The following is a 115343-nucleotide window of genomic DNA, read 5'->3' on the forward strand; positions in this document are numbered from 1 at the left end:
CAAGATCGAAATCGGCCTGGTGCCGTTCGGTTCCATCGGCCTGTCGCTGTTCGGCATCGACCTGTATTTCGCCAGCAATGCCTATGCGAATACGCAAGTGGTCGACGCGCTGGCCTTTGTCAGCCAGGCGGGCGTGCCGCGCATCCTGCTCGACATCGTCATGATCGGCGTGTTCGGCGGCTTCTTCATCGTGCCCCTGTTCGCCCTGATCCAGACGCGCTGCGACCCGAAACACATTTCGCGCACGATTGCCGGCATGAATATCCTGAACGCCCTGTTCATGGTGGCAGCGGCCGGCGTGGCCATCGTGCTGCTGGGCCAGGGGTTTACGATTCCCCAGCTGTTCCTCGTCACGGCCATCCTGAATGCGCTGGTGGCCGCCTACATCTTCTCGCTGGTGCCGGAATTCCTCATGCGCTTCCTCGCGTGGATTCTGATCCAGACCGTGCACCGGGTCAAAGTGGTCGATGGCGAGCGCATCCCCGCGGAAGGTGCGGCGGTGCTGGTGTGCAATCACGTGAGCTATGTGGACGCCATCGTCATCATGGCGGCCAGCCCCCGGCCCATCCGCTTCGTCATGGACCACCGCATCTTCAAGATGCCGCTGATGGGCTGGATTTTCCGCACGGCCAAGGCCATTCCCATCGCGCCGGCCAAGGAAGATCCTTTCCTGATGGAAAAGGCCTTCATCGATATCGCGCAAGCCTTGCATGAAGGCGAACTGGTCTGCATCTTCCCCGAAGGCAAGCTGACACGCACGGGCCAGATCAGCGAATTCAAGGGCGGCATCGCCAAGATCGTCGAGCGCAGCAAGGTGCCCGTGATTCCGCTGGCGCTGCGCGGCTTGTGGGGGCATCTGTTGAGCCACCGCAATGGCCATTTGTTCGAGCGCGCCTTCAAGGCGGGCTTGCGCTCCCGTCTGTCGCTGGCCGTGGGCATGCCCGTGCCGCCCGAGGCCGCCACGCCGGAATTGCTGCAGCAAAAGGTGCAGGAATTGCGCGGCAAGTGGAAGTAACGCTTACTGTGGCCGTCCCGCCGCCGCCCTCTGCGCCAGGTGCGTACTGAGCAGGGCGACGATGGCGGCGAACTCCACGGGCTTCGTCAGGTGATGGTCGAAACCCGCCTGCTCCGTGCGCGAGCGGGCCTCGCCCTGGCCCCAGCCCGTCAAGGCGATCATCAGCACGTCGCGTCCCTGCGCCTTGCGGCGCATGCGGCGCGCCGTTTCATAGCCATCCATGTCCGGCATGCCCAGGTCCATCACGACCAGTTGCGGCCACGCCATATCCACGGCCGCCAGCGCCTGCGCGCCGTCATAGGCGACGCTGGCGGCATAACCTTCCAGCTGGAACAGGCTTTGCAGGGAATCGGCCGCGTCGCGGTTGTCGTCCACCACCAGCACTTGCAACGGCGGACTCGCGCCGGCGGGTGACGCGTTGCCGGCGGCGGCCGTCGCGCCCGGCGCGTCGCTGGCGCTGGCGGGCAAGGTGACGATAAAGCGGCTGCCGCGGCCGGGGCCGTCGCTATGGGCCTCAATGCTGCCGCCATGCATTTCGGCAAATTGGCGTGCCAGGCTGAGGCCGATACCGAGGCCGCTGGCCATCTGGCCCGCTACCGTGGGCCCCTGCTCGAACATGGAAAAGAGGCGGGGGATGGCTTTCGGCTCGATGCCGATGCCATCGTCTTCGACGGCCACCTGCAGCCGGCCCTGCGCCAGGCGCGCCGAAATTTGGATGTGGCCGCCGTCCGGCGTGAATTTCACGGCATTCGACACGATATTGGCGAAGATCTGCACCACCCTCGCATAGTCGGCGTGCAAGGTCACGGCCTGCGGCGGCACGGCGAGCGCAATGCTGATGTGCCGGCTGCTGGCGGCGGGCTGGCACAGCTCGGCCACATGGTCGAGCACTTGCTGCAGATCGAAATCCTTGAGCTGCAACGACACCTTGCCGCTGGTAATGCGCGCCACGTCGAGCAAGTCATCGACCAGGCGCGTCAGGTGCGTCAGCTGCCGCTCGATCACGTCGCTCACCTTGCCCACCTGCACCGAGGCCGGGTACAGATGCCTGAGCAGGGCCACGGAAGACTTGATGGGCGCCAGCGGATTGCGCAGTTCATGCCCGAGGCTGGCAAGAAATTCATCCTTGCGCCGCTGCGTCTCGCGCACCTGGTACTGGCGCTGGCGCGCGCGCAGCATGGCGTGGGCCGACGTGATCAGGGTCAGGATGTGCACGGGGCGTTCCAGCAGGGTCAGGTTGCCCAGGGTGGCAATGGCTTGCTGCAAGGGCAGGGTATCGAGTCCCGCGTGCGTGAGCACGGTGATGGGCAAGTCGGACCAGTCCGGCTGCCGGCGGGCGTAGGCATCGAGCACGGCGTAGACGCCCGCATGCAGCGCCTCGTCCACCGTCAGCACGCCGCCGGCGCCCAGCGCCAGCTGCTCGGCCAGATCGCCGGGGGAGCTGCAGGCATGGCTGGCGATGGCGCTGCCTGCCAGTACCGTGCCGGTCAGGCTGGCGTCCTGGCCGGCCGGCGCGTAGATCAGGATGCGCTGCTCCATGGCGGTTCCTAGGGGAAGGGCGTGCCGCCGATGGTCGGCAAGCCCGACAGGATGCCATGAAAGCCGGCCAGGGCCGGGCCGATGCGGATGCCCTGCGGGCTGATCTCGAAGCGGCGGATGCTGCGTTCGTGCGCGCTGCCGCGTTTCTTGAAGACGGAAATGGCTTGCCGCACCTCGCCCTCCGTTTCGTAGTAGCGCAGCATGATGACGCCGTCGGCCAGGTAGCTGGCGTCGGCCGAGGTCGTCATCGCCGTGCCCAGCATGTTTTGCTGCACGCCGACGAGCAGGGTGGCCACGCCGCGCTGGCCCAGGTAATTGAGCAGTTCGTGCAGGTAGGTGCTCTGGAAGCGCTCGTCGGGCACGGCATGCATGTAGCCGTTCAAGCTATCGATGACGATCACCCGGGCGCCCCGCTCCGCCGCGTCGACGATGGCCTGGGCGAATTCGCCCGGGGTCAGCTCGGCCGGATCGACCTGCTGCACGCTCAGCAGGCCCGCGTCGAGCGCTGCCTGCAGGTGCATGCCCACGTTGCCGGCCCGGTTCAGCAGCTTGCTGCGCGCTTCCTCGAACAGGAACATGGCGCACGGTTCGCCCCGCTCGGTGGCCGCGTGCACGAATTGCGCCGCCAGGGTGGACTTGCCGCTGCCGGCGGGGCCGGAAACGAGGGTGCTCATGCCTTCTTCCAGGCCGCCGCCTATCATGAGGTCGAGTTCGGCGATGCCGCTCGACAGGCGCCGGTGGTCGCCGTCGCGGCGCGTGTCGGCGGCCACCAGGCGGGGATAGACGACCAGGCCGTCATGGGAAATCTTGTAATCGTGCGTGCCGCTGCGGAACGGCACGCCCCGGTATTTCACCACGCGCACGCGGCGCCGGTCGTTGCCATACGCCTGATTTTGCCGTTCCAGCGAGATCACGCAATGGGCCACGCTACGCACTTGCAAGCCATCGTCCAGCGCGGAACGGTCATCGATCAGGACGGTGGTGCAGTGCCGGCTGGCCAGGTATTGCTTTAAAGCCACTACCTGGCGCCGGTAGCGCAGCGGGTTTTCCGCCAGCAGCTGCAGTTCGGACAGCGAGTCGAGCACGAGGCGGGCCGGGCGGTGTTTTTCGATGGCGGCCAGGATGCGCTGGTTGGTCGAGGCCAGTTCGATTTCCGACGGGTGGAAGATTGTGTACTGGCGCCCGGGGTCGAGCATGTCGTCGCTGGGCGCCACTTCCTCGATGGCGATGCCGGCCAGGTCCCAGCCGTGCGACAGGGCGGCGCCGCGCAGTTCGATTGCCGATTCGGCCAGGGCGATATACAGTGCGGGCACCCCGCTGCGCGCCCCTTCGGCCAGGAATTGCAGCGCCAGGGTGGTCTTGCCCGTGCCCGGTTCGCCTTCGACCAGGTACAGGCGGTCGGCCAGCAAGCCGCCCATGAGTATTGTGTCGAGGCCGGCAACGCCCGTCGACAGCAGCGGCGGCGCACCCGGGCCGCCCGCGCCATCGTCCTGCGTGCTGTGTTGCGCCTGTGCCGTCATCGCTGCGCTCCCGCTGTGCCACACCGTGAACGCCATATTAGCGCGTCTGGCGGGGGATGTCTTTTCGATACCATTGGTAAATAATTACTGCGCCTCCCTTGCCGTGACGGACAGTGTTGCGTCCGTGTCGGCTAGTTCAGCAAAGAAATCTTGACCCTGCTAAAGTAATCACTCAATCCACCTTTTCCGCTTTGCCGTTTTTGCATCGCCCGCCTCGTTGCTGCTCCACTTTGCTGGCGTGCCGCCGCTGTCGCTGTCCTCAAATCATTGCTTCATTGATAATTTAATTCGCTTGATGGTTACTATGTTTCAATTGTAACGATGCTTGACGATTTTAGAATGATCGTTCATTCTTTGATCTGCGTTAATAAATTTAGTCATTTCTAACGACACTAGCCAGCTTCTTTTTCAGAAAGTCCAAGATGCAACCAACCTTTTCCTTGACGTCGCCGCGTACGAGCGGCGCTATTGCCGTTCTGTGCGCCACTGTAATCATGGCCGGCTGCAGTAAAAAACAGGAAGCACCTCACGCGCAGCAAGCGCCACAGGTGGTCGTGTTTACTGTTAATCCGGCCGCGTTGCCGATGAGCGCCGAATTGCCCGGCCGCACGAATGCCTACCAGGTCGCCGATGTGCGTCCGCAAGTGGGCGGCTTGATCCAGAAGCGCCTGTTCGTCGAAGGCAGCGATGTGAAAGCCGGCACGGCCCTGTACCAGATCGATCCGGCCACTTACCAGGCTGCCTACAATTCGGCCAAGGCTGCGTTGTCGAAAGCCAAGGCCAACCTGCTGACGGCCGGCCCGAAAGCCACGCGCTACAAGGAACTGGTTGCCATCGAAGGCGTGAGCCGTCAGGAATATGACGATGCCGTGGCCGCGTTCGAGCAAGCGAAGGCAGACGTCGAGTCCGCCACCGCGGCGCTGGAAACGGCGAACATCAATCTGAAATACAGCACCGTGACGGCACCGATCAGCGGCCGCACCAGCCGCTCGACCGTGACGGCCGGCGCGCTGGTCACGGCGGGCCAGGCCGATGCGCTGACCACCGTGCAGCAGCTCGATCCCATCTATGTCGACGTCACCCAGTCGAGCACGGACCTGCTGCGCCTGAAGCGCCAGATGGCCGACGGCTCGCTGAAAAAAGTGGGCGAAGGCCAGGCCAAGGTCGATCTGATCTTGCCGGATGGTAGCAAGTACAGCGAGTCGGGCAAGCTGCAGTTCGCTGGCGTGACGGTCGATCCGACCACCGGCAACGTGATCCTGCGCGCGCTGTTCCCGAACCCGAAAGGCGAATTGCTGCCAGGTATGTACGTACGTGCGCAGCTGGAAACGGGCGTGGATGAAAAAGCCATTACCGTACCGCAAGTGGGCGTGACGCGTAACCAGAAGGGCCAGGCTACCGCCATGATCCTGAACAAGGAAAACAAGGTCGAGCAGCGCGTACTGACCACCAGCGGCACGGTCGGCACCAACTGGCTGGTGACGTCCGGTCTGGCTGCAGGCGACCGCGTGATCGTGGAAGGCTTGCAAAAAATCAAGCCAGGCGCCCCGGCCGTTGCCGTGCCGGCCAAGGCCGAAGCTGCTCCTGCGCCCGCCGCTGCCGCTTCTGCCGCCGCATCGGCTGCCAGCGCCCACTAATTCAGGAGAATATTAATGGCCCGTTTTTTCATTGACCGCCCGATTTTTGCCTGGGTGGTCGCGATCGTCATCATGCTTGCCGGCGTGATTTCGATCCTCAGCCTGCCGATCGCGCAGTACCCGAGCATTGCTCCGCCGTCGATTTCAATCAGCGGCTCCTATCCTGGCGCCTCCGCCAAGACCGTGGAAGACGCCGTGACCCAGGTCATCGAACAAAAGATGAAGGGTATCGACGGCTTGCGCTACATGGCTTCGTCGAGCGATGCGACTGGCGGCATCAGCATCACCCTGACGTTCACCAGCGGCACCAATCCTGACATCGCTCAGGTGCAAGTGCAGAACAAGCTGCAGCTGGCCACGCCACTGCTGCCGACGGCTGTCACGCAACAGGGTCTCGTCGTGTCGAAAGCCACGAAGAACTTCCTGATGGTGTTCGGCTTCATTTCCGAAAACGGCAAGATGGACCAGACCGACTTGAGCGACTATGTGGCCGCCAACGTCGTCGATCCGCTCAGCCGCGTAGCGGGCGTGGGCGACGTGACCCTGTTTGGTTCGCAGTACGCGATGCGTATCTGGCTCGACCCGGCCAAGCTGCAAAGCTTCAACCTGACCCCGGCGGACGTGATCACGGCCGTGCAGGCGCAGAATGCGGAAGTGTCGGCCGGTGAACTGGGCGGCACGCCGTCCGTCAAGGGCCAGCAGCTGAACGCCACCGTGTCGGCGCAAAGCCGCTTGCAAACGGCCGAGCAGTTCGGCGCGATCTTGCTGAAAACCACGACCAACGGCGCCATGGTGTACCTGAAGGACGTGGCCAGCATGGAACTGGGCCGCGAGAACTACAATACCGTGGCCCGCTACAACGGCCATGCGGCCACCGGCGTGGCGATCAAGCTGGCGACGGGCGCCAATGCGCTCGATACGGCCAACGCGGCGAAAGCCATGCTGGGCAACCTGAGCAAGCAATTCCCTGAAGGCATGAGCTACCAGGTGGCGTTCGACACCACCCCGTTCGTGAAACTGTCGATCGAGGAAGTGGTCAAGACCCTGGTCGAAGCGGTCATCCTGGTGTTCCTGGTGATGTACCTGTTCCTGCAGAACTTCCGCGCCACCCTGATCCCGACCATGGCCGTGCCCGTCGTGCTGCTCGGTACCTTCGGCATCCTGAATGCGTTCGGCTACTCGATCAACACCTTGACCATGTTCGCCATGGTGCTGGCCATCGGCCTCCTGGTCGATGATGCGATCGTGGTGGTGGAGAACGTCGAGCGCGTGATGAGCGAAGAGGGCTTGTCGCCGCTGGAAGCGACGCGCAAGTCCATGACGCAGATCACGGGCGCGCTGGTCGGTATCGCCATGGTGCTGTCGGCCGTGTTCGTGCCGATGGCCTTCTTCGGCGGTTCGACGGGCGTGATTTACCGCCAGTTTTCGATCACGATCGTGTCGTCGATGGTGCTGTCCGTCGTCGTCGCGCTGGTATTTACGCCAGCGCTGTGCGCCACCTTGCTGAAACCGGTCGAAAAAGGCCATCACGCGACGAACAAGGGCTTCTTCGGCTGGTTCAACCGCAGCTTCGACAGCAGCAGCAACAAGTACCAGGGCCTGGTCGGCGCCATGATCACGCACCGCGCCCGCTCGATGCTGCTGTATGTGCTGCTGCTGGCCGGCCTCGTGTTCATCTTCATGCGCTTGCCGACGTCCTTCCTGCCGGAAGAAGACCAGGGCATCCTGTTTACGCAGATTCAATTGCCGACGGGCGCCACGCAAGAGCGCACCCTGAAAGTGATCGAGCAGGTCGAAGACCACTTCATGAACAGCGAGAAAGACAACGTCGCTTCCGTGTTTGCCGTCGCCGGTTTCAGCTTCGGCGGTAACGGCCAGAACACGGGTATCGCCTTCGTGCGCCTGAAAGACTGGGCACTGCGCAAGGACGTGGCGCAAAAAGCGCCGGCCGTAGCCGGCCGCGCCATGGGCAAGCTGTTGCAGATCAAGGACGCGATGGTGTTTACGTTCGCCCCGCCTGCCGTGCTGGAACTGGGTAATGCCACCGGTTTCGACATGCAGTTGCAGGATATCGGCGGCGTCGGCCATGACGCCCTGATGGCGGCGCGTAACCAGTTGCTGGGCATGGCCTCGCAAAATCCCACCATGGTGGGCGTGCGCCCGAACGGCCAGGAAGATACGCCGCAGTACAAGATCGACATCGACCAGCAGAAGGCAACGGCGCTGGGCTTGCAGATTGCGGAAATCAACCGCGTGCTGAGCGTGGGCTGGGGTAGTTCCTATGTAAACGACTTCCTCGACCGTGGCCGCGTGAAGAAAGTGTTCATGCAAGGCAATGCCGAATCGCGCATGCAGCCGGAAGACTTGAACAAGTGGTTCGTGCGCAACAGCGCTGGCCAGATGGTGCCGTTCTCGGCCTTTGCCACGGGCAAGTGGATTTACGCTTCGCCACGCCTGGAACGCTACAACGGCTTGCCGTCGGTAGAGATCCTGGGTACGCCGGCACCGGGTCAGAGCACGGGCGCCGCCATGAACGCGATGGAAGCGATGGTGGCGCAGCTGCCGCCTGGCATCGGCTTCAGCTGGACCGGCGTGTCGCTGGAAGAGCGCGAATCCGGTTCGCAGACGCCGCAGCTGTACGCGCTGTCCTTGCTGATCGTGTTCCTGTGTCTGGCTGCGCTGTATGAAAGCTGGTCGATTCCATTCTCCGTGCTGCTGGTCGTGCCGCTGGGCGTCATCGGCGCCGTGCTGGGCACGTGGATGTTCGGCCTGTCGAACGACGTGTACTTCCAGGTGGGCTTGCTCACGGTGGTGGGCCTGTCGGCGAAGAATGCGATTCTGATCGTCGAGTTCGCCAAGGAAATGCAGGAATCGGGCATGTCGCTGCTGGACGCGACCTTGCATGCGGTGCGTCTGCGCCTGCGTCCGATTCTGATGACCTCGATTGCCTTCGGCCTGGGCGTGTTGCCACTGGCTATCTCCAGCGGCGCCGGTTCCGGCAGCCAGAACGCCATCGGTATCGGCGTGCTGGGCGGCATGTTGACGGCCACGTTCCTCGGTATCTTCTTCGTGCCGGTGTTCTTCGTGCTGGTGCGCGGCTTCTTCTCGAAGCCGGACGCGCCAACCACGCCGGCGACGCCAGGCGCGCCAGCCGTCACGCTTTCCAAGGATGTACATTAATATGAAAAAATCGCTACTTTCCATGGCGGCACTGGCCTTGCTGGCCGGTTGCAGCCTGGCCCCCACGTACGAGCGTCCGGCAGCGCCGGCGCCCACGGCGTGGCCGACGGGTCCTGCCTACAAGGCCGACACGGCCGCCGCCGACGCCAAGCCGGTGGCGGACATCGCCTGGCGCGAGTTCTTTGCCGATGCGCGCCTGCGCCAGGTACTGGAACTGGCGCTGGCCAACAACCGCGACCTGCGCGTCTCGATCCTCAACATCGAGAAGGCGCGCGCCACCTACGGCATCGAACGCGCCGCCCTGATCCCGACCCTGTCGGCGTCGGGCGGCCAGACGGCCACGCGCGTGCCGAAGAACGCCAGCGCCACCGGCGAAGCGTCCATCAATCGCCAGTACACGGCGAACCTGGGCGTGTCGGCTTACGAGCTGGACTTCTTCGGCCGCGTGCGCAGCCTGTCCGACAGCGCGCTCGAGCAATACCTGGGCACGGAAGAAGCACGCCGTGCGCAGCAGATCAGCCTGGTGGCCGAAGTGGCCAGCACCTATCTGAACCTGGTGGCCGACCAGCAGCGCCTGCGCGTGGCGCAGGACACCCTGAAGAGCCAGCAGTCGTCGTATGACCTGGCCGTGCGCCGCTTCAGTGCCGGCGCCACGTCGGGCCTGGACAAGTACGATGCGCAGACCAGCGTCGAGTCGGCCCGTTCCGACGTGGCCGTCTACACGAGCCAGGTTGCGCTGGATCAAAACGCGCTGGTCCTGCTGGTGGGCGGCCCCGTGCCGGCCGACTTGCTGCCGCAAGGCGAGTTCGGCACGGTGACGGCTTTGGCGGACATTCCGTCCGGCTTGCCGTCGGACGTGCTGCAACGCCGTCCCGACGTGCTGGCGGCCGAGCGCACCCTGCGCGCGGCCAATGCCAACATCGGCGCGGCACGCGCGGCCTTCTTCCCGCGCATTTCGCTGACGGCGACGGCCGGTTCGCTGAGCGACAACCTGTCGGGCCTGTTCAAGGCGGGCAGCGGCACGTGGAGTTTCATTCCGCAGATCAGCTTGCCGATCTTCGATGGGGGCGTGAACCGCGCCAACCTCGATATCGCCAAGGTGCAGCGTGAAATCTCCGTGGCGCAATACGAAAAGGCGATCCAGGTCGCCTTCCGCGAAGTGTCCGATGCGCTGGCCCAGCGCGGCACCATCGACGAGCGCCTGCAATCGCAGGTCTCGCTGGTGGAGGCGTCGACGAAGAGCTACACTATCCACGACGCGCGCTACAAGCAGGGCGCCGAGTCCTACCTGAACGCCCTGGTGGCCCAGCGCGCGCTGTACACGGCGCAGCAAAGCCTGATCACGGCGCGTTTGGCCAAGTCGACCAACCTGGTGACCCTGTACAAGGTGCTGGGCGGCGGTTGGCAGCCTGAGCAGACAGCCGTCGCGGCGGCTGGCGGCGTCCAATAATCACGGGGACGCCGACGCCGGCCTTGCCCGCAAGGGCAGGGCCGGCGCGCTACTGGAAAAGTCATGAACCAAGTTGAAAAGAAGCATCCGGATCCCGAGCGCGCCAACACGCGGCGCAAGCAGGTGCTCGATGCGGCGGAGAGCTGTTTCAGCCGCCGCGGCTTCCACGGCGCCAGCATGGCCGAGATCTCGAAAGCGGCCGGCATGAGCGCGGGCCACATCTATAATTATTTCGACAGCAAGGATGCGATCATCGCCGCCTTCGTCATGCAGAATACGGAGCGGGTGTCGAACCTGATGCAGGATCTGGCGCAGCGCGAAGATCCGCTGCAGGCCGTGATCGACAATGCGGGCGAGCATGTGCTCGAAGCGCTGGACCCGAAAACGTGGATGATGCCGCTGGAAATTTTTGCCGAAGCGTCGCGCAATCCGGCAATCGCCGAAATGCTGCAATGCTCGGACCAGCGTTCGCGTCAGTTATTTCTCTCCATCATCCGCGACGCGCGCATCAAGCGGGGCTTGCCGGCCGACGAGGAAATGCTGCAAGGGCGCCTGAATGCCCTGGTCGCCATGTACCAGGGATTGCCGGTGCGTTTCATTCATAACCCGGACGTCAAGGTCGAGCCCCTGATCGCCGGTTTTCGCATCATCCTGACGGCCTTGTTGCTGAACGAATAGGGCGCTTGCCACGGGCATGCAAAAAAGTTTGCGCAGTTCGATATGAATCATGCGCAAAGCATGGCAAAAACCTAAAAGCGTCTGCTATAATTCCCACCTCGTCGGGGCGTAGCGCAGCCTGGTAGCGTACATGCATGGGGTGCATGGGGTCGGAAGTTCGAATCTTCTCGCCCCGACCATTAGATTCAAGGACTTAGGCCACTCTTCGGAGTGGCCTTTTTCTTTGGGCTCCCTGTGCGGCACGGCGTCGCCATGACGGCATGCATCATGCGCAGTGCATTTCATCCTCCGTTTCCCCCTCCTGTCCCCCGATTTCCGTTCCCTGTCGCGTAGTCAACCTGGCAATACGGCTTTGGTCTATGATTTGCTGGCACATGCACGTGTGATGTTTTTCCTTCATCCATCAACCATGAGGTGTCCATGATTCGCTATGTCCTGCCTGTCCTGTTGTTCGCCAGCGTACTGCCGGCGCATGCGCAAGCTCCTGTCAATGACGCGCCGCTGATCGAGCGGGCGAAGATCTTTGGCAATCCCAGCAAGTCCGGCGGGCGCATCAGCCCGGATGGCAAGTGGCTGTCGTGGATCGCGCCGCGCGACGGCGTGCTCAATGTGTGGGTGGCGCCGGCCGGCAATCCGGCGCAGGCGCGTCCGCTGACGGAAGAAAAGCTACGTCCCATCCGCAGCAGCTTCTGGTCGCCCGATTCGAAAACCCTGCTGTTTATCCAGGATAAGGGCGGCGATGAAAACTTCCTGCTGTATGGCGTCAATGTCGTGAGCGGCAAGCAGGTCAGTTACACGCCGTTCGAGAAGACCCGCGTGCGGATCGTCCAGATCAGCAGCAAGGTGAAGGACCGCATTCTGGTGGGCATCAACAACCGCGATGCGCGCTGGCACGATGTGTACAGCCTGGACCTGGCCAGCGGCAAGCTGACCCTGGTGCAGCAGAACGATGGCTATGGCGGCTATGTGGCCGACGAGCTGCTCAACGTGCGCATCGCCAGCAAGGCGCGTGCCGATGGCGGCATGACGTATTTCCGCGTGGCCGACGGCAAGGTCGAGAGCACGCCGCTGGCGGAAGTGGGCCTGGAAGATGCGCAGACCACGGCGCCGCTGGCCTTCACGGCCGATGGCAAGACCTTGTACTGGACCGATTCGCGCGGCCGCAATACCTCGGCGCTGCTGGCGCAGGACGTGGCCAGCGGCAAGACCATGCTGGTGGCGCAAGACCCGCGCGCCGACATTTCCGACGCCCTGTACGACACGCGCACGGGCAAGGTGCAGGCGTATTCCGTCGACTATCTGCAGCACGAATACCTGCCGCTGACGAACGACCTGAAGGCCGACCTGGCCTTCCTGAAGAAGCATGCCAAGGGCCAGTTCAACGTGACGTCGCGCACGGAGGCCGATGACAAATGGCTGGTGGGCGTCGATGCCGTCACGGCGCCCGCATCGAGCTGGCTGTACGACCGCAAGAGCAGGAAGCTCACGCAGCTGTACGTGACGCGGCCGGAGCTGGAAGGCGCGCCATTGCTGCCCATGTATCCGCAGCAGATCAAGGCGCGCGACGGCCTGACCCTGGTCTCCTATCTCACCTTGCCGCAGGCCTCGAAGGCGGGCGCCGGCGGCGTGCCGTCGCAGGCGGTGCCGATGGTCCTGCTGGTGCATGGCGGCCCGTGGGCGCGCGATACCTATGGCTATAACAGCTACCATCAATGGCTGGCCAACCGCGGCTATGCGGTGCTGTCCGTGAATTACCGGGGCTCGACGGGCTTCGGCAAGCAGTTCATTTCGGCCGGCGACCTGCAGTGGGGGCGCAAGATGCACGACGACCTGCTCGACGCCGTGCAATGGGCGGTGAAGAGCGGCGTGACCACGGCCGACAAGGTGGCCATCATGGGCGGCTCCTACGGCGGCTACGCCACCCTGGCCGGCATGGCGTTCACGCCCACCACGTTTGCCTGCGGCGTCGACATCGTCGGTCCGTCGAACCTGTTCACCTTGCTGCAAACCATTCCGCCGTACTGGGAAGCGGGCAAGCAGCAGTTCTACAAGCGCATGGGCGACCCGACCACGGAAGAGGGCAAGGCGCTGCTGAAGGAGCGTTCGCCGCTGAATTTTGCGCAGAACATCCAGCGCCCGCTGCTGATCGGCCAGGGCGCGAACGACCCGCGCGTCAACGTGGCTGAATCGGACCAGATCGTGGCGGCCATGGCAGCGAAGAATATCCCCGTCACCTACGTGCTGTTCCCCGACGAAGGCCATGGCTTTGCCCGGCCCGTGAACAATATCGCCTTCAATGCGGTGACTGAAAACTTCCTGGGCCAGTGCCTGGCGGGCCGCGCCGAGCCGATCGGCGCCACCCTGAAGGCTTCCACCGCGCAGGTCAAGCACGGTGCCGGGTTTGCGCCGGGGCTGGAAGAGGCGATGCGGTAACAGGCAATGCCGGCGGGTGCTGCCTGCGCGCCGCACCCGTCGGCAAATTCCGCATTAAAAGAGTTTCAATGAAACAATGATTCATTTAGAATAAGTCACTGTCCTGCCAATATCTGAACGGAAACGCACCATGGATATACTGACCCTCGAGCATTTTGCGCCGCGCCTGAATGAAACGTTTATTTCGGTCAGCGACGGCAACGCGCCGTTCATCCTGGTGGAGGCGCGTCCGTTGCCAGCGTCGACCTTGCAGGGAATGTTGCGCCCGCCGTTCAGCCTGCTTTTCCGCAATTCTTCCGCCATCGTCTTCAACCAGAAAATTTTCCAGCTGCAGCATGACGCTTTCGGCGAAGTGGGGATTTTTCTCGTGCCGGTGGCACGCGACAATCACGGCTTCCTGTACCAGGCCGTGTTCAACTAAGCTCTTGCCCCGCGTGTCCTGATGCGGCTGGAAACAAGGCAGGCTGTGCGCTTGCCTTGTTTCCCCATCCTGCTTGCCTCAATCAAACCGTGGGAACTCTCCCTGCAATGCGATGCAGTAGTTCAGCGCCAGCAAGGGCTGGCGGTTTTCGTGTGCCTGGTTGCCACCGGTCAAGCCGACGACGTTGGGTGCCAGCCTGGTGTCGGGGGTGATGCTGAGCGTCATGGCCGTCGTCTTGCCCGGTGCCAGCAGCAGTGCGTCTGTGACAGGGATATTACTTTGCAGAGTAGCCGTCGGCTGGCGGTTGACCGTCATGACATGCCGGTGCGCTGGCATTTCCTGCGCCGTCAGCGTCACGCCTGCGGAGCCAACGAACTCGCCGATGTCATATTGCGACAGGCCGGGTCCCGTACCCTGGCTGAACGCGGCGCGGCCGACCAGGTTGGGGAGCTGGAAGGTGGTGCTGCCATTGCCGCCATAGGTGGTGCCGATCAGCGCATACAGGGCGCTGTTCTGGTTCACTGACAGGGTGGCGCCGTTGCACAGCGCCCAGCCTGCTGGTGGATAGTTGAAACCGAAGATCTGAATCTCGCCAAGAAATGGTGATGCCACGATTTTTCTCCTGTGAAGTCGGGTGGACTGTCGTCGTTACTGCTGCGAAGGGAAGACGCCCTGCCATGCGATGCAAAATGACACGGCCAGCGTCGGCATGCGGTTTTCATGGGGGAGGTTGGCGCCAGCGAGGCCGCAGGCGACGCCCGACAGCACCGTCGGCGTGCTCCCTGTGGCACTGGTCGCGTACATATTGTCACTGTTGGTGGCGGCGCCCAGCGCCAGCGTCGGCCCCGGCGTTGCGGCATTGGCGGTGGCGTTGGTGGCAAAAAAGATGTGCGTGTGCTGGGGAATCTGATCTATTGTCAAGGTGACCTGCTCGTTGCCACCGGTACCGCCGATGACGCGCGGCGTCAAACCTGCTCCCTGCCCCTGGTGCAAGGGCAACTGGCCGCGCAAGTCCGGCACGGCAAAGGTGTTGACGCCGTCGCCACCATAGGTGGTGCCGATCAACATGAACAGCACTTGATATTCAGAAATGGGTTTGAGGCTGCCGTCACAGGCAAACCACCCGGTGGGTATGCGTGGAAAGGCAAACTGGCGAATTTCACCTACGTAACAATCAGACATGGCTTACTCCGTAAAAAGGCGGGACACGGTTTGTAGCACCTGGGGGAAACCGGCTGCGCTTCGCGGCCACAAGGCACTGCCGCGCGCGACGGTGTTGTCAGGCGAGGTCAGTTGCGCGAGGGGTAGACACCACTCAAGGCAATGTTGAAGTTGATGACGCGGAAGGGTTGCAAATTATTATGCGGGGCGTTGCCGCCTGTCGTAGCCAGCGTCTGTTGCGCCAGCGCAACCTGCGGTCCCGTCGCGGCGACATAAATGGACTCCGCCCCGCTGCCGGCATACAGCGCACCAGCCGGATTCTTGATCGTTCCCGCAGTCGTCAGCGCGCTGGCCGCATGGTTGTGCGCAGGCAGCTGGCTCACTAGCAAAGTGACAGCTTCTGAACCGGCCGGGGTGCCCTGGGTGAGCGGGGATGGTTGCCAGCTGCCGTCGGCAGAGACTCCTGAACCGAAAGGCGTGCGTCCCCGTAAATCGGGCAAGCCGAAGGTTGATTGTCCATTGCCGCCGAACTGGGTGCCCAGCAGGGCAAACAGGGCCGCATTCTGTTGAACGGGCAGTAGCTGCCCGTTACAGGCGGCAAATCCTCTTGGTGCGAAAGCAAAACCGGCCATCATGATTTGGCCTACAAAGACGTCAGACATGGTATTTCTCTCCCCATAACTGTTGTGAAATGGAACATAAGGGTAATACATTTAGCAACGGCAATTGTTTTACATTAAAATATCTTTTTTTGGCAACACTTTTTAGTTGCTTTATTTGCTACTCGTAGTAGCATACGTTGATGTAAAGCAAGCGTCAATAGCGTGAGGCATCCTTTCCGGGGCCGTTGACAGTAGCTGGAATCGACATGAATGGTGGCCACAATGCCTTGTGCCAGAGCCATACCTTCCTCACCCAAGAAATGTATCGAAGGAAAATAATGTTTCTAAATCTCAGCGAATCTGGTTGCCAGTCGGCCACAGTCAGTGGCATGGAGATTTTGGCTGCAGGGAAGCGCGGCGCCATGCGTGCCGCGCTCTTGCCGCCCTGGCTGATGCGCATGGCGGTGGCCATGCTGTTTATCCTGATGGCCTTGTATTCGCAGCATGCGCGTGCGGCCACTGCATGCACGAATCCGGTCAACGTCACCATTTCAGCAGGGGGGACCGTTCTGGATGACTATAATCCCAATGGTTGCACGTTTGGTCTGACGGCGATACAAATTCCGCCGACACATGGCAATATCGTACAGGATCCGGTCAGTACGAATATCGTGCACTATGTTAATAGAGCGAGCGACAACGCCACCTTTGATACCTTTACGGTCGGTGACGATAGTCTGAACCCCATCGTTTATAACGTCACGATACTGTCCACTAAGCCAATTGCCAACGCCGCCAGCGCTACAGTGGCCTATGGCAGCGGCGCCACTACGATCACCTTGAACCTGACCGGCGCGGCAGCGACATCGGTAGCAGTGGCTTCCGCCGCCACGCATGGCACGGCGACGGCCAGCGGCACCAGCATCACCTACACGCCGACGGCAGGCTATGGCGGACCGGACAGCTTTACTTATACGGCCACCAACGGCAGCGGCACCTCGGCGCCCGCCACCGTGACGATCACGGTCAGCCCGCCCACCGTGACGATTACGCCAGCCATCGTGTCGGCAGCCACCGTGGGCGCGGCCTACAACCAGAGCGTGACCGCCGCGAACGGCAAGACACCATACACATATGTGATCAGCTCCGGCACCTTGCCGGCCGGCCTGACCTTGAATGCCTCGACTGGCTTGCTGTCGGGCACTCCGACGGCGGGCGGCAACTTCAACTTCACCGTGCGTGCCACCGACAGTTCGACGGGCACTGGCCCGTATGTGGCAGCGCTGGCCTACACGATGACGGTGTCTGCACCAGCGATCAGCATTACGCCGTCGGTCATGCCGGCGATGACGACTGGCGTCGCCTACAGCCAGAGCCTTGCCGCCAGCGGCGGCACGGCCACATATAGCTATACCATCACGGGCGGCAGCGTGCCGACGGGCCTGAGCCTGGCGGCGGACGGCACCCTGTCGGGCACGCCGACGGCGGCGGGAGCATTCAACTTTACCGTCACGGCCACGGACAGCAGCACGGGCACGGGTGCTCCTTACACGGGTTCGCGCGCCTATTCCGTCACCGTGGCGGCCGGTGCGCCCGTTGCTGGCGATGTCAGCGCCACGGTGGCCTTCGGCAGCGGCCCGACTGCGATCCCCCTGAACCTGAGCGGCGGCGCGGCGACGTTGGTGGCGGTGGCGTCTGCCGCCAGCCATGGCACGGCGACGGCCAGCGGCACCAGCATCACCTATACGCCGACGGCCGGTTACGGCGGGCCGGACACCTTTACCTACACCGCGACCAACGGCATCGGCACTTCGACTGCAGCCACCGTGACGATCACGGTCAGCCCGCCCACCGTGACGATTACGCCAGCCACCGTGCCGGCAGCCACCGTGGGCGCGGCCTACAGCCATAGTGTGACCGCCGCGAACGGCTTCGCGCCGTACGGGTACGCGATCAGCTCCGGCACCTTGCCGGCCGGCCTGACCTTGAATGCCTCGACTGGCTTGCTGTCGGGTACGCCGACGGCGGGCGGCAACTTCAATTTCACCGTGCGTGCCACCGACAGTTCGACGGGCACTGGCCCGTATGTGGCAGCGCTGGCCTACACGATGACGGTGTCTGCGCCAGCGATCAGCATTACGCCGACGGTCATGCCGGCGATGACGGCTGGCGTCGCCTACAGCCAGAGCCTTGCCGCCAGCGGCGGCACGGCCACATATAGCTATACCATCACGGGCGGCAGCGTGCCGACGGGCCTGAGCCTGGCGGCGGACGGCACCCTGTCGGGCACGCCGACGGCGGCGGGAGCATTCAACTTTACCGTCACGGCCACGGACAGCAGCACGGGCACGGGTGCTCCTTACACGGGTTCGCACGCCTATTCCGTCACCGTGGCGGCCGGTGCGCCCGTTGCTGGCAATGTCAGCGCGACGGTGGCCTTCGGCAGCGGCCCGACTGCGATCCCCCTGAACCTGAGCGGCGGCGCGGCGACGTCGGTGGCGGTGGCGTCCGCCGCCAGCCATGGCACGGCGACGGCCATCGGCACCAGCATCACCTATACGCCGACGGCCGGTTACGGCGGGCCGGACACCTTTACCTACACCGCGACCAACGGCATCGGCACTTCGACTGCAGCCACCGTGACGATCACGGTCAGCCCGCCCACCGTGACGATTACGCCAGCCACCGTGCCGGCAGCCACCGTGGGCGCGGCCTACAGCCATAGTGTGACCGCCGCGAACGGCTTCGCGCCGTACGGGTACGCGATCAGCTCCGGCACCTTGCCGGCCGGCCTGACCTTGAATGCCTCGACTGGCTTGCTGTCGGGTACGCCGACGGCGGGCGGCAACTTCAACTTCACCGTGCGTGCCACCGACAGTTCGACGGGCACTGGCCCGTATGTGACAGCGCTGGCCTACACGATGACGGTGTCTGCGCCAGCGATCAGCATTACGCCGACGGTCATGCCGGCGATGACGGCTGGCGTCGCCTACAGCCAGAGCCTTGCCGCCAGCGGCGGCACGGCCACATATAGCTATACCATCACGGGCGGCAGCGTGCCGACGGGCCTGAGCCTGGCGGCGGACGGCACCCTGTCGGGCACGCCGACGGCGGCGGGAGCATTCAACTTTACCGTCACGGCCACGGACAGCAGCACGGGCACGGGTGCTCCTTACACGGGTTCGCACGCCTATGCCGTCACGGTGGCGATCGCTCCCCCCATCGCCAGTGCCGTCAGCGCCACGTTGGCCTTCGGCAGCGGCCCGACTGCGATCCCCCTGAACCTGAGCGGTGGTGCGGCGACGTCGGTGGCGGTGGCCTCCGTCGCCGCGCACGGCACGGCGACGGCCAGCGGCACCAGCATCAGCTATACGCCGACGGCCGGCTATGCGGGTCTTGACAGCTTTACCTATACGGCCACGAATGGCAGCGGCACGTCAGCGCTTGCCACCGTGACGATCACCGTTGGCGTGCCCAGCGTCAGCCTGACGCCGGCCACGCTGGCCAATCCAACGGCGGAAGCAGCCTACTCTGCAACGCTGACGGCAGCAGGCGGCACGGCGCCGTATACCTATAGCGTCAGCAGCGGCAGCCTGCCTGCCGGCTTGAGCCTGAATGCGGCTACCGGTGTACTGTCCGGCACGACCAACGTGGCAGGTAGCTTTACGTTCAGCCTCAAGGCCACGGACAGCAGCACGGGAGCGAGCGCACCGTTCAGTGCGACCAACAGCTATAGCGTGACCATCGCCGCGCCGGTGATCGCGGTGGCACCAGGTACGCTGCCGGCAGCGGCAGCGGCCACCGTGTACAGCCAGCAATTGACGGCCAGCGGCGGCGTCGGTCCCTATGCCTATACGGTATCGAGCGGCAGCTTGCCAGCCGGAATTACCCTGAATAGCAACGGTTTGCTCAGTGGTACGCCAACGGCGGCGGGCAACTTCACGTTCACAGTGCAAGCAGCCGATGCGCACCTGTTTACCGGCACGCAAAGCTATTCCCTGGTCATCTCCTCGGCGGCGCTCAGCCTGACGCCTGCCACCTTGCCCAATCCGACGGCGGAAGCGGCCTACACTGCAACGCTGACGGCAGCGGGCGGCACGGCACCGTATATTTATAGTGTCAGCAGCGGCAGCTTGCCAGTCGGCCTGAGCCTGAATGCGGCGACCGGCGTGTTGTCCGGCACGACGAACGTGTCCGGCAGCTTCACCTTCAGTCTGCGCGCCAGCGACAGCAGCACGGGGACGGGCGCGCCGTTCAGCGCTAGCAACAGCTATACCGTGAATGTTGCTTCGCCGACGATTTCTGTGACGCCAAACACCTTGCCGGCGGCAAGCGTCGCCACTGCATACAGCCAGCAGTTGTCGGCCAGCGGTGGTGTCGGCCCTTACGCCTACACAGTGTCGAGCGGCAGCCTGCCAGCCGGCCTGACCCTGAGCAGCAGTGGTTTGCTCAGCGGCACGCCGACCGCAGGTGGCAGTTTCACCATGAACGTGCAAGCGGCCGATGCGCACCTGTTTACGGGCACGCAAAGCTATACCCTGACAGTGGCGTCAGCTACTGTCAGCCTGACGCCGGCCAGCCTGCCCAATCCAACGGCGGAAGCGTCGTACAGCACAACACTGACTGCGGCGGGAGGCACGGCACCGTACACATTTAGTGTCAGCAGCGGCACCCTGCCTGCCGGCCTGAGCCTGAATACGGCGTCGGGCGTGCTGTCCGGCACGACGAATGTGGCGGGCAGTTTCCCGTTCAGCATCAAGGTCACCGACAGCAGCACGGGCGTGGGTGCGCCGTTCAGCGCCAGCAACAGCTACACGCTGGCGGTAGCGGCCCCCGCCCTGACCCTGACGCCGGCCAGCCTGGCGGCGATCCGCGCCGGCGATGCCTACAGCCAGCCATTCACGGCTGCCGGCGGTATTGCGCCCTATGCGTATTCCCTCAGCAGCGGCACCTTGCCGACCGGCCTGGTACTCGATGGGGCAACCGGCATCGTCAGCGGCACGCCGACGGTGGCGGGCAGCTTTGCCTTCACCCTGCAAGCGAAGGATACGCACCAGTTCACGGTGCAGCAGGCGCTGACCTTGCAGGTGAACCAGGCGCCGCCACCGGTAAACAATGAAACCACCACCACCTCGGCCAACCAGGAAGTGAGCCTGACCATCGCGTCCACCGATGGCAGTCCGATCACCGACGTCACCATCGTCACGCCGCCGCAGCATGGGCGCGTCACGGTGGTGTCGACGGGTGCTTCGGCACGGATGGCACGCGCCGTCGGCGCGAGTTTTAAAGTGACGTATGTGCCGAATGCCGATTACTTCGGTCCGGACAGCTTCAGCTACACGGCGACGGGACCAGGCGGCACCTCCGCGCCTGCCACCATCAGCGTGACTGTGGCGCCGCAGCCGGTGCCCGTGCCCGTCGCCAAGACGGCCACGGTACTGGCTGGCACGCCGGTGACCCTGCACGTGACGGAAGGCGCCACGGGCGGCCCGTTCACGGCGGTGGCCATCACCACGCAGCCGGCCAGCGGCACGGCGGTAGTCAGCGGCATGGACATCGTCTACACGCCAGGCATCAGCACCAGCGGCGACATCAGCATCGGCTACACCGTGTCGAACGTGTTCGGCACCTCGGTGCCGGTGAAAGCGACCATCAGCGTCAATCCGATGCCGCAGGTGGTCAGCCAGAGCGCCACCGTGGTGGCCGGCCTGACGGTCACGGTCGACCTGACGGCGGGCGCCACGGGCGGTCCGTTCACGGCGGCCAATGTGCTGAGCGTGGCGCCGGAAAACGCAGGCAAGGCTGTGGTGCGCGACGTGGGCACGGCCGGCAAGCCGTCGTACCAGCTGAGCTTTACGGCCTCGGGCAAGTTTGCCGGCGCCGCCGTGGTCAGCTACACCCTGAGCAATGCCTTTGCCACCTCGAAACCGGGCGTGGTCAACGTGACCGTGACGGCGCGCCGCGACCCGTCGACAGATCCGGAAGTGATCGGTCTGCAGGCAGCGCAAGCCGACGCGGCGCGGCGTTTCGCCAGCGCACAGCTGTCGAACTTCACGCAGCGCCTGGAAAGCCTGCATGGCGATGGCTGGGGACGTTCCAGCTTTGGCCTGAGCCTGACGTCGCCTGGCGACAGCGGCAATCCGACGGCAGCGCTGGCGCGCTGGCAGGAACAGGAAGCGGACCGCGTGTTCGGCACGGCCGTGAAACCGTTCATGCGCAAGACGGCCTTGCGCCAGCCTGACAGTGGTTTCAGCAGCGAGCGGCAACAGGTGGATGTCAGCGAGGCCACGAATGGCTTGCCGGACATGCCGCAAAGGCCGGACACGCAGAAACAAGCGCTGGCGTTGTGGCTCGGTGGCGCGGTGGACTTCGGCCAGCACTATGTGAATGGCCGCGATACGGGCTTCCGCTTCCGCACCAACGGCATCAGCGTGGGTGGCGATTACCGCATCAGCGACCTGGCGACCCTGGGCGTGGGTGCCGGTTTCAGCCATGATCGCAGCGATGTGGGCCAGAACGGCAGCCGCAGTACGGCGGACAGTGCCGTGGCGGCCGTGTATGGCAGCTTGCGCCCAAGCAAAGGCGTCTTCCTCGACGGTGTGCTTGGTTACGGCACCTTGCAGTACGACGCGTCGCGCTACCTGACCGACGGCAGCGGTTTTGCCACCGGTGAGCGCGACGGCAAACAAGTGTTCGGCGCCGTCGTCGGCGGTATCGAGATGCGCCATGACACCTGGATGTGGTCGCCATATGGGCGCGTGGAACTGATGTCGGCCAAGCTCGATCCGTACACGGAGAAGGCGACGGGCATCAATGCCTTGAGCTACTTCAAGCAAACCGTGCGTTCGCGCATCGGCGCGCTGGGCGTGCGGGCCGAGGGCTTGTACGTGGGCGGCCTGGGCACGTGGTTCCCCCGTGCGCGCCTCGAGTATCGCCACCAGTTCCAGGGTGCCGATGATGCGCGCCTGGCATATGCCGACCTGGTGGCCGACGGCCCCGTGTACGTGATCCGCACCTTGCCGCAAGAGACGGGCAACTGGACGGCGGGACTGGGCGTGAAGCTGCTGCTGTCGAACGGCATGACCATCACGGTGGACTACAACAGCAATCTGAATATGGATAGCGGGCGTACCCAGTCGGTGATGTTCGGCATCGCCATGCCGCTGAAGTAATCACGTAGTCAGGCCAGCCCTGATCGCCGGACCGGAATCACTTCCGGTCCGGCGATTTTTTTTGGGGTTATGTCAGAGTGCCCACGGGTGTTCTTCGGCGCCGGCGACGATACCGCCCAGCACGGCCTGGTCGCGTTCCGCGTGGCTCTGGCGCAGGAATACGGGCAGGTCGGCTGCCAGACGCGCGAAGCGCGCATCGCGGCACAGGGGGCCGGCACCCAGCGCCCGCGTCGCCAGGTGCAGGACCAGGGTGGCGGCATCTTCCACCGCCAGCCGCAGGCGCAGCGCCATTTCCATGGCATCGCGCTGCGGCTGGGCGTCGATCTCGGCGGCGCCTTCGCGCAGCAGGGCGCCGGCGGCGCGCAGCGCACAGTCGATCTGGCCCAGTTGCGCCAGGCGCACGGGATCGGGAGCGGCGTGCTGCGCGCGCGCATGCAGGTGGCTGGCGACGGCGCAGGCCGCGCCATACCACGCGGCCGCGATGCCGGCGGCGCCATGCCAGTAGCCGGGACGGGCCAGATAGGCGCCCGGCGCGCCCACGGGAATGGCGCGCGCGTGGGAAAAGGTCACGTCGACGCTGGCGCAGGCCTGCATGCCGACGGCTTGCCAGCCTTCGTTGGTGACGTGCACGCCGGGCTGCGCCAGTGCCACGCAGGCCAGGCACGCCTGGCCCTTTGCATTCCAGCAACTGATCAAGGCATGGCTGAGGCCATGCGCCCCGGCACACGAGGCCTTGCGCCCGTCGAGCACATGGCGGCCGTCGGCCGTCTGTTGCAGCTTGACGCGCGCGTCCGGCATTTCCGCGCACCACACGCCCCAGCTGCTGCCGGCCGGCACGACGGGGCCGCCGATTTCCGCCAGGATGGCCAGCGCATCGGTATGGCTTTCGTACAGCTTGAGCAGGGAGAGGTCGATGGCGGCGATGGCGGCCAGCATTTGCCAGCGCTGCAGGGTGGCGCCGTGGCCGGGCAGGGGCAATTGGTCCAGCCCCGCGCCGCACAGGCGCCGCAAGCCATCGATGGGGAGGAACGCGCCGTCCTGCGGCTGCAGCAGGGCAGTCAATGCAGGATTGGACGGCAGCGAGAAGGCGTTGGACGGCATGGCAAGCTCCTGTTTTTCAACAGAACAGCTTTTTGTTTTTGCAATGTAGGTTCGATTCTACACCTGCACTGCTCAACGGCCACGCGTCCATGCCACGGCGGGCCAATGGCGCCGCCGCCGCAGATCATTGCTTATTTTTTCACGTAGTGCATGTCCAGGACATACGCACCCTTGTCCAGCATCACCGTGTACAGTTCATTGCCGCGCAAGGACAGGCCGCCGGGGATGCTTTGTGCCGCCTGCATGCCTTCGTCCCACATGCACGATTCGCCATTGTCCACCTCGACGCACCACTGTTGCACGTTACTTCTCAGCACATATTTCACGGTGGGACCGGTCCTCTGGAATGTATAGGCGGGGGTCGACGAGGTGATCTTGTCGACGCGCAAGCTCGTTGCCGCGGCATTGTCCGACAGCTTGATCAGCATGTCGGCGGTGCCGTCCGGCTTGCCGGTGATCCTGGTGCTCATGCCGTCCGTCGCCACCACGGGGCCGGAGCAATCGGCCTTGAAGTAGGTTTCGCCCGTCGGCGTCATTTCCAGTGTACCGCTGCCGTCGTTCTTGAACGCGATGACGAGCAATTGGCGGTCGTGATTGTCGCAGGCCGATTGCCAGGTGCCGATATATGCGGCCAGCGCCGAGGTGCTGCCGGAATCGCCGGCAATCTGCTGCGTCGAACCGCCGCCACCGCCACCGCAGCCGGTCAGGAGTGCCGCGGCCGAGCCGGCCAATACCGCCAATAATTTTTTCATGCATAATCCTTTTCATCCGGCAGCGGTGCGTGCCGTAAGCGCGGATTGATTATAGGATTATTAATAGCTGGTAATTCTCACGGAATCTATCGCTGACTTGATTTGGATCATGTCGCTGAAATGCGTTGAAATGGAGAGCGGGACTGACGGAATGCTGGCGCAATGGCTATTTTCTCGGCTCCGTTATTGTTTTATATCGTGCATATCCAGCACGGAAGTACCGTATTTTTCATCGTGGTTTCCATGAACTGCACGGGCCACTGCGGTCGGGAGCGCTAAAGGCCTCGTCGTAGGCCGATACCAGCGCAGCCAGTCAATGCCACTGTGCCCGATACCATTAATACAGCCCATCCCTTTTTCATGCGTCATTCCTATAAATCACCAACAGGCTGGAAGCCGTGCCGTATGCGCGCGATATTATAAAGGGCATGCCTGTTTCATTATTATGAAATCTGTAATTGGCTGCAATGCTTATATTGAATATGGCCATCGGATAATGTCCGGCCGGAGCGGATGGTAATTCTCCCGTCCGAATGTGGCGGGACGGGGATGAATATCATTGCATGGCGCAGGGAAAAAGCAGGCGGGGTGCCCCGCATAAGGATGCGCGGGGCGTGTATTGATATCGGCGCTTGTCAGGAACGTTATTATCTCGCGAATGGATCAGGTGAAGCGCGTGCCGGCGCCTGACAAGGGCGCCGGCCACGGCCACAGAGGGCCGGCTTAAAACTCTTCCCAGTCGTCGCCAGCCGGCGCCTTCGCAGGCGCGTGCTGTGCCGCTGGCGGCTTGGCGACGCTCAGGCGCTTGGCTGGCACGGGTGTCTTGGGCGTCGCGGCGCGCGGCGTTGCAACGGCTGCTGCCGGCGCTGCCTGGCGCGCCTGCTCGCCCAGCTTGAATACGCTGACTACGTCTGCCAGGTGGCTGGCCTGGTCTTGCAGGCTTTCGGCGGCGGCCGCCGCTTCCTCGACGAGGGCCGCATTCTGCTGCGTCACGCCATCCATCTGCGCCAGCGCCTGGTTGACCTGGGCGATACCGTCGCTTTGTTCGGTGGTGGCGACGCTGATGTCGGCCATGATGGCGGTGACCTTGCGCACGCTGTCGACCACCTGTTCCATGGTGGCGCCCGCTTCATCGACGAGTTTGCTGCCGGCCGCTACCTTGCCCACGGAATCGTCGATCAGCAGCTTGATTTCCTTGGCGGCGGCAGCCGAGCGCTGCGCCAGGTTGCGCACTTCCGTGGCGACGACGGCGAAGCCGCGGCCCTGTTCGCCCGCGCGCGCCGCTTCCACGGCTGCGTTCAGGGCCAGGATATTCGTCTGGAAGGCGATGCCGTCGATGACGCTGATGATGTCGACGATCTTGTTCGACGAGTCGTTGATCGAGGTCATGGTCTCGATGACCTTGCCGACCACTTCGCCGCTCTTCTGCGCCACGCTCGAGGCGGACGCGGCCAGCTGGTTGGCCTGGCGCGCATGGTCGGCGTTTTCCTTCACCGTGCCCGTCAGTTCTTCCACGGATGCAGCCGTTTCTTCCAGCGAACTGGCTTGCTGTTCCGTGCGGGCCGACAGGTCGTTATTGCCTTGTGCAATTTCCGCGCTGGCCCGCGCCACGTTGTCGGCACTGGCTTGCACCTGCAGCAGCACGGCGTGGATTTTTTCCACGAAGTCGTTGAAACCCTTGCCGATCACGGCCAGCTCGTCGGTACCCTTGACTTCCAGCTTGACGCGCAGGTCGGCGTCGCCGCTGGACAGGTCCGTCATGGTGCGGCCCAGGGTGCGCAGCGGACGCGTCAGTTGATTGACGACAAGGATCAGGATGCCGGCCGTGGCCGCCGCGCACAGCAGGGCGACGATCAGGGTGTAGGTCATCAGGTCGCGCGCCGAGGCGGTGGCCACGCTTTTCGGGAAGTTCAGTTCCACGCTCCACGGCGCGATATCGGGGTGGATCTGCAGCGGCTGCAGCAAGTGGATGTAGCCCTTGTCGTCCTCGTATTCATACGGCTGGCCCTGGCGCACCTTTTCCAGGCCGGCGGCCGGCACGTCGTCCGCCTTCTTGCCCAGGCGCTCGGGCACGGGGTGGCTGGCGTACAGGCCGCCGTTCGAGATCAGGGCCAGCTTGCCACCCTCGATCACTTTCAGGTCGGCCAGGATTTTCGTCAGGCGCGTGAGCATGAAGTCGGCGCTGGCCGTGCCCTTGAAGCTGCCGTCGATCATGATGGGCGCGACCAGCGAGGCCATCAGCACATTCTTGCCGTCGACGGGGTAGATATACGGTTCCGTAAAGTAAGTCTTGCCCGTGCGCTTGGGTACGTCATACCAGTCGTTGGCGCCTGCCTTCGGATCGAAGACGATGGGTTCGACTTGCAGCTTGCCGCCGGCGCCCCGCGTCCAGTAGGGCATGAAGCGGCCGGTGGCGTCGTAGTTCGGCTTCTGGTTGGCGAATTCCGCATCCTTGCCGTCGAGCGCGTTCGGTTCCCACGTCACGGCCGAGCCCAGCAAGTCTTCCGAGCTGGTCAGGGTAGCCTTGGTCAGTTCGTTGATCTGTTCGCGCTGCATGGGCAAGTTCGCGCTTTTGGTGCCGCGCATGGCGCCGGCCAGGCTGGACACGCTGGACAGGTTGCTGGCGATGCGCGCCTGCAGGGCGCCCGCCACTTCGCGCGCCGAGGTGCGTGCCAGGTCCAGCGCGGCCGCTTCGGCACTGGCGCTGCTCTTGTAGCCGATCACGGCCGCCGTGACGCCCAGGCTGAGGACGGCGAGCGCGGTGGCGGCGACGCAGATTTTACTGTTCAGTGATAGTTGCATGATGCTGTTCCTTGATGGGGAGGGATATCGGTGTCATGGGCGTCGCGGGTAGCGCGCCTAGAAAGTCTTGCTGACGGCCAGCACGAAGGTGGCCGCGGCAGGGTTCGAGGTGTCGAACTGGCCGGCCGCATTCGGGATGCCCAGCGTGTAATGGTCGTAGGCGTCGGTGGCGCCCCAGGCGCGCGTGACGGCGCCGCTCAGGCTCCAGCCGCCGTCGAAGGCCCGCGTGACGCCCACCTTGGCATCGCGCCAGTCCCAGATGGCATTGCCGTTGCCCGCCACCCGGCCATTGCCGGCGTGCAGGTTCAAGGTCCAGGCGTTGCCCAGGTCGACATTTGCGCCCACATCCAGGTAGCCCGTGCCGCGCGCATTGCTGATGCCGAAAAAGTCGCGCGTGACGGTATGGTTGTACTTGGCGTACAGCATCTTGTAGCTGAGGCCCAGCGACAGTTCGCCATAGTCGTACTTGACGCCCGTGGCGCGGTAGACGGCGCCCGGGTACTTGTAATAGTAGGCCAGAACGCTGTAGCCCAGCTCGCCCACCGTGCCGCCGTAGCCGCCGTAGACATCCCATTCGACGGTGGCATCCTGGATGTAGCGGTCGCTGACGGTGGACGCCCAGGTGCCCAGCGACCAGCCGCTCGGATGCGCGTAGTCGGCGCCCGCCTGCAGCGCGGGCTTGCCCCAGGTCTGGCGAAATCCGCGCGAAATGTATTGCGAGGCGAGGCTGGCGTTGGCGCTGAAGGTGGCGGCAGGATAGTCCGTGGTCTGGGCCTGCGCGGGCAGGGCGGGCAGCAGGAAGATGCAGCCCAGCAAGGATACTGCGGGGAAATGGTGGTGCGATGGCATGGCAGTCGGCTCCGTATTTGCTGGCAGCGGCCGTCCAGGCACGTTGCCCTGATGGTTGCGATAAAAATGCGGAATGGACTTTTGCGGAAGCAAGGCGACGCCGTCTGCACGTTCGCATGAACATGCACACATTCTCACCAAACGTAACCGAAAGGATAGGGGCTAGGGCTAGTGCAAGTCAATAATGTTGCGATGCAGAAATCGTAAGTTGTTGTTTAGCGGCACTTTTTCATGCCGTTGTCACAATTGGCGGCACGCCGCGGCTGGCTGCCTGGCGCAAGGCGGACAGCAAGCCGGGCAGGACCGCGTGCAGGGCAGGCAGGGTGGCATCCGCCAACTGGGCCTGCGCTTCCACGGCGCCCGAGGGCTGGCCCCAGACCACTTGCGCGCTCAGCTGCGCGCTGGCGGCGAGCCCCGTGACGCTGACCAGCAGGGCGACTTCTTCCGGCGCATCCTCGGGCACGTCCTCGAGCAGGCAGGAAATGCCGAAGTGATAATCGTGGAAAGCGCTGGCCGTACCGCTGGAAAAGGCGAAGACGGAGGCGAGCGCCTGTGGCGCTGCAAGCGCAAGGGGCGGCAGCGCGGCGCGGAACAGGGGCAGCAAGTCGTTTTCCAGCTGGAGCACGAGCGGATGCGTGTGGCTAAGGACGGTCATGTGAGGCTGGCAGAAGTGACGGCGCGCGATGGTAGCAGTTTTTTGCACCGTCGTGGCCATGGAACTGGTCCTACCAGTCGCTTCAATCGTCGTCGCTGGTGACGCGCGTGCGCACGAAATCGATATGGCCTTGCATGGCCGTGCGCGCTTCCTCGGGCTGGCTGGCGCAGATGGCCTCGCACAGGGTGCGGTGCTGCGACAGCAACTGCAGCGAGGTGGCGTCGTCCTGCTGCCGCAAACCCGTGCCATTGATGGTGATGTGTTCGCGCAGCATGCCGATGATGCTGGTGTGCAGGTGCAGGAACATGGTGTTGTGCGACGCTTGCGCGATGACTTCATGCAGCCGCGCATCGGCCTGCGCCTCGCCGTGCTTGTCGTCGTCCGCGCGCGCCTGTTCCAGCTCGGCCAGCAGTGCCATGATCAGCGCGCGCTCGCCCGTGCTGGCCCGCTGCGCGGCAAAGTAGGCTGTCGCCCCTTCCAGCACGCGGCGAAATTCCAGGATGTCGTCGCGCAGGGCAGGGTGGTCGGCCACCAGCTGGCTCCATGGCGAGGCCATGCCTGTACGCAACTGATCCGTCACGAACACGCCGGCGCCGCGCCGGCTGCGCACGAGGCCCCGCGCCGCCAGCCGCTGCACCGCTTCGCGCACGGTATTGCGCGAGACCCCATATTGCTGCGCCAGCAGGCGCTCGGCCGGCAGCTGCGCGCCCGCCGGCAAGCTGCCGTCCAGCAAGGCTGTTTCCAGCCGGCGCATCACCGTTTCGACCCTGCCCCGCGTTTGCATGCCTGTCGCCATTGCTGTCTTCCGGTGTTGTTTTAAAGTGGTCCGAGCAATTTGAAGCGGCTCGCGGAAGCTGGAATTATGCGTGAACCGCTCATTCTTAACAACACACAGCGGCGCCGCAGCAACGCACAGAGCGCCGGGGAGACACACTCATGCAGCCAGACCCGCGCCAGCCACGCCACATACCACGCCGCTATCCGCCCGCGCCGCTTCAGGTGTATCTGTTCGCCACCTGCCTGGTCGACCTGTTCGTGCCGCAGGCGGGACTCGACGCGGTGCGCCTGCTGGAACGGGAAGGCTTGCTGGTCCACTATCCGCGGGGCCAGAGCTGCTGCGGCCAGCCTGCCTACAGCAGCGGCAACCCGGAACAGGCGCGTGCCGTGGCCCGCGCCCAGTTGGACCTGTTCGCCCAGCCCTGGCCCGTGATCGTGCCGTCCGGCTCCTGTGCCGGCATGATGCGCCACCACTGGCCGCAGCTGTTCCAGGACGACCCCGTGGCCGGTCCCCAGGCGCGGGAGCTGGCCGAGCGCGTGTATGAACTGAGCGAATTTCTCGTCTGCGTGCTGCAGCTCGACCTGGCGGGCCTGGCCCTGGCCGGCCCGGGGCAGACCGATGAAAGCGTGGTACTGCATACTTCATGCGGCGCGCGCCGCGAGATGGGCACGCGCACCCACGGCGTGGCCCTGCTCGACGCCTTGCCCGGCGTGACGCGCATCGAGCACCAGCGCGAATCGGAATGCTGCGGTTTCGGCGGCACGTTTTCGCTGAAACACCCGGACATTTCCGGCGCCATGGTCAGCGACAAGATCGCCTCAGCCTGCGCCACGGGCTGCGACCGGCTCGTCTCGGCCGACTGCGGCTGCCTGCTCAATATCGGCCACGCCGCGCAGCACCGGGGCGCGCCGCTGCCCGTCGAACACCTGGCCAGCTTCTTGTGGCGCCGCACGGGAGGCGAAGCATGAGCGCCGCCCTGACAGCCCGCGAACGCATGCTGGGACGCCTGCGCTCAGCAAAGCCCTCCGCGCCCGGGGCGGTGGAGGCCATCGATGCCGCCATCGACAGCCACTATCAGGCGCGCCGCACCGCCGCGCCGCTGCCGGCGCGGGACAGGATGGCCGCCATGCAGGCAGCCTTGCGCGCCGCGCATGCGCAGGTCGATTGTGTCAGCACGGACGGCTGGCCCGCGCTGCTGGCGCAGCGCCTCGGCGCGCATGGCGTGCGCCGCCTGCTGCTCGATACAGGCAGCGCCGAAGGGCAGGCCTTGCGGGCCGCCTTGCCCGCTGGCGTCGAGGCGCTGTCTTTCGAGCGGCCGCTGGCCCAGTGGAAGGGCGAATTGTTCGACACCGTCGATGCAGGTTTCACGGTGGCCCGTTCCGGCGTCGCCGCCAGCGGCACCCTCGTCATCGCGCCCGACGCGGCCGCGCCGCGCACGGTGTCGTTGGCGCCGCCCCTGCATATCTGCCTCGCGTATGCGAGCACCCTGCACGTGGACTTGCATGCGGCGGCGTGCGCCGAGCGCTGGGCGGACGGCATGCCGTCCAACCTGGTGCTGGTATCGGGTCCCTCGAAAACGTCCGATATCCAGCAAACCCTCGCGTATGGCGCGCACGGCCCCCGCTGGCTGTGGGTGCTGATCGTCGATGACTTGTCAGCCCAGGAAGGAGGCCAGCCATGAGCGCCAAGCCCATGCAGTTCGTCAAGCCGGCGGACTTCCACGCGCGCGCGCGCGCCGCGCTGGACGACCCGAAGCTGCGCCAGAGCTTTCGCGGCGCCATGGATTTTTTGCAGGACAAGCGCAGCGCCCAGTTCCCGGACGGCGACGAGCTGGAACGCCTGCGCGACCTCGGCGAAGCCGTGCGCCAGCATGCGCTGGCGCGCCTGCCCGATCTGCTGGTGCAGCTGGAAGACAAGCTGACGGCGGCCGGCGTGCAGGTGCACTGGGCCGAGGATGGCGAGCAGGCCAACGCCATCATTCATGCCATCGCGCAGCGCAATGGGGCTTCGCGCTTCATCAAGGGCAAGTCGATGGCCAGCGAGGAAATCGAGCTCAATCACTACCTGGAAGCGCGCGGCATGACCTGCCTGGAATCGGACATGGGCGAATACATCGTGCAGCTGGCCGGCGAAAAGCCGTCGCACATCGTCATGCCGGCCATACACAAGACCAAGGCCGACATCGCCGGCCTGTTTGCCGAGCATATTCCCGATGCGCCGTACACGGAAGACGTCGACAGCCTGATCCAGACGGGCCGGCGCGCCCTGCGCCAGGCTTTCGTCGAGGCGGACATCGGCCTGTCGGGTGTGAACTTCGCGGCGGCCGACACGGGCACCCTGTGGCTGGTGGAAAACGAGGGCAATGGCCGGCTGACGACGTCCGTGCCGGAGATCCATATCGCCATCATGGGCATGGAAAAAGTGGTGGCCAAGCTCGAACATATCGTCCCGCTGGCCAGTTTGCTCACGCGTTCGGCGACGGGGCAGGCCATCACCACGTATTTCAACCTGATTTCCGGCCCGCGCCGCGCCGGTGAAAAGGACGGGCCGCGCGAAGTGCACCTGGTGCTGCTCGATAACGGCCGCAGCCAGGCCTACGCGGACGAACAGCTGCGCGCCACCCTGCAATGCATACGCTGCGGCGCCTGCATGAACCACTGCCCCGTCTACACGCGCATCGGCGGCCACGCCTACGGCACCACGTATCCGGGGCCGATCGGCAAGATCATCTCGCCCCATCTTCTGGGACTCGATGCGACGGCCGACCTGGCGACGGCGTCGAGCCTGTGCGGCGCCTGCGGCGAGGTGTGCCCCGTGCGCATCCCGATCCCGCAGCTGCTGGTGCGCCTGCGCACGGAAGCGAACCGCAATCCGGCAGAGCAGGTGGCCCATCCGCTGCGCGGCCAGGGGGCCAAATTCAGCCGCGGCGAAAGCCTGGTCTGGCGCTTCTGGAGCGGCGCCTTTGCGCGCCCAATCAGTTATCGCCTGTTCCGCTGGGCCGCCACGCGGCTGCGCGCGCTCACGCCGGGCAAGCAGCTGGGTTGGACGCAGCACCGCAAGCCGTTGACGCCGGCGCCGCGCAGCTTGGCCGACCTGCTCGATGCACGGGGGCAAGCGGAATAGCCAGGCCCCTCCACTTCGCAAAAAACACGCTACACACAATTACATCAAAAGCCGTTTTTTCACTCAACCCGCATCCACCGGAGGAGACCCGACATGCACACCTGGACCCAACTTTACACACCGCTCGGCAGCTTGTGGCTGTCGTCGCTGGCGGCAGCCATACCCATCATTTTCTTCTTCATCGCCCTGGCGGCATTGCGCATCAAGGGCCACGTGGCGGCCGCCGTCACCCTGGCGCTGGCGCTGGCCGTGGCGATTTTTGCGTACGGCATGCCCGTGCCGCAGGCGCTGGCGGCGGCCGGCTATGGTTTTGCCTATGGTTTGTGGCCCATCGCCTGGATCATCGTCACGGCCGTCTTCCTGTACAAGATCGTCGTGAAAACGGGGCAGATCGACATCATCCGCGCTTCCGTGCTGTCGGTCACGGACGACCAGCGCCTGCAGGTGCTGCTGATCGGCTTTGCCTTCGGCGCCTTCCTGGAAGGGGCGGCCGGCTTCGGCGCGCCCGTGGCCATCACCTCGGCCTTGCTGGTGGGCCTGGGCTTCAATCCGCTGTATGCGGCGGGCCTGTGCCTGATCGCCAATACGGCGCCCGTGGCGTTTGGCGCCATGGGCATCCCCATCATCGTGGCGGGACAGGTGACGGGCATCGACCCTTTCCTGATCGGCGCCATGGCGGGCCGCCAGCTGCCGCTGCTGTCGCTGCTGGTGCCGTTCTGGCTGGTCTTCATGATGGATGGCGTGCGCGGCGTGCGCGAAGTGTGGCCGGCCGCGCTGGTGACGGGCTTCAGCTTTGCCGTGACCCAGTACTTCACTTCCAACCATATCGGTCCTGAACTGCCGGACATCACGTCGGCCCTCGTCAGCCTCGTGTCGCTGACCTTGTTCCTGAAAGTGTGGCAGCCGAAGAAGGCGAAAGTGGCCCACGCCGTCGGCGGCGGCACGGCCGCATTGTCCGGCTTTGGCGGCGGCCAGGCGGGCGTGCGCGGCGGCGGCAACCGCGCCGCCTCGCCGTACACGATGGCGCAGACCATGCGCGCCTGGGCGCCGTTCGGCTTGCTGACGGCCATCGTCACCGTGTGGAGCTTGCCCGGCTTCAAGGCCCTGTTTGCAGCCGGCGGCGCCTTGTCCGGCCTCGTCATCAAGATCCACGTGCCCTACCTGGACCAGCTGGTGATCAAGACTGTGCCCATCGTGGCGGCGCCGAAGGCGTACGAGGCCGTGTTCAAATTGGACTTGCTGTCGGCCGTGGGCACGGCGATCCTGCTGACGGCTGTGTTGTCGATGCTGATGCTGCGCATGCAGCCGCGCGACGGCTGGAAGGCGTTCGTGGAAACCCTGGTGGAATTGCGCCGTCCCGTGCTGTCGATCGGCCTGGTGCTGGCGTTTGCCTTCGTTGCCAATTACTCGGGCATGTCGTCCACCCTGGCCCTGCTGCTGGCCGGCAGCGGCGCTGCCTTCCCGTTCTTTTCACCGTTCCTGGGCTGGCTGGGCGTTTTCCTGACGGGCTCCGACACGTCCTCGAACGCCTTGTTCTGCTCCCTGCAAAACACGACGGCGCACCAGATCGGCGTGTCCGACACCCTGCTGGTGGCGGCCAATACGACGGGCGGCGTGACGGCGAAGATGATCTCGCCCCAGTCGATCGCCGTCGCCTGTGCGGCGACTGGCCTGGTGGGCAAGGAATCGGACCTGTTCCGCTTCACCCTGAAGCACAGCCTGTTGTTTGCCGTCATCATCGGCATCATCACCATGCTGCAGGCGTACGTGTTGACGGGCATGATCCCGCACTGAGGTTCGTGCGTAGAAGTACGTAGTAAAACTAGATGAAATGCTAGTGAAACGTGCAAAGGGTCATGAAAATGACCTGATGCACTGCAACATGGCGAGGATGGCCCGGCGCAATGCCGGGTCCGCGGCGATACCGTCCGCATCGAGTCCCGACCCCAGTAAAGGCAGGCTGATGCAGGCCTCGTCGATCAGGCGCGCCGACATGGTGCGCACCGTTTCGCGCAGGGCCGCCTGCGCATGCGTGGCGCGCGGCGAAGCGTTCAGCAGCACCAGCGGCTTGTCGATGAATGACTCATTTCCCACCATCCAGTCCAGCGCGTTCTTCATGGGGCCGCTCACGCCATGCGCGTATTCGGGACTGGCCAGCATCAGCACGTCGGCTGCCAGGATGGCGTCGCGCAGGCCCGTCACGGCCGGCAGGCTGTCGGCGTCGAGGTCGGGATTGAATAGCGGTAAGTCACCGAGTCCCTGATAGATGCGGATATCGAATGGCGCCGGGGCAAGTCCGGCAATGGCATGCAGCAGGGCCGTGTTCAGCGAGGCGGCGCGCAGGCTGCCGGCGATGGCGAGGATGGTAATGGGTGTTTTCATTCCGCCTGTATAGCCCATCCTGTGCTCAAGCGCAAGGCGAGCAGGATGGCGCTATCGATGCTGCAACAGCCTATGATGGGCTGCAATGCGTGGCTGGGTACTGCGGTGCTTGTGGTGCTATTAACGGCTCAGGCCGCTCATCCAGCTTGGCTGCGGGTTGGCGCGGGCCAGTTCGCGCATGCGGTATTCCAGGTCGTAGCGGTCGGTCGATTCGGCCAGGTACGCTTCTTCATAGGCGCGTTCGCGGCGGTCGCTGCTTTGGTTCAGCCAGGCACCGACGCGCTTGGCGGCGTGGACCAGGGTGGCGACGATGTTGTTGTTTTGCGTGGTGTGATAGCTAAATGCGGTAGACATGGAAGACTCCTTGTGTGGTGTGCCGCGTTGTGCTGCACTGCAATATAAGTATAGCGATTCCAAGTTATAAGGCTACTTTTGATTTCAAATGTCAGCTATTCAATTTTGAAATAACAGGCGGGAAAGCTGCGCAATACGGGGCTTTAAGGCATAATGCCGGCGCAGTATCGTAGTTTTACTACAAGACTGTTTTATCCTGGATGTTGTTTTCAGACGCAGCCCGCAGACGTGCCGCGCCCGCAAGACATCGTTCTGACGAGAAACGGTCGGCCGTGTGCCTGCCGCGCGCAAAATGTGCCATGCCTGCCCCGTATCGTTGATGGCAGTCATGGTCCACGCTGATATCTGCGTGCGTCTTGCGCGCCTGGTGCTGCCCGGGTGGAATCGCTTCCGTGCCTGGCAAGATCAACTTGGAATTGAAAAATGGAGAAGGTATGGAATACGTAAAGCAAGGCCAGGGCGTACCGTCCGCACGGGCCGGCACGCAAAACAATACAGGCGCCCTGATCATTGTCACGGTACTGTTTTTCATGTGGGGGTTGCTGACCTCGCTCAATGATGTGCTGATTCCCCATCTGCGCTCGATCTACACCCTGACCTATGTCCAGGCGATGCTGGTGCAGTTCTGCTTCTTTGGCGCCTACGCCATCGTCTCGCTGCCGGCCGGCATGCTGATCAAGAAAATCGGCTACCAGCGCGGCGTCGTCGCGGGCCTGCTGATCGCGGCCGCCGGCTGCGCCATGTTCTATCCCGCGTCCACGGGCAGCTATGCGCTGTTCCTCTTGTCCTTCTTCATCCTGGCGGCCGGCATCACCGTGCTGCAGGTGGCGGCCAATCCGTATGTGACGGAACTGGGCGACCCGCAGACGGCGTCGAGCCGATTGACCCTGACGCAAGCGTTCAATGCGCTGGGCACCACCGTGGCGCCTGCGCTGGGCGGCATGCTGATCCTGTCGGGCACCGTGCTGACGGTACAGCAGTTCGACCTGCTGCCGGCGGCCGAGCAACTGGCCTACCGCGCCAAGGAAGCCGCTTCCGTGCAAGGCCCCTACCTGGTGCTGGCCGCGACCCTGGTGATCCTGGCCGTGCTGTTTGCGCTGGCAAAATTGCCGAAGATTTCGCATGCGGACGATGCGGCTGCGCTGGCGCAGGACGGCAACAAGGTCTCGATCTGGTCGCACCGCCACCTGGTGCTGGGCGCGCTGGCCATCTTCCTGTATGTGGGCGGTGAAGTGAGCATCGGCAGCTTCCTGATCAACTTCCTGGGCGAGAGCCATATCGCGGGCCTCAGCCACGCCGACGCCGCCTATTTCGTCAGCTACTACTGGGGTGGCGCCATGCTGGGCCGCTTCGTCGGCTTTGCCGTGATGCGTTACGTCAGCCCGGGCAGGACCCTGGCCTTCAACGCTGCCGTCGTCATCGCGCTGATCCTCGTTGCCGTCTTCTCCAGCGGTCACACGGCCATGTGGGCATTGATCGCCGTGGGCCTGTTCAACTCCGTCATGTTCCCGACCATCTTCAGCATGGCCCTGAACAAGCTGGGCGCGCAAACGGGGCAAGGTTCCGGCATCCTGTGCATGGCCATCGTCGGCGGCGCCATCGTGCCGTTCATCCAGGGCTTCCTGGCCGACCACATCAACCTGCAACTGTCCTTCCTCGTGCCGGCCCTGTGCTACACCTTCATTCTGTACTTCGGCTGGAAGTACGCCAGCATGTACAAGGACGATGCCGCCAAATAAGCGCGGTGCCGTGCGGTAAATAAAAAGGGTGGCTGCGGCCACCCTTTTTTTTGGGTCAGTGGGCGAACTGCGTGCCCAGCACGTCCTGGCAGACTTCGAGCCAGGCGCGCGCCGCGTGCGACAGATAGCGCCCGCTCCAGATGTGCGCCACCTGCCACGCCACTTCCGGCTCGACGATGCGCACCGCATCCAGCGGTTCGCCGGCCAGGCGCCGGATGAAAGGCTCTGGCAGCAGGGCCACGCCCAAGCCCGCCGACGCCATCGCCACCAGCCAGTCCCACTGGCCGCTCTGCGCCGCGATCATCGGCGTGAAGCCCGCTTGCGCGAAATGCTGGCGCAGGCTGCGCGTGAGCGCGAAATCATCTTTCAGCAGCACCAGCGGCAAGTCGGCCAGCGCCTTGAACGGGAGTGTCGTGCGTTCTTTTTGGAACGTGCCCGGTTCGGCCAGGGCCCAGATCGGGTAGCTGGCCACTTCCACGGCCACGAGGTCGAGCTCCGGATCGGCCGGCAGCACCGTCATGCCGATTTCCAGTTCGCCGGCCGCCACCTTGCGCTCGATCTGCTGGCCCGTGTCTTCCTGCAGGGTCAGGCTGATGTTCGGGTGGCGCGCGCGGAACGCTTTCAATACGGGCGTAAACAGCACATTGATCATGGGCGGGATGCCGACCGTCAGGCTGCCGCGCTGCAAGGCCTGGGTGTCGCGCACTTCCAGGGTCAGCTGACGCATATTGGCCAGCATTTCCTGGCCATGCTGGTAGACGATGCGGCCCGTGTCCGTCAGGGTCAGCTTGCGCCCGTCGCGCACGAGCAGCTGCGCGCCCACCTCGTCTTCCAACTGGCGCACCATCTTGCTGATGGTGGACTGGGTCAGGTGCAGCGATTCGGCCGCCTGCGTAAAGCTCGACAGGCGCACGGTTTCCACGAAATAGCGCAGGGAACGGATATCCAAGAGGGTGCTCGGGAGTGGCAGGGCATGAAAATATCGACTGGATGTGGCGAAATTAATTCATGCCATGCATGTAGGCAGGATTTTATACTGAATCCCCTTATGGAGCTGGTGTATGACTGCCATCCAGTTTGAGAATATTAAGAAGATCAGGAGCATCACGATGTACGAGGACCGTATCCGCCACCCAGGCTTGCTCAGCAAAATCATGAGCGCCGATGAGGCAGCCAAATTATTCCACAACGGTATGCGTGTCGGCATGAGCGGCTTCACCCGTGCCGGCGACGCCAAGGCCCTGCCGCGCGCGCTGGCCGAGCGCGCCCTGCAAGATCCGTTGAGCCTGACCCTGATCACGGGCGCTTCGCTGGGCAATGGCAGCGACGGCCTGATGGCCGAGGCGGGCGTGCTGGCGCGCCGCATGCCGTTCCAGGTCGACCCCGTCTTGCGCGGCAAGATCAACGACGGCGAAGTCATGTTCATCGACCAGCATCTGTCGGAAACGGCCGAGCAGCTGCGCTCGGGCAACCTGGCCGCCGTCGATATCGCCGTCATCGAAGCGACGGCCGTCACGGCCGCGGGCGCCATCATCCCGACCATGTCGGTGGGTAATTCTGCCGCGTTCGCCCAGCAAGCCACGCAAGTGATCATCGAAATCAACCTGTCCACGCCGCTGGCGCTGGAAGGCTTGCACGATATTTATATCCCGCAAACCCTGCCGGGACGCGAGCCGATCCCCCTCACGCGCGTCGACCAGCGCCTGGGCAGCACGGCCATCGCCATCGACCCGGCCCGCATCGCCGCCATCGTCATCACGGATAGCCCCGACAGCCCGTCGAACGCCTTGCCGCCCGACGCGGAAACGCAGGCGATTGCCGGCCACGTGATCGCCTTTTTGCAGGGCGAAGTGGCGGCCGGGCGCATGGGGCCGGAATTGCTGCCGCTGCAGGCAGGCATCGGCACCATCGCCAACGCCGTGCTGCATGGCCTGATCGGCTCGCCTTTCAGCAACATGACCATGTATTCGGAAGTGCTGCAGGACAGTGCCATCGAGCTGCTCGATTCGGGCCAGCTGGCGTTCGCGTCGGCTTCGTCGATCACCCTGTCGGCCGCCGTGCACCAGAAGCTGATAGACAATATCGACCATTACCGTTCGAAGATCGTGCTGCGCCCGCAAGAGATCAGCAACCATCCCGAGATCGTGCGCCGCCTGGGCATTATCGCGCTGAACACGGCGCTCGAGTTCGACATCTACGGCAACGTCAATTCCACGCACGTGTGCGGTACGCACATGATGAACGGCATCGGCGGCTCGGGCGACTTTGCGCGCAATGGGCAAGTGTCGATGTTCGTGTCGAAATCGGCGGCCAAGGGCGGGCGCATTTCCAGCGTCGTGCCGATGGTCTCGCATGTGGACCATACGGAGCATGACGTCGACGTGCTGGTGACGGAGTGGGGCTATGCGGACTTGCGCGGCCTGGCGCCGCGCGAACGGGCGCCGCTGATCATCGAGCGTTGCACGCATCCCGACTACCGGGCACAGCTGCGTGCCTATTACGATGCGGCATGCCAGCGCGGCGGCCACACGCCGCATATCCTGCAAGAGGCGCTGTCGTGGCACACGCGCTACCAGGAAACGCAGAGCATGCTGGCAGCACAGTAAGCGCGCGTCAGCGCAAAGAGAGGCAGGACGGGCAGGGCGGTGCAGCACCGCGCCTGCCTTTTTTATTGCTTAGTACATATGCAGCGCCTTGGCGCCCAGGCCCAGCAGGGCAAACGTGGTGGTGGCCTGGATGCCCATGAACCACAGGAAGTGGGTGTGCATGTGCTTGCGGATGTCGCCCAGTTCCGTGCGCAGGGCGTGGCAGTCGCCGCGCAGGTCGCCGCGAAACTGCGTCAGGTCGGCGCGCAGCAGCTGCGATTCGTCGCGCAGCTCCGTGCGTACATTGTCGAGACCGTCGCGCAGGCGCTGTTCCAGGGTCTTGAACCATTGCCGGTCGTGTTCCCGGTCCGTTTCCAGTTTTGTCAGCCGCGCTTCCATACGGACAGCATTGTGCGCGCTTTGCTGTTTGTCAAGCCGGTCCGTGGCATAGGCTTCGTTCATCTCACGCTCCTTCGCGCCAGCCGCGCTGCACCAGCGCAGGCGGCTTCACTCCACTGTCCGCCTTTTCTGTCGGGACGGTTTGCGCCGGATCAAACGTCAGGAAGCCGGTGCAAAGCGCAGGCGGATGCCTGCCGTGACGACGGCCAGCAGGTCGTCGATATGTGCGTTCATTTCCGGGTGCGGCGTCCACGGGTCGTCCGCATCCATGACGATGCGCAGCGACACGAGGCCGTGCAGCGATTGCCAGAAGATCTGCGTCATCGTGTGCAGCGTCGGCTCGTCCTGGCGCACCTGGCCTGCCTGCGCCAGTTCCTTGAACAGGTGCAAGGCATACGCGTACGGGTCTTGCTCGATATTGCCGTGTTCCACCAGGGCCGCGTCGATTTCCGCATGGGGGCGCAGTTCCATGAAGATTAGCGAATATTCGTCGGGATGCTGGAAGCCGTACTCGATGTAGGCGCGGCCGACCAGGGCGATGCGCTGCCACGGATCGTCGCTGGTGGCGCAGGCAGCGCGCATGGCGCGCACCAGTTCCAGCAAGTCCTTGTCCATGGCCTGGGCGATCAGGGTGGCCTTGTCGCGGAACAGGGCGTACACGACGGTGGTGGAAAATCCGGCCGCTTCGGCCACCTTGCGGATGGAGACGGCGCGCGCGCCACCCTTCTTGATGAGGTCTTTGACGACGTCGATGATGTGCTCGCGCCGCGCCTGAGCTTCGCGTAACTTTCTTTCCTGTATGTTAGTTAACTTCTTGTCCACGACTCTTTCCTGGCGACTCTATGAAAGCAAGAATTATAGGGCGGCGATGGGCCGCCAATGTGTCTGGCATTGTTACAATTCAGTTTTTTGTCCGGTCGATGCGACAGCTGGCCGATTTTTCGTGTTTTTGCCCGGCGCTTTTCCATCGATGCCCCGGATTGGTGCATAAATTGCCCGGCCAGGCTTTGCGAACGGGGCCAAAGGGCGGAAAATAGCGGGATAGCTTACACTGCGTTTTTTAGCGCAACGGCGGCAGCCCACGAGGCAACGCCGGAACACTTACATTGGACGGGATCATTACATGACCATTAAAATCAGCCAGAACTTCGACTCGGGTGCCATCGACGTGGTGAGCGCCACCAGTGCCGGCGCCATCGACCTGAACTTGCGCAAGGATAGCCACGCCGACATCCACCAGTGGTTCCACTTCCGCCTGCAGGGCGCGCGCGGCCAGGCGTGCACGATGCGTTTCCTGAACGCGGGCCAGGCCACCTATCCGGCCGGCTATGAAGACTACCAGGCCGTGGCCAGCTACGACAGCGAAAACTGGTTCCGCGTGCCGACCTCGTTCGACGGCCAGGTCATGACGATTTCGCATACGCCGGAACTCGACAGCGTGTACTACGCCTATTTCGAGCCGTATTCGTGGGAACGCCACTTGCGCCTGCTCGGTGAAGTGGCCGAGCATCCGCTGGCGCGCGTGTCCGACCTGGGCAGCACGGTCGACGGCCGCGACATGAACATGGTCACCATCGGCAACCCGCAGGCGGAAAAGAAGATCTGGGTCATCGCGCGCCAGCATCCGGGCGAATCGATGGCCGAATGGTTCGTCGAAGGCCTGATCGATTCGCTGCTCGACGACGCCAACCCGATTGCGCGCAAGCTCTTGCAGCGCGCCGTGTTCCACATCGTGCCGAACATGAATCCGGACGGCTCCATCCGCGGCAACCTGCGCACGAATGCGGCCGGCGCCAACCTGAACCGCGAATGGATGACGCCTACACTGGAAAACAGCCCGGAAGTGCTGTGCGTGAAAAACAAGATCCACGAAACGGGCGTCGACATGTTCTTCGACATCCACGGCGATGAAGCGCTGCCGTACAACTTTGTGGCCGGTAATGAAATGCTGGAAAACTTCACGCCAGAGCAAGCGGCGCACCAGAAGGCCTTCATCGAGCGCTACAAGCAGGCCAGCCCCGACTTCCAGGACAAGTTCGGCTACGCGGCCAGCAAGTACAAGTCCGACATGCTGACCCTGGCGTCGAAATACATCGGCCACCACTTCGGCTGCCTGGCGCTGACCCTGGAAATGCCGTTCAAGGAAAACGCGGACTTGCCGGATCCGGCCGTCGGCTGGAACGGCGCGCGCAGCGCGGCCCTGGGCGCGGCCATGCTGCAGCCTATCCTGCTGTCGCTGGACTGATCGGCGTTGTTCATGGGTATCGAGATCGAGCGTAAATTCCTGCTGGCCGGCGACGCCTGGCGCGGCCTGGGGCAGGCGGTGCTGCTGCGCCAGGGCTATCTGTCGTCGGCGCGCGAGCGCGTGGTGCGCGTGCGCATCGAAGGCGAGCAGGCGATGCTGACCATCAAGGGCGCGAACGTGGGCGCGACGCGGGGCGAGTGGGAGTATCCGATCCCGCTGGCCGATGCGGCCGAACTGCTCGACGGCCTGTGCGAACAGCCGCTGATCGAAAAATACCGCCACCGCATCGAATATGCGGGCATGGTGTGGGAAGTCGACGAGTTCCTGGGCGCCAATGCCGGCCTGGTGGTGGCCGAGATCGAACTGGCCTCGGAAGACCAGCCGTTCGAGAAGCCCGACTGGATCGGCGCGGAAGTGTCGGGCGATGCGCGCTACTACAACGCGAATCTGATCCGCCACCCGTTTTCACAGTGGTGACGAGGCGTCAAAAAGCTTGTTGAAATGAAAAAGGCGGAACTGGGGTTCCGCCTTTTTTGTCTTTGAACGTCTTGTCGTCAACGTATCGACACCTCTTCAAACCGTAGCGAGCAAGCCCGATATCGGGTTGAGTAACGCAGCGGTACTAGAGTACCGCGAGTAACGCCGACCCGAGAGCGGGCTGCGCAGTAGGTTTGAAGAGCGTGTCATCAGATCAATGGAAATGCTCGGTACCCTGTGGCGTATCCTCGGGCATTTCCGCATGCGCCAGCTCGCCCACGGGGTCGGCAAACAGGGGCGCGCCGCAATCGTCGCAGTATTCACCGACAAAACGTTCCGCGTGGCGCTTGATCTGCGTCACGCCGGCGGCGTTCAGGTGCTCGATGATTTCATCGACGGGCGTCTTTTGTTTGTCCAGCGCGGCGATGCCCACCTGGATCAAGCCTTCGATCGGCGTGCCATCCTCGTCTTCCTGGCCGTACAAAGGCCAGACGATGCCGTAGATGACGTCCGGCGCCTGGCGCAGGGTGAAGGCGATGCGGTACTCGTCCACCTGGCCGTCGGCCGCTTCCTCGCCGAAGCCGGCGATGACGGCGCGCAGTTCCGACGGCTCGATGGCCAGTGTGTGCGTCAGGTAATGCACGGCGGCGCGCACGGAGACGGGGCGTATCAGCTTGTCCGCCTCGCGGCAGGCCACGTAGTACGCTTCCGGCAGCAGCAATTCCAGGCCGCAGCCGGGCAGCAGGCGGGCAATCGTCGGCGTCGCCTGCGTGCGCCATTGTTCCAGGGCAGCGCTGCGCTCGGCGATGAAGTCGAGCTGGCTGGCCGGCGTTTGCCAGCGGAACAGCGGTGCGCCGGCGGGCGCCACCACGGCCACCAGCAGGTAGCGCGTGTCGGCCAGGAAAGGCGCCGTTTCCGCTTCCTTGCTTGACGGCTTGACGGCCGTGCCCTTCAGCGCGGCCTGTGCCAGCTTCTGTGTCTTGGCATAGGTTTCGACATGGCTGCGCGGCAACTGGTCGATCGAGTACAGGGTCGGCGCCATGGCCATCTTCGTGCCATCGGCCAGCAAATGGGCGGCAAAGTGCGCGGACAGTACGCCGTGCGCGTCGCCGGCCATGGGGCCGGAGGCGATGGAAAAGCGCGTCCACGCGAGGATGGGCACGGCCACCAGCAGGGCGTCGTAGCGCACGTCGTCGTGCACCATGACGGTCGATTCGCTGACGGCTTCAACGCAGTCCATCAGCACGTCGTAGGCGTTCAAGTCTTCCTTGAACAGGCTGCCCAGGGTGTTGTCGATGGTGTCCTGGTGGCCGGTTTTGAGTAATTTCTGGAGCTGCGTATCCAGGCTGTGTTCCCAAGACCGCTCTTCGAGACGGCTGGCTGCCTGTACGATCGCCTGGGCAAAGGTGACCAGGCGCTGGCTGTCGGCAGTCAGTTTATGGGATGAATCTTTGGAAGGACGACGCATAGCGGGATAAGAGTCTCGGAAAGTGAAAAAAATGGATCAGTCAAACAATGATAAACCCTTATAACCGTATTGTAGAGGATTCGGCCGCACGCAATACGTAAGCTGTCCCTAGATCATGCCGATAGTCGAAATTTCAAGGAGAAACAGGGTGCAGGGACGAAAAAAAGCGCCGGTCGGAACCGGCGCTTTTATCTTGCCTCACAGCTGGGCTGATTACTCGGCCAGCAGTTGACGCAACACGAATGGCAGGATGCCGCCATGCTTGTAGTAATCGACTTCGATCGGCGTATCGATGCGCAGCAGCACTTTCACGTCGACGCTGGTGCCGTCGGCGCGGTGGATGACCAGGGTGGCCAGTTGCTGTGGCTTGATTTCGCCTTCGAGGCCTTTCAGGTCGAAGGTTTCATTGCCGGTGATGCCCAGGGTTTGCACGCTGTCGTCGCCGATGAATTGCAGCGGCAGCACGCCCATGCCCACCAGGTTCGAGCGGTGGATGCGCTCGAACGAACGGGTGATCACGGCTTTCACGCCCAGCAGCTGGGTGCCCTTGGCTGCCCAGTCGCGCGACGAGCCCGTACCGTACTCTTCGCCGCCGAAGACCATGGTTGGCGTGCCTTCAGCAACATATTTCATCGCTGCGTCGTAGATCGACATTTCTTCGCCGGAAGGCTGGTGAATCGTGATGCCGCCTTCGACTGCCGAACCGTCTGCCTTGGCAGGGATCATGCGGTTTTTGATACGCACGTTGGCGAACGTGCCGCGCATCATGATTTCATGGTTGCCGCGACGCGAGCCGTAGGAGTTGAAGTCCGCTTTCAGGACGCCGTTTTCCTTCAGCCATTTGCCTGCAGGACCGTTTTCCTGGATCGAACCGGCTGGCGAGATGTGGTCGGTGGTGATGGAATCGCCGAACACGCCCAGTGCGCGCGCGCCTTCGATGCCGGTGGCCACGGCCGCTGGCGTCATCGAGAAATTGTCGAAGAACGGAGGTTCCGCGATGTAGGTCGATTTCGGCCAGTTATAGACTTGACCGGACACGGTGGTGACTTTCTCCCACAGCTTGCCTGGCGCGCCCTTGACGTCCGCGTAGTTGTCCTTGAACACTTTGGCGTTCATGGCGAACTTCATCATGGCCGAGACTTCAGCCGAGGTCGGCCAGATGTCGCCCAGGTAGATGTCCTTGCCGCCCTTGCCCTTGCCGACTGGTTCCGTCATCAGGTCGCGCGTCATGTTGCCGGCGATGGCGTAAGCGACGACCAGCGGTGGCGAGGCCAGGAAGTTCGAGCGGATGTTCGGGTGAATACGCGCTTCGAAGTTGCGGTTGCCCGACAGCACGGCCGATGCGACGATGTCGTTGGCGGCGATGGCGGCGTTCATTTCAGGCGTCAGGTCGCCCGCATTGCCGATACAGGTGGTGCAGCCGTAGGCGGTCACGCCGAAGCCCAGTTTTTCCAGGTACGGCAGCAGGCCGGCAGCCGTCAGGTACTCGGTGACGACGCGCGAGCCAGGGGCCAGCGAGGTCTTGATGTGCGGAGCGACTTTCAGGCCCGCTTCCACGGCTTTCTTGGCCAGCAGGCCGGCAGCCAGCATCACGCTCGGGTTCGAGGTGTTGGTGCACGAGGTGATCGCAGCGATCAGCACGTCGCCGTTCGACACTTTCACGCCGTTCGTCGTTTCGTACACGGCAGCCAGGTCGGCCGGGTTCTTGTTGAAGCCGTTTTCCGTCGTCGGCTTGGCGAACAGCTCGGCGAAGTTGGCTTTCACGTTGCCGATTTCGATACGGTCTTGCGGGCGTTTCGGGCCGGCCAGCGATGGAGCGACCGACGCCAGGTTCAGTTCCACCACGCGGGTGTAGTCGATGTCGCCGGCTTTTGGCACGCCGAACAGGTTCTGCGCCTTGAAGTAGCCTTCGAACGCGGCGATTTCAGCCTTGCTGCGGCCCGTGCCCTTGAAGTAGTCGATGGTGGCTTCGTCGACTGGGAAGAAGCCCATGGTCGCGCCGTATTCCGGAGCCATGTTGGCGATCGTCGCGCGGTCGGTCAGGGTCAGCGATTCCGTGCCTTCGCCGAAGAATTCGACGAACTTGCCGACGACTTTCTCTTTGCGCAGCAATTCGGTGATGGTCAGGACCAGGTCGGTGGCGGTGCAGCCTTCGCGCAGCGCGCCCGACAGGTTCACGCCGATGACGTCAGGCGTCAGGAAGTAGACCGGCTGGCCCAGCATGCCCGCTTCCGCCTCGATGCCGCCCACGCCCCAGCCGACCACGCCGATGCCGTTGATCATGGTGGTGTGCGAGTCGGTGCCGACCAGGGTGTCAGGGTAGTACACGTCGCCGGCTTTCTTGCCTGCGTGGTGCACGCCGCGCGCCAGGTATTCCAGGTTGACCTGGTGGACGATGCCGAAGCCCGGTGGCACGACGCCGAAGGTGTCGAATGCCTGCATGCCCCATTTCATGAACTGATAGCGCTCGTTGTTACGCGAGAATTCCAGTTTCATGTTCAGGTCCAGCGCTTTCTTTTCGCGGTAGTGATCGATGGTGACCGAGTGGTCGACCACCAGGTCGACCGGTACCAGCGGTTCGATTTTCTTCGCGTTGATGCCCATCTTGGCGGCCACGTTGCGCATCGCTGCCAGGTCGGCCAGCAGCGGTACGCCGGTGAAGTCTTGCAGCACGACGCGCGCCACTACGAACGGGATCTCGTCGGTGCGCTCGGCGGTCGGGCCCCAGCTCGCCAATTGCTTGACGTGTTCTTCGGTGACTTTTTTGCCGTCGCAGTTGCGCAATACCGATTCGAGCACGATGCGAAGCGACACTGGCAGGCGGGAGACATTGATGCCCAGGCTTTTTTCCAGCGCAGGCAGGGAGTACAGCTTGCCCTTCTTGCTATCCGAAATATTAAAGTCCTTGAGCGTGTTCAGAGTGTTGCGGGACATGACCTCTCCTTGTTGGGTATCGTCTATTTATTGATTATTCAAATTACAAAACATGACTGAGCCCCCGAAGAGGCCCTTGCTGCTCACATCAGCCGCCGGTCGCCGGCAGCACGCCCAGCGATGGCGGGGCTTCCACCACTGCCGCCGGCTTGGCTTGCTCCGCATCCTTGCATTCGTTGGCCAGCTGGCGGCCTTGCTTGGAGTCGAGCAGCATGCCTTTGGCCGGGATGCCGATCCAGACCAGACCGTACAAGCGGTTCTCGAAGCGGTTGGCGCCGGTGGTGGTGCCCACGCGGCTCAGGCGGTGCAGGCGCTTCTTCCAGCGCAGGGCGATGTGTTTGTCGTCAGTCGCATTGGTGTAGATGGTAATCTTGTTACCAAGTTCACAATTGAAGTCGGTGGAGGCGGAGCCTGCCGTATCCGGTTCATCGGACTCTTCCTTGTCGACCACCGACATGGCCAGCGGATGCGCTTCCTTGGCGGCCGCCTTGGCCTTGGTGGTCTTGGCTTTCGGCTTGGCCTTGGCCGTCTTGACCGCCTTGGCGTTTGCCGCGTCCTTGGTGTCCGTGGCGGCGAAGCTGGCTGGCGCCAGCGTGAGGGTCATGGCGCCCAGCGCGACGCTGCAGGCAATTGCTAATTTGGAGATGGACATCGTGTAATTCCTGTCAGTTTTCAGTGGTGCTGGTAGGCAGCGCGTTCAATAATGCAGCGGCCGCCTCGGGCAGGCCCAGGCCTGCCAGTTTGGCGCGTTGCAAAACGGTCCAATAATATCGGTAGCTGGCGCGGTCGTGCAAGCGGCCATTTTGCGCAATCGGTCCCCAGTTGGCGCGCAGCGCTTCATTAAGGATGTTGCTGGCCTCGTTGACTTCGGACAGGCGCGGCGTGAAGGCCTTGATGATGGGCTTGATCTGGTCCGGGTGGATGCTCCACATGCGCGTGTAGCCGAACTCGGCTGTAGCGCGCTGGGCATCGTTTGCCACCACGGCCGAATCGCGCACGTCCGTCGTCACGTTATGCGACGGCACCTTGCCGTGCGCGTGGCAGGCGGCGGCCACTTCCAGCTTGGCGCGCACCACCAGCGGGTGCGTGAACTGGCCCGGCGTGCGCATGGCGGCGGCGGGAATGGCGCCGTAATGGGCCGACACGAAATCCATGATGCCGAAGGACAGGCATTCGACCTGGGGCAGGGCGGCGATGGCGTAGGCGTCGCGCAGCGCGCCATGCGTCTCGATCAGGATGTGCACGGGCAGGTTGTCGCGGCCGGCGCGGCGCGCGTGCAGGTTGATCAGGTCGATGGCCAGCATGGCATCCTGCACGCCACCCACCTTCGGCACGGCGATATAGGCCAGGCGGCTGGCGGCGCCGCAGATGATTTCCACGTCGCGCGCGAAAAACGGGCTGTCGACGTCGTGCACGCGCACGCCGATGCGGTTGAACTGGTTCTCGTCGCTGGCCAGCAGGCCGGCGATCATGTGGGCATGGGTTTCTTCATTGCCGGCGCTGGCGCCGTCTTCGCAGTCGAACGTGATGTCGAACAGGGGGCCAAGCTCTTGTTGCAAAGCAATCGATTTACGCATCAGCTTTTCGGAGCCGGCGTAGTGGTCGCAAGCGGCGAGCAACAGCGGCTGGCGTTTGCCTTGGAATAAAACCTCGGAAGGGTGCATGCTTAAGGCATTTCTGCAGGTAAAAACTACTTGATAAACAGTCGGGCCGCACAGGCCGCGCCGCGCCATGCGCGTAGCGGCCTGCGTAGCGGGCGGCACATCTGTGCCGCGCCGCCAGGACTGGACTTAGGCCAGCAGGTGTTTCACGCCTTCGCGCTCTTCGGTCAGTTCTTTCAGGGTCAGGTTGATGCGCTCTTGCGAGAATGCATCGATTTCCAGACCTTGAACGATGGTGTACTCACCGTTGTCGGTGGTGACCGGGAAGCCGAACACGGTGCCTTCAGGAATGCCATACGAGCCATCCGAAGGAACGCCCATGGTGGTCCACTTGCCGGCGGTGCCCAGCATCCAGTCATGGATGTGGTCGATGGCGGCGTTCGCTGCCGACGCTGCCGACGACAGGCCGCGCGCTTCGATGATGGCCGCGCCGCGCTTGCCGACGGTCGGCAGGAAGGTGTTGGCGTTCCATTCCTGGTCGTTGATCAGGTCCTTGACAGCCTTGCCGTTCACGGTGGCGAAGCGGTAGTCGGCGTACATGGTTGGCGAGTGGTTGCCCCAGACGGTCAGCTTCTCGATGTCTTTCACGGCGGTGCCGGTCTTGGCAGCGACTTGCGACAGCGCGCGGTTGTGGTCCAGGCGCAGCATGGCGGTGAAGTTTTTCGCCGGCAGCGATGGTGCCGATTTCATGGCGATGTAGGCGTTGGTGTTGGCCGGGTTGCCGACCACCAGTACCTTGACATTGCGCGAAGCGACGGCGTCGAGCGCCTTGCCTTGTACCGTGAAGATCTGTGCGTTCGCTTCCAGCAGGTCCTTGCGTTCCATGCCTGGGCCGCGTGGACGCGCGCCCACCAGGACGGCCACGTCGACATCCTTGAATGCGGTCAGCGGATCGGAGTGGGCGGTCATTTCCGTCAGCAGCGGGAATGCGCAGTCGTCGATTTCCATCATCACGCCCTTGAGCGCCTTCTGGGCTTTTTCGTCCGGGATTTCAAGCAGTTGCAAGATGACAGGCTGGTCTTTGCCGAGCATGTCGCCATTGGCGATGCGGAACAACAGGGCGTAGCCGATCTGGCCGGCGGCGCCGGTCACTGCAACACGCATTGGGGTTTTAGCCATGATGAATCTCCAAAAATGGGAAAGAAAACGGGCTTGAAGCTGGGCTTACGCTTATCCGGAAAAACTATAATGATACCAAAACCGGCCCGCGCCACCGAATTGCTGGTGTACGCTGCCGTCACGCTTGTGCTGCACGAGACCAGAGTGGCTGGCCGACAACATAAAACGCTGGCTCACAAGTTTTATCGAGGGCAGTTTAGGCCTCCGATCTGTATCTGTCAATCATATCTTATGTCTTATATAAGACAGATAACTACGTGTGTTTTACTGGACGCGGGCAGTGATTTGTGTTGAAATGTCGGACTATGAATTCCGCCTCGTCCAATCTGACCAACAATGCCACTGCTGCAAGCGGGGCGGTCAGTCCGACCGCGGGCACCCCGGCCACGCCCGTCGCCGCAGCGGCCAATGCCCCTGCCGCCGTGGTGGCCGGCACCAATACCACTGCGGCGGCGCTGCCTGTCGCTAGCGCTTCGCCCACCTTCAGTCCCCTGTACCAGCAGATCAAGGCGCTCATTACGCAGAGCCTGCAATCGGGCGAATGGAAGCCGGGCGAGCTGATTCCCAGCGAAGTCGAGCTGGCCGGCCGTTTCAAGGTCAGCCAGGGCACGGTGCGCAAGGCCATCGATGAGCTGGCCGCCGAGAATCTCGTCATGCGCCGCCAGGGCAAGGGCACTTTCGTTTCCACTCACCATGAGGCGCGCGCACACTTCCGCTTCCTGCGCCTGGTGCCGGACGAAGGCGTGCCGCATTACCCGGAAAGCAAGTTTATCGAAGTCAAGCGCGTGCGCGCGCCGGCCGACGTGGCGCGCCTGATGGACCTGAAATCGGGCGACGCCGTCATCTTCATCAAGCGCGTGCAGTATTTCGACGGCGTGCCCACCATCGTCGAGGAGCTGTGGCTGCCCGGCCTGATCTTCAAGGGCCTCACGGCCGAGCGCCTGGTGGAATACAAAGGGCCCATGTATGGCCTGTTTGAAACGGAATTTGGCACGCGCATGATCCGCGCGTCCGAGCAGATCCGCGCCGTGTGCGCCGATGCGGGCGCCGCGCAGCTCCTGAATATCGACCTCGGCACGCCCTTGCTCAGTTCCGAGCGCGTGTCGTTTACCTACGGCGACAAGCCGGTCGAACTGCGCCGGGGCCTGTACCTGACCAGTCGTCATCATTATCAGAATGAACTCAGTTGAAGCGGCGGGGTGCCTGCGGGCGCCCGAACAAGCAGCAAGGCTGAAGTGCATCGCTTGCAAGATGCCTGCCGCAAGGCGGGCAACGGAGACAACAGAAAGCGCAGCGACAGCATGGCCAGCCCCGGCGGGCCGTGCTTTGCCGGCGATTCTGTAATTAAATTACGTGAACTACGGAAAGTAGCGCGGTATTTTGTAGTAAAAAACCATTTTGGTTATATGTAACAATAGATATTGGTATGGGTTGCGAAAATCGGCGAAAATCGCGGCTTCAATATTTAGTTGAAATTCAAAGGGGAGGTTTTTGTTATGTCTGAAGCCGTAAGAGAAGTACCAAAAAAAGAACGGCCGCAATTCCGTAACATTCATGTTACCGAATTGTCGAACTACCGCATGGCTGTCGGCGCCATCGTCTCGATCCTGCATCGCATCAGCGGTTTCATCATTTTCGCCTTGCTGCCGTGCATCCTGTACATGCTGGAACTGAGCCTGCGTTCCGAGATGTCCTACGCCTACTTCCAGGGCATCGCCTCGCACTGGTTCGTCAAGCTGATCACCCTGGGTCTGGTCTGGGCCTTCCTGCACCACTTCTGCGCCGGTATCCGTCACCTGTTCATGGATGTGCACGTTGCCATCGAAAAAGATTCGGCACGCAAGACCGCGTCGTCCGTGCTGGTCGTGAGCCTGGTGTTGACGGCCCTGGTCGCTTTGAAACTGTTTGGAGTATTTTAAACATGGCAGACAATAATATCGGACCGAAACGCCTCGTCGTCGGTGCCCATTACGGCTTGCGCGACTGGCTGGCGCAACGCGTCACCGCCATCGTCATGGTGGCATATGTTGCCATCCTGCTTATTTCTTTCTTGACTGGCAGCAACTTCAGCTATGAAGGCTGGGCCGGTCTGTTCGCACAGCAGTGGTTTAAATTGTTCAGCCTGGTGACCTTCGTCGCCCTGTTCTACCACGCATGGGTCGGCGTACGCGACATCTGGATGGACTACGTGAAAAGCGCTGGCCTCCGTCTGACCCTGCAAATTGCCACCATGCTGTGGTTGATCGCTTGTGCCGGCTGGACGGTACAGATACTCTGGAGTGTGTAATCGTGGCAGCATATAAATCTGCAATCCCTACCCGCCGCTTTGACGCGGTGATCGTTGGCGCCGGCGGTTCCGGCATGCGCGCGTCGTTGCAACTGGCTGAAGCCGGCTTGAACGTCGCCGTCCTCTCGAAAGTTTTCCCGACCCGCTCGCACACCGTTGCGGCGCAGGGCGGTATCGGCGCGTCGCTCGGCAACATGGCCGAAGACAACTGGTTCTGGCACATGTTTGACACCGTCAAGGGCGGCGACTATCTGGGCGACCAGGATGCCATCGAATTCATGTGCCGCGAAGCACCGAAAGTCGTGTACGAGCTGGAACACTTCGGCATGCCATTCGACCGCAACCCTGACGGCACCATCTATCAGCGTCCATTCGGCGGCCACACGGCCCACTTCGGCGAAAAGCCGGTGCAGCGCGCTTGCGCGGCAGCCGACCGTACCGGTCACGCCCTGTTGCACACCCTGTACCAGCGCAACGTGCGCGCCCGTACGCACTTCTTCGTCGAATGGATGGCACTCGACCTGATCCGTGACGCCGACGGCGACGTGATCGGCGTTGTGGCGCTGGAAATGGAAACGGGCGAATGCATGATCCTGGAAGCAAAGACGACGGTCATGGCTACGGGCGGCGCAGGCCGTATCTTCGCCGCGTCGACGAATGCGTTCATCAATACCGGCGACGGCATGGGCATGGCGGCACGCGCCGGCCTGCCGCTGCAGGACATGGAATTCTGGCAGTTCCACCCGACCGGCGTGGCCGGCGCGGGCGTATTGATCACCGAAGGCGTGCGCGGCGAAGGCGGCATCCTGATCAATAGCGAAGGCGAACGCTTCATGGAGCGCTATGCGCCGACCCTGAAGGATCTGGCGCCGCGCGACTTCGTGTCGCGTTCGATGGACCAGGAAATCAAGGAAGGCCGCGGCTGCGGTCCGAACAAGGACCACGTGATGCTGGACCTGCGCCATATCGGCGCCGACACCATCGCCAAGCGCCTGCCGTCGATCCTGGAAATCGGCCACAAGTTCGCCAACGTCGACGCCACCAAGGAACCGATTCCTGTCGTGCCGACGATTCACTACCAGATGGGCGGCATCCCGACGAACATCCACGGCCAGGTCGTCACCCCGACCGGTCCGGACAATTCGGCGAAAGTCGTCAACGGCCTGTACGCGATCGGCGAATGCGCCTGCGTCTCCGTGCACGGCGCCAACCGCCTGGGCACGAACTCGCTGCTGGACCTGGTGGTCTTCGGCCGCGCGGCCGGCAACCACATCGTCAACAGCGGCCTGAAAGCCAAGGAAAACAAGCCTTTGCCAGCCGATGCGGCCGACTTTGCCATGGGCCGCTTGCAGCGCCTGGAAAACTCGACCGGCACGGAAACCGTGCAGGGCGTGGCGAACGACATCCGTGCAACGATGCAGAAGTACTGCGGCGTGTTCCGTACCGACGAGATGCTGAACAAGGGCGTCGAAGAAATCATGAAGCTCGACGAGCGCCGCAAGCACGTCTCCTTCAAGGATAAATCGATGGTCTTCAACACGGCCCGCGTGGAAGCGCTGGAGCTGGACAACCTGATCGAAACGGCGAAAGCGACCATCGTTTCGGCAGCAGCCCGCAAGGAATCGCGCGGCGCCCACGCCCAGGACGACCATCCGCAACGTGACGACGACAACTGGATGAAGCACACTCTGTGGTATTCGGAAGGCAACCGACTGGAATACAAGCCAGTCGTGACCAAGCCGCTGACGGTTGATACCTTCAAACCGAAACCACGTACTTTCTAAGGCTATACCATGGCACGCACTCTCAAATTCAAAATCTACCGCTACGATCCTGACCAGGATGCCAAGCCGTACATGCAAGACCTGACGGTCGAACTGAAAGACACCGACAAGATGCTGCTCGACGCGCTGCAGCGCATCAAGGCGGACGTCGATGACTCGCTGGCCCTGCGCCGCTCGTGCCGCGAAGGCGTGTGCGGTTCGGACGCGATGAACATCAACGGCAAGAACGGCCTGGCATGCACGACCAACCTGAACGAGCTGTCCGAGCCTATCGTGCTGCGTCCGTTGCCAGGTTTGCCGGTCATCCGCGACCTGATCGTCGACATGACGCAATTCTTCAAGCAGTACGATTCGATCAAGCCTTTCCTGATCAACGACTCGATCCCGCCTGAAAAAGAGCGCCTGCAGTCGCCGGAACAGCGCGAAGAACTCGATGGCCTGTACGAGTGCATCCTGTGCGCATGCTGCTCCACGTCGTGCCCGTCGTTCTGGTGGAATCCGGACAAGTTCGTCGGCCCGGCCGGCCTGCTGCAAGCCTACCGCTTCATCGCCGATTCGCGCGACGAAGCCACGGGCGCGCGTCTGGACAACCTGGAAGACCCGTACCGCCTGTTCCGCTGCCATTCGATCATGAACTGCGTCGACGTCTGCCCGAAAGGCTTGAACCCGAACAAGGCGATTGGCAAGATCAAGGAATTGATGGTCCGCCGCGCGATCTGATTCTCCTGATCGCGTCCGCCGGGCGCCGTTTGCGGGAAGAGGGTATCCTCTCTTGCCTGCAGGCGGCGCCTGCAAAGCAGCACCGTGCCGCAAGGCACACGTAAAGTGGTAAACCAAATGACAGAATCAATTTTGTCCTCGCATCAGGCCGACCCGGCCAACCGCGCCCGCCTGCGCTGGCGTTCACGCCGTGGCCTGCTGGAAAACGACATTATCCTGACCCGTTTTCTCGATGCGTATGAAACCGAATTGACCGATGAAGAAGTTGACGCGCTGACGCGTTTGCTGGATTTATCGGACAATGCGTTAATGGATCTGGTACTGGCCCGTAAAGAGCCGGAAGGCGAAGTCGATCTGCCGCATGTGCGCGCACTGCTGCAACGACTGCGCATTGCCTAGACGCCTGGGCGATATATTGCAAACGGTGCGAGTGGCGCGCTGTAGCACTGCCGAATTGCGGTGCGAATTGCAGCCAGAATTTTTGATTTTAATTTCGACTCACTCCCGAGAAGGAAGAGCCCATGAATATCTCTGACACAAAAGCTACCCTGTCGTTCTCCGATGGCAGCCCATCGCTTGAATTTCCAATCTACAAAGGCACGGTTGGCCCGGACGTCATCGACATCCGCAAACTGTACGCCGGTAGCGGCAAGTTCACCTACGACCCAGGCTTTATGTCGACGGCCGCCTGCAACTCGTCGATCACCTACATCGACGGCGACAAGGGCGAGCTGCTGTACCGCGGTTACCCGATCGAACAGTTGGCCGTCAACGCCGACTTCATGGAATCGTGCTACCTGCTGCTGAACGGCGAATTGCCGAACGCAGCGCAAAAAGCCAAGTTCGTCGATACCGTCACCAAGCACACGATGGTGCACGAACAGATGCAATTCTTCTTCCGTGGCTTCCGCCGCGACGCGCATCCGATGTCGGTCCTGGTGGGCACCGTCGGCGCGCTGGCATCGTTCTACCATGACTCGCTGGACATCAACGACCCGCGTCACCGCGAAGTGTCGGCCATCCGCCTGATCGCCAAGATGCCTACCCTGGTCGCCATGACCTACAAGTACTCGGTCGGCCAGCCGTTCGTGTACCCACGCAACGACCTGTCGTACAGCGCCAACTTCATGCACATGATGTTTGCCAATCCGTGCGAAGAGTACAAGGTCAACGACGTGCTGGTGCGCGCCCTGGACCGCATCCTGATCCTGCACGCAGACCACGAGCAAAACGCTTCGACCTCGACCGTCCGTCTGGCCGGTTCGTCGGGCGCCAACCCGTTCGCCTGTATCGCTGCCGGTATCGCCTGCCTGTGGGGCCCTGCCCACGGCGGCGCCAACGAAGCGGCACTGAACATGCTGAAGGAAATCGGCACCGTCGAGAACATCCCTGCCTTCATCGAGCAAGTCAAGGACAAGAACTCCGGCGTCAAGCTGATGGGCTTTGGCCACCGCGTGTACAAGAACTTCGATCCACGTGCCAAGCTGATGCGTGAAACCTGCTACGAAGTGCTGCAAGAACTGGGTCTGCAAGACGACCCGCTGTTCAAGCTGGCGATGGAACTGGAAAAGATTGCACTGAACGACGACTACTTCGTGTCGCGCAAGCTGTACCCGAACGTCGACTTCTACTCGGGCATCGTGCAATCGGCGCTGGGCATCCCTGTCTCGCTGTTCACCGGTATCTTCGCCATGGCCCGTACGATCGGCTGGATCGCCCAGTGGAACGAAATGATTGCCGATCCGGAACAGAAAATCGGCCGTCCACGTCAGCTGTTCGTCGGTTCGACCACGCGCGAAGTACTGCCACTGGACAAGCGCGCTTAAGTCAAGCCGCCGCATTCTTGCCGGGCCTCTGGGTCCGGTGCGCAAAAGCGAGCCTTCGGGCTCGCTTTTTTTATGCGTGTTTTATTGGCCGTTGCAACGGCAAGCTGCCGGGCTGTTATGCTCGGGCCCTGGATCAACAGGAAGCACAACGCAATGAACGAAGACATATGCGCCCCCAGCGGCGTGGCCCTGGGCGATACGGGCTTTGGCTACACCTTGTCGCTGATCGGCGGCAAATACAAGATGCTGATCCTGTACGCGCTGGCGGGAAACACCGTGCTGCGGCATAACGAACTGAAGCGACATCTCGGCGGCATCGCCTTCAAGACCCTCAGCGTCGTCCTGAAGGAGCTGGAAGCCGACGCGCTGATCGTCCGCAAGGAGTATCCGCAGGTGCCGCCCAAGGTTGAGTATTTCCTCTCCAGCAAGGGGGCATCGCTGATTCCCGTGCTCAATACCCTGTGTGAATGGGGCGAGCAGCACCAGCCAGGCTGATCCGCATGCGCATGCCACTGAAGGGCTTTCTGCGCTCATGCAACTTACTTTTCTTACTGTATGAGTAGTAAATGTGCGTACTTGTGAAAAGTACTCGCTATAGCTATGCTGTTTCTGCCCCTGAAGGCGCGACCGCGCGCCTGGGGGCAGGGTGCCGGCTTGCCTGCTTTCCTGCGAATGCGGGCCCGGCGCGCCCATCCCATACTCAGGAAAGCAGCCTCATGAAAACTCTCGTTATCGTCTTCCATCCCTCCATCGCCACCTCGGTGGCCAACAAGCGCTGGCTGCAGGAGCTGGCGCAGTATCCCGAGCGCTACACCATCCACCATGTGCACGAGGCTTATCCGGACGGGCACATCGATGTGGCGCGTGAGCAGGCGCTGGTGGAAGCGCACGCCAATGTGGTCTTGCAATTCCCCGTGTACTGGTTCAACTGCCCGCCCTTGCTGAAGCGGTGGCTCGATGACGTGCTGGCGTATGGCTGGGCCTACGGCACGGGCGGCGACGCCTTCAAGGGCCGCAAGGTGGCGCTGGCCGTCACGGCAGGCATCCGCCAGGAAGACTTCACGCCGGAAGGCAAGTGGAACGTGACCCTGGCGCAGCTGCTGGCGCCGTTCGATGTCACCCTGGCGTACATCGGCGCCGACAACCGCCGCTTCTTTGCCTTCTATGGCGCCGAAGACGGGCCGACGGAGGCGGGCTATGCCGAGCGACTGGCGCGCAGTGCGAAGGAATATGAACGCTTCCTGGCCGCCTTGTAAGGCAGACTACGCCTCAATTCAGTGCGGCTACCAGGCAGTGCAGTTCCACGTGCCGGCCCTCGAGTTGCAGGCTGCTGCCTTCATAGGGCTGGGGCATGACGATGCAGCGCGGCGCATTGTGCTTGAGGATGCCGCCCCAGTGGGCGACCCTGGCGCCCGCCTGGCGGCGGATCGCCTCGACCGTGGCGCCGCTGGCGAGGATGCGGGCTTGCGGAAACGCGTGCTGCAGCACGCCCAGGCCGAAGTACGCTTGCGGCTCGGCGGCGCTGATATAGATGGTGGTCAGGCGCTTGCCGCTGGCGGCGATGGTGTGCGCTAACTGCGCCGCATCGTCGCGCAGGAACTGGGCATTGACGAGGATGGCATCGGCTACGCCGCTCAGCAGCAGCGAAGTCGATGGCGCGCGGCCCAGCACATCCAGATGAAAGGTGTCCAGCGTGCGGAAGGGGCGGGCGGCGCGTGCAAGCATATTATTCTTTCGATATCAGATACTCCTGTCGCATATTATCCTTTCGTCCAGGCGGGGAAAATAGGGTAGATTGCAATACTTAGTTGCATGAATCGAACGAATCAAGGGAGAGCCGCAGATGGACCGCATCACCGCCGCACAAGTGTTTGTCGCCATCGCCGAGCGCGGCAGCATGGTGGCCGCCAGCGAAGCGCTCGACATGTCGCGCGCCATGGTGACGCGCTACCTGGCCGAGATGGAGCAGTGGGCAGGGGCGCGCCTGCTGCATCGCACCACGCGCCGCCTGAGCCTGACGGATGCGGGCGAGGCCACCCTGGCGCGCTGTCGGCAGATGCTGGAGGTGGCCGGCGCCATGGCCGTCACGTCGCCCGAAGGCGCCGATACGCCGCACGGCTTGCTGCGCATCACCTGTTCGCAATCGCTGGCGCAGACGGCATTGGCCGGGGCAGTGACCGCTTACCTGCGGCGCTACCCGCGCGCCGCCGTCGACCTGCAGATGGAGAACCGCGCCGTCAACCTGGTGGAACAGCGCATCGACCTGGCGATCCGCATCACGAACGCGCTCGAGCCGAACCTGATCGCGCGCCAGCTGGCCAGCTGCGCTTCCGTGGTGTGCGCCGCACCATCGTACCTGGCCGCGCATGGCACGCCGCGCCGGGCGGAAGACCTGGCCCTGCACAACTGCCTGACCTATACGTATTTCGGCAAGAGCCTGTGGCAGTTCACGCACGACGGGGAAGCGCTTACTGTCCCCGTCAGCGGCCGCCTGTCGGCCAATGAGTCGCTGGTCCTGCTGGTGGCCACGGTGGCGGGGGCGGGCATCGCCATGCAGCCGCGCTATTCGGCCGCGCCGCTGATCGCCAGCGGGCAACTGGTGGAACTCCTGCCCGCGTATCAGCCGCAGGACATGGGCATCTACGGCATCTATACCTCGCGCCAGCACATGTCGCCGTTGCTGCGCACCATGCTTGATTTCCTGGTGGAATGGTTTGCCGGCGATCCCGATTGGCTGGCGGCCATCGCGTCGGCGCCGTTGCCTGGCAGACCAGTTGGGCGCAAGCGGCTCGCCGGCGGGGACAGGGAAGTGCCGTAAGGGCAACAATAACAGGCTGGCAAGCCCGGGAAAATCAACAACACAGCTTACATTTGCTTGCCAAATAAAATTCAACGAGCGGTTGTTGCGTTACAATACCGCGTGCTATTCTAAATGACGGTATGAAGAATGCTGGCGCAATAAAAAAGCCCTTCCCCCACAACTTGATGTGCAATCCGCTAACCGGTCAGGCCGTGTCGCGGAAGGTTAGATTAACCCGCTAATCTCGCGAAGCGCGAAGAAAGGTGAGCAATATGATGCAACAATTTACGTCCAACTCCTACCTGTTCGGTGGGAATGCTCCGTACGTGGAAGATCTGTACGAAGCGTATCTCAATAACCCAGGTTCGGTACCGGACAACTGGCGCGCCTATTTCGACGCGATGCAGCACGTGCCTGCAGTCGATGGCACCAACAAGCCTGACGTGGCGCATGCCTCCGTCGTCGCCTCGTTCGCCGAGCGCGCAAAAGCAGGCCCGATCCGCACAGTGACCGCTTCCTTCGATGCCGAAATGGGCCGCAAGCGTGTTGCTGCTACGCAACTGATCGCCGCTTACCGCTACCTCGGTTCGCACTGGGCCAACCTGGATCCGCTGCAACGCCAGGAACGTCCGATGATCCCCGAGCTGGAGCCGAGCTTCTACGGTTTCACCGATGCGGACATGGACACCGTGTTCAACATCAGCAATACCTATTTTGGCCCCGAGACCGCCACCCTGCGCGATCTGCTGAACTATCTGCGCGATACCTACACGCGTTCGATCGGTGCCGAATTCATGTACATCTCCGATCCGGCCGAAAAGCGCTGGCTGCAGGAGAAACTGGAAGCGATCCGCTCCACCCCGAATTTCACCCCAGAGAAAAAAATCCATATCCTCGACCGCCTGACCGCGGCTGAAGGCCTGGAACGCTATCTGCACACCCGTTACGTGGGCCAGAAGCGCTTCTCCCTGGAAGGCGGCGAAACGTTCATCGCCTCGATGGATGAAACCATCCAGCGCGCCGGCGAAAAAGGCGTGCAGGAAATCGTCATCGGCATGGCCCACCGCGGCCGCCTGAACGTGCTGGTCAACACCCTGGGCAAGGCGCCACAGGAACTGTTCGAAGAATTCGAAGGCAAGCATGGCGACGACCTGCCTGCCGGCGACGTGAAGTACCATCAAGGCTTCTCGTCGGACATCTCCACCGCAGGCGGCCCGGTCCACCTGTCGCTGGCGTTCAACCCGTCGCACCTGGAAATCGTCAACCCTGTGGTCGAAGGTTCCGTCAAGGCCCGCATGGACCGCCGCGGCGACGCGCAGGGCGCGCAAGTGCTGCCTATCCTGGTGCACGGCGATGCCGCTTTCGCCGGCCAGGGCGTGGTCATGGAAACGCTGAATCTGGCGCAAACCCGTGGCTACCATACGGGCGGCACGGTGCATATCGTGATCAACAACCAGATCGGTTTCACCACCTCGGACCCGCGCGATGCGCGCTCGACCCTGTACTGCTCGGACGTCGTCAAGATGATCGAAGCACCGGTCCTGCACATCAATGCCGATGATCCGGAAGCCGTGGTACTGGCGACGCAGATCGCGCTCGACTACCGCATGGAATTCAAGAAGGACATCGTCCTCGACATCATCTGCTACCGCAAGCTGGGCCACAACGAGCAAGATACGCCGGCACTGACGCAACCGCTGATGTACAAGAAGATCGGCCAGCATCCAGGCACCCGCAAGCTGTACGCGGACAAACTGGTCGCGCAAGGCGTGATCCCTGCCGATGGCGGCGACAAGATGGTTGCCGCTTTCCGCGACGCCATGGACGCCGGCAAGCACACCGTCGATCCGGTCATCTCGAACTTCAAGAACAAGTACGCCGTCGACTGGCTGCCGTTCCTGAACAAGAAATGGACCGATTCGGCCGACACCGCCGTGCCGATGACGGAACTGAAACGCCTGGCCACCCGCATCACCACCGTGCCGGAAGACTTCAAGGTCCACTCGCTGGTGGAAAAAGTACTGGGCGACCGCGGCACCATGGGCCGTGGCGAAATGAACCTGGACTGGGGCATGGGCGAACACCTGGCCTACGCATCGCTGGTATCGTCCGGCTACGCCATCCGCCTGACGGGCCAGGACGCCGGCCGCGGCACCTTCGTGCACCGCCACGCCGTGCTGCATGACCAGAACCGCGAGCGTTGGGATGCAGGTACCTACATTCCGCTGCAAAACGTGTCGGACAACCAGGCGCCGTTCACCGTCATCGACTCGGTGCTGTCCGAAGAGGCCGTACTGGCCTTCGAATACGGCTACTCGACCGCCGAACCGAACACGCTGACGATCTGGGAAGCCCAGTTCGGCGACTTCGCCAACGGCGCGCAAGTGGTGATCGACCAGTTCATCAGCTCCGGCGAAGTGAAGTGGGGCCGCGCTTCGGGCCTGGTCATGATGCTGCCGCACGGTTACGAAGGCCAGGGTCCCGAGCACTCGTCCGCGCGTCCGGAACGCTTCCTGCAGCTGTGCGCAGACAACAACATGCAAGTGGTGCAGCCGACGACGGCTTCGCAGATCTTCCATCTGCTGCGCCGCCAGATGGTGCGCCAGTTCCGCAAGCCGCTGGTCATCCTGACGCCGAAGTCGCTGTTGCGCAACAAGGATGCCGGTTCGCCGCTGACCGACCTGGCCAAGGGTGGTTTCCAGACCGTCATCGGCGAAGTCGACGACAAAATCGATGCCAAGAAGGTCAAGCGCGTCATCGCCTGCTCGGGCAAGGTCTACTACGACCTGGTCAACGCACGCAAGACACGCGGCCAGACCGACACGGCCATCGTGCGCCTGGAACAGCTGTATCCGTTCCCGCACAAGTCGTTTGCTGCTGAACTGAAGAAGTTCCCGAACCTGGTCGAAGTCGTCTGGGCACAGGACGAGCCGCAAAACCAGGGCGCCTGGTTCCAGATCCAGCACAACATCTTCGAAGGCCTGGAATCGGGTCAGCGTCTGGCCTACGCCGGCCGTCCTGCTTCGGCGTCGCCTGCTGTCGGTTACTATGACAAGCACTACGCCCAGCAAAAAGACCTGCTGGAAACGGCATTCTCGAAGCTGAAGGGTTTTATCCTGACCAAGTAAGCGGCAGGACAAGGGGCGCGGCGCGGTTTGCGCGGCGCCCGACCAGTATATGATGACGGAGCGCCGTCCTTGCTACGCAGGGACGGCGCCGCAATAACAAAATAAACGGAGTTTTACATGGCACAAATCGAAGTCAAAGTTCCCCAGTTGTCGGAATCGGTTGCAGAAGCGACCCTGCTGGCATGGCACAAGAAAGTCGGCGAGCCAGTCGCGCGCGACGAAAACATGATCGATATCGAAACCGACAAAGTCGTGCTGGAACTGCCAGCGCCTGCCGCTGGCGTGATCGTGCAGATCATCAAGGATAACGGCGCCACCGTCGTGGCCGGCGAAGTCATCGCCATCATCGACACCGACGGTTCGGCCAAGGTCAGCCCGATGGAAGTGTCGGCCGTTGCCGCACCAGCCCTGGCTGCCGCTGCACAAGACGCTTCGACCGCTTCGGCTCCTGCCGCTGCAAGCAAAGGCGATGTCGCCATGCCTGCCGCCGCCAAGATCCTGTCCGAAAAAGGCCTGTCCGCTGGCGACGTCGCCGGTTCCGGCAAAGATGGCCGCGTGACCAAGGGCGACGCCCTGGCTGCTTCCGCCAAGCCTGCCGTTGCGCCGCTGGCGCCAGCCGCTGCCAAGCCAGCGCTGCAGCAAGTGGCCACGCCGGCCGCCGCCAACCTGGGCGACCGTCCGGAAGAGCGCGTGCCGATGAGCCGCCTGCGCGCACGTATCGCCGAGCGCCTGCTGCAATCGCAATCGACGAACGCCATCCTGACCACGTTCAATGAAGTGAACATGCAGCCGGTCATCGACCTGCGCAACAAATACAAGGACAAGTTCGAGAAAGAGCATGGCGTCAAGCTGGGCTTCATGTCCTTCTTCGTCAAGGCCGCCGTCGCTGCCCTGAAAAAGTACCCGATCATCAATGCTTCCGTTGACGGCAACGACATCGTTTACCACGGCTACTTCGACATCGGCATCGCCGTCGGTTCGCCACGCGGCCTGGTCGTGCCTATCATCCGCAATGCGGACCAGCTGTCGATCGCCGATATCGAGAAAAAAATCGGTGAATTCGGCGCGAAAGCCAAGGAAGGCAAGCTGACCCTGGACGACCTGACGGGCGGCACGTTCTCGATCTCGAACGGCGGCACCTTCGGCTCCATGCTGTCGACCCCGATCATCAACCCGCCGCAATCGGCCATCCTGGGCGTGCATGCGACCAAGGACCGTGCCGTTGTCGAAAACGGCCAGATCGTGGTGCGTCCGATGAACTACCTGGCCATGTCCTACGACCACCGCATCATCGACGGCCGCGAAGCCGTCCTGGGCCTGGTGGCGATGAAAGAAGCGCTGGAAGATCCTGCACGCCTGCTGCTGGACCTGTAAGCACCGTAGTCCCCCGGCGTAGCCGCCGGGGCAATGTAGTTGATACCCCTTGCCAGAAGACGCAGCTGGCTGATCTCAATGAAAGAGGATTCCTATGAACGTCTCTGAAGAAATCAAGCGTCTGCACGAGTTGCACCTGGCGGGCGCCCTGAGCGAGGCGGAGTTCGCGCAAGCGAAAGCCAAGCTCCTGAGCAATATCAACCTGGACAAGCCGGACAGCACGTCCGGCGCCGCCGCCGGCCCCGCGAACGACCTGGTGCAGGAATTCAACCGCCTGCGCCGTTCGCGCAACGACCGCTGGCTCGGTGGCGTGTGCGGCGGCCTGGGCCGCGCTTCCGGCATGGAAGCGTGGATCTGGCGCCTCGTCTTCGTCCTGTTTACATTGACCTTCGGCTTCGGCGTGGCGATTTACCTTCTATTGTGGATTTTCGTACCAGACGAAGAGATTGGAATAACAAAACATGAGTACTAAACAATTTGACGTAGTTGTCATCGGTGCGGGCCCTGGCGGCTACATCGCCGCCATCCGCGCAGCGCAGCTGGGCTTTTCCGTCGCCTGCGTCGACGAGTGGTCGAACGCCAAGGGCGGCGCCGCTCCCGGCGGTACCTGCACCAACGTGGGCTGCATCCCGTCGAAAGCGCTGCTGCAGTCGTCCGAGCATTTCGAACACGCGGGCCACAGCTTCGCCGAGCACGGCATCGATGTCGCCGGCCTGAAGCTGAACCTGGGCCAGATGCTCAAGCGGAAAGACACGGTCGTCAAGCAAAACAACGACGGCATCCTGTACCTGTTCAAGAAGAACAAGATCGCCTTCTTCCACGGCCGCGCCGCTTTCGCTGCCGCCGCCGCTGGCGCGTATGAAATCAGCGTGACGGGCGAAGCCAACGAAACCTTGTCGGCCAAGCACGTGGTCATCGCCACGGGCTCGAACGCGCGCGAACTGCCGGGCGCACCATTCGACGAGAAACTGATCCTGTCGAACACGGGCGCACTGGCCATCGACGCCGTACCAGCAAAGCTGGGCGTCATCGGCGCCGGCGTGATCGGCCTGGAAATGGGCAGCGTCTGGCGCCGCCTGGGTTCCGACGTCACCGTGCTGGAAGGCCTGCCGGTCTTCCTGGGCGCCGTGGACGAGCAGATCGCCAAGGAAGCGTCGAAGCTGTTCACCAAGCAGGGCTTGAAGATCAACCTCGGTTGCAAGATCGGTGCGATCACGCCAGGCAAGAAAGACGTCACCGTGGAATTCGTGGACGCCAAGGGCGAAGCGCAAAAAGCCGTGTTCGACAAACTGATCATCTCGATCGGCCGTACGCCGAACACGAATGGCCTGGGTGCCGACAAGGTCGGCCTGCAGCTGGACGAGCGCGGCTTCATCGCCGTCGACGGCGACTGCAAGACCAACCTGCCGAACGTGTGGGCAGTGGGCGACGTCGTGCGCGGCCCGATGCTGGCGCACAAGGCGGAAGAAGAAGGCGTTGCCGTGGCCGAGCGTATCGCCGGCCAGCACGGTCACACCAACTTCAACACGATTCCCTGGGTGATCTACACCTCGCCGGAAATCGCGTGGGTCGGCAAGACCGAGCAAACCCTGAAGGCGGAAGGCATCGCCTACAAGGCCGGTACCTTCCCGTTCATGGCCAACGGCCGTGCGCGCGCGCTGGGCGACACCTCGGGCATGGTGAAATTCCTGGCCGATGCGACCACCGATGAAATCCTCGGCGTGCACATCGTCGGTCCGATGGCGTCCGAACTGATTTCCGAAGCCGTCGTGGCGATGGAATTCAAGGCATCGGCCGAAGACATCGCGCGCATCTGCCACGCCCACCCATCCTTGTCGGAAGCGACCAAGGAAGCGGCACTGGCCGTCGATAAGCGTACGCTGAACTTCTAAGCGCTACAGTACTTCGCAGCGGGCCGGCAAAGCAGTTTCTGCCTTGCCGGCCCGTTTGCGCTATGTCAAGAATCCCTGTTGAATCGAATCCCATGAACGTTGAAGAGTTTTACCAGCACGCGTTGCAGAAGCGCGATTTCAAGGCCGATGCCGCCCAGCGGCGCGCGGTCGACCGCCTGCAGCTGTGCTATGACGAGTGGGTGGCCTACAAGGGCCAGCGCTCGAGTACCTTCAAGCGTCTGCTCAACCGTCCCGCCGTGCCGAAGGGCGTGTACATGTGGGGTGGGGTGGGGCGCGGTAAATCGTTCCTGATGGATAGTTTTTACTCGGTTGTGCCCCTGGTGCGCAAGACGCGATTGCATTTCCACGAATTCATGCGCGGCGTGCACCAGCAGCTCGATGAACTGAAAGGCGTGGCCGACCCGCTCGACGAGGTGGCCAAGCGCATCGCCAAGAAATACCGTTTGATCTGCTTCGATGAATTTCACGTCTCGGACATCGCCGACGCGATGATCCTGTACAACCTGCTGTCGGCCCTGTTCGCCAATGGCGTGTCCTTCATCATGACCTCGAATTACGATCCGGACCTGCTGTATCTGGACGGCCTGCACCGCGACCGCATGCTGCCGACCATCGCGCTGCTGAAGGAAAAGCTCGACGTGCTGAACGTCGACGCGGGCGTCGATTACCGGGGCCGCGCGCTGGAACAGGTGGAAAGCTACTACACGCCGCTGGGCGCGGCCACCGACAAGGCCTTGCGCGACGCCTATACGCGCATCGCCGAGACGGCCGACGAAGACGCGCGCATCCGCATCGAAAGCCGCGAAATCCATTGCCTGCGCCGCGCCGGCGGCATCATCTGGTTCGATTTCGCCACCCTGTGCGGCGGTCCCCGCTCGCAAAATGACTACCTGGAAATCGCCAGCCGCTTCCATACGGTGATATTGTCCGGGATACCGGCCATGTCGGCGGCGCAGTCGTCCGAGGCGCGCCGCTTTACCTGGCTGATCGACGTGTTCTATGATCAGAAAGTCAAGCTGATCATGTCGGCCGAAGTGGCGCCGGACCAGCTGTACACGAACGGCATGCTGGCCAACGAGTTTCACCGTACCGTTTCGCGTATCATCGAGATGCAATCGCGCGAATACATGGAAAAAGAACAGCGCGGCGCGGCCGACGCGATCGTTTGAGGCAGGGATAATGAAGATGATGGCAAATACGATGTACAAGCTGGGAGCGACGCTGGGCCTGGCCCTGGCATTGTCCGCCTGCGCGCACCAGGGTGTCGCGGCACTGGACGAAGTGGGCGTACCGCAGGTGCCCGCCACCTTGTCGGTGGAAGAAGCGGACGCCAAGCTGAAGCAGTCAGCCAGCGAGCGCGAGGCGGCGGAAAACGAGTTTGCCGCGCGCGAACTGGAATGCTACAACAAGTTTTTCGTGAATAACTGCCTGGACGCTGCCAAGGAAAAGCGCCGCCTGATCCTCGTGCGCCTGCGCGCCATCGACGCGGAAGCGAACTACTTCAAGCGGGCCGAGTCCGTGCGCCTGCGCGATATCGACCTGGCGCGCACGCAGGAAGATGCGCGCCTGGACGCCGAACAGCGGGCTGCGGCCGTGCCCAAGCCCGTGAAAGTGGTCGCGCCCGAGCCGGCGCCGCCCAAGCCGCAAGGCAAGAGCGTGGCCGAGCGCGAGGCGGAGCACGCGGCAAAGGTAGCGAAACAGGCTGCCGACGATGCGGCCGAAGCGCCGCGCCGCGCGGCCCGCGAAGCGGCTTATGCGCGCAAGCAGGCCGACGCCGTGGCACGCCAGAAGCGGGTGGCGCAACGCCTGGCCGAGCGCCAGGCCGAAGCGCAGGCCAAGGCGGCCAAGGCCGCCGCGGAGGCTGCCGGCACGCCGGCCGCTGCCGTGCCTGTTCCAGTGCCCGTGCCGCCGGCCAAATAAGACGGCCGCGCAGGGGGCATGCCGGAAATGGCGTGCCCTAACGCGCGCGGCAGGTTAAACTACGCACTTGCCGGTGATGCCGGCCCCATGGCTGCCTGCGTACGCTGCGCGCGCCTGTTTCCCAACACTGTTACCAACACTGCCTGGAACGCAACACATGAGCGATGCACAGCATATAGAGCGGCGCCTGATTGAACTCAACGTGGAACACCGTGACCTCGATGCCGTCATCGAGTTGCTGATACTCGATGGTCACCATGACGAGCTGCAACTGCGCCGCCTGAAAAAGCGCAAATTGCAATTGAAGGATCACATCACCTTGCTGAAAATGCAGTTGGTGCCCGACGTTCCCGCCTGAGGGGCGCCAGCAGCGCCCAGTCCAGTCTTCACCTAAGTATATTTTGACCGATCACAATTTATTGCCCGCAAGCCCAGATGGCCAGCCTGCCGCTCTGCCAGCCGAACCCCAGGCCGCCCCTGGCAAGCACGATGCCGACATCGAGCGCCTGTTTGGCGCCGGCGGCCCGCTCGGTCCCGCCGTGGGCAGCTACAAGCCGCGCCGTTCGCAAACGGAGATGGCCAAGGCCATCGCCAGCGCCATCGACAGCCAGACGACCCTGATCGCCGAGGCGGGCACGGGCACGGGCAAGACCTTTGCCTACCTGGTGCCGGCCCTGATGTGGGGCGGCAAGACCATTGTTTCCACCGGTACCAAGAACTTGCAGGACCAGCTGTTCCTGCGCGATATCCCCACTGTGCGCGCCGCGCTGCAGGCGCCCGTTTCCGTGGCGCTGCTGAAGGGCCGCTCGAACTACGTCTGCCACTATCACCTGGAGCGCACCCTGCAGAACGGCCGCATGACGTCGCGCGACGACGTGGGGCACCTGCGCGAAATTTCGCGCTTCATCAAGATGACGAGCTCGGGCGACAAGGCGGAACTGGCCAAGGTGCCGGAAAACGCCATGATCTGGAACCTCGTGACGTCCACGCGCGACACCTGCATGGGCGCCGAGTGCCAGTATTACCAGGATTGCTTCGTCATGAAGGCCCGCAAGGAAGCGCAGCAGGCCGACGTGGTGGTGGTCAACCACCACCTGTTCTTTGCCGACGTGGCTCTGAAGGATACGGGCGTGGCGGAATTGCTGCCGTCGGCCAATACCATCATCTTCGATGAGGCGCACCAGCTGCCCGATACGGCCACTTTGTTCTTCGGCAACACGGTGTCCACGTCGCAAATCCTGGAACTGTGCCGCGACGTGCTGGCCGAAGGCCTCGCGCATGCGCGCGGCATCGACTGGGCCAAGACCGTGACGGTGGTGGAAAAGGCGGCGCGCGACCTGCGCCTGACCTTCCCGCAGGATATCGTGCGCCTGTCCCTGCCGCAGATCGCGCCGTCGAGCGACTTCTTTCCCGCGCTCGATACGCTCAAGGATGAGCTTGACGGCATGGTGGCCGTGCTGGAAACCCAGGCGGAACGGGCGGAAACGCTGGAACAGTGCCGCGTGCGCGGCGTCGAGCTGGCGCAGCAGCTGAGCGGCTGGAAGTTCGATCCGAAGGCGAAAGTGGCGGCCGGCGAAGAAGCCGTGTTCTGGGTGGAAGCGTTTTCCAGCTCCCTGCAACTGCATAAAACGCCGCTGTCGATCGCGCCCATCTTCAACAACCAGCGCGAAGGCACGCCGCGCAGCTGGATCTTCACGTCGGCCACCCTGGCCGTGAAGAACGATTTCAAGCACTTTTCCGAACAGATGGGCTTGACGGGCGAACCGTCGCACACCTGGCCGAGTCCGTTCGACTATGGCCAGCAGGGCTTGCTGTTCGTGCCGCAAAACCTGCCGCAGCCGAACTCGCTGGGCTACACGGACGCCGTCATCGACTGCGCGCTGCCCATCATCGAGGCGGCCGGTGGGCGTACCTTCTTCCTTTGCACTACCTTGCGCGCCGTCAAGCGGGCGGCCGAGCGCCTGGCCGACGAATTCAAGCAGCGGGGCCTGAACTTCCCCCTGTTCGTGCAGGGAGAAAAGGGCCGCACGGAATTGCTGGACCAGTTCCGCGCCGCCGGCAATGGCGTGCTGATCGGCAGCCAGAGCTTCTGGGAAGGCGTCGACGTGCGCGGCGACGCGCTCTCGCTGGTGATCATCGACAAGCTGCCGTTCGCGCCGCCCGACGATCCCGTGCTGGCCGCGCGCATCGAAGTGATGGAAAAGCAGGGCAAGAACGGCTTCATGCACCATTCGCTGCCGGAAGCCATCATCAACCTGAAGCAGGGCGCGGGCCGCCTGATCCGCGACGAGGGCGACCGCGGCGTGCTGATGATCTGCGATCCCCGTCTCATTTCCAAGCCGTACGGCAAGCGCATCTGGCAAAGCCTGCCGCCGTTCAAGCGCACGCGCGATACGGCCGAAGTGGTGGAGTTCTTCCGCAACCTGCCCGGCAAGGGCGCTTAAGTCTTCGCTTGAGTCCTGAATGCCGGCGCCATCCGCGCGCCGGCTTATTTCCCTTTGTTATCAATCACATGGCGGTTTTCGCGCGGCGCCTGCCTGCGCGCCCGGCATGCCAGAAACGGGCGTGATCGCGCCAGTTTCTGGCATTTTTCCCCATGTCCAGGACGCCAGACACATCTTTGCGCCAGCGCAAACAGGCTTGTTGCCGAGCGGTCTACAGTGAGCGCATGCCTTGCAGGGCCAAGGCGCGGCGATGGCAGCGCCGCACGGGGAACAGGGGGATGCCATGGAGATCCGCTACGGCTGTTTCTTGAGCTATGCACACGGCCAATATGCGTTCATGAACAAGTTCAAGAATGATCTTATCGAGGCGCTGGCCTGCTACCTGGAGCCGCACCTGGACCGCGAGGAAGTCCTGTTCATCGACAGCGAACAGCTGGGCGGCGGCGACGATATCGACCTGCGCGTGGCGCGCGCCATGTGCCAGAGCGTCTGCATGATCGTGCTGTACACGCCCAAATATGAAGCGCACGGCTACACGCGGCGCGAATTTGCCGCCATGCAACTGATCGAGCAGGAGCGGCGCGCCTGGTATGAGCTGCCCAGCCACCTGATCATCCCCATCATCATGACGCGCCATCCGGACGGCTTGCCGCCGCAGATCACGGAGTCGGGGCTGTACGTGGATTTCTCCGGCTACACGCTGGCCAGCGGCGACCTGAAATCGAATCCCCAATACCTGCCCGATATCGAACGCATCGTGCAGCGCATCGCCACGCACTACCACTTGCTCAAGCGGTCGACGCCGCCCGGCCACGATTGCAGCCGCTTCGTGCTGCCCGATATTCCACCGGAATGGCGCGCCATTCCGCCTCCTCACTTTCCACGTTAATCACGTAAAAGGTCCTGTCATGGAATGCCAACGCCTCTCCCTGCCACCTTTGAGCGCCCCTGGCGAAGTCGTCACCTTCTATTCCTACAAGGGCGGTACCGGCCGCACCATGGCCCTGTCGAACATCGCCGTCCTGCTGGCGCGGCGCGAAAACGCCAGCGTGCCCGTGCTGATGCTGGACTGGGACATGGAAGCGCCGGGCCTGCACCATTATTTCGAGCAGCACGAGGAGCGGCCGGGCGTGCTCGAGTTCTTCGAGGCGTGTCGCCAGCAGCTCGAGCGCATCGGCCTGGAAACGGCGGGCGCGCGCGCCGGCGGTCAGGGCGGGGGGCGCGAGGATGCGGCGCTGGCCCAGCGCGTGCTCGACGCCATCGACTGGCAGCAGTACGTGGTGCGCGTCGACCAGGGCAGTCCGCTGTACCTGATGCGCGCGGGGCGTTTCGACGCCAGCTACAGCGAGCGCCTGGCGCAGATGCGCTGGGACCAGCTGTTCGACACGTGCCCGGCCCTGTTCCGCTGCTTCGCCGATACCCTGGCCCAGCATTTCCGCTATGTGCTGGTCGATTCGCGCACGGGCCGCACGGACAGCGCGGGCATCTGCACCACCTTGCTGCCAAAAAAGCTGGTGGTGGTCTTCACGCCGAACCGGCAAAGCCTGGAAGGCGTCGATGCGCTCGTCACGCGGGCCATCGAGTACCGCCGCAGCCATGAGGACGAACAGCGTCCGCTGCTCGTCTACCCCTTGCCGTCGCGCATAGAAATGGGCGATGGCGCGCAGCGCGCCGAGTGGCGCCGCGGCGATGCGCACAAGGGTATCGCCGGCTTCCAGCCCATGTTCGAGCGCCTGCTGCGCACGTCCTACGGCTTGTCGCAGATCGCCCTCGACAGCTATTTCGACGAAGTCCAGCTGCAGCAGACGAAAACCTTTGCCTATGGCGAACAGCTGGCCGTGCGCATCGACCAGGGCGGCGACCGCTTTTCCCTCACGCGCACCTTCGAAGCCTTTCTGCACTGGCTGACGGGCGGCTATTTTCCATGGCAATCGAGCCGTGAAATCGCCTTGCTGGGCGCCATCGGCGAAGCGCGCCAGGCCCTGCTGCTGGAGCCGGGCCGCGCCGTGGCCCTGCCGTTGGCGCGCGACCTGGCCCGCCTGGGCGAGCTGTACCGCAAGGACGGGCGCACCGCGCAGGCGCTCGATGCCTTCCGCCAGAGCGTCGAGATCCGCGTGCGCCTGCTGGGCGAGGAGCATCCGGACAGCCTCGCGTGCAAGAGCGGCATGGCGCGCCTGCTGCGCCAGCTGGGCAAGCTCGACGAAGCCCGTTTCCTGGAAGAAGACGTGGTCGACGTGCGCGAGCGCGTGCTGGGCGGCGAACATCCCGATACACTGGCCGCGCGGGCCTGCCTGGCGCAAACCCTGCTGCTGCAGGGAGAACTGGCGGCAGCCCTGCTGCTGCAGGACACGGTGCTGGCCACGTACGCGCGCCAGCTGGGCGGCGAGCATCCGCTGACCCTGGAAGCGATGGATGGCCGCGCCGCCACCCTGCTGCGCATGGGCCGGCTGGCGCAGGCGCAGCAAGTGCTGGCGACGGTGGTGGCGGCGCGCGAGCGCCTGTTCGGCGCCGAGCATGGCGATACCTTGCGCAGCAAGCTGGCCCTGGCGCAGGCGCTGGGGCGCGAAGGCGACCTGGAAGGCGCGCGGCGTCTGTTCGCTGCCGTCCTGCAGGCGCAGGAACGGCGCCTGGGCAGCGACCATGCGGCCACCCTGGCCACGCGCGATTTGCTGGCCGATATCGTGGCCGGGCAGGGCGACTGGGCCGGCGCGCGCCAGCTGCATGAAGACCAGGTGGCGGCGCGCGAGCGCACGCGGGGGCTCGACCATCCGGAAACCCTGATGAGCCAGCGCAAGCTGGCCGAGGCGCTGCTGCGGCGCGGCGAACTCGATGCGGCGCGCAGCGTGCAGGAGCAGGTGCTGGAAGTGCATGCGCGCCTGCTGGGCGAAGACCACCTCGACACCTTGCACAGCAAGACGCAATTGGCCGGCACCCTGCAGCAGCAGGGCGACAGCGCGGCGGCGCGCCTGCTGGAAGACGCCGTGCTCAGCGGCAGCGACCGGCTGTTGAATGCGCCCGTCACGGGACATGCGGACAGCGTGCTGGACGGCGCGCGGCATTTGCAGGAAACCATCCTGGCCGGCCGCGCCAGCGGGCACGACGCAGCCGAGCCCGATACCCTGGCCAGCATGATTTCGATGTTGCAAGGCATGATAGAGCGCGAACAGTATGCGCAGGCGGGCGAACTGGCCGAACATCTGAAGTCCTGCCTGCTGCGCCCGGGCGTGCCGGGCAAGCTGCGCCGGCGCGGCATGGCGCAGCTGAAAAGGATGTATAAACTGCAAGGCGACCTGAATGCCTTGCTGGCCTTGCAGGAAGATGAAGTGCAGGCGCTGGAAGGGGCCTTGTCCGAGGCGCGCACCGAGCAGCGCTGACCTTGCGCGCCATGCCTGTGCGATGGCACAAATAATGCCGTCAATCGGCGTGCGGCACGCGCAGTGTTGGCATTGCTTCAGGTAAAATCTCGTTATGAGAATTCTTATCAGTAACGACGACGGTTACCTGGCGCCAGGCTTGGCAGCCCTGGCCGACGCGCTCGCGCCCATTGCCGACATCGTCGTGGTGGCGCCCGACAGCAACCGCTCGGGCGCGTCCAATTCGCTGTCGCTGGACCGGCCCTTGTCCGTGCACAAGGCCGCCAATGGCTTTTATTTTGTCAACGGCACGCCCACCGACTGCGTGCATGTGGCGCTGACGGGCATGCTCATCGAGCGTCCCGACCTGGTGGTTTCCGGCATCAACAACGGCCCCAACATGGGCGACGACACCCTGTATTCGGGCACGGTGGCCGCCGCCACGGAAGGCTATCTGTTCGGCATTCCCGCCATCGCCTTTTCCCAGTCGCAGTTCGGCTGGGCCAACCTGGACGCGGCTGCCCGCGTGGCCAGGGACATCGTCGAGCGCCAGTTTGACGCCTTGCAGAAACCGTATCTGCTGAACGTGAACATCCCGGCGATTCCTTACGAGCAGATGCAAGGCATGGCGGCCACGCGCCTGGGCAAGCGCCATTCGGCCGAGCCGGTGATACGCGCGCTCGATCCCCGCGGCCGTGAAATCTTCTGGATCGGCCCCGCCGGCGCTGCCAAGGAAGGGGGGCCGGGCACGGACTTCCATGCCGTTGAACATGGGAAAGTGTCGATCACCCCGCTGCAGATCGACCTGACCCATACCACCCAACTCGATGCGCTGGCACAAGGCCTGGCATGAGCGCTCACGATGACCGACAACCATGACCGATAAGCCGCGCACCTTCCCCCTGTCCCTCGATTCGCTGGCCGGCAAGCCCGCCAGGCAGGGCGGGGGGCAGTCGCTGGCGCAGTCGCGCATCGCCACGCCGCAGACGGCCACGCAGAATGCGGCGCAAAGCGCGGCCCGGGGCGGGGCGCCGCACCATGGCGCCGTGCCCATCGCGCCATCGCGCGCCCAGGCCATCGCCAATGAACGGGCGCAGCCGGCCATGGCGTCGCCGCCGCGGCAAAACCCGCTCGTCTCGGACGCCGTGCGCCGGGCCATGGTGGCGCGCATCGCGAAACAGGGCGTCAAGGACCCGGTGGTGCTGGACGCCATGCAAGCCGTGCCGCGCCACATGTTCATGGACGAGGCGCTGGCTTCGCAGGCGTATATCGACGCTTCCTTGCCCATCGGCCACCACCAGACCATTTCGCAGCCGTATATCGTGGCGCGCATGATCGAAGTGATGCGCCAGGGTGGCAGCCTGCAGCGCGTGCTGGAAATCGGCACGGGCTGCGGTTACCAGGCAGCGGTGCTGTCGCTGGTGGCGAAAGAGGTGTATTCGATCGAGCGCATCCGGCCCCTGCACGAGCTGGCGAAGGCGAATCTGCGCCCGCTGCGCGTGTCGAATCTGCGCTTGCAGTACGGAGATGGTATGCTTGGCCTGCCGCAGGCGGCGCCCTTCGACGGGATCATCCTTGCCGCAGCCGGCCTGGAAGTCCCGCAAGCCCTGCTGGAACAGCTGGCGCCCGGCGGGCGTCTGGTTGCGCCGGTGGGGGCTAAATTGCAACACTTACAACTCATTACCCGGGTGGGAAAAATGGAATGGACCAGCCAGACCCTGGAAGATTGCCATTTCGTGCCTTTGCGCCCGGGCACCATATGATCCCCGGATCAGCTAGCAAGCAGGACCTAAATATACATGCGAATGATTAAGAAAAGTAACATACTCCTCTGCAGCCTCGCGCTGGCCGCCCTGTTGAGCGGTTGCGGCACCACAGGCGTCCAGGCGCCCGTCGTGGAGCGCCATCCCACGAGCAGCAGCGCCGCCGCCAGCGATCCCCGCGACCGCGACCCCGCTTTTTATACGGTCAAGCGCGGCGACACCCTGTTGCGCATCGCGCTGGAACACGGCCAGAATTACCGCGACCTGGTGGCCTGGAATGACTTGAGCAACCCGAACGACATCAAGGTCGACCAGGTATTGCGCGTGCTGCCGCCGAATGGCGACACGGGCGGCGCGCAGACGTCGGCCATCGTCATGCCGCCCGCCACGGAAGTGAAACCGGCGGCGCCTGTCGTGCCGAAGAAAACGGGCCCGCGCGGCGAGAAGCGCGCGTACTCCGACGCCACCCTGGCCGAGCTGCGCGCCGATGGCGGCACCGGCGACACCAAGCCGGCACCGGCGCCGGCAGCAGCCGTTGCCGCCGCACCGGCCGCCGCAGCGGCAGCAGCGCCTGCGGCATCGGCGCCTGGCGACGACAAGATCAGCTGGATGTGGCCTTCCGAAGGCAAGGTCATCGGCACTTTTGACGAAGGCAAGAACAAGGGCGTCGATATCGCCGGCAAGGCGGGCCAGCAAGTGGTGGCCGCCGGCGCGGGAAAAGTCATGTATGCCGGGAGCGGAATCCGTGGTTATGGTAATCTTGTCATCGTGAAGCACAGTAATAGCCTGTTGTCGGCATATGCGCATAACCGCAGCATCCTGGTGAAGGAAGGGCAGAACGTCAACAAAGGCCAGGCCATCGCTGAAATGGGCGATTCCGATGCCGACCGCGTGAAGCTGCACTTTGAAATCCGCCAGCAGGGCAAGCCTGTCGATCCTTCGAAATTCCTGCCTAACCGTTAGGTAAAGCAATGACACACGCGCCGCACGATCAGCTGGACGATGACCCGGAACCGCCGGAAGACGGGGCGGACGAAGTCGTGACGGACGATGCCGGCGAACTCGACGGCATTGACGCCGTCGACGCAGGCGAAGGCGGCGAAGTGGCCAGCGTCAGCGTGCTGGTTGAAAGTGTCGATGAACTGAAAAAAGTGCTGGCGGCCGAGCTGTCGACCGATACCACGCAGCACTATCTGAACCAGATCGGCACGCGGCCCCTGCTGACGGCGGCGCAAGAGGTGCATTACGCCACCCTCGCCAAGCAGGGCAATTTCGAAGCGCGGCAAACCATGATCGAACACAACCTGCGCCTGGTGGTGTCGATCGCCAAGCATTACATCAACCGCGGCGTGGTCTTGCTCGACATGATAGAGGAAGGCAACATCGGCCTGATGCGGGCCATCGACAAGTTCGAACCCGAACGCGGTTTCCGCTTTTCCACGTACGCCACCTGGTGGATACGCCAGAGCATCGAGCGGGCCATCATGAACCAGGCGCGCACGGTGCGCCTGCCCGTGCACATGGTGCGCGAACTGAATCAGATCCTGCGCGGCAAATATCACCTGGAAGCCCAGCACCACGACGGCAAGGATGCCACCGCGGAAGATATCGCCCACCTGGTGGGCCGTCCCGTGGAAGAGGTGCAGGATATCCTGGCCCTGTCCGAGCATGCCACCTCGCTCGACGCACCGCTCGACAACGATCCGCAGTCGTCCCTGATGGACATGTTGCCCGGCGCCAGCGAAGACAGCCCCGACGCGCGCGCGGAACACCATGAAATGACGGTGCTGGTGCGCGACTGGCTGACGAAGCTGCCCGACAAGCAGCGCGTGGTCATCATGCGCCGCTTCGGCCTCGACAACGACGACCCCGCCACCCTGGAAACCCTGGCCGAGGAAATGGGCGTGACGCGGGAACGAGTGCGCCAGATCCAGCAGGAAGCCTTGATCAAGCTCAAACGGGCCATGGCCGCACGCGGCGTCGTGCGCGACTCGCTACTGTAGCAAGTCTGATAAAAAGAACATGGCGGCGTTGCATGGCCTCGCCGTACTGACGTACTGTCTTCGGCCACGCGCCTTGCCCTGCGCATTTTCTCAGGCTTGCTGCCCGGTGAGGGCTTGAGCGGCTTTTGCCTGTCGCGATCTGCTATCATACGCCCCGCTCGCGGCGCCTGACCTTTTCCCCATTGTTTGCAAGTTCCAGCGCGGCCCTGCGTCCTGGCCCACTCTTACCTATTGATCGCTATGCAAGAAAATATCATCGAAATCAAATCGCTCGACATGGACGCCCGTGGCGTTGGCCATATTGAGAACGAAGACGGCTCGCCGGGCAAGGTTGTGTTTGTCGAGGGCGCACTGCCGGGCGAGCGCGTCAGCTTTGTGACGTTCAAGAAAAAGAAGAACTGGGAAATGGCCCGCATGACGGCGCTGCACCGCGAATCGTCGATGCGCGTGACGCCCAAGTGCAAGCATTTCGACAATTGCGGCGGCTGCTCGATGCAGCACCTGGAACCGTCGGCGCAGGTAGCGATCAAGCAGCGCGTGCTGGAAGATAACTTGTGGCATATCGGCAAGGTGCGTCCACAGAGCATCATGCGCCCCATGTATGGCCCAACCTGGGGCTACCGCTACCGCGCGCGCCTGTCCGTGCGCCACGTCAAGAAGAAAGACGCCGTGCTGGTGGGCTTCCATGAAAAGAAATCGGCGTTCGTGGCCGACATGGATAGCTGCGAAATCTTGCCGCCGCACATCTCCGCCATGCTGCTGCCGCTGCGCGGATTGATTGCTTCGCTGTCCATCTTCGACCAGATGCCGCAGATCGAGCTGGCCGTGGGCGAAGACGTCACGGCCATGGTCTTGCGCATCATGGCGCCCTTGACGGCGGACGATGAAACGAAATTGAAAGCCTTTGCCGACGAATACGGCGTGCAATGGTGGCTGCAGGTGAAAGGGCCGGAAACGGCCGTGCCGTTTTATCCGCTGGACAAGCAATTGCACTACCTGCTGCCGGAATTCGGCGTCAAGATGCCATTCAAGCCTGTCGATTTCACGCAGGTGAACCACCACATCAACCGCGTGCTGGTGTCGAAAGCCCTGCGCCTGCTGGAAGTGCAGCCGACCGACCGTGTGGCCGACCTGTTCTGCGGCCTGGGTAATTTCACCTTGCCGCTGGCTACGCAAGGCAGCGAAGTGGTGGGCATCGAAGGCAGCACTACGCTGACGGAGCGGGCGCTGGAAAACGCCCTGGCCAATGGCCTGGCGGAAAAAACTTCGTTCTCCACGCGCAACCTGTTCGAAGTGACGACGGACGACCTGATCGCGCTGGGCAAGTTCGACCGCATCCTGATCGACCCGCCCCGCGATGGCGCCATGGCCCTGTGCCAGGCATTGGTCGGCCTGTCGCAAGTGCGTCCCGACATGCTGCCCAAGCGCATCGTCTACGTGTCGTGCAGCCCATCGACTCTGGCGCGCGACGCCGGCATCCTGGCGCTGGAAGCGGGCTATGTGCTGAGCAAGGCAGGCGTGGTGAACATGTTCCCGCACACTTCCCACGTCGAGTCGATGGCAGTGTTTGACCTGGTCTGAAGGCACACCTGAGAAAACGTCCATAGCTGCGTTGCCTTGCCTAGCCGTACTAGCGTACTGTCTTCGGCAAGGCGCCTTGCTCTGAACGTTTTTCAGGCGCGCTGAGCTTATCTATGCTTTGGTGCAGATTCTGCCTTTCCGCCTGATTTCACCCTAATACCACTTACGCTGTTTTATAAAATTGGTCTGTTTTTTCTCGATCAATCCCTCCCGTTCGTCCTCCCTCTGCCGTTTTTTTCAGTGTCCAGTAGGACAACACGCCGTCCGCATAAGCCGCTGCGTTTTTCGCGCGAAGTGGTATTGCGCGGTTTGATGCCACTTCAAAACCACTTGACCGCCTATTTTTTCAGCAGCATGCTGTTCTTGCAACTGCAGAAAAACAAGATCACAGGGTAGCTCTTATCGAAGCAGAGTGGTATTTCCGCAACCTGAACAGGAGACAACGTGGAAAATTTAATACTCAGAAAGACGATCAGAAACATGATGGTATGCCTGGCCAGCGGTGGCGTGCTGGCCGCTTGCGGTGGCGGCGGCGACGCCGGCGCACCGGGCGGCGCGCAATTGCTGGCGGCCAGTGCGGCGGTGGCCTGCGTGCCATGGCAGGAGGGCGGCACGTATAACGCGGGCACGGTGGTCACTTACCTGGGCGCCAACTACACGGCCCTGGTGACGCAGACCGATCACGTGGGCTCGGGTTGGAACCCCGTCGCCACGCCTAGCCTGTGGAGCGCGGGCGGCACCTGCGATGGCGGTACCACGCCGACCCCAACGCCGACTCCGACTCCGACTCCGACCCCGACGCCCACGCCGACACCGGCGCCTACGCCAAATCCAACGCCCACCCCGACGCCAACGCCAACCGGCGGCACCTGCGCGCTGGCATGGGTGGCCAGCACGGCCTACAGCGCGGGCGCCACCGTCAGCTATGCGGGCACCAATTACCGCGCCAACTACTGGACGCAGGGCGACAACCCGTCGACCAGCAGCGGCGCCGCCGGCACGGGCAAGCCATGGACCAGCCAGGAAATCTGCAGCATCACGCCGACTCCGACTCCGACTCCGACTCCGACTCCGACGCCAACGCCGACGCCGACGCCGACGCCAACTCCGACCCCAACGCCAACGCCAACGCCAACGCCAACGCCAACGCCGACCCCAACGCCGACCCCAACGGGCCGCGAAGTGGGTTCCTATTTCGCCCAATGGGGCGTGTATGGCCGCGATTATGAAGTGGCAAACGTGCATTCCAGTGGCGTGGCCGACAAGCTGACCTTCATCAACTACGCTTTCGGCAACATCTATCCGAAAAATGGCGGCTACGAGTGCGGCATGATCACCAAGACGGAGCCGGGTGCGTCGAATCCGAATTCGCCGGACGCGGGCACGGGCGGCGATGCCGAGGCCGACTACATCCGCACGCCGAAGCGCACCGTCGATGGCCAGGCCATCCCGTGGGACGCTCCCTTGTCGGGCAACTTCCTGCAGCTGAAAAAGCTGAAGGCGGCGCACCCGAACCTCAAGCTGTTCATTTCGCTGGGCGGCTGGAGCTGGTCGAAGAACTTCTCCGTCGGCTCCGCCACCGATGCGCTGCGCAAGCAGATGGTGCGTTCGTGCATCGACATCTACATCAAGGGCAACCTGCCGGTGCAGGGCGGACGCGGTGGTGTGGGGGCGGCAGCCAACATCTTTGACGGCATCGACATCGACTGGGAATATCCGGTCGGCGGCGGCCAGCCGTACAACACGGTCAGCCCCAACGACAAGCGCAACTTCACCTTGCTGATGGCGGAATTCCGCAGCCAGCTCGATGCGCTCGGTGCAGCCAACGGCAAGCGCTATCTGCTGACGGCCGCTGTCGGTGCGGGCAAGGACAAGATCGACAACACGGAACCGGCCCTGTACTCGCAGTACATGGATTGGATCAACCTGATGACCTACGACTTCCACGGCGGATGGGAAAACAGCACCAACTTCAACGCCCAGCTGTTTGCCGACCCTGCCGATCCGTCGACGGGCATGGCGCGCGAATACGTGGGCGACAAGGCGGTGCAGTACATGATTGCCGCCGGCGTGCCGCGCGACAAGCTGTTGCTGGGCATACCGTTCTATGGCCGCGGCTGGACGGGCGTGGCGCCGGGACCGAACGGCGATGGCCTGTATCAGGCTGCCACGGGCACGGCGCCGGGCACCTACGAGTCGGGCATCGAGGACTATAAAATCCTCGTGGCCAAGTCCGGCACGCGCTACTACCATCCCGTCACCAAGCAGCTGTACCTGTACACGGGGGCGGGCGGCCAGTGGTGGAGCTACGACGATCCGACCGTCATCGGCACCAAGGTGAAATACGTCAAGGACCAGGGCTTGCGCGGCGCGTTCTCGTGGGAACTCGATGGCGACGCGAATGGCGTGCTGGCGACGGAGGTGTGGAAAGTGCGCTGATACTGCGCTAGAGTAGGATGAAGCCGGGCGGCATTGCTGCCCGGCTGCTTTATCACATAAAAAACAGGAGACGGCGATGGCGGCGGTATCGACATTGGGAGTCAAGCAGCAGACGCAGGAGCAGGAGCTGAGCCGCGAATGGCGCAGCTGGATCGCGGAAAACCTCATGCTGGGCAGCCACCCATCGGCGCTGATGCCGGTGCTGCAAAAGGCCGGCATCGCCGAGCCGCTGGCGCGCCGCGAAGTGGAGCTGGCGCTGCACAGCCCCTACCTGGCCGGCGCCGTGCGCCTGTCGAACCGGCTGGCCAAGCGCGACTGGGTGATCGACATCCAGCGCAAGCTGAACCACCTGCGTCCTCCCGAGATTCCGCGCCACGACAAGCTGTCCGCGCAGCAATTTCTGGACGAATACTATTCCACCAACCAGCCCGTGATCATCACGGGCATGATGGATGACTGGCCCGCCATGGCGAAATGGAGTCCCGCGTATTTCCGCGAGCATTACGCGCAGCGCGAAGTGGAAGTGCAGTTCGGCCGCGAGGCGGACGCGCAGTACGAGATGAACAGCGTGGCGCACAAGCGCAAGATGGCCTTTGGCGAGTACGCCAGCCTGGTCGAGGGCAGCGGCGCCACCAACGATTTCTACATGACGGCGAATAACAATTCGCAGAACCGGCAAGCCTTGCGCGAGCTGTGGGACGATATCGGCCAGCTGCCCGAATACCTGCGGCAGGATGGCGGCCCCACGGGATTTCTATGGTTCGGTCCGGCCGGCACGGTGACGCCGTTTCACCACGACCTGACGAACAACTTCATGGCGCAGGTCAAGGGGCGCAAGCGGCTGCGCATCATGGCCGCCTGCGAGGTGGCGCGCGTGTACAACCAGCGCCACTGCTTTACGCCCGTCGACGGACGCGACATCGACCTGCAGCGCTATCCGCTGATGGCCGACGTGCAGGTGCGCGAATGCGTGCTGGCGCCCGGTGAAATCCTGTTTTTGCCCGTCGGCTGCTGGCATTTCGTCGAGGCGCTCGACATCTCCATGACGGTGGCGTTTACCAATTTCAAATGGGATAACGATTTTTACAGCAAGTATCCGCCCAATCACGACTTTTGATTGCCGCCGCCAGTGCGGCGAACATGCCGGAAACAGCCGCCGTACAGGCGGCTTTTTTCATGCTACGGCACGCTTCATGCTGCATATATTTCCATAGAATAATTGATTCAAATCATTTTGAAGCAAATATTTTGATATGAACGGCCATGATGTTTCATTATCCAGATGGCGATGGCGGGCGGATAATTTTATTGCTGGTGCGCCGCCGGGCACCTGATGACTTGCCGGCGCGCGCCAGCACCGACAACCATCTGGAGGCGGCAGGGCATGAACACGCAGCACACGACACAAGCACGAATGCAGTTGCAACAGACACCGGCAAGTGGCGCCGGACGCCAGCACGCCACGCGGCTGACCCGCGAAGCGGCCGAACTGCTGGCCAGGGCCGACATCCACCTGAATGGCCGCGCCGCCTGGGACATGCAGCTGCGCAAGCCGGGCGTGCCCGAACGCGCCTTTGCCAGCGGCAACCTGGGCCTGGGCGAAGCGTACATGGATGGCGACTGGGATGCGCAGCAGCTCGACGAATTCTTTTGCCATCTGCTGCGCGCCCGGGTGGCCGACGACGTGCGCCCCATGCGCCTGGCCTTCCACGCGCTGTATGCGCGCCTGTTCAACCTGCAGACGGAGCGCCGCGCCTGGATGGTGGGCAAGGAACACTACGACCTGGGCAACGCCTTCTATGCGGCCATGCTCGATCCGCGCATGACCTATACCTGCGGCTACTGGAAGGATGCGGCCAACCTGGCCGAGGCGCAGGAAGCCAAGCTGGACCTCGTCTGCCGCAAGCTGCGCCTGGAACCGGGCATGCGCGTGCTCGACATCGGCTGCGGCTGGGGCAGTTTCATGCGCTATGCGGCGGAAAACTACCAGGTGCAGTGCGTGGGGGTGACGATCTCGAAAGAGCAGGCCGCGTATGCGCGCAGCCTGCCGGGCGGCGAGCACCTGGACTTCCGCCTGCAGGATTACCGCGACACGGACGAGAAATTCGACCGCATCGTCAGCATCGGCATGTTCGAGCACGTGGGGCATAAAAACCACCGCACCTTCATGGAAGTGGCGCACCGCTGCCTGGAAGACGACGGCCTGTTCCTGCTGCACACGATAGGCAAGAACAAGCGCCATTCCACGTGCGATCCGTGGATCGACAAATACATCTTCCCGAATGGCGACCTGCCGTCGATCGGGCAGATCGGCGACGCCATGGATGACCTGTTCGTGGCCGAGGACCTGCACAACTTCGGCGCCGACTACGACAAGACCCTGATGGCCTGGCATGCCAATTTCGAGCAGGCGTGGCCGCAGTTTTCCGCCCAGCTGGGCGAGCGCTTCCACCGCATGTGGTCGTACTACCTGCTGTCCTGCGCGGGTGCCTTCCGCGCGCGCGACTTGCAGCTGTGGCAATGGGTCTTGTCGAAGCAGGGCGTGCTGGGCGGTTACGAGCGGGTCAGTTGAGAGGCGCGGCAACTGATATGATGGATTGATGGACATCAATCAAGCGCGTACCTTCCTGGAAGTGGCTTCCTGCGGCAGCTTCATCATGGCGGCCGAACGCATGCACGTGACGCAGACGGCCGTCAGCGCCCGCATCCGCACCCTGGAGCAGCAGCTGGGGCGCCAGCTGTTTGTGCGCAACAAGGCGGGCGCGCGGCTGACGTCGGCCGGCGAGCGCTTCATGCGCCACGCGGCCACCATGGTGCAGGTGTGGGAAAGGGCGCGCCACCAGGTGGCCTTGCCGCCGGGGCGCGACGATGCCGTCAGCATCGGCTGCGAGCTGAGCTTGTGGCAGCCGCTGCTGGGCGACTGGCTGATACGCATGAGCCGCGATTGCCCCGAGATCGCCCTGCGCGCGGAAGTCGACAGTCCCGCGCGCCTGCTCGACGCCGTGCACGACGGTTCGCTCGACCTGGCCGTGCTGTACAACCCGCCGCAGCGCCCGGGTCTGGCCAGCGAACTGCTGGCCGAGGAAAAGCTGGTGATGGTGACCACGCGCGCCGACGGGCAGATGCATGCCGATACCTACGTGTACGTGGACTGGGGGCCCAGCTTTGCGGCCAATCACCAGGCGACGTACCCGGAGCTGAGCAGTCCGCCCGTCTCGATTTCGCTGGGACCGCTGGCCCTCGTGTACCTGCTGGAGGTGGGTGGCGCCAGTTATTTCCGTATCGGCTCGGCCCAGCCCTATCTCGATGCGGGCCTGCTGCACCGCGTGCGCGACGCGCCCGAGTTCTCGCATTCCGCCTATGCCGTCTACGCTGCCCAGCGCGACAACCCCACCCTGGACCGCGCCCGCGCCTGCCTGCTGGAGGTGGCGGAAAAGGTGAGGTGAAGCTGCAGACGTAAAAAAGCCGACCCGCGGGTCGGCTTTTTGATTCTTAATCGCAGTGCATAAAACGTTCAGGGCAAGGCGCAGTGCCGAAGACAGTACGACTGGTACGGCGAGGCGCTGCAACGCCGCCCTGGGCGTTTTTGCGCTGGCGATTAGTCGCGGCTGCCGCCAGCGAAACCCAGCAGCGACAGCAGGCTGGTGAAGATGTTGTACACGTCCAGGTAGATGCGCAGGGTGGCCGAGATGTAGTTGGTCTCGCCGCCGTTGATGATTTGCTGCACGTCATACAGGATGTAGGCCGAGAAGATGGCGATGGCGACCATGGAGATCACGATCGACAGTGCCGACAGGCCCAGGAAGATGTTTGCCACCGATGCCAGGATCAGCACGATCACGCCGGCAAACAGCCATTTGCCCATGGCCGAGAAGTCGCGCTTCGACACCGTGGCGATGGTGGCCATGACTGCCAGGATGGTGGCCGTGCCGCCGAACGCCGTCATGATCAGCATGCCGCCGTTCGAATAGCCGAGCGTGCGCGTCAGGATAGGCGTGAGCATCAGGCCCATGAAGAAGGTAAAGCCCAGCAGGACGGCGACGCCCAGGCCCGAGTTCTTGGTCTTTTCAATCGCGTACATGAAGCCGAATGCGACGGCCATGAAGATGATGAAACCCATGCCGCCGGTCAGCATCGGCAAATGCATTTGCACGCCGATGAAGGCGCCCAGCACGGTCGGTATCATGGACAGTGCCAGCAGCCAGTAAGTGTTGCGCAAGACCTGGTGGCGGACTTGCTGCATGCCTCCCGACAGGTCAAAGGTGCGTTGCATGTTCTGATTCATAGTGCCTCCGTGTTGTCAATTCAAATTACTACTTTGCCCAAGGATAGCATGGACCCCGGTTTTTACAAAAAAACCAGCTTAAGATTTAATTAAACTCAGGCAAGGGCAGAAGATGCCCACCTGCCTGTCTGGGTGATATGGGGTGGAGTATGGTAAAATCAAAGGTTGATTGAGTTATCAATTTACCGTTTTAAACCTTTCTTTTTATTGGAGTTTTCACACATGGCAATCGAACGCACCCTGTCGATCATCAAACCAGACGCAGTTGCAAAAAACGTAATCGGTCAAATCTACACCCGTTTTGAAAACGCTGGCCTGAAAATCGTTGCAGCACGCATGACCCAACTGTCGCGCGAACAAGCCGAAGGCTTCTACGCAGCGCACAAAGAACGCGGCTTCTTCAAGGATCTGGTCGACTTCATGGTTTCCGGTCCAGTCATGATCCAAGCCCTGGAAGGCGAAAACGCCGTTCTGGCCCACCGTGACCTGATGGGCGCGACCGATCCGAAGAAAGCAGAAAAAGGCACGATCCGCGCCGATTTCGCCGATTCGATCGACGCCAACGCCGTACACGGCTCCGACGCTGTCGAAGCTGCTAAAGTGGAAATCGCTTACTTCTTCCCAGAACTGAAGGCTTAATTGCCTTAGATAACGTTATTTCCTGGCGTTATCTGTGAAATAACTTATCACCCCCTGTTCCCGCTGCGCTGTGGTGCTTTGCCCCTGATGCGCGCGGGGACGGATTTTTAGAATAGACATGATCATGAATACGACGACCCTCACCAACTTGCTGGACCTCGATCCCGCGCAACTCATCGCCTACTGCGCCGAGTTGGGAGAGAAACCGTTTCGTGCGAAACAATTGCAACGTTGGATACACCAGTTCGGCGCTTCCGATTTCGACGCCATGACGGACCTGGCCAAGTCGCTGCGCGACAAGCTGGCCACGCGCGCCGAAGTGCGCGCCCCGGCCATCATCAGCGACCATACGTCGACGGATGGCACGCGCAAGTGGCTGGTCGACGTGGGCAATGGCAATGCCGTGGAAACCGTGTTTATTCCGGAAGACAACCGCGGCACCCTGTGCATCTCGACCCAGGCCGGCTGCGCCGTGAACTGCCGTTTCTGCTCGACGGGCAAGCAAGGCTTCAACCGCAACCTCAGCGTTGGCGAAATCATCGGCCAGCTGTGGATGGCGGAATTCGAATTGCGCCGCACCAAGGGCATCGAACCGGGCCCGAAAGGCGAGCGCCAGATCACCAACGTGGTGATGATGGGCATGGGCGAGCCCCTGCTGAACTTTGAGCCGACCGTCACGGCCCTGAAATTGATGCTCGACGACAACGCTTACGGCCTGTCGCGCCGCCGCGTGACCTTGTCGACTTCGGGCGTGGTGCCGATGATGGACAAGCTGTCGCAGGAAGTGCCGGTGGCCCTGGCCGTTTCGCTGCACGCCTCGAACGATACCTTGCGCGATGGTTTGATTCCACTGAACAAGAAATACCCGCTGAAGGAATTGATGGCGGCCTGCAAGCGCTACCTGGAATTCGCCCCGCGCGACTTCATCACCTTCGAATACTGCATGCTCGATGGCGTCAACGACAGCGACGAGCACGCGCGCGAACTGCTGGCGCTGGTACAAGACCGCGAGTTTGGCGTGAACTGCAAGTTCAACCTGATCCCGTTCAATCCCTTCCCCGAGTCGGGCCTGTTCCGCTCGAAAAACCCGCGCATCAAGGCGTTTGCCCAGGTGCTCATGGATGGCGGCATCATCACCACCGTGCGCAAGACGCGCGGCGACGATATCGATGCGGCCTGCGGCCAGCTGGCGGGCGAAGTCAAGGACCGCACGCGGGTGCAGGAACGCATGGAAAAGATGACTGAGTATCAACAGAAATTTGGCGCCAATTTCGGCAAGATCGTGGAAATCCGCTCCTGATGAGGGAAGGCATGGCTTACCAACGCTCGCTCGCTGTGGCCGCTGTCTGCCTGGCTGTGCTGCTGGTCGGCTGTGCTTCCGCTCCTGCCGCGGGCCGCGCTGCGGCCGCTGGCCAGGACGGGCAGGCAAGCGCCGATGAGCGCGCCGCGCTGCGCCTGCAGCTGGCCAGCGCGTATTATGCGCAAGGCCAGCTCGACGTGGCCCTGGCGGAGGCGGAACAAGCCGTGCAGCTGGCGCCGAACGACGCGCAAGCCTATGGCGTGCGTGCCCTGATCCTTGCGGCCCAGCGGCAAACTGGGCCTGCCGAGAAAGATTTCCTTTACGCTTTGCGCCTTGCGCCCCACAATCCTGAGTTGAGCAATAATTACGGCCTGTTTTTGTGCCAGACGGGACGCGCCGCGCAATCGCTGGCGTATTTCGATGCGGCGCTGGCCGATGCGGCGTATGTGTCGCCGGAAAAAGCGCTCAACAATGGGGGCGCTTGCAGCCTGGCCCTGAATGATTACCCGCGTGCCGGCGCGTACTTGATGCGCGCGGTACGAATCGCACCGGACGTAGCAGTAACGAATGCCGGCCTGGTGCGCGTGTATTACCAACAGCAAGACTACCGGCAGGCGGCTTATTATTTGCAGCGGCTGGGCAGGATAGCAACAATGGAGAGCCAGACGGCCGATGTGCTGTGGCTCGGGATCAAGGTGCAGCATAAGCTCGGGGATGCGGGTGCGGAAGCTGGCCTGGGGGCGCATTTGCGCAACCACCATTCCGGCTCCCCCGAATATGCTGCTTATCAAAATGGGGCGTTTGATGAGTGAGACAGGGATACCAATGAATTCAGAGTGGGCAGAAACGCCTCAGCAGCAGCCCCAGGGCAATCTTGCGTTGGCAGGCGCACAGTTGAAGGCGCAGCGCGAAGCGCTGGGCTGGCCCGTGGAACAGGTGGCCGACCAGCTCAAGCTGGCGCCACGCCAGGTGATCGCGCTGGAAGAGGGCGACATGGCGGCCTTGCCGAACGTGGCCGTGGTGCGCGGTTTCGTGCGCGCCTATGCCAAGGTGGTGCGTCTCGACGCGGCGCCGCTGGTGGCCATGATCGAAGTCCATCCGGCGCCGGCGCAAGACCCGGCCGCGCCCGTGCGGCGCGAGATTTCCGCCACGTTTTCCGAATCGCGCTTCCCGTCGATGACGCAGCGTTCGTCGAACCAGACTCCCCTCTGGATCGCCGGCGCCGTGGCCGTCGTTGTGGCCGCCGCCTTTGGGGCGTATAAACTCGGCTATGTGCCGGCCAGCCTGCTGTCTTCGCACGCGGAGAAAGAAACGGCACATGCGGACGTGGGTCCGGTGGAAACGACCCTGATCAAGCCGGGCCAGGACTTGACGCCCGTGCAGACGCCATCCGTGCCCCTGATTTCCGTGCCGCCGCCGCCAGGCAACGACACGCAGACGGGCGCACCGGCCGCCAACGCCGCGTCGGCGCCGGCCGTGGCCGCCGTGCTGCCAGCCGCCGTTCCGGCGCCCGCGCCAGCGGCGACGGCTGCCGTTGCGCCGCCCGTTGCCGCCGCAGCCGTGGGCGCCAATGCGCTGGTGCTGAAGGTGGAGCAGGATTCGTGGGTGGAAATTCGCCGCCCTGGCACCACGCCGCTGATTTCGCGCATGGTCAAGGCGGGCAGCACGGAAACGTTCGATATCACGGGCCCGGCCACCCTGGTGGTGGGCAAGCCGGGTGTCGTGCAGGCAACCTTGCGCGGCGCCAAGCTGGATCTGCCGACCGTTGCCGGCGGCACGATCTCGCGCGTGAGCATCAAATAAGCATCCAGTACATCAGGCAACCAGTTCAAGCAAACTCAGAAGATAATATTATGGCTACCTCGAAAACAGCGATCGGCTCCGGTCCATCCGGCCGGCGCGACAGCCGCAAGGTGCTGATCGCGCACGGCCAGCGCCAGATCTGGGTGGGCGGCGACGCCCCCGTGGTGGTGCAGTCGATGACGAACACGGATACGGCCGATGCCATCGGCACGGCGATCCAGATCAAGGAACTGGCGCGTGCCGGTTCGGAACTGGTGCGCCTGACGGTGGACCGTCCGGAAGCGGCCGCGGCCGTGCCCTACATCCGCGAGCAGCTCGACAAGATGGATATCGACGTGCCGCTGGTGGGCGATTTCCACTATAACGGTCACACCCTGCTCAACGATTACCCCGATTGCGCGCGCGCGCTGTCGAAGTACCGCATCAATCCGGGCAACGTGGGCAAGGGCGCCAAGCGCGACACGCAATTTGCGCAAATGATCGAAGCGGCGTGCCGCTACGACAAACCGGTGCGCATCGGCGTGAACTGGGGCAGCCTGGACCAGGCCTTGCTGGCGCGCATCATGGATGAAAACGCGGGCCGTGCCGAACCGTGGCCGGCGCAAGCCGTCATGTATGAAGCGCTGGTAACGTCGGCCATTGAAAACGCCGTGCGTGCGGAAGAGCTGGGCCTGGCCCGCGACAAGATCATCCTGTCCTGTAAAGTCTCCGGCGTGCAGGACCTGATCGCCGTGTACCGCGAGCTGGCCCAGCGCTGCGACTATCCGCTGCACCTGGGCTTGACGGAAGCGGGCATGGGCAGCAAGGGCATCGTGGCGTCCACCGCGGCCCTGGCCGTCTTGCTGCAGGAAGGCATCGGCGACACCATCCGCATTTCGCTCACCCCGGAACCGGGCGGCGACCGTACGCGCGAAGTGATCGTCGGCCAGGAAATCTTGCAAACCATGGGCTTGCGCAAGTTCGCGCCCATGGTGATCGCCTGCCCAGGCTGCGGCCGCACGACGTCGACCACCTTCCAGGAACTGGCCGACAATATCCAGACGTATCTGCGCGAGCAGATGCCGGAGTGGAAAAAGTCGTATCCGGGCGTGGAAGCGATGAACGTGGCCGTCATGGGCTGCATCGTCAACGGTCCCGGCGAATCGAAGCATGCGAACATCGGCATCAGCCTGCCCGGCACGGGCGAGTCGCCGGCCGCGCCCGTGTTTGTGGACGGCGAAAAAGTCGTCACCCTGCGCGGCGAACGCATCGTCGAGGAATTCCAGGACATCGTCTTGAATTATGTAAAGAGTCACTACGGAAAAACGGTTGCCGCCTGAGCCTGATCCGATCAAAAGCAAAGAAGAACACTATGTCCGAAAATAAGAAATTCGATAAAATTACCGCGGTGAAAGGCATGAATGACGTGCTGCCCGCCGACGCCCCGCTGTGGGAATTGTTTGAAAACACGGCGCAGTCCGTGTTGCAAAGCTATGGCTTCCAGCAGATCCGCACGCCGATCGTGGAAGAAACGAAATTGTTTGCGCGCGCCATCGGCGCCGTGACCGATATCGTGGAAAAGGAAATGTACTCGTTCACCGATTCGATGAACGGTGACAACCTGACCCTGCGTCCTGAAGGCACGGCCGGCGTGGTGCGCGCCGTGGTCGAGCACAACCTCGTCTACGAAGGTCCGAAACGCCTGTGGTACAAGGGCCAGATGTTCCGCCACGAGCGCCCGCAAAAAGGCCGCTACCGCCAGTTCCACCAGTTCGGCGTGGAAGCCATCGGTTTCACGGGCCCCGATATCGACGCGGAAATCATCATGCTGTCGCGCCGCCTGTGGGACGACCTGGGCCTGGAAGGCATCCGCCTGGAACTGAATTCGATCGGCGACGCGGCCGAGCGCCTGCGCCACCGCGCCGACCTGATCGCCTACCTGGAAAGCCACAGCGAGCTGCTGGATGAAGAAGCCAAGCGCCGCCTGCACAGCAATCCGCTGCGCATCCTGGACACCAAGAACCCGGCCATGCAGGACCTGGTCAATGGCGCGCCGAAGCTGCTGGACTACCTGGGCGAGGAATCGCTGGCCCACTTCCACGGCGTGCAGAAGATCTTGAACCACAACAATATTCCGTTCACCATCAATCCACGCCTGGTGCGCGGCCTCGATTACTACAACCGCACCGTGTTCGAGTGGGTCAGCGACAAGCTGGGCGCGCAAGGCACGGTCTGCGCCGGCGGCCGCTATGACGGCATGGTGGAAATGTTCGGCGGCAAATCGACGCCGGCCGTCGGTTTCGGCATGGGTGTGGAACGCCTGGTGCTGCTGATGAAGGACGCGGCCGAACCGGAAGCCCCGGCCCAGTGCGACGTCTACCTGGTGCACCAGGGCGAGCAGGCAGGCTTGCAAGCCTTCGTGCTGGCCGAGCGGATTCGCGATGCGGGCCTCGACGTTGTGCTACATTGCGCAGCGAGCAACGGTGGCGGCAGCTTCAAGACGCAAATGAAAAAGGCCGATGCCAGCGGCGCGGCGTTTGCCGTGATCATGGGCGACGATGAAATCGCCAACAATGTGGCCACGGTGAAAGCCATGCGCGAAGCCGATGCGGGCGCGCAGCAGAACACGGTGCCGTTCGACGATGTCGTCGACTACGTGGTGGACCAGATCATCGGTGACCACGATTGCGGCCATGACCACGGTCCTGGCGGCCACGTGCATCACCACCACTGATTTGCAGCAAGACCGTTGTACCCTCGATCAACTACTCATTCAAACTGACGACCCATGGCATACGATCACGAAGAACAAGAACAACTGGCAACCCTCAAGGCCTGGTGGCAGCGCAATGGCAATCTGACCTCCTGGGTCCTGATCGTGGCGCTGGCAGGCTACAGCGGCTGGGCCGGCTGGCAGTACTACCAGCGCACGCAGGCTGCGCAAGCGGGCCAGCTGTACGACGAACTGCAGAACGCCATCGCCGCCAAGGATACGGCCAAGGTGATGCGCGCGGCCGGCGACATGCAATCGCGTTTCAGCGGCACGGCGTATGCGCAGATGAGCGCCTTGTCGGCAGCCAAGGTGGCGTTCGACGCGAATGACCTGAAAACGGCCAAGACCCAGCTGCAATGGGTCGCCGAGCACGGCACGGAAGAGTACAAGGCCATCGCCAAGCTGCGCCTGGCCGGCGTCCTGCTGGACGAAAAAGCCTACGATGAAGCACTGAAAGTGCTGGCGACGGCGACCGTGGCGCAATTTGCCGGCGCCGTGGCCGACCGCAAGGGCGACGTGCTGGTGGCGCAAAACAAGCTGGCCGAGGCACGCACGGCCTACCTGGCTGCGCTGGCCGCGACGGACAAGAACAATCCAGGCCGTCAATTGATCCAGGTCAAACTGGAAGCGATCGGCGGTACGGTACCGGAAGACAAGGCCAAGGCTGACAAGGCTGCCGCCTGACAGGAACACTGATGGTTCGGCCGCGCGGCGTGTTGCGCCGCCGGCCTTGCCCTTACAAGTACAAGAAAAAGGTTGGATAACACTTATGCGTGTCACTGAAAAGCTGGTAGCTGCAAGTCTGTTGGCCCTGATGGCCGGTTGCTCGTCGTGGAACCCGTTCGCCTCGAAAGATCCGAAAGTCGAGCCGGCCAAGCTGGTCGAGTTAAAATCGAGCATCGCCGTGCGCGACGCCTGGAAGTATTCGATCGGCAAGGCCGGCGTGTACGCGTTTACGCCTGCGCTGGCCGGCAACAGCCTGTACGTGGTCAATGCCGATGGCGCGCTGGCGCGCCTGGATGCGGCCAGCGGCCGTGAAACGTGGCGCATCAAGGCGGGCAGCGACATCACCTCGAGCGCCGGCAGCGATGGCACGCTGGTGGCCGTGGGCGCCGCCAAGGGCGCCGTGCTGGCCTTCGATGCCGATGGCAAGCAGCTGTGGAAGGCGCAGGCGTCCAGCGAAGTGCTGACGCCGCCTGTCGTGGGCCAGGGCGTGGTCGTGGTGCGCAGCGTGGACAACCGCATCGTCGGCTTCGACGCCAAGACGGGCGAACGCAAGTGGACGGTGCAGCGCGCCACGCCGGCACTGACCCTGCGCAATGCGCCGGGCATGGTGCTGGGCGGCGCGAACGTGTATGTGGCCCAGCCGGGCGGCAAGCTGCTGGCACTGACGGCCGCCACCGGTGTGGTACGCTGGGAGATCGTCGTCAGCGAACCGCGCGGCGCAACCGAACTGGAGCGCGTCTCCGACATCGCCGGCACGCCGGTGGTGTTCGAAGGTGAAGTGTGCACCGTCACGTACCAGGGCAAGGCCGGCTGCTTCGATGCCGCCACGGGCGTGCCGCGCTGGACCAAGCCGATCTCGTCCGATGTGGGCGTGGCCGTCGACCAGCGTTTCGTGTTTGCAGCAGACGCCCAGGGCGCCGTGGTGGCGTTCAGCCGCGAAGGCGGCCAGAGCGCCTGGAAGAATGAGGCGCTGGCGCGCCGCCGCCTGTCGACGCCGGCCTCGTTTGGCCGCAGCGTCGCCGTCGGTGACTATCAAGGTTATATCCACTTCCTGTCACGGGAAGATGGCGCATTAATAGGTCGGGTCAGTACCGACGGCAGTCCGATTGTTTCGGCTCCCGTTGTTGCCGGTTCGAATTTGATTTTTCAAACCCAATCAGGGACAGTGACCGCTCTCGCGGTCGAGTAATACAATGAAGCCGGTAATTGCACTAGTAGGTCGACCCAATGTTGGGAAATCGACTTTATTCAATCGTCTGACCCGCTCGCGCGATGCGCTGGTGGCGGATTTGCCTGGGTTGACGCGCGATCGTCACTATGGCGAAGGCCGTGTCGGCGAACGTCCCTTCCTGGTCATCGATACGGGTGGTTTTGAACCCGTCGCCAAGGAAGGCATCATGCACCAGATGGCACTGCAGACCAAGCAGGCCGTGGCCGAGGCCGACGTGGTGGTGTTCATCGTGGACGGCCGCCAGGGCCTGACCCCGCATGACAAGACCATCGTGGACTTCCTGCGCAAGAGCGGCCGCCCGGTCTTGCTGGTGGTCAACAAGAGCGAAGGCATGCGCTATACGGCCGTCGTGTCCGAATTCTATGAATTGGGCATGGGCGATCCGTATGCGATCTCGTCGGCGCACGGCGACGGCGTCAACGACCTCGTCGAAGTGATGCTGGACCTGGCGTTCGCGCAGCGTCCGGATGAGCCGGAAGAGCTGGAAAAGACGGACCGCGGCATCAAGATCGCCCTCGTCGGCCGTCCGAACGTGGGCAAGTCGACCTTGATCAACACCTTGCTGGGCGAAGAGCGCGTGATCGCCTTCGACATGCCGGGCACGACGCGCGATTCGATCGAAATCCCGTTCGAGCGCGATGGCCAGCAATACACCTTGATCGACACGGCCGGTATCCGCCGCCGCGGCAAGGTGTTTGAAGCGATCGAGAAATTCTCGGTGGTGAAAACCCTGCAGTCGATTTCCGAAGCCAACGTGGTCGTGCTGATGCTCGACGCGCAGCAGGATATTTCCGAGCAGGACGCGCATATCGCCGGCTTCATCCTGGAATCGGGCCGCGCACTGGTGGTGGCCGTGAACAAATGGGATGGCTTGCAATCGCACCAGCGCGATGAAATCAAGATCGATATCGACCGCAAGCTCGATTTCCTGTCGTTTGCGCAGATGCATTTCATTTCGGCGCTGAAGGGCACCAACATCGGTCCGCTGATGAAGTCGCTTAATGCGGCGTATGCAGCCGCCATGTGCGACCTGTCGACGCCGAAGCTGACGCGCGCCCTGATCGAGGCCGTGGAGAAGCAGGAACCGCGCCGCAAGGGCTCGATTCGTCCGAAGCTGCGCTACGCCCACCAGGGCGGCATGAACCCGCCTGTGATCGTTATTCACGGCAATGCACTCGACGCCGTTGGCGATCCATACAAGCGCTATCTGGAAAAACATTTCCGCGATACGTTTGCTCTGGTCGGCACGCCGCTGCGCATTGAACTGCGCACGGGTAAAAACCCGTTTGCACGCACGCCAAGCAAGTAAAATTACGCTGAGTATTGTGCTGGATTAAGTATCAATTAAGGCGCCGCAGAGATAATGCGGCGCCGACAGCCAATTCAATGGCTCTTGCACGGAAATAATAAAGTGTTAATGCGCCATGCGCGACAGCGATCGCGAAAACAGGTTACAGTAGCTATGAAGCATCTTTCTCTCTTTGAAAGGTGTGAGAGCACTTGAAATCAAGCGAGTCGCCTCCAATTCTTACACAACAACATAAACAACGGAGCTGTTATGAGCAACAAAGGGCAACTGTTACAAGACCCATTCCTCAATGCATTACGCAAAGAGCATGTTCCTGTCTCGATCTACCTGGTCAATGGCATTAAATTGCAGGGCCATATCGAATCGTTCGATCAATATGTCGTATTGCTGCGCAATACGGTGACACAGATGGTGTACAAGCATGCCATCTCGACAGTGGTGCCGGCCCGTGCCGTCAATCTCAATATTGAATCTGAAGCGGAGTAAAGCGTTGAGCTTGACGGCCCAGCGCCTTTCACCCTCCATCGCCCCCGTCCGCGCCAGCGGCGCTGATGCGTTTGCATCGGCGTCGGCGTCCGCCGCAACTTATCTGATGCCATCATGCGCGCGGCACTAGTCGGGGTTGACTTCGGTCACAGCGACTTCGCCGCCAGCATGGAGGAACTCATGCTGTTGTCGCGCTCGGCTGGCGCAGACCCGATTTCCACCATCACGGCCAAGCGTTCCAGTCCCGATTCCGCGTATTTCGTCGGCAGCGGCAAGGCCGATGAAATTGGCGACGCCGTCGTCAACGATGGCCTGGAAATCGTCATTTTCAACCACGCCCTTTCACCTGCCCAGCAGCGCAATCTGGAAAAGCGCCTGAATGTGCGCGTGCTCGACCGTACCAGCCTGATCCTCGACATCTTCGCGCAGCGCGCCAAGAGCCACGAGGGCAAGCTGCAAGTCGAGCTGGCCCAGCTGCAGCATCTGGCCACGCGCCTGATCCGCGGCTGGACCCACCTTGAGCGGCAAAAGGGCGGTATCGGCTTGCGCGGTCCCGGCGAGACGCAGCTCGAGACCGACCGCCGGCTGATCGGCGACCGCGTCAAGGCCTTGCGCGCGCGCCTGGAAAAGCTGCACAAGCAGCGCGAAACGCAGCGCCGCGCGCGCGGCCGCAATCACACATTCTCGGTGTCCCTGGTCGGCTATACCAATGCCGGCAAGTCGACGCTGTTCAATGCCGTGACCAAGGCCGGCGTGTATGTGGCCGACCAGTTGTTCGCCACCCTGGACACCACCTCGCGCCGGGTTTACCTGGGCCAGGACGTGGGCAATGTGGTGATCTCCGACACGGTCGGCTTCGTGCGCGAATTGCCCCATCAGCTGGTGGCCGCTTTCCGCGCCACGCTCGAAGAAACCATCCATGCCGATCTGCTGCTGCACGTCGTCGACGCCGCGTCGCCGGTGCGCATGGAGCAGATCGAGCAGGTCAACCTGGTCTTGAAAGAGATCGGCGCCGATCATATTCCGCAGATTCTCGTGTGGAACAAGATCGATGCGGCCGGGCTGGAGCCTTCGGTGGAGCGCGACGAATATGCTACGATCAGTCGCGTGTTCGTCAGTGCGCAGAAGGGCAGCGGTCTCGACCTGCTGCGCGATGCCATTGTCGAGATGGCCAGGAAGGCGCCCGGTTCGGCTCACCTCTATCAGCAAGGCGAAGCACAGCAGGAAGATCAGTTTGACGGTCAGTACGACCAGCACGATGGCGCCGCCCCGGACCAGGACGAAGAGCCTGGCGAGGACGATAGGTTTTCCACCCACTCCCAAGTCGGAACACGATAGTTATGCTTGTCTCCCTACTCAAAAAAACAGGCTTGAAGTTGTCCCTGAACGATCCCCGCTGGGGCAATCGCAAGGACGACGGCAAGAAAGCCCAAGAAGGCAAAAAGCCCGGCGAAGGTCCGCCGGACCTCGATCAGCTGTGGCGCGATTTCAATCAGCGCCTGAACACCTTTTTCGGACAGAAGAACCGTCCCGACAACGGCGGCAATAACAACGGCGGCGGCAGCGGCCCGCGTCCCGACATGAAGGGCGCCGGCATCACCGCCGGCGTGGTCGGCGTGATCGCCGTCTTCATCTGGCTCGCCAGCGGCGCCTTCATCGTGCAAGAGGGCCAGAATGGCGTCGTGCTCACGTTCGGCAAGTACAGCCACACCACGCCGGCCGGTTTCAACTGGCGCTGGCCGTACCCGTTCCAGACCGACGAAACCGTCAACGTGTCGCAGGTGCGCACGGTGGAAGTGGGTTATCGCCAGTCGCTGCGCAACAAGCAGGCCAGCGAGTCGCTGATGCTGACGGACGATGAGAACATCATCGACATCCAGTTCGCGGTGCAGTACACCCTGAAAGACCCCGTGGCGTGGCTGTTCAACACGCGCGACCAGGAAGACACCTTGCGCCAGGTCGCCGAAACGGCGATCCGCGAAGTGGTCGGCCGCAGCAAGATGGACTTCGTGCTGTACGAAGGGCGCGAAAAAGTGGCGTACGATACGCAGCAGCTGATGCAGCAGATTCTCGACCGCTACAAGGTCGGCGCCGTCATCACCAACGTGACGATGCAGGCCGTGCAGCCGCCGGAGCAGGTGCAAGCCGCCTTCGACGATGCCGTCAAGGCAGGCCAGGACCGCGAACGCCAGAAGAATGAAGGCCAGGCCTACGCCAACGACGTCATTCCAAAAGCGCGCGGCGCCGCATTCCGCCTGATGGAGGAAGCCGCAGCGTACAGCGCGATGGTGACCGAGAACGCGGCCGGTAATGCTTCGCGCTTCAAGCAGGTGCTGGTCGAGTACCAGAAGGCGCCGGTCGTCACGCGCGACCGCATGTACCTGGAAACGATGCAGCAAGTGTTCAGCAGTGCCAGCAAGGTCATGGTCGACGCGAAGACGGGCAGCAATCTGCTGTACCTGCCGCTCGACAAGCTGATCGCCCAGACGGCTGCCACCGATGCCGCCGCTGCCGCCGCCCGTGCTGCCGCGACACCCGCAGCCAACACCGTTTTGCCACAGGAAGCCATGCCGACAGTAGAAGTCAATACGCGCCGCGACAGCCGCTCTTCGCGTGAACGGGAGAGCCGCTAATGAACCGTATCGTAGCCGCCCTGATCGCGGGCTTTATCGCGATCATGCTCTTGTCCTCGACCGTGTTCGTGGTCGACCAGCGTAAGTATGCGGTCGTCTTCGCCCTCGGCGAAGTCAAGGAAGTCATCAGCACGCCGGGCCTGTATTTCAAGCTGCCGCCGCCGTTCCAGAACGTGCTGTACCTGGACAAGCGCATCCTGACCCTGGATACGCCGGAGCCGGAACGCTTCATCACGGCCGAGAAGAAGAACATCCTCGTCGACGCCTACGTGAAGTGGCGCATCGCCGATCCGCGGCTGTATTTCCGCAGCTTTGGCGGCGATGAAAAGCCGGCCCGCAACCGCATGTCGCAAATCGTCAAGGCGGCGCTGAACGATGAAATCACCAAGCGCACCGTGCGCGAAGTGATCTCGGGCCAGCGCGGCAAGGTGATGGAAGCGATCCTCGCCAAGGTTTCGGCCGAAGCCAAGGCCATCGGCGTAGAAATCGTCGACGTGCGCCTGAAACGCGTCGACTACGTCGAGCAGATCAACAACTCCGTGTACGAGCGCATGAAGTCCGAGCGCGTGCGCGTGGCCAATGAGCTGCGTTCGACCGGTTCGGCCGACTCCGAGAAGATCCGCGCCGACGCCGACAAGCAGCGCACCGTGATCCTGGCCGAAGCGTACCGCGAAGCCGAGAAGATCCGCGGCGAGGGCGACGCCAAGGCATCGCAGATCTATGCGGAAGCGTTTGGCAAGAATCCGGAGTTCTACAAGTTTTACCGTAGCCTGGAAGCCTACCGCGCCACCTTCAAGGACAAGGGCGACGTGATGGTAGTCGATCCGAGTTCGGAATTCTTCAAGTACTTCAAGGGCGGCGGCGCAGCCGGTCCGGCCAAGAAGTAAGGCAGCATCCAGACTGCGCCTGTCCGCAAGGACGGGTGCGGCAGCAGCGGGGCCGGCGTGAATGCCGGCCCCGTTTTTTTGTGCCCGTCTAGTTGTTGCGGGAAGGCGTAAAATGCGGTGTTTTTAGGGCTGTGCGGCAGCGTTTCGGACAACTTATCCCTAAAGGCCCGTGTTTTCGCGTAAAATATCAGGTTCGGCCTCTTGCCTGGCGCGCCTGCCGCTGCCTCGCATGATGCATTTTTTCAACTTTCTTCCGTATCTCGCTCCCTCATGCCGAATTGGCTTTTGCCCGAAAATATTGCCGATGTTCTGCCGTCGGAAGCGCGCAAGATCGAAGAGCTGCGTCGCCTCATGCTGGATAATTTCCGTCTGTACGGATATGAACTGGTCATGCCGCCGCTGCTCGAGTATCTGGAATCGCTGATGACTGGCGCTGGCAAGGATACCGACCTGCGCACGTTCAAGCTGGTCGACCAACTGTCGGGCCGCATGCTCGGCCTGCGCGCCGACATGACGACGCAAGTGGCGCGCATCGACGCCCACCTGCTCAACCGTGCTACCGTCACCCGCCTGTGCTACGCCGGCAGCGTGCTGCATACCCGTCCGTCGGGCCTGCACGCCACGCGCGAGCCGCTGCAGATCGGCGCCGAGATCTATGGCCACGCGGGCCTGGAAGCGGATGCCGAGATCCAGGAACTGGCGCTCGCCTCGCTGGCACTGGCCGGTTTCGACAGCGTGCGCCTGGATTTATCGCACGTGGGCCTGTTGCGCGCTATCATTGCGCAAGACGCCGCTGCCGTGCGCGACGAGGCTGCGCTGTACACCCTGCTGCGCGCGAAAGATGCGCCTGGCCTGCGCGAGCTGACCGCCGGCTACGACGCCGTGACGCGCGATGCGCTGCTGGCCCTGCCGAACCTGTATGGCGACATCGACGTGCTGGCGCGTGCGCGCGAAGTGCTGCCGCCGTTGCCGGGCGTGCTCAAGGCGCTGGCCGAGCTGGCTGCGCTGGCAGGCTCTGCGCTGGGCCGCGCCGAAGTGGCGATCGACCTGGCCGACCTGCGCGGCTACCAATATGAAAGCGGCGCGATGTTTGCGCTGTATGTACCTGGCTTGCCGAACGCGGTTGCGCGCGGCGGCCGTTATGACCACGTCGGCGAAGCGTTCGGCCGGGCTCGTCCCGCGACCGGCTTCTCGCTCGATTTGCGCGAACTGGCGCGCCTGTTGCCGACCGCGGAACGGAAGCATTCGATCCGCGCGCCGTGGGGCAGCGCGCCAGAATTGAAGGAAAAAATCGCCGAGTTGCGCAAGGCGGGCGAGGTCGTGATCCAGAGTATGCCGGGTCACAGTAATGAACAAGACGAGTTCGAGTGCGATCGCGTGCTGGTACTTGCCGATAATGGTAGTAGCTGGATTCTTAAAAACTTAGGTTGAGTGATGTCAAAGAAAATTATGGCAAAGAACGTTGTTGTCATCGGCACCCAATGGGGCGATGAAGGTAAAGGCAAGATCGTCGATTGGTTGACCGATCACGCCCAGGGTGTGGTGCGCTTCCAGGGCGGCCACAATGCAGGCCACACGCTGGTCATCGGCGGCGTGAAAACCGCGCTGCAGCTGATCCCGTCGGGCATCATGCGTCCAGGCGTCGCCTGCTACATCGGTAACGGTGTGGTCGTGTCGGTACCGGACGTGCTGCGCGAAATCGACAAGCTCGAAGCCGTCGGCGTCGAAGTCGCCTCGCGCCTGAAAGTGTCGGATGCCGCACCGGTCATCCTGCCTTACCACTCGGCACTCGACCTGGCCCGTGAAGCGGCGCGCGGCGCGGCCAAGATCGGCACCACGGGCAAGGGTATCGGCCCGGCCTACGAAGACAAGGTGGCGCGCCGCGCCATCCGCGTCGCCGACCTGCTGAACGAAGCCCGTTTCGCCGAAAAACTGGCGGAAAACCTCGATTATCACAACTTCGTGCTGGAGCACTACCTGAAGGCTCCGCGCATCGATTACCAGAAGACCCTCGACGACGCGCTGGCCTATGTGCCGCGTCTGCGTCCGATGGTCACCGACGTGTCGAGCGCGCTGTACAAGGCGCACAAGGCCGGCGCGAATCTGCTGTTCGAAGGCGCGCAAGGTTCCCTGCTCGACGTCGACCACGGCACCTATCCGTTCGTCACCTCGTCGAACTGCGTGGCTGGCAATGCCGCCGCCGGTTCGGGCGTCGGTCCTGGCATGCTGCACTACATCATGGGCATCACCAAGGCGTACACGACGCGCGTCGGCTCCGGCCCGTTCCCGTCGGAACTGCCAACGGATGCAGGCGTCGGCCATCACCTGGCGCAAGTGGGCCATGAATTCGGCACCGTGACGGGCCGCGCCCGCCGCTGCGGCTGGTTCGATGCTGCCCTGCTGCGCCGCTCCGTGCAGATCAACGGCGTGACGGGCATGTGCCTGACCAAGCTGGACGTCCTGGACGGTATCGAAACCTTGAAACTGTGCACCGGCTACACCATCGACGGCGTGGCCACGGACATCTTCCCATCGGGCGCCGAAGAAGCCGCCCGCTGCGTACCCGTGTACGAAGAGATGCCAGGCTGGACGGAAAGCACGGTCGGCGCGAAATCGCTGGCGGCTTTGCCAGCGACGGCCCGCGCTTACATCAAGCGCATCGAAGAACTGGTCGGCGTACCGGTGGACATGGTTTCGACCGGTCCCGATCGTGAAGAGACGATCGTGCTGCGCCACCCATTCGAGTAAGCTGCTGGACACAATCCGCCGCAAGGCGGATTTTTTTAATCACGCTAATAATAAGATTTCACTATCATGACTACCCCACAATCGAACGATCAACATCTCTGGGTCAACTGGGAAGAGTATCACCGCCTGATCGAGCGCCTGGCGCTCAAGGTCTACGAATCGGGCTGGAAATTCGACCAGGTATTGTGCCTGGCGCGCGGCGGCGTGCGTCCCGGCGACGTGTTCTCGCGCATTTTTGATTTGCCGCTGGCCATCCTGTCGACCAGCTCCTACCGCGAAGACGCGGGCACGGTGCGCGGCGACCTCGATATCGCCAAGTACATGACCATGACCAAGGGCCCGCTGGCCGGCCGCATCCTGCTGGTCGACGACCTGGCCGATTCCGGCGTCACCCTGGACAAGGTCACGCGTCACCTGAAGGAAAACTTCCCTGACGTGACCGAAGTCAAATCGGCCGTGATCTGGCTGAAAGGCTGCTCCGTCGTGCGTCCCGACTACTTCCTGGACGAACTGCCGCACAACCCATGGATCCACCAGCCATTCGAAGACTACGACGGCCTGCGCCCGCACCAGCTGGCGGCGTGGATCAAGAAGGGCGAAGCAGGCAAGTAATCGCGTGCGCTCTTGCAAAAAAAAGACGATCGTGTATCGTCTTTTTTTTCGTCCAAGGAAATGCGATGACCATACTGACGACGGCGCGGCTGCGCCTGGAACCGATTACGGCAGACCACTACGAGCGCATGCGCACGCTCAACACGGATCCCGAGGTGATGACCTACCTGAACGCAGGCCAGCCCGAGACGGAAGAGGATACGCGCGCGGCGGTTGCGCGCATCACGGGCCGCTGGGCCGAATGGGGCTACTCCTGGTGGGCGCTGATCCGCCTCGACGACGGCGAGATGGTGGGCATGGCGTGCCTGCAGCACCTCGATGGGGACAAGGCCAAGCCGCATGAAATCGGCTGGCGCCTGGCCCGTACGGGCTGGGGCCAGGGCTATGCCAGCGAGGCGGCGGCCGCCATCGTCGCGCATGCGTTCGACGTCGTCGGCGCACCCGAAGTGGTGGCCGTGGCGCATCCCGACAACGCCGCCTCGATCAAGGTCATGACGCGCCTGGGCATGCAGTACGTGGGCATGGGGCGCCATTACGACCTCGATACCGTCGTATACCGGCTGGCGCGTCCATGACGGCAAGGCCGAAGCCCTTGAAGCTGGGCTGCAGTTACGGCGTGCAGTTTTCGCCCGATGGCACGCGCCTGGCCGTGCTGGGACGCGACCTGGTCCTGTGGGACGTGGCGGCGCGCAGCAAACTGTGGCGCGGCAAGTTCATCGCGCACATGTCGGGCATGGCGTTCTCGCCCGACGGCAGCCGGATCGCCATCAAGAGCACGACGGGCCAGATGGCCGTGGTCGATGCGCAGTCGGGGCAGCTGCTGCTCAACTTCCAGAACAAGAAGGATCGCGAAGGTTCCGACCCCGCGTGGTCGCCGTGCGGGCAGCATCTTGCCGACGGCGGCTGGGACGGCCGCCTGCGGGTGCGCGATGCGCAGACGGGCGAGGTGCTGTTCGTGCAGGAGCATGCGGGCGAGATGCTGCGAGATGCCTGCGCCATCGATGGCGGGCGGCGCCTGCTGGTCCAGCATGGCGTCAAATCCGTGGACGAGGGGCAGGTGCAGCCGCCTGACTATTGCAGCGTGTGGGACTGGCCGCTGCAGGCGGGGGGCGGCCGCGTGGTGCTGTCGCTGCCCGGTATCATGTCCTGCGCGCCATCGCCGGACGGCGCGCGCCTGGCCGTGCTGCACCACGCTGGCGGCGACGAGTACCTGTCCGTGCATGCGATCGACGATGGCCGCGTGCTGGCCACGGTGCCGGTGGAGGCGGGCGGCGGCACGGGCAACGCCTTGCGCTGGCTGCCCGACGGCAGCGCGCTGGGACGCATCGGCAAGGGCAAGCTGCTGTTTTACGGCTGGCCCGGTCTCGATGTGCTGGCGCAGGAAGATTTTACGTATCCCTGCGCGCTGGACTTCTTGCCTGGCACGCCACTGGCCGCCATCGGCTCGTGGGAAGCGGGCATGCTGACGGATTTGAACGTTCACAAGGAAACCGCATGATCACCTGTTATTTACGCTACATCATCGATCCGTACAAACTGAAGGAATTCGAAGCCTACGGCAAGCTGTGGATACCGCTGGTCGAGCGCTTCGGCGGCCAGCACCACGGCTACTTTTTGCCATCCGAAGGCGCCAGCAACGTGGCGCTGGCCATGTTCTCGTTTCCCAGCCTGGCCCTGTACGAGCAGTACCGCAGCGACTCGATGCAGGATGCCGAATGCCAGGCCGCCTTCCGCTATGCCGAGGAGACGCGCTGCATCGTCAGCTACGAGCGCAGTTTCTTCCGGCCCGTGTTTGCCTGAACAGGTTTACTGAACAAGGTCAGTCGCGCTGCGGTGCGCCCAGGGGGAAGAGGTGGCGGTACGGGCGCGCCTCTTCCACCGCGCGCGCAAACGACGGGCGGGCCAGCAGGCGTGCGCGGTAGGCGCGCAGCAGGGGCAAGGCGGCGGGAATCGGCTGCGTCCAGTCCGCATAGAACAGCGAGGGGGCGGCGGCGCAGTCGGCCAGGGTAAAGTGTTCGCCCGTGGCCCACGTCTTGCCGGCCAGGTGGTTTTCCAGCCAGGCGTAGGCGAGGTCCAGTTTTTCTCCCGCATGCGCGCGGCCTTCGCGCGTCTTCACCGGGTCGCCCGTCAGGGCGGCGCCGACGGCATGCTGCACGGGCGTCATGACATGCAGGTCGAAGTAGCGGTCGAGAAAACGCGCGTCCAGCGCCTGCATCGGCTCATCGGGCAGCAGGCGCAGCGGGCCGGGATGGGCCAGTTGCAGGTATTCGATGATGATGCTGGTCTCGGCGACGTTGCGCTCCCCGTCCACCAGCAGCGGGAACTTGCGCAGCGGCCAGCGCTCCAGCCACTGCTGCAGATGCTGCGGCATGTCCGGCGCCAGGCAGCGGAAATCGAAGGGCAGGGCGTTCTCGTACAGGGCGATGAGCACCTTCTGCGTGTACGAGGAAAAAGGATGGCCGTAGAGGATGAGCGACACGGTGGAATCTCCTGTGCAAGGTTGGCAACACACGCGTGCTGCAACGATAGAGCAATGACAGGAGCAATGCAAGCGGTCCGGGCCTTTCGTGCGCCTGCCTCCCGCTTGCATCCGTAATGCTTAGCCCAGGTTCGCCAGGTAGCGCAATCCCGTGATGCTGGGGAAGAAGCAATACACGCCGCCCCGCGTGATGACGCTGCGCGAAAAGTGTTGCAGTGTCTTGTTGCCGCTGCCCTTGGCGCCCACGCCGGGCAAGGTGAAGGAACTGACGGCGGGGTTGTTGATGCCCAAAAACACGTCCTGGCCGCTGATGTTGAACGTGGCATTGCCCGCCTCGGGGCCGTCCGGGCCGACGGCCGACTTGACGAAGGCATCGTCATTGTTCCACTGCTTCATCAGAAACTCGAACTGGTTGCGCAGGTTGGCATTGATGAAATAGCCGACGAGGCCCCGTTGCTCCGCGACGGGCGCGGCCGGATCGTATTCGCTGCCGTAGGGCATGGCGCGCCGCACGATGCGGTGGTTGCGGGCGGAGGTCCCCACGACGCCTTCGTCGCGCGGATTGTTGCGCCGGATATGCGAGCCGACCGGGCATTTCAGGCCCAGCGTGTCGTCCAGTGCCGGCTGGCTATCGACATAGTGAAAATGGTTCAGGCTGGCGTCCGGCAGCACGGGGCCGGCCTCGTCCGGACTGAGTACCAGCGGATTGCCGTTGCGCCAGCGCCCGCACATCTTGGCCGCCACCATTTCGGTGCTGAGCCCGGAACTGGCCGCGGCCTGGCTCAGGATGGTGTCGAACAGGGGCACGTCCTGTTCCAGGATGCGGAAGGCGGCATAGCTGCCATTGGTGGACAGCTGCGACGGCTGGACCTGGTAGATGCCGCCGTTTTCATTCGGATAGCCGAGCAGGAATTCCCCCGTCTTGACCGTGTTGAGCGGGTCGGGATCATATGCGGGTTCGTGCTTGCGGGGCGGCGCGCCATCGACGTCCGGCTGGGCGATGTTGTCGCGGTAGCCGAAATGCACGCGGTTGCCTGGCAGGGCCACGCCGTCGTGCGCATACAATTCACGCCAGCCGCCGGCAAAGGCGCGCCGCAGCGTGGCCGATGTCTGTTGCAGCACTTCCGTCGATTCGCTGACCCATAGGCTCAGCAGCGCATGCACCTGGCCACGCTGGGTAGCCGGCCCCAGGTTGCCGAGCCAATGTTCGGGGGCGCTGCCGTCCACGTCGCCCACGGCCGCGACGCTGGCCGGATCGGCCGCGCCCCGCTGAAATGCCTGGTCGAAAGTGGCCAGGTCGGCCGCGGCGACGCCCAGCGCCGCCAGGCCAGGAGCGGTAAAGCTGAGGTTCAGGAAGCAGGGCGGCTTGGGATGGATATGGCGCGCGGTGGTAATCGATGGCAGTCCGTCGCTGCCGTCGAGCAGGGCCGCGATGGTGCGCCGTGCCTGCGCCGCATCCGTGATGGTCAAGATGAAGTGGCGCGCCAGGTTGACGCGGTAGCCGCGCAGGATCGTGCCTTGCACGTCGTCGTAATCGATGCTGGAATCGGCCATGCTGTCTCTCCGGGGGCTGGGGCTGGGGCTGGCAAGGTGGCGGGGCGCGCTAGCGCGGCCCCGGCGTGGCGTGCGGCTCAGACTGAAGCGAGGATTTTCTGGACTGTTTGCGTATACGCGCTATACATGCCGGTATTGGGCACGTGCTGCGCGGCGTCGTTGGCGCTGATGAACGCTTCAAATGCGGCCACGTGGTTGGCCACGGGAATCAGCGGCTTGCCGCCCTCGACAAACTGCAGCAGCGCGTCGAATACGGGACCCAGCTTGGCCACAAAATCCTCGATGTAGTCGTTGAAGTCGCCGTCATACTCGGTGATCACGCCGATGACGAGGGTGTCCGAGGGACCTGTCGATTTCACGTTGGGCAGCAGATTGGCCTGGGCGCGGTCAAACAGGGTGAAGCGGGCAAAGTGCACGGTACCGATACTGGTGAGGGCCGCATTGATCTGCTTTTGGTATTCCTGCAATGCGGCGGCGATGTGGATGGGATCGGTGCCGGGTAGTACCGGCATCATTAAGCACAGTGGATATGCCATGGCAGGCTCCTCATTACGTGGTTGTCGGGAGGACCGACACTACGCCGCGGCGTCCACTGCGTCAAAAACTATATTTTTGCGCTTGTTGCTAAATTCACACCATTGCAGCATGGTAATTCATGTGAAATGCGGTCTCATGTGAATAGTTGCTGAGGCTGGCTCGTACCGGCGGACGCTCTGCTGCCAGGCTGCCCCCGCCTGTTTCTTGAAGCGCAAGGGGGAGGGCGCTGGCGGCGCCAGGTTCTGGTGCTTTTATTTCGGCATGAGGGGAGGCGGTACGCGGCGCCTGCATACCATCTGCCCTGCTTAAAACCGGATGGGACAAGGCGCCGCAGTTCCTTCGCCAAAACCGGCGTAGCCGGAGCGCGCGCTGAGGTTCAGCGACATGCTGCCTTTGTCCGGTAAATAGATGCAGTATTCGCCGGCCGCCGTGATGATGCGGTAGATGCGCTTGGGGTCGTTTGGTGCGCTGAACAGCTCGATGCGGGCCGCTTCGAACCATTTCGGCTTGACCGCCGCATGCGCTTCCGCGAAGCCTTTCGCCAGGCGCGTGTGCGCCGTCTCGGGCGGCGCCGTGAATTCCTGCGGATGCTCGGCGCGCAGCTGGCGGTCGATGGCGCCGGCTGCCTGCAGGGCCCGCTGCGCCAGGGGGAGGGTGCCGGCCTTCGACGCCGCCGGCGCCGTCTCGGCAGGCAGGGCGTCGTCTGGCGGCCGGTCCGGCATCAATGCCGGCGGCGTGGGGATGGCGGCATCCTTCGGTGCTGGCGCGACCGCCGCACTGGCGAGGCGGGCAGGCAAGGAAGGCTGGGGAGGCAGGCGCGCGGGCGGTGGAGCGGGTTCGATGGGGACAGCGCCCGCTTTTGCTGGCGGCAATGGCGGCATCAGTTGCAGCCAGACGCGGTCGTCGTGCTCCGTTCCCGTGTGGACCGGCCGCGTGGCCGCCCAGAACAGCGCCAGGTGCAGCAAGCCGATTGCGGCGATATAGCGGCCCTGAGGGCGCCGGCCGATAGAAAAATCATGGTCCTGCCGCGCAAGGTCAATGTTCATCTGTTCCACGGTCCCCGTGATGAAGGTGTACCAGTATGCAAATTTGCAAGGGCGCTGTAAACAGCTTTCGCGCAGAACGCAGATTGCGCCACCGGCAGTACCGGAAAGCGCGCCCGCGCGATGATTTTGTTAAGCTGTCACTCCAGGCGCGCTGGCGTGGGCGCCGTTATGACAGGAAGACGCATGGCCGATGAAATGCATTTTTATGAACCTGCGCAGGGCCACGGCCTGCCGCATGATCCCTTCAACGCGATTGTCGGACCGCGCCCGATCGGCTGGATCGCCACGCGCAGTGGCGCGGGCGTGCTCAATCTGGCGCCCTACAGTTTTTTCAACGCCTTCAATTACACGCCGCCGCTGATCGGTTTTTCCAGCATCGGCCGCAAGGACACCTTGCGCAATATCGAAGAGAACGGCGAATTCGTGTGGAACTTGGCGACGCGTCCGCTGGCCGATGCCATGAACGCCAGCTGCGCGCCAGCGCCGCCCGAGGTCGACGAATTCGCGCTGGCCGGCCTGACCCCGCTCGCCTCGCGCATCGTCGCGGTGCCGCGCGTGGCCGAAAGCCCCGTGTCCTTCGAATGCCGGCGCACGCAGATCATCGAGCTGCAGGGATTGAATGGCGAGGGCGTCGGCAGCTGGCTGGTGCTGGGCGAAGTAGTGGGCGTGCATATCGCGCGCCATCTGCTCAGGGACGGCGTGTACGACACGGCGTCCGCTGCGCCGATACTGCGCGGCGGCGGACCGGCCGACTATTTTGAGATCGGCCCGGAGAGCCTGTTCCGGATGCGCCGGCCCAGCTATCCCTGAACGGGGCAGGCTATTTCTGCATGATGGGATCGCGCCCCAGGGTGCGCGCCAGCGCGCCGCCGTCGCCGCGCCAGAATTCGCGGTCGGCCAGGCGCACGCGCTCGGCCGCGTGCTGCATGTGTTCCATGGCCGCCTGGCGCGCCCGCTGCGGGTCGCCGGCGGCGATGGCTTGCACGATCTTTTCATGTTCGCGCCGCACTTCGATGGAAAAGTCCGTGCGCCGGGCTTCATTCGCGCGCGTCACCTTGACGGCAGAGCGGATCGGGTCGGCGAACATGGCGACGAATTTCGGCCAGTAGGGGTTGCCCGTCGCCTCGGCGATGCACAGGTGCAGGCGCACGTCTTCTTCCACGCCATCGACGCCGGCCGCCACCGCTTCCTCGATGCGCCGCAGCGCATGCTCGATGTCGGCCAGCTGGCCCGGCGTGCGCCGCACGGCCGCCAGCGCGGCGATCTCCGCTTCCAGGCCTTGCCGCACTTCGATCAGGTTCAGCAGCGATTGCACCGATTGCTCCGTCAGCGCATCGCCCCGTTCGCCCGCCTTCGCGCCATCCTGCGCGCACACGAAGGTGCCGCTGCCCTTGCGCGTGGCGACGATGCCGTCCGCCTGCAGCACGGCGATGGCTTCGCGCAGCACCGTGCGGCTGACGCCGAAGTGCGTGGCCATCGCCTGCTCCGATGGCAGGCGCGTGCCGCCGGCCAGGCCATCGTTGTGGATTTGCTGGCGCAGCCGCGCCGCCACCCGCGCGCCCAGGGTGCCGGTGGTAAAGCTGCCCGCGGCGGGCTCCGGCGGGGGAAGGGTAAAGCGGAACGTGCGGTCCATCGGGTGCATCCTTGTGCTAACGGTTCTCAAGTGGGCTTGCCTGCTTGGCATTATATGGAATATACAGCTTGACACACATAAAACACACACATAATATACATCCATACAAATTTTAGACAAGTTGCCAGCCACCTCCGGTGGACCATAAAAACCCGGCACGGTCGATCCCCCCCGCGATCAGGAGACAAGCATGGAAGTGTCACAGACAATGCCGGGCCAGCCGGCCGGCGCCGCCGCAAGCCAGAAAATCATCGACGACGCCGTCTACCGCAAGGTGACCTGGCGCATCATCCCCTTCCTCATGCTGTGCTACATCGTCGCCTATCTCGACCGCGTCAACGTGGGCTTCGCCAAGCTGCAGATGCTGGCCGACCTGCAGTTCTCGGAAACCGTGTACGGCCTGGGCGCGGGCGTGTTTTTCCTTGGCTACTTCCTGTTCGAAGTGCCCAGCAACGTCATGCTGCACAAGATCGGCGCGCGCGTGTGGATCGCCCGCATCATGATCACCTGGGCCATCATTTCGGGCGCCTTCATGTTCGTCACCACGCCGACGCAGTTCTACATCATGCGCTTCCTGCTCGGCATCGCCGAGGCGGGCTTCTTCCCCGGCATCATTCTGTATCTGACCTACTGGTATCCGTCCGAGCGCCGCGCACGCATGGTGTGCACCTTCATGGCTGCCATTCCCGTGGCGGGTCTGATCGGCGGGCCGCTGTCGGGCTGGATCATGGAAACCTTCGCCGGCTGGCACGGCTATGCGGGCTGGCAGTGGATGTTCGTGCTCGAAGCGATTCCCGCCGCGCTGATGGGCGTGGCCGTGCTGCTCTACCTCGACAACAGCATCCGCGCCGCGAAGTGGCTGACGGAAGATGAAAAAGTCATCCTCGAACAGCGCATCGCCACGGAAGCGCAGGGCAAGGTATCGCACCCGTCGATCCGCGCCATGTTTGCCGACCCGCGCATCTGGGTCATGGCCCTGATCTATTTCTGCTGCGTGATGGGCCAGTATTCGCTGACCTTCTGGCTGCCCAGCCTGATCAAGGCGGCTGGCGTGACGGGCGTGCTCAATATCGGCCTGTTCACGGCGATTCCGTATTCGTTTGCCGTGGCGTCCATGATCCTGCTGGGCCGCAGCTCGGACAAGTACCGCGAACGGCGCTGGCACATGGCCATCCCGCTGGTGGTGGGCGCTGCCGCCATTGTCTGCAGCGCGCTGGCAGGCGCCCACAACACGGGCTGGGCCATCTTCTTCCTGACGATTGCCGCCGGCGGCATCCTGGCAGCCTCGCCCATGTTCTGGAGCCTGCCGACGGCCTTCCTCGGCGGCGTCTCGGCCGCCGCCGGCATCGCCGCCATCAATTCGGTGGGCAACCTGGCCGGCTTCGCGGCGCCGTACATGATCGGTTCCATCAAGGACCTGACGCAGTCGACCGACATCGCCATCTACCTGCTGGCAGCCATCCTGGTGATCGGCGCGGCCATCATCATGCGCGTGCCGGCCAAGCTGGTGAACAAATAAATATCTGGAGCAAACGATGAGTACAGCAATTGAAAAAGTGGGCGTGATCGGCCTGGGCGCCATGGGCATGGGCATCGCGCAGTCGCTGCTGCGCGCGGGCTTCGCCGTGCATGCCTGCGACGTGCGCCCCGACACCGTGCAAAAGCTGGTGGAGTCGGGTGCCCATGCGGCGTCCTCGCCTGCCGCGCTGGCGGCGCAGGTGCAAGCCTTGCTGATCGTCGTCGTCAACGCGCAGCAGACGGAAACCGTGCTGTTTGGCGAGCAGGGCGCGGCCAGCGCGCTGGCGCCGGGCAGCGTGGTCATCGCCTGCGCCACCGTGGCGCCGGAATTTGCCGAAGCGCTGGGCGCGCGCCTGGCGGCCATGGGACTGCGCTTCATCGACGCGCCCATTTCCGGCGGCGCGGCCAAGGCGGCTGCCGGCGAGATGTCCGTGATGGCGGCCGGCGCGCCCGATGCCTTCGATGCCTGCGCCGGCATTTTCGACGCCATCTGCGCCCGGCTGTATCGCCTGGGCGAGCAGCCGGGGCAGGGTTCGAAAGTCAAGATGATCAACCAGCTGCTGGCCGGCGTGCACATCGCCGCCGCCGCCGAAGCGATGGCGTTGGGCTTGCGCGCCGGCTGCGATCCGGATGCCCTGTACGAAGTGATTTCGAACAGTGCCGGCAGTTCCTGGATGTTCCAGAACCGCGTGCCGCACATCTTGAAGGGCGACTACACGCCGCTGTCGGCCGTGAATATTTTTGTGAAAGACCTCGGCATCGTGCTCGATTACGCGAAAAAAAGCGTGTTCCCATTACCGTTGTCGGCCACGGCGCACCAGATGTTCATGCAGGCGTCGGCCGCCGGTTTTGGCGGCGAGGACGATGCGGCCGTTATCAAGACTTTCCCGGGCATCGATTTGCCGGCGAAAGCGTAACTGAATCAGGAAGGAACAATCATGACCGTACTACTGGGATGTATCGCCGACGATTTCACGGGTGGCACCGACCTGGCCGGCATGCTGGTCAAGGCTGGCATGCGCACGGTGCAGCTGATTGGCGTGCCGCAAGGGCCGCCGCCGGCCGACGTCGATGCCGTCGTCATCGCGCTCAAGTCGCGCACGACGGCGCCGGAAGACGCGGTGGCCGAATCGCTGGCCGCGCTGGCCTGGCTGCAGCAAGCCGGGTGCCGCCAGTTCTACTTCAAATACTGCTCCACGTTCGACTCCACGCCGCGCGGCAATATCGGCCCCGTGGCCGAGGCGCTGATGCGGGCGCTCGACACGGACTTCACGATCGCCTGCCCCGCGTTCCCCGCCAATGGCCGCACCATCTACAAGGGCAACCTGTTCGTCGGCGACGTGCCGCTGGCCGAATCCGGCATGCGCGACCACCCGTTGACGCCGATGACGGATTCGAACCTGGTGCGCGTGCTGCAGCAGCAAGTGCTATCGAAAGTGGGCCTGGCCGATTTCTCCGTGGTGGAGAAGGGCGCGGCCGCCATTGCCCAGCGCTTCACGGAGCTGCGCGGCCAGGGCTGCCATTTCGCCGTCGTCGATGCCGTGTCGAACCGCGACCTGGAAGCCATCGGCGCCGCCTGCGCGGACTTGAAACTGATCACGGGCGGCTCCGGTATCGCGCTGGGACTGCCGCAGAATTTCCGCCAGCGGGGGCAGTTGTCGCCGTCGCATGCGGGGCAGGCGGGACGCTTGCCGCCGGCGTCGGGTTTCCGCGCCGTGATCTCGGGCAGCTGCTCGGTGGCCACGCAGCAGCAGGTGGCGCACCTGCGCGAGCACGCGCCGGCATTCCATGTCGATCCCCTGCAGCTGGCCGCTGGCGGCGAGGTGGTGGATGCCGTGGTGGAGCAGGCGCTGGAATGGGCGGGCGCGCACCTGGCGCAAGGCCCCGTGCTGGTCTATGCCACGGCCACGCCGGACGCCGTGCGCGCCGTGCAGGCGCAGCTGGGCGTGGAGCGGGCCGGCGCCCTCGTCGAGGAAACCCTGGCCGCCATTGCGCAAGGCCTCGTGCGCCTGGGCGTGGGCCAGCTGATCGTCGCTGGCGGCGAAACCTCGGGCGCGGTGGTGAAAGCGCTGGGTATTGCTGGCTTGCGCATCGGCCCCGAGATCGACCCCGGCGTGCCCTGGACGCAAGCCTTGCCCGCGTTGGGCGACGATTGCGGGGCGCCGTTGGCGCTGGCGCTCAAGTCCGGCAATTTCGGCACGGTCGATTTCTTCAGCAAGGCCTGGCAGGTGCTGGCATGAGTGCCGCCATCCCCGCCACCCCCGCCATCCACGCCGCGCCCGAAGAGATGCGCCAGCGCGAGCAGATCGCCGACTTCGGCAAGTCCCTGTTCGAACGGGGACTCACGGCGGGCAGCAGCGGCAACCTCAGCGTGCGCCTGTCCGATGGCTGGCTGCTGACGCCCACGAATGCCAGCCTGGGGCGGCTGGACCCCGCGGACTTGTCCAAGCTGGACTGGGACGGCAACTTGATCAGCGGCGCGCCGCCGTCGAAGGAAGCGTTTTTGCACCGCGCCATGTACGAAGAGCGCGGCAGCGCCGGCGCCATCGTGCATCTGCACTCGACGCATTCGGCGGCCGTGTCCTGCATGTGCGGCTTGAACCATGACGACTGCATCCCGCCGCTGACGCCCTATTTTGTGATGAAGGTGGGGCGCCTGCCCCTGGTTCCGTATCACCGTCCGGGCGACCCGGCGCTGGCGGGCGCCATTGGCGCCATGGCGCGCAAGCATTCGGCCGTGCTGCTGGCCAACCACGGTCCCGTGGTGTCGGGCAGCAGCCTGGAAGCGGCCGTGTATGCGGCCGAAGAGCTGGAAGAGACGGCCAAGCTGTTCCTGCTGCTGCGCGACGTGCCCACGCGCCCGCTCGATGCGGCGCAGATCGCGGACCTGAAACACACTTTCAAACTCGACATATAAGAAATCCAGGAGATACGCATGCCCCGCTTTGCCGCCAATCTGACCATGATGTTCAACGAAGTGCCTTTCCCGCAGCGCTTTGCCGCCGCCGCGCAAGCGGGTTTCCAGGGTGTCGAATTCCTGTTCCCGTACGACCACGCGCCGCAGGAAGTGGCTGGCTGGCTGCGCGAGCACGGTTTGACAAATGTGCTGTTCAACCTGCCGCCGGGCGACTGGGCTGCCGGCGAGCGGGGCATCGCTTCGCTGCCGGGCCGCGAAGAAGAGTTCCGTGCGGGCGTGGTGCGCGCCATCGAGTATGCGCTGGCGCTGGGCACCCCGCGCGTGCACATGATGGCGGGCTTGCTGCCGCAAGGCGCCGACCTGGCGCTGCACCGCGCCACCTACCTGGCTAACCTGCAATACGCGGCCAAGGCCGTGGGCGCGCATGGCATCGAACTCTTGATCGAGCCCATCAACGGGCGCGACATGCCCGGCTATTTCCTCGTCACGCAAGCGCAGGGCCACGCGCTGCGCCTGGAATCGGGCGCGCCCAACGTCAAGGTGCAGATGGATTTTTACCACACGCAGATCGTCGAGGGCGATATCGCCATGACGTTCAGGAACAACTTCGGCGGCATCGGGCATGTGCAGATCGCCAGCGTCCCGTCGCGCAACGAGCCGGATGATGGCGAAGTCAATTACC

Annotated in this window: 99 protein-coding genes and 1 tRNA gene (2 of these 100 running past the window's edge); 71 read left to right on the plus strand and 29 right to left on the minus strand. The window is 63.3% G+C overall.

Annotation, left to right across the window (positions count from 1 at the left end; genetic code table 11):
* Positions 1–1015 carry the 3' portion of an MFS transporter gene (locus VPH41_RS06070; RefSeq protein WP_152281157.1) on the plus strand. It extends 872 nt beyond the left edge of the window, so the window shows 1015 of its 1887 coding nt (coding positions 873–1887); its start codon lies off the left edge, out of view; the stop codon is at positions 1013–1015.
* A gap of 3 nt (positions 1016–1018) precedes the next feature.
* Here VPH41_RS06070 and VPH41_RS06075 read toward each other — a convergent pair whose 3' ends face one another.
* Together VPH41_RS06075 and VPH41_RS06080 are read right to left on the minus strand one after the other, a co-directional pair.
* Entirely contained in the window at positions 1019–2554 is a 1536-nt protein-coding gene (locus tag VPH41_RS06075; protein WP_328569292.1) for a hybrid sensor histidine kinase/response regulator, read from the minus strand.
* 8 nt (positions 2555–2562) lie between these two features.
* Positions 2563–4074 carry an ATPase domain-containing protein gene (locus VPH41_RS06080; protein ID WP_328569293.1) on the minus strand — a complete coding sequence of 504 codons (1512 nt, stop codon included), beginning with the start codon at positions 4072–4074 and terminating at the stop codon, positions 2563–2565.
* 422 nt (positions 4075–4496) lie between these two features.
* Between VPH41_RS06080 and VPH41_RS06085 the strand changes: the two genes are divergently transcribed.
* From VPH41_RS06085 to VPH41_RS06115, 7 genes are all read left to right on the plus strand, one after another.
* Entirely contained in the window at positions 4497–5711 is a 1215-nt protein-coding gene (locus VPH41_RS06085) for an efflux RND transporter periplasmic adaptor subunit (RefSeq protein ID WP_442906220.1), read from the plus strand.
* Positions 5712–5726: 15 nt separating this feature from the next.
* Positions 5727–8891 carry an efflux RND transporter permease subunit gene (locus VPH41_RS06090; RefSeq protein WP_328569295.1) on the plus strand — a complete coding sequence of 1055 codons (3165 nt, stop codon included), beginning with the start codon at positions 5727–5729 and terminating at the stop codon, positions 8889–8891.
* 1 nt (position 8892) lies between these two features.
* On the plus strand, positions 8893–10341 hold the full coding sequence (gene adeC / locus VPH41_RS06095) for an AdeC/AdeK/OprM family multidrug efflux complex outer membrane factor (protein WP_328569296.1): 1449 nt from the start codon (positions 8893–8895) through the stop codon (positions 10339–10341).
* Between the two features lie 63 nt (positions 10342–10404).
* Positions 10405–11019, plus strand: a complete 615-nt coding sequence (locus VPH41_RS06100) for a TetR/AcrR family transcriptional regulator (protein ID WP_152281152.1) — start codon at positions 10405–10407, stop codon at positions 11017–11019.
* Between the two features lie 102 nt (positions 11020–11121).
* Positions 11122–11198, plus strand: a tRNA-Pro gene (locus VPH41_RS06105).
* 241 nt (positions 11199–11439) lie between these two features.
* Positions 11440–13452: a S9 family peptidase gene (locus VPH41_RS06110; protein ID WP_328569297.1), complete on the plus strand. Its 2013-nt coding sequence runs from the start codon at positions 11440–11442 to the stop codon at positions 13450–13452.
* Positions 13453–13582: 130 nt separating this feature from the next.
* Positions 13583–13873 carry a DUF6916 family protein gene (locus VPH41_RS06115; protein WP_289904118.1) on the plus strand — a complete coding sequence of 97 codons (291 nt, stop codon included), beginning with the start codon at positions 13583–13585 and terminating at the stop codon, positions 13871–13873.
* A 78-nt stretch (positions 13874–13951) separates the two neighbouring features.
* Here the strand turns inward: VPH41_RS06115 and VPH41_RS06120 are convergent, their stop codons facing one another.
* The 4 genes from VPH41_RS06120 to VPH41_RS06135 form a co-directional block, all read right to left on the minus strand.
* A complete protein-coding gene (locus VPH41_RS06120; RefSeq protein ID WP_328569298.1) occupies positions 13952–14485 on the minus strand; it encodes a phage tail protein in 534 nt (177 codons plus the stop codon).
* A 36-nt stretch (positions 14486–14521) separates the two neighbouring features.
* Positions 14522–15055 (minus strand): phage tail protein, encoded by a 534-nt coding sequence (locus VPH41_RS06125; protein ID WP_328569299.1) that lies wholly within the window; start codon positions 15053–15055, stop codon positions 14522–14524.
* 107 nt (positions 15056–15162) lie between these two features.
* The gene (locus tag VPH41_RS06130; protein WP_328569300.1) at positions 15163–15696 is read right to left on the minus strand and encodes a phage tail protein; all 534 of its coding nucleotides are present in this window, start codon (positions 15694–15696) and stop codon (positions 15163–15165) included.
* A gap of 154 nt (positions 15697–15850) precedes the next feature.
* On the minus strand, positions 15851–16108 hold the full coding sequence (locus VPH41_RS06135; protein WP_328569301.1) for a hypothetical protein: 258 nt from the start codon (positions 16106–16108) through the stop codon (positions 15851–15853).
* A gap of 199 nt (positions 16109–16307) precedes the next feature.
* On the opposite strand from VPH41_RS06135, the gene VPH41_RS06140 reads away from it, so the two are divergent.
* On the plus strand, positions 16308–22808 hold the full coding sequence (locus tag VPH41_RS06140; protein ID WP_328569302.1) for a putative Ig domain-containing protein: 6501 nt from the start codon (positions 16308–16310) through the stop codon (positions 22806–22808).
* 72 nt (positions 22809–22880) lie between these two features.
* On the opposite strand, the gene VPH41_RS06145 is transcribed toward VPH41_RS06140, so the two are convergent.
* The 6 genes from VPH41_RS06145 to VPH41_RS06170 form a co-directional block, all read right to left on the minus strand.
* Entirely contained in the window at positions 22881–23909 is a 1029-nt protein-coding gene (locus tag VPH41_RS06145) for an acyl-CoA dehydrogenase (RefSeq protein WP_328569303.1), read from the minus strand.
* 131 nt (positions 23910–24040) lie between these two features.
* Entirely contained in the window at positions 24041–24661 is a 621-nt protein-coding gene (locus tag VPH41_RS06150; RefSeq protein ID WP_328569304.1) for a hypothetical protein, read from the minus strand.
* 723 nt (positions 24662–25384) lie between these two features.
* The gene (locus VPH41_RS06155; RefSeq protein WP_152281146.1) at positions 25385–27463 is read right to left on the minus strand and encodes a methyl-accepting chemotaxis protein; all 2079 of its coding nucleotides are present in this window, start codon (positions 27461–27463) and stop codon (positions 25385–25387) included.
* Between the two features lie 57 nt (positions 27464–27520).
* Complete coding sequence (locus VPH41_RS06160; RefSeq protein ID WP_328569305.1) at positions 27521–28312, minus strand: TorF family putative porin; 792 nt, start codon at positions 28310–28312, stop codon at positions 27521–27523.
* A 229-nt stretch (positions 28313–28541) separates the two neighbouring features.
* On the minus strand, positions 28542–28967 hold the full coding sequence (locus tag VPH41_RS06165; RefSeq protein WP_328569306.1) for a hypothetical protein: 426 nt from the start codon (positions 28965–28967) through the stop codon (positions 28542–28544).
* An 82-nt stretch (positions 28968–29049) separates the two neighbouring features.
* On the minus strand, positions 29050–29763 hold the full coding sequence (locus tag VPH41_RS06170; RefSeq protein WP_328569307.1) for a FadR/GntR family transcriptional regulator: 714 nt from the start codon (positions 29761–29763) through the stop codon (positions 29050–29052).
* Between the two features lie 140 nt (positions 29764–29903).
* Here VPH41_RS06170 and VPH41_RS06175 point away from each other — a divergent pair, with 140 nt between their 5' ends.
* From VPH41_RS06175 to VPH41_RS06190, 4 genes are all read left to right on the plus strand, one after another.
* Entirely contained in the window at positions 29904–30713 is an 810-nt protein-coding gene (locus VPH41_RS06175; protein WP_328569308.1) for a (Fe-S)-binding protein, read from the plus strand.
* Positions 30710–31426, plus strand: coding sequence for a LutC/YkgG family protein (locus tag VPH41_RS06180; RefSeq protein WP_328569309.1), 717 nt, complete (start codon positions 30710–30712; stop codon positions 31424–31426). The genes VPH41_RS06175 and VPH41_RS06180 overlap by 4 nt, the downstream gene beginning before the upstream one ends.
* A complete protein-coding gene (locus VPH41_RS06185; protein ID WP_328569310.1) occupies positions 31423–32868 on the plus strand; it encodes a LutB/LldF family L-lactate oxidation iron-sulfur protein in 1446 nt (481 codons plus the stop codon). The genes VPH41_RS06180 and VPH41_RS06185 overlap by 4 nt, the downstream gene beginning before the upstream one ends.
* 93 nt (positions 32869–32961) lie before the next feature.
* Complete coding sequence (locus VPH41_RS06190) at positions 32962–34662, plus strand: lactate permease LctP family transporter (RefSeq protein ID WP_328569311.1); 1701 nt, start codon at positions 32962–32964, stop codon at positions 34660–34662.
* Between the two features lie 60 nt (positions 34663–34722).
* On the opposite strand, the gene VPH41_RS06195 is transcribed toward VPH41_RS06190, so the two are convergent.
* Together VPH41_RS06195 and VPH41_RS06200 are read right to left on the minus strand one after the other, a co-directional pair.
* Positions 34723–35250 (minus strand): NADPH-dependent FMN reductase, encoded by a 528-nt coding sequence (locus tag VPH41_RS06195; protein WP_328569312.1) that lies wholly within the window; start codon positions 35248–35250, stop codon positions 34723–34725.
* 120 nt (positions 35251–35370) lie between these two features.
* The gene (locus VPH41_RS06200) at positions 35371–35604 is read right to left on the minus strand and encodes a DUF3563 family protein (protein ID WP_152258524.1); all 234 of its coding nucleotides are present in this window, start codon (positions 35602–35604) and stop codon (positions 35371–35373) included.
* Positions 35605–36038: 434 nt separating this feature from the next.
* Here VPH41_RS06200 and fucP point away from each other — a divergent pair, with 434 nt between their 5' ends.
* Positions 36039–37343 carry an L-fucose:H+ symporter permease gene (fucP, locus tag VPH41_RS06205; protein WP_328569313.1) on the plus strand — a complete coding sequence of 435 codons (1305 nt, stop codon included), beginning with the start codon at positions 36039–36041 and terminating at the stop codon, positions 37341–37343.
* Between the two features lie 55 nt (positions 37344–37398).
* On the opposite strand, the gene VPH41_RS06210 is transcribed toward fucP, so the two are convergent.
* Positions 37399–38292, minus strand: a complete 894-nt coding sequence (locus tag VPH41_RS06210; RefSeq protein WP_328569314.1) for a LysR substrate-binding domain-containing protein — start codon at positions 38290–38292, stop codon at positions 37399–37401.
* 160 nt (positions 38293–38452) lie between these two features.
* Here VPH41_RS06210 and VPH41_RS06215 point away from each other — a divergent pair, with 160 nt between their 5' ends.
* A complete protein-coding gene (locus VPH41_RS06215) occupies positions 38453–39949 on the plus strand; it encodes an acetyl-CoA hydrolase/transferase family protein (RefSeq protein ID WP_328569315.1) in 1497 nt (498 codons plus the stop codon).
* Positions 39950–40018: 69 nt separating this feature from the next.
* Here VPH41_RS06215 and VPH41_RS06220 read toward each other — a convergent pair whose 3' ends face one another.
* Both VPH41_RS06220 and VPH41_RS06225 read right to left on the minus strand, forming a co-directional pair.
* A complete protein-coding gene (locus VPH41_RS06220; protein WP_328569316.1) occupies positions 40019–40390 on the minus strand; it encodes a hypothetical protein in 372 nt (123 codons plus the stop codon).
* 96 nt (positions 40391–40486) lie between these two features.
* On the minus strand, positions 40487–41149 hold the full coding sequence (locus VPH41_RS06225; protein WP_328569317.1) for a TetR/AcrR family transcriptional regulator: 663 nt from the start codon (positions 41147–41149) through the stop codon (positions 40487–40489).
* 301 nt (positions 41150–41450) lie between these two features.
* Between VPH41_RS06225 and VPH41_RS06230 the strand changes: the two genes are divergently transcribed.
* Together VPH41_RS06230 and VPH41_RS06235 are read left to right on the plus strand one after the other, a co-directional pair.
* Entirely contained in the window at positions 41451–42572 is a 1122-nt protein-coding gene (locus VPH41_RS06230) for a M14 family metallopeptidase (RefSeq protein WP_152258530.1), read from the plus strand.
* A 12-nt stretch (positions 42573–42584) separates the two neighbouring features.
* Entirely contained in the window at positions 42585–43049 is a 465-nt protein-coding gene (locus tag VPH41_RS06235; RefSeq protein ID WP_328569318.1) for a CYTH domain-containing protein, read from the plus strand.
* Between the two features lie 214 nt (positions 43050–43263).
* Here the strand turns inward: VPH41_RS06235 and VPH41_RS06240 are convergent, their stop codons facing one another.
* The 5 genes from VPH41_RS06240 to VPH41_RS06260 all read right to left on the minus strand — a co-directional run bounded on the left by VPH41_RS06240 (position 43264) and on the right by VPH41_RS06260 (position 50231).
* A complete protein-coding gene (locus VPH41_RS06240) occupies positions 43264–44517 on the minus strand; it encodes a DUF2863 family protein (protein ID WP_152281133.1) in 1254 nt (417 codons plus the stop codon).
* Positions 44518–44730: 213 nt separating this feature from the next.
* Complete coding sequence (gene acnA, locus VPH41_RS06245) at positions 44731–47451, minus strand: aconitate hydratase AcnA (protein WP_328569319.1); 2721 nt, start codon at positions 47449–47451, stop codon at positions 44731–44733.
* Between the two features lie 88 nt (positions 47452–47539).
* Positions 47540–48103: a hypothetical protein gene (locus tag VPH41_RS06250; protein ID WP_328569320.1), complete on the minus strand. Its 564-nt coding sequence runs from the start codon at positions 48101–48103 to the stop codon at positions 47540–47542.
* A gap of 13 nt (positions 48104–48116) precedes the next feature.
* On the minus strand, positions 48117–49115 hold the full coding sequence (locus VPH41_RS06255; RefSeq protein ID WP_152281130.1) for an HpcH/HpaI aldolase/citrate lyase family protein: 999 nt from the start codon (positions 49113–49115) through the stop codon (positions 48117–48119).
* A gap of 126 nt (positions 49116–49241) precedes the next feature.
* Positions 49242–50231: a malate dehydrogenase gene (locus VPH41_RS06260; protein ID WP_034789110.1), complete on the minus strand. Its 990-nt coding sequence runs from the start codon at positions 50229–50231 to the stop codon at positions 49242–49244.
* Positions 50232–50536: 305 nt separating this feature from the next.
* Here VPH41_RS06260 and VPH41_RS06265 point away from each other — a divergent pair, with 305 nt between their 5' ends.
* From VPH41_RS06265 to VPH41_RS06305, 9 genes are all read left to right on the plus strand, one after another.
* Positions 50537–51421, plus strand: coding sequence for a GntR family transcriptional regulator (locus VPH41_RS06265; protein WP_152258536.1), 885 nt, complete (start codon positions 50537–50539; stop codon positions 51419–51421).
* Between the two features lie 306 nt (positions 51422–51727).
* A complete protein-coding gene (gene sdhC / locus VPH41_RS06270) occupies positions 51728–52150 on the plus strand; it encodes a succinate dehydrogenase, cytochrome b556 subunit (RefSeq protein ID WP_034752080.1) in 423 nt (140 codons plus the stop codon).
* A 2-nt stretch (positions 52151–52152) separates the two neighbouring features.
* Positions 52153–52518: a succinate dehydrogenase, hydrophobic membrane anchor protein gene (gene sdhD / locus VPH41_RS06275; protein WP_034752078.1), complete on the plus strand. Its 366-nt coding sequence runs from the start codon at positions 52153–52155 to the stop codon at positions 52516–52518.
* A 2-nt stretch (positions 52519–52520) separates the two neighbouring features.
* The gene (gene sdhA, locus VPH41_RS06280) at positions 52521–54302 is read left to right on the plus strand and encodes a succinate dehydrogenase flavoprotein subunit (RefSeq protein ID WP_152281129.1); all 1782 of its coding nucleotides are present in this window, start codon (positions 52521–52523) and stop codon (positions 54300–54302) included.
* Positions 54303–54311: 9 nt separating this feature from the next.
* Positions 54312–55022 (plus strand): succinate dehydrogenase iron-sulfur subunit, encoded by a 711-nt coding sequence (locus tag VPH41_RS06285; RefSeq protein ID WP_034752075.1) that lies wholly within the window; start codon positions 54312–54314, stop codon positions 55020–55022.
* A gap of 117 nt (positions 55023–55139) precedes the next feature.
* Positions 55140–55421: an FAD assembly factor SdhE gene (locus VPH41_RS06290; protein WP_034752073.1), complete on the plus strand. Its 282-nt coding sequence runs from the start codon at positions 55140–55142 to the stop codon at positions 55419–55421.
* Positions 55422–55543: 122 nt separating this feature from the next.
* Positions 55544–56848: a citrate synthase gene (gene gltA / locus VPH41_RS06295; RefSeq protein ID WP_101482189.1), complete on the plus strand. Its 1305-nt coding sequence runs from the start codon at positions 55544–55546 to the stop codon at positions 56846–56848.
* A gap of 153 nt (positions 56849–57001) precedes the next feature.
* Complete coding sequence (locus tag VPH41_RS06300) at positions 57002–57343, plus strand: winged helix-turn-helix transcriptional regulator (RefSeq protein ID WP_152258539.1); 342 nt, start codon at positions 57002–57004, stop codon at positions 57341–57343.
* A gap of 221 nt (positions 57344–57564) precedes the next feature.
* Positions 57565–58104 carry an NAD(P)H-dependent oxidoreductase gene (locus VPH41_RS06305; protein ID WP_328569321.1) on the plus strand — a complete coding sequence of 180 codons (540 nt, stop codon included), beginning with the start codon at positions 57565–57567 and terminating at the stop codon, positions 58102–58104.
* A gap of 13 nt (positions 58105–58117) precedes the next feature.
* Here the strand turns inward: VPH41_RS06305 and VPH41_RS06310 are convergent, their stop codons facing one another.
* Complete coding sequence (locus tag VPH41_RS06310; protein ID WP_328569322.1) at positions 58118–58573, minus strand: hypothetical protein; 456 nt, start codon at positions 58571–58573, stop codon at positions 58118–58120.
* Positions 58574–58691: 118 nt separating this feature from the next.
* On the opposite strand from VPH41_RS06310, the gene VPH41_RS06315 reads away from it, so the two are divergent.
* The 20 genes from VPH41_RS06315 (at position 58692) to VPH41_RS06410 (ending at position 85012) form a co-directional block, all read left to right on the plus strand.
* The gene (locus tag VPH41_RS06315) at positions 58692–59666 is read left to right on the plus strand and encodes a LysR family transcriptional regulator (RefSeq protein WP_328569323.1); all 975 of its coding nucleotides are present in this window, start codon (positions 58692–58694) and stop codon (positions 59664–59666) included.
* A gap of 254 nt (positions 59667–59920) precedes the next feature.
* Entirely contained in the window at positions 59921–62776 is a 2856-nt protein-coding gene (locus VPH41_RS06320) for a 2-oxoglutarate dehydrogenase E1 component (RefSeq protein WP_152281125.1), read from the plus strand.
* Between the two features lie 117 nt (positions 62777–62893).
* Positions 62894–64150: a 2-oxoglutarate dehydrogenase complex dihydrolipoyllysine-residue succinyltransferase gene (gene odhB, locus VPH41_RS06325; protein WP_152258544.1), complete on the plus strand. Its 1257-nt coding sequence runs from the start codon at positions 62894–62896 to the stop codon at positions 64148–64150.
* A 94-nt stretch (positions 64151–64244) separates the two neighbouring features.
* Complete coding sequence (locus VPH41_RS06330) at positions 64245–64622, plus strand: PspC domain-containing protein (RefSeq protein WP_152281124.1); 378 nt, start codon at positions 64245–64247, stop codon at positions 64620–64622.
* Positions 64612–66042, plus strand: coding sequence for a dihydrolipoyl dehydrogenase (lpdA, locus tag VPH41_RS06335; protein WP_035820749.1), 1431 nt, complete (start codon positions 64612–64614; stop codon positions 66040–66042). Before VPH41_RS06330 ends, lpdA begins: the two co-directional genes overlap by 11 nt.
* Before the next feature lie 92 nt (positions 66043–66134).
* Positions 66135–67232, plus strand: a complete 1098-nt coding sequence (gene zapE, locus VPH41_RS06340) for a cell division protein ZapE (protein WP_328569324.1) — start codon at positions 66135–66137, stop codon at positions 67230–67232.
* A gap of 16 nt (positions 67233–67248) precedes the next feature.
* Positions 67249–67983: a hypothetical protein gene (locus VPH41_RS06345; protein ID WP_328569325.1), complete on the plus strand. Its 735-nt coding sequence runs from the start codon at positions 67249–67251 to the stop codon at positions 67981–67983.
* A 157-nt stretch (positions 67984–68140) separates the two neighbouring features.
* On the plus strand, positions 68141–68341 hold the full coding sequence (locus VPH41_RS06350) for a YdcH family protein (RefSeq protein WP_010399897.1): 201 nt from the start codon (positions 68141–68143) through the stop codon (positions 68339–68341).
* Between the two features lie 43 nt (positions 68342–68384).
* Positions 68385–70427: an ATP-dependent DNA helicase gene (locus VPH41_RS06355; RefSeq protein WP_442906221.1), complete on the plus strand. Its 2043-nt coding sequence runs from the start codon at positions 68385–68387 to the stop codon at positions 70425–70427.
* Between the two features lie 283 nt (positions 70428–70710).
* Complete coding sequence (locus VPH41_RS06360) at positions 70711–71316, plus strand: toll/interleukin-1 receptor domain-containing protein (RefSeq protein WP_034752049.1); 606 nt, start codon at positions 70711–70713, stop codon at positions 71314–71316.
* A gap of 19 nt (positions 71317–71335) precedes the next feature.
* Positions 71336–73801 (plus strand): tetratricopeptide repeat protein, encoded by a 2466-nt coding sequence (locus tag VPH41_RS06365; protein ID WP_328569327.1) that lies wholly within the window; start codon positions 71336–71338, stop codon positions 73799–73801.
* A gap of 94 nt (positions 73802–73895) precedes the next feature.
* Positions 73896–74633 carry a 5'/3'-nucleotidase SurE gene (gene surE / locus VPH41_RS06370; RefSeq protein ID WP_328569328.1) on the plus strand — a complete coding sequence of 246 codons (738 nt, stop codon included), beginning with the start codon at positions 73896–73898 and terminating at the stop codon, positions 74631–74633.
* Positions 74634–74655: 22 nt separating this feature from the next.
* The gene (locus tag VPH41_RS06375; protein ID WP_328569329.1) at positions 74656–75543 is read left to right on the plus strand and encodes a protein-L-isoaspartate(D-aspartate) O-methyltransferase; all 888 of its coding nucleotides are present in this window, start codon (positions 74656–74658) and stop codon (positions 75541–75543) included.
* Between the two features lie 42 nt (positions 75544–75585).
* Positions 75586–76506 carry a peptidoglycan DD-metalloendopeptidase family protein gene (locus tag VPH41_RS06380; RefSeq protein ID WP_152281119.1) on the plus strand — a complete coding sequence of 307 codons (921 nt, stop codon included), beginning with the start codon at positions 75586–75588 and terminating at the stop codon, positions 76504–76506.
* An 8-nt stretch (positions 76507–76514) separates the two neighbouring features.
* A complete protein-coding gene (gene rpoS, locus VPH41_RS06385; protein WP_099374978.1) occupies positions 76515–77546 on the plus strand; it encodes an RNA polymerase sigma factor RpoS in 1032 nt (343 codons plus the stop codon).
* 240 nt (positions 77547–77786) lie between these two features.
* Positions 77787–79127 carry a 23S rRNA (uracil(1939)-C(5))-methyltransferase RlmD gene (gene rlmD / locus VPH41_RS06390; protein WP_328569330.1) on the plus strand — a complete coding sequence of 447 codons (1341 nt, stop codon included), beginning with the start codon at positions 77787–77789 and terminating at the stop codon, positions 79125–79127.
* 480 nt (positions 79128–79607) lie between these two features.
* The gene (locus VPH41_RS06395) at positions 79608–81566 is read left to right on the plus strand and encodes a glycosyl hydrolase family 18 protein (RefSeq protein ID WP_328569331.1); all 1959 of its coding nucleotides are present in this window, start codon (positions 79608–79610) and stop codon (positions 81564–81566) included.
* Positions 81567–81642: 76 nt separating this feature from the next.
* A complete protein-coding gene (locus VPH41_RS06400) occupies positions 81643–82683 on the plus strand; it encodes a cupin-like domain-containing protein (protein ID WP_328569332.1) in 1041 nt (346 codons plus the stop codon).
* A gap of 297 nt (positions 82684–82980) precedes the next feature.
* Positions 82981–84138: a cyclopropane fatty acyl phospholipid synthase gene (gene cfa, locus VPH41_RS06405; RefSeq protein WP_442906236.1), complete on the plus strand. Its 1158-nt coding sequence runs from the start codon at positions 82981–82983 to the stop codon at positions 84136–84138.
* A gap of 28 nt (positions 84139–84166) precedes the next feature.
* The gene (locus VPH41_RS06410) at positions 84167–85012 is read left to right on the plus strand and encodes a LysR family transcriptional regulator (protein ID WP_328569334.1); all 846 of its coding nucleotides are present in this window, start codon (positions 84167–84169) and stop codon (positions 85010–85012) included.
* A 152-nt stretch (positions 85013–85164) separates the two neighbouring features.
* On the opposite strand, the gene VPH41_RS06415 is transcribed toward VPH41_RS06410, so the two are convergent.
* Positions 85165–85851, minus strand: coding sequence for a Bax inhibitor-1/YccA family protein (locus VPH41_RS06415; RefSeq protein ID WP_034752039.1), 687 nt, complete (start codon positions 85849–85851; stop codon positions 85165–85167).
* A 222-nt stretch (positions 85852–86073) separates the two neighbouring features.
* Between VPH41_RS06415 and ndk the strand changes: the two genes are divergently transcribed.
* The 19 genes from ndk (at position 86074) to VPH41_RS06510 (ending at position 104777) form a co-directional block, all read left to right on the plus strand.
* A complete protein-coding gene (gene ndk / locus VPH41_RS06420) occupies positions 86074–86490 on the plus strand; it encodes a nucleoside-diphosphate kinase (RefSeq protein ID WP_070223377.1) in 417 nt (138 codons plus the stop codon).
* A gap of 124 nt (positions 86491–86614) precedes the next feature.
* The gene (gene rlmN / locus VPH41_RS06425) at positions 86615–87790 is read left to right on the plus strand and encodes a 23S rRNA (adenine(2503)-C(2))-methyltransferase RlmN (RefSeq protein ID WP_071326298.1); all 1176 of its coding nucleotides are present in this window, start codon (positions 86615–86617) and stop codon (positions 87788–87790) included.
* Between the two features lie 11 nt (positions 87791–87801).
* On the plus strand, positions 87802–88602 hold the full coding sequence (gene pilW / locus VPH41_RS06430) for a type IV pilus biogenesis/stability protein PilW (protein WP_328569335.1): 801 nt from the start codon (positions 87802–87804) through the stop codon (positions 88600–88602).
* 67 nt (positions 88603–88669) lie between these two features.
* Positions 88670–89593, plus strand: a complete 924-nt coding sequence (locus tag VPH41_RS06435; protein WP_328569336.1) for a helix-turn-helix domain-containing protein — start codon at positions 88670–88672, stop codon at positions 89591–89593.
* Positions 89594–89643: 50 nt separating this feature from the next.
* Positions 89644–90912: a flavodoxin-dependent (E)-4-hydroxy-3-methylbut-2-enyl-diphosphate synthase gene (gene ispG / locus VPH41_RS06440; RefSeq protein WP_152281113.1), complete on the plus strand. Its 1269-nt coding sequence runs from the start codon at positions 89644–89646 to the stop codon at positions 90910–90912.
* A 32-nt stretch (positions 90913–90944) separates the two neighbouring features.
* Positions 90945–92306, plus strand: coding sequence for a histidine--tRNA ligase (gene hisS / locus VPH41_RS06445; RefSeq protein ID WP_099667087.1), 1362 nt, complete (start codon positions 90945–90947; stop codon positions 92304–92306).
* A 54-nt stretch (positions 92307–92360) separates the two neighbouring features.
* Positions 92361–93029: a tetratricopeptide repeat protein gene (locus VPH41_RS06450; protein ID WP_152281112.1), complete on the plus strand. Its 669-nt coding sequence runs from the start codon at positions 92361–92363 to the stop codon at positions 93027–93029.
* Positions 93030–93114: 85 nt separating this feature from the next.
* On the plus strand, positions 93115–94260 hold the full coding sequence (gene bamB / locus VPH41_RS06455) for an outer membrane protein assembly factor BamB (protein WP_287778820.1): 1146 nt from the start codon (positions 93115–93117) through the stop codon (positions 94258–94260).
* Between the two features lie 4 nt (positions 94261–94264).
* Complete coding sequence (gene der, locus VPH41_RS06460; RefSeq protein WP_070221915.1) at positions 94265–95611, plus strand: ribosome biogenesis GTPase Der; 1347 nt, start codon at positions 94265–94267, stop codon at positions 95609–95611.
* Positions 95612–95860: 249 nt separating this feature from the next.
* The gene (gene hfq, locus VPH41_RS06465; protein ID WP_008450615.1) at positions 95861–96097 is read left to right on the plus strand and encodes an RNA chaperone Hfq; all 237 of its coding nucleotides are present in this window, start codon (positions 95861–95863) and stop codon (positions 96095–96097) included.
* 114 nt (positions 96098–96211) lie between these two features.
* Complete coding sequence (gene hflX, locus VPH41_RS06470; protein ID WP_328569337.1) at positions 96212–97435, plus strand: GTPase HflX; 1224 nt, start codon at positions 96212–96214, stop codon at positions 97433–97435.
* A 2-nt stretch (positions 97436–97437) separates the two neighbouring features.
* Entirely contained in the window at positions 97438–98730 is a 1293-nt protein-coding gene (hflK, locus tag VPH41_RS06475; RefSeq protein ID WP_328569338.1) for an FtsH protease activity modulator HflK, read from the plus strand.
* Positions 98730–99617: a protease modulator HflC gene (hflC, locus tag VPH41_RS06480; RefSeq protein WP_099667091.1), complete on the plus strand. Its 888-nt coding sequence runs from the start codon at positions 98730–98732 to the stop codon at positions 99615–99617. The genes hflK and hflC overlap by 1 nt, the downstream gene beginning before the upstream one ends.
* 270 nt (positions 99618–99887) lie before the next feature.
* On the plus strand, positions 99888–101048 hold the full coding sequence (locus VPH41_RS06485; RefSeq protein WP_152281108.1) for an ATP phosphoribosyltransferase regulatory subunit: 1161 nt from the start codon (positions 99888–99890) through the stop codon (positions 101046–101048).
* A gap of 3 nt (positions 101049–101051) precedes the next feature.
* Positions 101052–102365: an adenylosuccinate synthase gene (locus tag VPH41_RS06490; RefSeq protein WP_086147765.1), complete on the plus strand. Its 1314-nt coding sequence runs from the start codon at positions 101052–101054 to the stop codon at positions 102363–102365.
* 66 nt (positions 102366–102431) lie between these two features.
* The gene (locus tag VPH41_RS06495) at positions 102432–102977 is read left to right on the plus strand and encodes a phosphoribosyltransferase (protein WP_034752020.1); all 546 of its coding nucleotides are present in this window, start codon (positions 102432–102434) and stop codon (positions 102975–102977) included.
* 65 nt (positions 102978–103042) lie between these two features.
* A complete protein-coding gene (locus VPH41_RS06500; protein ID WP_328569339.1) occupies positions 103043–103552 on the plus strand; it encodes a GNAT family N-acetyltransferase in 510 nt (169 codons plus the stop codon).
* Entirely contained in the window at positions 103549–104475 is a 927-nt protein-coding gene (locus VPH41_RS06505) for a WD40 repeat domain-containing protein (protein ID WP_328569340.1), read from the plus strand. The genes VPH41_RS06500 and VPH41_RS06505 overlap by 4 nt, the downstream gene beginning before the upstream one ends.
* A complete protein-coding gene (locus VPH41_RS06510) occupies positions 104472–104777 on the plus strand; it encodes an NIPSNAP family protein (protein WP_152281105.1) in 306 nt (101 codons plus the stop codon). Before VPH41_RS06505 ends, VPH41_RS06510 begins: the two co-directional genes overlap by 4 nt.
* 19 nt (positions 104778–104796) lie before the next feature.
* Here VPH41_RS06510 and VPH41_RS06515 read toward each other — a convergent pair whose 3' ends face one another.
* From VPH41_RS06515 to VPH41_RS06530, 4 genes are all read right to left on the minus strand, one after another.
* Positions 104797–105456, minus strand: coding sequence for a glutathione S-transferase family protein (locus tag VPH41_RS06515; protein WP_328569341.1), 660 nt, complete (start codon positions 105454–105456; stop codon positions 104797–104799).
* A 120-nt stretch (positions 105457–105576) separates the two neighbouring features.
* Positions 105577–107010 carry a Dyp-type peroxidase gene (locus VPH41_RS06520; protein ID WP_328569342.1) on the minus strand — a complete coding sequence of 478 codons (1434 nt, stop codon included), beginning with the start codon at positions 107008–107010 and terminating at the stop codon, positions 105577–105579.
* A gap of 77 nt (positions 107011–107087) precedes the next feature.
* Positions 107088–107546 (minus strand): hypothetical protein, encoded by a 459-nt coding sequence (locus tag VPH41_RS06525; protein WP_152281102.1) that lies wholly within the window; start codon positions 107544–107546, stop codon positions 107088–107090.
* Positions 107547–107852: 306 nt separating this feature from the next.
* Positions 107853–108593 carry a hypothetical protein gene (locus VPH41_RS06530; RefSeq protein ID WP_328569343.1) on the minus strand — a complete coding sequence of 247 codons (741 nt, stop codon included), beginning with the start codon at positions 108591–108593 and terminating at the stop codon, positions 107853–107855.
* Between the two features lie 183 nt (positions 108594–108776).
* Between VPH41_RS06530 and VPH41_RS06535 the strand changes: the two genes are divergently transcribed.
* Positions 108777–109403: a flavin reductase family protein gene (locus VPH41_RS06535; RefSeq protein ID WP_328569344.1), complete on the plus strand. Its 627-nt coding sequence runs from the start codon at positions 108777–108779 to the stop codon at positions 109401–109403.
* Between the two features lie 10 nt (positions 109404–109413).
* Here the strand turns inward: VPH41_RS06535 and VPH41_RS06540 are convergent, their stop codons facing one another.
* Entirely contained in the window at positions 109414–110226 is an 813-nt protein-coding gene (locus VPH41_RS06540) for a FadR/GntR family transcriptional regulator (protein ID WP_328569345.1), read from the minus strand.
* A 190-nt stretch (positions 110227–110416) separates the two neighbouring features.
* On the opposite strand from VPH41_RS06540, the gene VPH41_RS06545 reads away from it, so the two are divergent.
* The 5 genes in view from VPH41_RS06545 to otnI are tightly spaced (at most 21 nt apart) and all read left to right on the plus strand, a layout consistent with a single transcriptional unit that may run on beyond the window.
* The gene (locus VPH41_RS06545) at positions 110417–111745 is read left to right on the plus strand and encodes an MFS transporter (protein WP_442906222.1); all 1329 of its coding nucleotides are present in this window, start codon (positions 110417–110419) and stop codon (positions 111743–111745) included.
* Positions 111746–111761: 16 nt separating this feature from the next.
* On the plus strand, positions 111762–112661 hold the full coding sequence (gene ltnD, locus VPH41_RS06550; RefSeq protein WP_328569346.1) for an L-threonate dehydrogenase: 900 nt from the start codon (positions 111762–111764) through the stop codon (positions 112659–112661).
* 21 nt (positions 112662–112682) lie between these two features.
* Positions 112683–113984: a 3-oxo-tetronate kinase gene (gene otnK / locus VPH41_RS06555; protein ID WP_328569347.1), complete on the plus strand. Its 1302-nt coding sequence runs from the start codon at positions 112683–112685 to the stop codon at positions 113982–113984.
* Complete coding sequence (otnC, locus tag VPH41_RS06560) at positions 113981–114661, plus strand: 3-oxo-tetronate 4-phosphate decarboxylase (protein ID WP_328569348.1); 681 nt, start codon at positions 113981–113983, stop codon at positions 114659–114661. Before otnK ends, otnC begins: the two co-directional genes overlap by 4 nt.
* Before the next feature lie 18 nt (positions 114662–114679).
* Positions 114680–115343, plus strand: partial view of a 2-oxo-tetronate isomerase gene (gene otnI, locus VPH41_RS06565; protein WP_328569349.1) — the 5' portion only. 128 nt of this gene lie beyond the right edge of the window; only the first 664 of its 792 coding nucleotides appear in the window; its start codon is at positions 114680–114682; its stop codon lies beyond the right edge, outside the window.

Origin of the sequence: Janthinobacterium sp. P210006 (assembly GCF_036231885.1) — a bacterium.
Classification (GTDB): domain Bacteria; phylum Pseudomonadota; class Gammaproteobacteria; order Burkholderiales; family Burkholderiaceae_D; genus Janthinobacterium; species Janthinobacterium violaceinigrum.

Excerpts from the sequence above, each read along its gene's own strand:
- VPH41_RS06220 (WP_328569316.1), bottom strand. The coding sequence starts at position 40,390 with ATGAACGAAGCCTATGCCACGGACCGGCTTGACAAACAGCAAAGCGCG.
- hflX (WP_328569337.1), top strand. The coding sequence starts at position 96,212 with ATGCGCGCGGCACTAGTCGGGGTTGACTTCGGTCACAGCGACTTCGCC.
- VPH41_RS06330 (WP_152281124.1), top strand. The coding sequence starts at position 64,245 with ATGAACGTCTCTGAAGAAATCAAGCGTCTGCACGAGTTGCACCTGGCG.
- VPH41_RS06075 (WP_328569292.1), bottom strand. The coding sequence starts at position 2,554 with ATGGAGCAGCGCATCCTGATCTACGCGCCGGCCGGCCAGGACGCCAGC.
- VPH41_RS06085 (WP_442906220.1), top strand. The coding sequence starts at position 4,497 with ATGCAACCAACCTTTTCCTTGACGTCGCCGCGTACGAGCGGCGCTATT.
- VPH41_RS06400 (WP_328569332.1), top strand. The coding sequence starts at position 81,643 with ATGGCGGCGGTATCGACATTGGGAGTCAAGCAGCAGACGCAGGAGCAG.
- VPH41_RS06255 (WP_152281130.1), bottom strand. The coding sequence starts at position 49,115 with ATGCACCCTTCCGAGGTTTTATTCCAAGGCAAACGCCAGCCGCTGTTG.
- VPH41_RS06360 (WP_034752049.1), top strand. The coding sequence starts at position 70,711 with ATGGAGATCCGCTACGGCTGTTTCTTGAGCTATGCACACGGCCAATAT.
- VPH41_RS06215 (WP_328569315.1), top strand. The coding sequence starts at position 38,453 with ATGTACGAGGACCGTATCCGCCACCCAGGCTTGCTCAGCAAAATCATG.
- VPH41_RS06200 (WP_152258524.1), bottom strand. The coding sequence starts at position 35,604 with ATGTCTACCGCATTTAGCTATCACACCACGCAAAACAACAACATCGTC.
- gltA (WP_101482189.1), top strand. The coding sequence starts at position 55,544 with ATGAATATCTCTGACACAAAAGCTACCCTGTCGTTCTCCGATGGCAGC.
- VPH41_RS06365 (WP_328569327.1), top strand. The coding sequence starts at position 71,336 with ATGGAATGCCAACGCCTCTCCCTGCCACCTTTGAGCGCCCCTGGCGAA.
- VPH41_RS06195 (WP_328569312.1), bottom strand. The coding sequence starts at position 35,250 with ATGAAAACACCCATTACCATCCTCGCCATCGCCGGCAGCCTGCGCGCC.
- VPH41_RS06510 (WP_152281105.1), top strand. The coding sequence starts at position 104,472 with ATGATCACCTGTTATTTACGCTACATCATCGATCCGTACAAACTGAAG.
- VPH41_RS06490 (WP_086147765.1), top strand. The coding sequence starts at position 101,052 with ATGTCAAAGAAAATTATGGCAAAGAACGTTGTTGTCATCGGCACCCAA.
- VPH41_RS06285 (WP_034752075.1), top strand. The coding sequence starts at position 54,312 with ATGGCACGCACTCTCAAATTCAAAATCTACCGCTACGATCCTGACCAG.
- lpdA (WP_035820749.1), top strand. The coding sequence starts at position 64,612 with ATGAGTACTAAACAATTTGACGTAGTTGTCATCGGTGCGGGCCCTGGC.
- VPH41_RS06175 (WP_328569308.1), top strand. The coding sequence starts at position 29,904 with ATGCAGCCAGACCCGCGCCAGCCACGCCACATACCACGCCGCTATCCG.
- hfq (WP_008450615.1), top strand. The coding sequence starts at position 95,861 with ATGAGCAACAAAGGGCAACTGTTACAAGACCCATTCCTCAATGCATTA.
- VPH41_RS06290 (WP_034752073.1), top strand. The coding sequence starts at position 55,140 with ATGACAGAATCAATTTTGTCCTCGCATCAGGCCGACCCGGCCAACCGC.
- VPH41_RS06520 (WP_328569342.1), bottom strand. The coding sequence starts at position 107,010 with ATGGCCGATTCCAGCATCGATTACGACGACGTGCAAGGCACGATCCTG.
- VPH41_RS06150 (WP_328569304.1), bottom strand. The coding sequence starts at position 24,661 with ATGAAAAAATTATTGGCGGTATTGGCCGGCTCGGCCGCGGCACTCCTG.
- VPH41_RS06265 (WP_152258536.1), top strand. The coding sequence starts at position 50,537 with ATGAATTCCGCCTCGTCCAATCTGACCAACAATGCCACTGCTGCAAGC.
- VPH41_RS06350 (WP_010399897.1), top strand. The coding sequence starts at position 68,141 with ATGAGCGATGCACAGCATATAGAGCGGCGCCTGATTGAACTCAACGTG.
- VPH41_RS06300 (WP_152258539.1), top strand. The coding sequence starts at position 57,002 with ATGAACGAAGACATATGCGCCCCCAGCGGCGTGGCCCTGGGCGATACG.
- der (WP_070221915.1), top strand. The coding sequence starts at position 94,265 with ATGAAGCCGGTAATTGCACTAGTAGGTCGACCCAATGTTGGGAAATCG.
- VPH41_RS06540 (WP_328569345.1), bottom strand. The coding sequence starts at position 110,226 with ATGGACCGCACGTTCCGCTTTACCCTTCCCCCGCCGGAGCCCGCCGCG.
- VPH41_RS06115 (WP_289904118.1), top strand. The coding sequence starts at position 13,583 with ATGGATATACTGACCCTCGAGCATTTTGCGCCGCGCCTGAATGAAACG.
- hflK (WP_328569338.1), top strand. The coding sequence starts at position 97,438 with ATGCTTGTCTCCCTACTCAAAAAAACAGGCTTGAAGTTGTCCCTGAAC.
- VPH41_RS06410 (WP_328569334.1), top strand. The coding sequence starts at position 84,167 with ATGGACATCAATCAAGCGCGTACCTTCCTGGAAGTGGCTTCCTGCGGC.
- VPH41_RS06160 (WP_328569305.1), bottom strand. The coding sequence starts at position 28,312 with ATGCCATCGCACCACCATTTCCCCGCAGTATCCTTGCTGGGCTGCATC.
- VPH41_RS06190 (WP_328569311.1), top strand. The coding sequence starts at position 32,962 with ATGCACACCTGGACCCAACTTTACACACCGCTCGGCAGCTTGTGGCTG.
- ltnD (WP_328569346.1), top strand. The coding sequence starts at position 111,762 with ATGAGTACAGCAATTGAAAAAGTGGGCGTGATCGGCCTGGGCGCCATG.
- VPH41_RS06500 (WP_328569339.1), top strand. The coding sequence starts at position 103,043 with ATGACCATACTGACGACGGCGCGGCTGCGCCTGGAACCGATTACGGCA.
- VPH41_RS06125 (WP_328569299.1), bottom strand. The coding sequence starts at position 15,055 with ATGTCTGATTGTTACGTAGGTGAAATTCGCCAGTTTGCCTTTCCACGC.
- zapE (WP_328569324.1), top strand. The coding sequence starts at position 66,135 with ATGAACGTTGAAGAGTTTTACCAGCACGCGTTGCAGAAGCGCGATTTC.
- otnC (WP_328569348.1), top strand. The coding sequence starts at position 113,981 with ATGAGTGCCGCCATCCCCGCCACCCCCGCCATCCACGCCGCGCCCGAA.
- hflC (WP_099667091.1), top strand. The coding sequence starts at position 98,730 with ATGAACCGTATCGTAGCCGCCCTGATCGCGGGCTTTATCGCGATCATG.
- pilW (WP_328569335.1), top strand. The coding sequence starts at position 87,802 with ATGGCTTACCAACGCTCGCTCGCTGTGGCCGCTGTCTGCCTGGCTGTG.
- VPH41_RS06380 (WP_152281119.1), top strand. The coding sequence starts at position 75,586 with ATGATTAAGAAAAGTAACATACTCCTCTGCAGCCTCGCGCTGGCCGCC.
- VPH41_RS06395 (WP_328569331.1), top strand. The coding sequence starts at position 79,608 with ATGATGGTATGCCTGGCCAGCGGTGGCGTGCTGGCCGCTTGCGGTGGC.
- VPH41_RS06180 (WP_328569309.1), top strand. The coding sequence starts at position 30,710 with ATGAGCGCCGCCCTGACAGCCCGCGAACGCATGCTGGGACGCCTGCGC.
- VPH41_RS06525 (WP_152281102.1), bottom strand. The coding sequence starts at position 107,546 with ATGGCATATCCACTGTGCTTAATGATGCCGGTACTACCCGGCACCGAT.
- rlmD (WP_328569330.1), top strand. The coding sequence starts at position 77,787 with ATGCAAGAAAATATCATCGAAATCAAATCGCTCGACATGGACGCCCGT.
- VPH41_RS06315 (WP_328569323.1), top strand. The coding sequence starts at position 58,692 with ATGGACCGCATCACCGCCGCACAAGTGTTTGTCGCCATCGCCGAGCGC.
- VPH41_RS06170 (WP_328569307.1), bottom strand. The coding sequence starts at position 29,763 with ATGGCGACAGGCATGCAAACGCGGGGCAGGGTCGAAACGGTGATGCGC.
- VPH41_RS06545 (WP_442906222.1), top strand. The coding sequence starts at position 110,417 with ATGGAAGTGTCACAGACAATGCCGGGCCAGCCGGCCGGCGCCGCCGCA.
- VPH41_RS06375 (WP_328569329.1), top strand. The coding sequence starts at position 74,656 with ATGACCGATAAGCCGCGCACCTTCCCCCTGTCCCTCGATTCGCTGGCC.
- VPH41_RS06535 (WP_328569344.1), top strand. The coding sequence starts at position 108,777 with ATGGCCGATGAAATGCATTTTTATGAACCTGCGCAGGGCCACGGCCTG.
- VPH41_RS06415 (WP_034752039.1), bottom strand. The coding sequence starts at position 85,851 with ATGAATCAGAACATGCAACGCACCTTTGACCTGTCGGGAGGCATGCAG.
- adeC (WP_328569296.1), top strand. The coding sequence starts at position 8,893 with ATGAAAAAATCGCTACTTTCCATGGCGGCACTGGCCTTGCTGGCCGGT.
- VPH41_RS06080 (WP_328569293.1), bottom strand. The coding sequence starts at position 4,074 with ATGACGGCACAGGCGCAACACAGCACGCAGGACGATGGCGCGGGCGGC.
- rlmN (WP_071326298.1), top strand. The coding sequence starts at position 86,615 with ATGAATACGACGACCCTCACCAACTTGCTGGACCTCGATCCCGCGCAA.
- cfa (WP_442906236.1), top strand. The coding sequence starts at position 82,981 with ATGCAGTTGCAACAGACACCGGCAAGTGGCGCCGGACGCCAGCACGCC.
- VPH41_RS06165 (WP_328569306.1), bottom strand. The coding sequence starts at position 28,967 with ATGACCGTCCTTAGCCACACGCATCCGCTCGTGCTCCAGCTGGAAAAC.
- VPH41_RS06145 (WP_328569303.1), bottom strand. The coding sequence starts at position 23,909 with ATGCCGTCCAACGCCTTCTCGCTGCCGTCCAATCCTGCATTGACTGCC.
- ispG (WP_152281113.1), top strand. The coding sequence starts at position 89,644 with ATGGCTACCTCGAAAACAGCGATCGGCTCCGGTCCATCCGGCCGGCGC.
- VPH41_RS06450 (WP_152281112.1), top strand. The coding sequence starts at position 92,361 with ATGGCATACGATCACGAAGAACAAGAACAACTGGCAACCCTCAAGGCC.
- VPH41_RS06485 (WP_152281108.1), top strand. The coding sequence starts at position 99,888 with ATGCCGAATTGGCTTTTGCCCGAAAATATTGCCGATGTTCTGCCGTCG.
- VPH41_RS06240 (WP_152281133.1), bottom strand. The coding sequence starts at position 44,517 with ATGCGTCGTCCTTCCAAAGATTCATCCCATAAACTGACTGCCGACAGC.
- sdhD (WP_034752078.1), top strand. The coding sequence starts at position 52,153 with ATGGCAGACAATAATATCGGACCGAAACGCCTCGTCGTCGGTGCCCAT.
- VPH41_RS06130 (WP_328569300.1), bottom strand. The coding sequence starts at position 15,696 with ATGTCTGACGTCTTTGTAGGCCAAATCATGATGGCCGGTTTTGCTTTC.
- ndk (WP_070223377.1), top strand. The coding sequence starts at position 86,074 with ATGGCAATCGAACGCACCCTGTCGATCATCAAACCAGACGCAGTTGCA.
- VPH41_RS06185 (WP_328569310.1), top strand. The coding sequence starts at position 31,423 with ATGAGCGCCAAGCCCATGCAGTTCGTCAAGCCGGCGGACTTCCACGCG.
- VPH41_RS06110 (WP_328569297.1), top strand. The coding sequence starts at position 11,440 with ATGATTCGCTATGTCCTGCCTGTCCTGTTGTTCGCCAGCGTACTGCCG.
- acnA (WP_328569319.1), bottom strand. The coding sequence starts at position 47,451 with ATGTCCCGCAACACTCTGAACACGCTCAAGGACTTTAATATTTCGGAT.
- surE (WP_328569328.1), top strand. The coding sequence starts at position 73,896 with ATGAGAATTCTTATCAGTAACGACGACGGTTACCTGGCGCCAGGCTTG.
- VPH41_RS06100 (WP_152281152.1), top strand. The coding sequence starts at position 10,405 with ATGAACCAAGTTGAAAAGAAGCATCCGGATCCCGAGCGCGCCAACACG.
- VPH41_RS06230 (WP_152258530.1), top strand. The coding sequence starts at position 41,451 with ATGACCATTAAAATCAGCCAGAACTTCGACTCGGGTGCCATCGACGTG.
- VPH41_RS06310 (WP_328569322.1), bottom strand. The coding sequence starts at position 58,573 with ATGCTTGCACGCGCCGCCCGCCCCTTCCGCACGCTGGACACCTTTCAT.
- VPH41_RS06235 (WP_328569318.1), top strand. The coding sequence starts at position 42,585 with ATGGGTATCGAGATCGAGCGTAAATTCCTGCTGGCCGGCGACGCCTGG.
- VPH41_RS06135 (WP_328569301.1), bottom strand. The coding sequence starts at position 16,108 with ATGGCCACCGCCATGCGCATCAGCCAGGGCGGCAAGAGCGCGGCACGC.
- VPH41_RS06320 (WP_152281125.1), top strand. The coding sequence starts at position 59,921 with ATGATGCAACAATTTACGTCCAACTCCTACCTGTTCGGTGGGAATGCT.
- bamB (WP_287778820.1), top strand. The coding sequence starts at position 93,115 with ATGCGTGTCACTGAAAAGCTGGTAGCTGCAAGTCTGTTGGCCCTGATG.
- odhB (WP_152258544.1), top strand. The coding sequence starts at position 62,894 with ATGGCACAAATCGAAGTCAAAGTTCCCCAGTTGTCGGAATCGGTTGCA.
- VPH41_RS06260 (WP_034789110.1), bottom strand. The coding sequence starts at position 50,231 with ATGGCTAAAACCCCAATGCGTGTTGCAGTGACCGGCGCCGCCGGCCAG.
- sdhC (WP_034752080.1), top strand. The coding sequence starts at position 51,728 with ATGTCTGAAGCCGTAAGAGAAGTACCAAAAAAAGAACGGCCGCAATTC.
- hisS (WP_099667087.1), top strand. The coding sequence starts at position 90,945 with ATGTCCGAAAATAAGAAATTCGATAAAATTACCGCGGTGAAAGGCATG.
- rpoS (WP_099374978.1), top strand. The coding sequence starts at position 76,515 with ATGACACACGCGCCGCACGATCAGCTGGACGATGACCCGGAACCGCCG.
- otnK (WP_328569347.1), top strand. The coding sequence starts at position 112,683 with ATGACCGTACTACTGGGATGTATCGCCGACGATTTCACGGGTGGCACC.
- VPH41_RS06495 (WP_034752020.1), top strand. The coding sequence starts at position 102,432 with ATGACTACCCCACAATCGAACGATCAACATCTCTGGGTCAACTGGGAA.
- VPH41_RS06090 (WP_328569295.1), top strand. The coding sequence starts at position 5,727 with ATGGCCCGTTTTTTCATTGACCGCCCGATTTTTGCCTGGGTGGTCGCG.
- VPH41_RS06530 (WP_328569343.1), bottom strand. The coding sequence starts at position 108,593 with ATGAACATTGACCTTGCGCGGCAGGACCATGATTTTTCTATCGGCCGG.
- VPH41_RS06345 (WP_328569325.1), top strand. The coding sequence starts at position 67,249 with ATGATGGCAAATACGATGTACAAGCTGGGAGCGACGCTGGGCCTGGCC.
- VPH41_RS06155 (WP_152281146.1), bottom strand. The coding sequence starts at position 27,463 with ATGCAACTATCACTGAACAGTAAAATCTGCGTCGCCGCCACCGCGCTC.
- VPH41_RS06305 (WP_328569321.1), top strand. The coding sequence starts at position 57,565 with ATGAAAACTCTCGTTATCGTCTTCCATCCCTCCATCGCCACCTCGGTG.
- fucP (WP_328569313.1), top strand. The coding sequence starts at position 36,039 with ATGGAATACGTAAAGCAAGGCCAGGGCGTACCGTCCGCACGGGCCGGC.
- VPH41_RS06250 (WP_328569320.1), bottom strand. The coding sequence starts at position 48,103 with ATGTCCATCTCCAAATTAGCAATTGCCTGCAGCGTCGCGCTGGGCGCC.
- VPH41_RS06505 (WP_328569340.1), top strand. The coding sequence starts at position 103,549 with ATGACGGCAAGGCCGAAGCCCTTGAAGCTGGGCTGCAGTTACGGCGTG.